This window comes from Nonomuraea sp. NPDC050643 (assembly GCF_040654715.1).
Taxonomy (GTDB): domain Bacteria; phylum Actinomycetota; class Actinomycetes; order Streptosporangiales; family Streptosporangiaceae; genus Nonomuraea.
In genome coordinates this window covers 1-111,820 of record NZ_JBFAIM010000025.1, presented here as the reverse complement: position 1 = coordinate 111,820, position 111,820 = coordinate 1, and the positions used below count along the sequence as shown (strand labels likewise).

The following is a 111,820-nucleotide window of genomic DNA, read 5'->3' as shown; positions in this document are numbered from 1 at the left end:
CGCGCCCCCAAGCGCGCAGGTCGTCGATGGCCTGGTTCACCCATTCGATCGACACAGGGGCACGCTAACGGCTGGCCCACGGATGAGCGAATCGGGGAAACGGTCTAAATCAGGTCGAGTGGGTCGACACTCACCCTCACGACATCTGGTGTCTTTCTCGCCGCACGTACCCCGCTGGCCCCCTTGAGCGCGGCGGACAGGGCCGCGCCACCGGCCCGGTGCACCCGGATCATGGCGCGTTCCTGGCCCTGATCGTCCAGGGGAACGGGGCCGAGCACCTGGGCGTCGGGCGGGAGACGTACTTCGTCGAGCATCTGCCTGACCGCCCCGGCCGTGCCGGTGAGCGTCGCCATGCGCACGGCGGGCGGGAATCCCAGCTCGGCCCGGTCGCCGAGCTCACGCTCGGCGTGGGTGACCGGATCCCACCTGAGCAGGGCCTGTACGGCGGGCAGCCCCGCGTCCCCGAGCACCACCAGCTCGGCGCCGGGGCGGAGCAGGGCGGCGGCGTTCATCCACCGGCGTACGGTCTCCTCGCCCGCCCGCAGGTCGGCCCGCCCGAGCAGCGCCCAGCCGTCGAGCAGCACGGCCGCCGCGTAGCCGTCGACGGCCACCGGCTCGGCGCCCGGTGTGGCGACGACCAGCGCCCGCGCGGCCGGCACGGTGGCGAGGACGCCGTCGCGTCCCGAGGTGCGCACCGGCACGGAGGGGAAGGCCCGGCCGAGCTCCTCGGCGGTGCGCCGGGCGCCCGTGACCACCGCACGCAGCCGGGGACTGCCGCAGGACGAGCACCGCCAGTCCGCGTCCACCCGGCCGCACCAGCGGCAGTAGGGGGCCGCGTGGCCGCCCCTGAGCGCCAGCGGCCCATGGCACAGCGGCTCCGCGCCGCCGCCAGTGACGTCCGGTGGGGTCGCCCGGCTCTCGTCCTGGACTTGGCCGGGGGCGGTCCCGGCGATGGTGTTCCCGGTGGGTGCGGTCGTGGCGGGTGCGGTCGTGGCGGGCGCGGTTCTGGCGGGTGCGGTCCTGGTGGGCGGGAGGACGCAGCGGGCCGGGGTGCGGCAGTGGCCGCACGCCAGGGCGGGCAGATAGCCGCGCCGGGGCACCTGCACCAGCACGGGCCCGCTCTCCAGGCCCTGTCGCAGCGCGCGCCAGGCGATGCTGGGCAGCCTTGCCTGGCGGGCGGCCTGGTCCTTGGCCAGCTCGGCGTCCTCGCCCGCGGGCCGCACGCGGGGCGCGAGGCCCCGGATCGTCGTCCGTGCGGCCACGATCGGCCTGGCCCAGCGGGTGGCGACGAGCTGTGTCGCCTCGGCGGTACGGGCGTAGCCCCCGATCAGCAGCCCCGCGCCGCTCCTGTGGGCGCGCAGCCCGAGCACCTCGCGGGCATGCGGGTAGGGGGCCAACCGCTCGGCGTGCAGGTCGTCACCGTCGTCCCAGATGGCCACCAGGCCGAGATCCGCGACGGGGGCGAACATGGCCGCCCGGGTGCCCACGACGGCGCGCACCTGGCCTCTCAGGACCTTCAGCCACCGTCTGTACCGCTCGGCGGGACCCAGGTCGGCGGTGAGCGCCACGTGCCGGCCGGGGCCGAGCAGCCGCTCGAACGCGCCGTCGGCCAGCGCCACGTCCTTGCCGTCGGGGACCACGACGACCGCTCCCCTGCCGCCGTCGAGCGTCGCCAGCACCGCCTCGCCCATCGCCCCGGCCCATCCCCTGGCGCCGGGCAGCGCCGACCACACGGCCCGGGGCGCGCGCCCGTCGCGCAGCGCGTCGAGGAACGAAGGGCCGGTCGGGTAGGCGTCCCAGGCGCTCTGGGCGGGTCTTTCGACGGCCTCGCCGCCCGGCGGGTCCTCCTTGGCGGGCTCGGCCTCGGCCTTGGCGTGGCGCGGCGGGACGGCCAGGCGCAGGACGTCGGTCAGGGTGCCCGCATAGCGGTCGGCGACCGCCCTGGCCAGCCCGGCGATCTCCGGGGTGAGCACCCGCTCGGGCGACACCACGCGCTCCAGCGGGGTGAGCCTGCCCTCGTGGTCGCTCTCCTCGACCCGTTCGAGCAGGAACCCGTCGACGAGCTTGCCCGCGAACCGCACCCGGACGCGCACACCGGGCTCGGCCGTCTCGTGCATGGTGGCTGGCACCAGGTAGTCGAAGGGGCGGTCGAGGTGCGGCAGCGGGCTGTCCACGACGATCCGCGCCACCGGACGGTCGGGGGCGGGCACGGGAGCCCCTTTGGTGTCCTTCGACGACGCTGGGGGCCGCACGGCGTCGAGCGGCAGGAGGGCGTCGTCGGAGTGGGTCACGCATAACGTCTACCAGACCCCGCCGCCCGCGACGCCCACGCTCCGAACAGCCTCCACGAGGTACGGCACCGGCATCGGCTCCCCGCCGAACAGCCCGTCCAGCGGCCCTCCAGCGACCACGACCAATGGTCGGCGCCGGAGATTCAGAGCGGGCCGCAGGGGGCACCCGCGGACGACCGCCCGGCGGGCGGTGAACGCTCAGCAGCCGGTGAGCACCAAGGAGATCATGCGCCCCACGTGGCCCGTGCCGGGGCGCGACACATCCCGGCCACGGCGTCCTGGGCACGGCATCCCGGTCAGGGAGTCCCGGCCACGACACCCTGGGCTCGACGTCGCGGCGACCGGACCGGCCGCCCAGGTGAGTCGCCCATAACGCCGAGCAGTCACCGGCCGTCAGGCGGGCGGCGACGGCCCAGCCGTCGCCACGGGACCTTCCAGCCGGTGACTGTGTGGTTGCGGAGCCCGACTACAGGCCGGCGGCGGTGCGCAGGGCCTCGGCGCGGTCGGTCGACTCCCAGGAGAAGCCCTCACGGCCGAAGTGGCCGTAGGCGGCGGTCTCCGAGTAGATCGGACGCAGCAGGTCGAGGTCGCGGATGATCGCGGCCGGACGCAGGTCGAACACCTGCAGCACGGCGTCCTGGATCTTCTCCACCGGCAGCTTCTCGGTGCCGAAGCACTCCACGAACAGACCCACCGGCTGAGCCTTGCCGATGGCGTAGGCGACCTGCACCTCGCACCGGTCGGCGAGCCCGGCGGCGACGACGTTCTTGGCGACCCAGCGCATGGCGTAGGCGGCGGAGCGGTCGACCTTGGACGGGTCCTTGCCCGAGAAGGCGCCGCCACCGTGGCGGGCCATGCCGCCGTAGGTGTCGATGATGATCTTGCGACCGGTGAGGCCGGCGTCGCCCATCGGGCCGCCGATCTCGAAGCGGCCGGTCGGGTTGACAAGCAGGCGGTAGCCCTCGATGTCGAGGTCGAGGCCCGCGAGCACGGGGTCGACCACGTGCTCCTTGATGTCGGGCGTCAGCATCTCCTTGAGGTCGATCTCCGCCGCGTGCTGCGTGGAGACGACCACGGTGTCGAGGCGGACCGGCGTGTCGCCGTCGTACTCGATCGTCACCTGGGTCTTGCCGTCGGGACGGAGGTAGGGCACGGTGCCGCTCTTGCGCACCTCGGACAGGCGCTGGGCCAGCCGGTGGGCGAGAGTGATCGGCAGCGGCATCAGCTCGGGGGTCTCACGGCAGGCGTAGCCGAACATGAGGCCCTGGTCGCCGGCGCCCTGGCGGTCGAGCTCGTCGGCGTCGCCGCCCACGCGGTGCTCATAGGCGTCGTCGACGCCCTGGGCGATGTCGGGCGACTGCGCGCCGATGGACACGGACACGCCGCACGAGGCTCCGTCGAAGCCCTTGTGGGAGGCGTCGTAGCCGATCTCCAGGATCTTCTCCCGGATGACCCCGGGAATGTCGACGTAGGTCTCGGTCGTGACCTCGCCTGCGACGTGGACCTGGCCGGTAGTGATCATCGTCTCGACGGCGACCCGGCTCTTGGGGTCGTCCTTGAGCATGGTGTCGAGAATCGCGTCACTGATCTGGTCGGCGATCTTGTCCGGGTGGCCCTCGGTGACCGACTCGGAGGTGAACAGGCGACGTGACAACTCAGTGGCTCCTCATGCAGCGGCTGCTGACGGATGTAAGGCCCGGGACGAATGGGCATGCCTGGGCCTCGCCGAAGTCTAGCCCCACCAGGCGCCAGGTCGCGAAACCGTCCACTATCTGTCACCTCTCACAGGTCGGGCAGCGGGTCGTGGGGCAGCAGCTCCGGCGCGAAGATCTCCGCGTCTGCGGCCGACACCACGGCGGCGTACTCCTCATCGAACTCGAACACCATCGAGCCCAGCTCGATTACGGGTCCAGGCAGGATGGGGCCGAGCCTGGTGTGCCGCGGGAACTCCGCGAACACCGAAACCGGCCGATCGCTCCTGAACGTTCTGGTGGCCAGCACCGATACAGCCGAGTCGGTGACCACGATCAGGAAGTTCCCCGTGCCCGCGGCCCCCGCGCAGAACGCGGGGAAGACGTAGTGGATCTCCCCTTGGTCGCCGAGCAATGTTCTACAACGATCCCTGACAGCAGAACCCACCGGCATTCCATCCCCCTTTGACCCAAGTATCCGCAGGCGGGCGGGGATGTCGCAACAGGTGATCGGGTAATCGGTTACGCACTCTTTGTGCGTCGTACACAGTGGATATCCGTTTACGGCACTTTCGGGCGACTCTAAGCACGGGCGGGAGCGTAAGCGCAGGTGAGCGGCTTGGGCCTTCCAGGGCCCCAAGGGGGAGGGCGCACCCTCACGGGACCTGCTCGGGCACGCACCCATCCGCCGACGCGTGCGGGCTCTACCGCCACGCACGTTCGTTGAGGCACCGACGCTCCGGACACGTGTCGAAGAGAGCCCCCGCGCCAGAGTCAGCGGCGCGCCGCAGCAAGCGGGCGCATCGCGAACGCCGGCCCATCAGGGCAGGCGAACGAATCAGATCAGGAGACCCGTCAGGACAGGCGGGTGGGGTCGGGGAGGCGGGTGGCGACCAGGTCCCACACGGCGTCGGCCACGTCTTCCTTGGGCCCGTACGGCACCTCCACCGCCTCGCCGCCCGCCACCAGCACGGTGGCGGCGTTGTCGGCGGTGCCGAAGGCCAGGCCCTCCCCCACCTGGTTGACGACCAGCAGGTCGCAACCCTTGCGAGCGAGCTTGGCCTGCCCGTTGGCGAGGACGTCGTGCGTCTCGGCCGCGAACCCGACGATCACCCCGGGGCGCACCTCGCCCGGACGAATTCCGCCGGATGCTCTGCCGGGCGTGTCGCCGCCCGCCTGGGCCGCGCGGGCCTGGCGGCGGCGTTCGCCGAGTTCGGCGAGGATGTCGGGGTTCTTGGTGAGGCGGATGGCCTCGGGTTCCCCGTCCGTCTTCTTGATCTTCTCGTCGCGGCGCGTCTCGGGCCTGAAGTCGGCGACGGCGGCGGCCATGACGACCACGTCGGCGTCGGCGGAGGCGGTGAGCACGGCCTCGCGCAGCTCGGCCGTGGACTCGACGCGGACGACCTTGGCGCCGGCGGGATCGGGCAGCACGACGTTGGCGGCCACGAGCGTCACCTCGGCGCCTCTGGCGGCGGCCGTGCGGGCCAGGGCGTAACCCTGCAGCCCGGACGAGCGGTTGCCGATGAAGCGGACCGGGTCGATCGCCTCGCGGGTGCCGCCCGCGGAGACCACGACCTTGCGCCCGGCCAGGTCGCGCGGTCTGCCGCGCAGCACGCGCAGGCAGATCTGGAAGATCTCGGCTGGGTCGGGCAGCCGCCCGGGGCCGGTGTCGGCGCCGGTGAGCCGGCCCACGGCCGGGTCGATCACGACGGAGCCCCGCTCGCGCAGGGTCGCCACGTTGGCCACGGTGGCGGGATGCTGCCACATCTCGGTGTGCATCGCGGGCGCGAACACGACCGGGCACCTGGCCGTCAGCAGCGTGTTGGTGAGCAGATCGCCGGCCAGCCCGTGCGCCGCCTTGGCGAGCACGTCGGCCGTCGCAGGCGCCACCACGACGAGGTCGGCCTGCTTGCCGATCCGCACGTGGGGCACCTCGTGAACGTCGTCCCACACCTCCGCCGACACGGGGTTGCCCGACAGGGCGGCCCAGGTGGGCGCGCCCACGAACTTCAGGGCCTCGCGGGTCGGGACGACCCGCACCTCGTGCCCGGACTCGGTGAACAGGCGCAGCAGCTCACACGCCTTGTACGCGGCGATGCCGCCACTGACGCCCAGGACGACCTTCATCGAAGGGGTCAGACCGCGCCTTCGATGGGCTCGGCGTTGAGCAGGCCCTCGGAGACCTCACGCAGTGCGATGGACAGGGGCTTCTCCTGAGCGTGCGTCTCGACCAGCGGCCCGACGTATTCCAGCAGGCCCTCGCCGAGCTGGGAGTAGTAGGCGTTGATCTGGCGGGCGCGCTTGGCACCCATGATCACCAGTGAGTATTTGCTGTCGACGATGTCGAGCAGCGCGTCGATCGGCGGGTTGGTGATGCCCTCCGCGGCCGGGGTGGTGCCTGCCACGATTGTCAGACCTCTCGGTTGGTGGTTGTCGTGACCCCCTGAGGGTCAGTCATCAAGGCTATCAGCCGGTGGCACACGTCTTGGACACTCGTGTTCACCAGGGTGAGGTCGAACTCCGATTCGGCGGCCATCTCGACCCGCCCGGCCTGCAGCCGGCGCGCGATGACGTCCTCCGGCTCGGTGCCGCGCCCGCGCAGCCGCTTCTCCAGCTCCTCCCAGGTGGGCGGGGCCAGGAAGATCAGCAGCGCCTCCGGCATGCTCCGGCGTACCTGCCTGGCGCCCTCGAGGTCGATCTCGAGCAGCGTCGGCACGCCCTCGGCGAGCTTCTTCAGCACCGGCTCGCGCGGCGTGCCGTAGCGGTTGCCCGCGAACTCCGCCCACTCGAGCAGCTCCCCGGACTCCACGAGCCGGTCGAACTCCTCGCCGTCGACGAAGAAGTAGTGAACCCCGTTGACCTCGCCGGGCCGGGGTCTCCTGGTTGTCACCGAGACCGACAGCCACACCGCGGGGTGTGCCCGCCGGAGCTCGGCGACGACCGTGGACTTACCGACGCCCGACGGCCCTGAAAGGACCGTCAGCCGCCGCTCGCTCAAGGGCAGGAAGCCGACCTCCGTCCCCGGTCCGACCGCCTCGTGGGCACTGACATCGCCGGACCAGGACCTGTCGGTCACTTCCTACCCCCAGTTGAACCTGCGCTTTCGTGTGGAACAGAGATTAGCTCTCGTTGCCACCGAACTCGCGCTCGAGGGAGGCCCTCTGGTTCGCGCCGAGACCCCGCACGCGGCGGGACTCGGCGATGGCAAGCCGCTCCATGAGCTGCTTGGCGCGGACCTTGCCCACGCCGGGGAGCGATTCCAACAAAGCCGACACCTTCATCTTGCCGATGACGTCGTCGGTCTGCCCATCCTTGAGCACCTCAGCCAGAGAAACCGCGCCATGCTTGAGCCGGTTCTTGACCTCGGCACGCTCTTTACGGGCCTTGGCAGCCTTTTCCAGGGCTGCGGCGCGCTGCTCAGGGGTCAGGGGAGGAAGAGCCACGCCGGGTCACCTCGAATTTCTGTCGATGTACTCGGACGGGAAGGGAAACTAGCTGGTCATCGGCCCCTAAGCAACGTCAAGCGCGTTTTCTCTCCTCACAAAATCCACTTCATCACTCTGCGTGATTGTAAAATCACATTGTGCTGATCAAATCGCCCTCACTTGAGCCTTCGCGCGTCGGCTCGCGCCGTTGTCGTGAAACGCAACGATGATCACATTCCAGTCATCCCGCGATGTCCGAAACCCACGCCGCACCAGGGCCGAAACCTGACTGGGCGGTTGCGTGCGAGGCCCTGCGCAGATGGCTTATGATCTTGTTAGCGCGGTGACCGGTCTGACCGTTGTCAGGTGCCGTCCTGACAGCCCGGGACGCCGGAGCGACCGCACGGGTCCAGGGCGCCCAAAAGTCACGCGAGCGAACACGCGTGTGCGACGGGGACGACGGTGCCCGGGGTGACGGCGTTCGCCGCTCGGGGGTGAACGTTTCACCACAGGCGGGGTCGGATTCGCCACGGCCGGGGTCAAGTGTGCGCTTCGTCACGGCGAGCACCACGTGAGCCTTCACGACCGGCCATGACGGACGGCAACGGACGTCGGCGCGTGCGGGTCGGCCGGCTTGCCGTAAAGGATGGGGGGCCAGCCGCTCGGCGTGGCGCCGCGAACGGTCGAGCACGCACGACGACCGCCGCGCCCCCGCACGGCGGCCCGACCCACGCAGTACGAACCGGCACGCACACGGCGAACCGCCGAACGCACGGCGCCGCGACCCAGCAGCCGCCGGCCCGGTGCGGCAATGGTCGGCACGCGAACGGCGAGCCGACGCGAACGGCAGAGCGACCCGGCAGCCGCCGACCCGGCCGACGAAGGCGCAGCGGTCCGGCACACGCACGCCGGGCAGGCCGACGAAGGCGCGGACGAGTGAAAAGGGCGAAAGGCCGGCGGACGGCAGCGAGCAGAGGGCGGCAGGGAAAGCGGGAACGGGGAAAGCGGCGAACGGGGAGCGGCGGGGTTAGACGGCGCGGCGGAGGGAGGCGGCGATGGCGGCGGCGGTCGCGCCCGGGTCTGGGGAGCCGGTGATGGGGCGGCCGATGACCAGCAGGTCCGCGCCGTCCGCCAGCGCCTGCTCAGGCGTGGCCACCCGCACCTGGTCCTGCGTGGCGGCCCCCGTGGGCCGTACGCCCGGCGTGATGAGCGTGATCCCCTCCCCCACCTCCGCCCGCACCGCCGACACCTCGTTCGGCGAGCACACCAGCGCCGTCGCCCCCGCTTCGACCGACAGCGCTGCCAACCGGCGTACGGCGTCGTCGGCCGGCCCGACCAGGCCGATGCGGCCCAGGTCGGCCTCGGTCAGGGAGGTCAGGATGGTCACGGCGGCGATCTGGGTGCGGGGCGCGGACTCGACGGCCGCCCTGATCATGGCCGGGCCACCGGCCGCGTGCACGGTGAGGATCGCGGGCCGCAGCCGGGCCACCGCCCGTGCGGCGCCCGCCACGGTGTTCGGGATGTCGTGCAGCTTGAGGTCGAGGAACACCTGTACGCCGCTGGCACCGCGCACCGAGGCGATCACGTCGGGCCCGTAGCGCAGGTAGAGCTCCAGGCCCACCTTGACCGTGCTGACGTGGGGCGTGACCAGGGCGGCCCACCGGGCGGCGGTCTCCAGGTCGGGGGCGTCGAGGGCGACGGCGATGGGTGCGGGAGTCAAGACGTGCCCTCCTGGGTCACGGGGTGCTTTCTTCGGAGTCGACGAGCAGGTGCCGGGGCGCGCTCCCCGGCGGGCGGTGGGCCAGGCCGACGGCGTCGGCCAGCCGCTGGAAGCCTCGGGCCCTCAGGAGGTCCTCGAGCTCGCGTTCGATGCGCAGGCAGGCATAGGGGTCGTGGAACAGCGCCGTGCCCACTCCGACCACACAGGCGCCCGCCAGGACCAGTTGGAAGGCGTCCTTGCCGGTCATCACGCCGCCGATGCCGATCAGGGGCACTCCGGGGAGCGCGGCGTGGACCTGCCAGACGCACCGTACGGCGAGCGGCAGGATGGCCGGCCCCGACAGCCCGCCGGTGACGGCGGCGAGCGAGGGGCGCAGCGCCTCGGTGTCGATGGCCATGCCCAGCGGATTGTTGATCATGGACAGCGCGTCGGCCCCGGCGTCCACGCAGGCGCGGGCGACGGAGACGATGTCGGCCACGTCGGGCGCGAGCTTGGCCACGACGGGGACGTCGTAACGCATGATCGACCGGACGGAGGCGATGACCTCGGCGGCGGCGCTGCCCTCGCGGGCGAAGACCCGTCCGCGGTCCTCCATGTTCGGGCAGGAGAGGTTGACCTCCAGCGCGGTGACCCCGGGCGCGTCGGCGAGCCTGCGGGCCAGCTCGGAGTATTCGGCGACGGTGCCGCCGCCGATCGAGACGATGGTCTTGATGCCCCGCTGGGCCAGCCAGGGCAGCTCCCGCTCCAGGAAGGCGTCGATGCCCGGCCCCTGCAGCCCGACGGCGTTGAGCATGCCCGAGGGCGTCTCGGCCATGCGCGGCGTGGGGCGCCCCGCGCGCGGGGCCATGGTGATCGAGCGGGTGGTGAGCGCGCCGAGCCGGTGCAGGTCGAAGAACTGGGCCAGCTCCCGCCCGGAGGCGGCGCAGCCGGCGGCGGTGGTGATGGGGTTGGCCAGTTCCACGTGCGCCAGGAATGTACGCATATCAACTGACATGTCGTGCACCGCCTCCGGGGGCGCCGAGCGCGTCGAACGGGATCGTTCCCACGTCCTCGAAGCGCACCCGCTCCCCCCGGAACACCGGCCCCTCCGCGCACGCCCTGACCATCCTGGTCACTCCGTCATCGCCGATGACCGGCAGCACGCACGTCATGCACACCCCGATCCCGCAGGCCATCGACTCCTCGACGGCGACCTGCACCGGGATGTCGAACTCCATCGCCACCGCCGTCACCGCCCGCAGCGTCTCCATGGGCGCGCAGGCGTAGACGGCGTCGGCCCGCGTGTCGGCGATCACCGACGGCAGCGCGTCGGTGACCCTGCCGCGCAGCCCGAGCGAGCCGTCCTCGGTGGTCAGCGTCGTCGTCTCGGCCATCCTGCGGGCCCGCATCGCGCCGAACACCCGCTCGGCCCCGGCCGCGCCGAGCACGAAGTCGACCCGGCAGCCCCGCGCCAGCAGCGCGTCGGCCAGCGGGAACAGCACGGCGGAGCCGTATTCGGAGCCGACGAGCACGCAGTGCACGGGGTCGCGCGGCAGCGGAAAGGGCCGCCCCAGCGGCCCCACCAGGTCGAGCGTGTCACGGGCGCGCCGCTCGGCCAGCCAGGCCGTGCCGGGCCCGCCGGTGGTGAAGACCAGCTCGACCGTGCCGCCGTAGTCGGACTTCACGTCGTGGATGGAGAACGCGCGGCGCGTCACCATCGAGGTGTGCGGCCCGCCCACGGCCACGGAGACGAAGTGACCGGGGCGGTAACGCTCGGCTATGCCGGGCGCCACCACCGTCAGCGCATGGTAGGCGTCGACCCGGCGCGTCGTCAGCACCGTGCCCGTCACCTGCACCGGAGTACCGGCCAGCCGTCTTCACCTCCCGTGCGGGGTCAGCCCCGGAGTGCCTGTGCGTGCTCCTGGAGCGACCGTACGCCGACGTCGCCGCGCACGATCGCCTGGATGCCGGCCGCCGCGGCGGCCAGCCCCGAGACCGTGGTGATGCACGGGATGCCGCGCAGCACGGCGGCCGTGCGGATGTCGTAGCCGTCGAGCCGCGGCCCCGACTGCCCCGGGCTGCCGAACGGCGTGTTGACGATCAGATCGACCTCGCCGTCGAGAATGGCCTGCACACTCGTGGGCTCACCTCCGGGACCCGTCCCCTCGCTGTGCTTTCGCACGATCTTGGCATGGACGCCGTTGCGGCGCAGCACCTCGGCGGTCCCCTCGGTGGCCAGGATCTCGAACCCGAGATCCGCCAGCGCCTTCACAGGGAAGATCATCGCACGCTTGTCCCTGTTGGCCACGGACACGAACGCGCGTCCCTTGGTCGGAAGCGGACCGTAGGCGGCCGCCTGGGACTTGGCGTACGCGGTCCCGAAGAACTCGTCGATGCCCATGACCTCGCCCGTGGAGCGCATCTCGGGCCCCAGGACCGTGTCGACGCCGCGGAACCGGTTGAACGGCAGCACCGCCTCCTTGACCGCGATGGACGCGTCGAGCGGCAGCGTGCCCCCGTCGCCGTCGGCGGGCAGCATGCCCTCCTCGCGCAGGGAGGCGATCGACGCGCCGAGCATCACCCGGGCCGCCGCCTTGGCCAGCGGCACCGCCGTGGCCTTGGACACGAACGGCACCGTACGGCTGGCGCGCGGGTTGGCCTCCAGGACGTACAGGACACCGGCCGACATGGCGTACTGGACGTTCAGGAGCCCGCGCACGCCCACCCCGGCGGCGATGGCCTCCGTGGCGGCGCGGATGCGCTTGATGTCGTGGCTGCCGAGCGTGATGGGCGGCAGGGCGCAGGCCGAGTCGCCGGAGTGGATGCCGGCCTCCTCGATGTGCTCCATGACGCCGCCCAGGTAGAGCTCCTCGCCGTCGTAGAGGGCGTCCACGTCGATCTCGATGGCCTCGTCGAGGAACTTGTCGACGAGCACCGGGTGGCCGCCCTCCTGGGCCGCCATGTACGTGGTGAGCGTCTCGTCGTCGTAGACGATGGCCATGCCGGCGCCGCCGAGCACGTAGGAGGGCCGGACGAGCACCGGGTAGCCGATCTCCTCGGCGATCTCCAGCGCCTCCGACACGGTCAGCGCCGTGCCGTGCTTGGGCGCGGGCAGCGCCGCCTCGGCCAGCACCCGCCCGAACGCGCCGCGCTCCTCGGCCAGGTGGATCGACTCGGGCGAGGTGCCCACCACGGGCACGCCCGCGTCCTTGAGCGCCTGCGCCAGCCCGAGCGGGGTCTGGCCGCCGAGCTGCACGATCACGCCGGCGACCGGGCCGGTCTGCTGCTCGGCGTGCACGACCTCCAGGACGTCCTCCAGGGTGAGCGGCTCGAAGTAGAGCCGGTCGGAGGTGTCGTAGTCGGTCGAGACGGTCTCGGGGTTGCAGTTGACCATGACGGTCTCGAACCCGGCCCTGGACAGCTCGAACGAGGCGTGCACGCACGCGTAGTCGAACTCGATGCCCTGCCCGATCCGGTTGGGCCCGGAGCCGAGGATGATGACCTTCTGCCGCTCCCCGGTGGGGACCTCGCTCTCCTCGTCGTAGGTCGAGTAGAGGTAGGGGGTCTTCGCGGCGAACTCGGCGGCGCACGTGTCGACGGTGTTGTAGACCGGGCGCAGGCCGAGGGCGTGGCGCAGGTCGCGTACGCGGGCCTCGTCGATGCCGCGGACCTCGCCGATCTGCACGTCGCTGAACCCGAGGTGCTTGGCCCGCTCGAGCACCTCGGCGGTCAGCTCGGGCGCCCCGGCGACCGCCTCGGCCTCCTCGTGCAACTGGAAGAGCTGGTCGATGAACCAGGGGTCGACGTGCGTGGCCTCGTACAGCTCTCCGGGCGTGGCGCCGGCCCTGATGGCCTGCTGCATCGTGCGCAGCCTGCCGTCGTGCGGGATGCGGCAGGCCCCCAGCAGCTCGTCCTTGGGAGCGACGTCACCGGTCCAGGTGAAGGAGGAGTCCTTCTTCTCCAGCGACCGCAGCGCCTTCTGCAGCGCCTCGGCGAAGGAGCGGCCGATGGCCATGGCCTCGCCGACGGACTTCATGTGCGTGGTGAGCGTCTGGTCGGCGCCCCTGAACTTCTCGAACGCGAACCGCGGCACCTTCACCACGATGTAGTCGAGCGTCGGCTCGAAGGAGGCCGGGGTCTCCTTGGTGATGTCGTTCGGGATCTCGTCGAGGGTGTAGCCGATGGCCAGCTTGGCGGCGATCTTCGCGATCGGGAAGCCGGTGGCCTTGGAGGCCAGCGCCGACGACCGGGACACGCGCGGGTTCATCTCGATGACGATCATGCGCCCGGAGCGCGGGTCCACCGCGAACTGGATGTTGCAGCCGCCGGTGTCGACGCCGACCTCGCGGATGACGGCGATGGCGACGTCGCGCATGTTCTGGTATTCGCGGTCGGTCAGGGTCAGCGCGGGCGCGACGGTGACGCTGTCGCCGGTGTGCACGCCCATCGGGTCGATGTTCTCGATGGAGCAGACGATGACGACGTTGTCGGCCTTGTCGCGCATGACCTCGAGTTCGTACTCCTTCCAGCCGAGGATCGACTCCTCCAGGAGCACCTCGGTGGTCGGGGAGGCGTCGAGCCCGGCGCCGGCGATGCGCCGCAGGTCCTCCTCGTCGTGCGCGAAGCCGGAGCCGACCCCGCCCATCGTGAACGAGGGCCGCACCACCAGCGGGTAGCCCAGCTCGCCGACGGCGGCCAGGCAGTCGTCCATGGTGTGGCAGATGACCGACTTGGCCGACTCGGCGTTGAGGCCGTGCTCGCGGGCGACCTTGGCGACGATCTCCTTGAACCGCTCGCGGTTCTCCCCCGCCTGGATCGCGTCGAAGTCGGCGCCGATCAGCTCGACCTCGTACTTGTCGAGCACGCCCGACTCGTGCAGCGCGACCGCCGTGTTGAGCGCGGTCTGGCCGCCCAGAGTGGGCAGCAGCGCGTCGGGCCGCTCCTTGGCGATGATCTTCTCGACGAACTCGGGGGTGATCGGCTCGACGTACGTGGCGTCGGCGAACTCGGGGTCGGTCATGATCGTCGCGGGGTTGCTGTTGACGAGGATGACGCGGAACCCCTCGGCCCGCAGCACCCGGCACGCCTGGGTGCCGGAGTAGTCGAACTCGCACGCCTGGCCGATCACGATCGGCCCCGACCCGATCACCAGGACGGACCTGATGTCCTCACGTTTGGGCACGGCTCATGACCTCTCAGAACTCGTCGGAAGCTCGGACCCCGTCACGGCCCCCATCACCGCGCAGAACTCGTCGAACAGGTAGGCGGCGTCGTGCGGCCCCGCGGCGGCCTCGGGGTGGTACTGAACGCTGAAGGCGCGCCCGTCGAGCAGCCGCAGGCCCTCCACGCAGCGGTCGTTGAGGTTGACGTGGCTGACCTCGGCGGGCCCGTAGGGGGTCTCGAACGGCCCGTCGAGCGGCGCCTCCACCGCGAACCCGTGGTTGTGCGCGGAGATCTCCACCTTGCCGGTCCGCACGTCCTGGACCGGCTGGTTGACGCCGCGGTGGCCGTAGCGCAGCTTGTACGTGGACAGCCCCAGCGCCCTGCCGAAGATCTGGTTGCCGAAGCAGATGCCGAAGAACGGCAGCCCGGCCTCCAGCACCCGGCGCAGGACGGAGACGTCGACGGTGGCCGGGTCGCCGGGCCCGTTGGACAGGAACACGCCGTCGGGCCCGACCGCCATGATCTGCTCGAACGTGGCGTCGGCGGGCAGCACGTGCACCTCGCAGCCGCGCTCGGCCATCCGGTGCGGCGTCATGCCCTTGATGCCCAGGTCCACGGCGGCGACCGTGAAGCGCTTCGCGCCGACGGCGGGCACGACGTAGGGCTCGGTCGTGGTCACCTCGGCGGCCAGGGCCGCGCCCTCCATGCGGGGCGAGCGGCGTACGCGCTCGACGAGGTCCGCGACCGGCGCGACCGGCGCGCTGAAGATGCCGGCGCGCATGGCGCCGCGCTCACGCAGGTGGCGGGTCAGGGCGCGGGTACCGGGGATGGCGATGCCGACCACGCCCTGCTCCTTGAGGTAGTCGTCGAGCGAGCGGTCGGCCCGCCAGTTCGAGACCACCCGGGACGGCTCGCGCACGACGTAGCCGGCCACCCAGACACGGCGGGACTCGGGATCCTCGTCGTTGACGCCCGTGTTGCCGATGTGCGGCGCCGTCATGGCGACGATCTGCCGGTGGTAGGAGGGGTCTGTGAGGGTCTCCTGGTAGCCGGTCATGCCGGTGTTGAAGACCATTTCGCCGAACGTCTCACCTTCGGCGCCGTATGAGGTTCCGTGGAAGACGCGGCCGTCTTCCAGGACGAGCACCGCTGTGTTCAAACCAGCTTCCCTTCGAGAACGGTCGGCCTGCCGCGCAGGAACGTGGCCACTACCCGGCCGGGGAGCGTCATGCCCTCATAGGGGGTGTTCCTGCTCTTGGACGCGAAGGCGGAGGGGTCCACCTCGGTGCGTACGGACGGGTCGTAGAGCGTGATGTTGGCCGGCGCGCCCACCTCCAGCGCCCGCCCCTGCCCGGCCAGGCGGCCGATGCGGGCGGGCACCACGGACATGCGCTGGGCGACGCCCGCCCAGTCGAGCAGTCCCGTCTCGACCATGGCCTCCTGGACGACGCTGAGCGCCGTCTCCAGGCCGACCATGCCCATGGCCGCGGCCGACCACTCGGTCTCCTTGTCCTCGACCGGGTGGGGCGCGTGGTCGGTGGCCACGATGTCGATCGTGCCGTCGGCCAGCGCGGCGCGCAGCGCCTCGACGTCGGCGCGGGTGCGCAGCGGCGGATTGACCTTGTAGATCGGGTTGTACGCGCCCACCGGCGACTCCTCGACCAGGTCGTCGGTCAGGAGCAGGTGGTGGGGGGTGACCTCGGCGGTGACGTTCCAGCCCTTGGACTTGGCCCAGCGCAGGATCTCGACCGAGCCGGCCGTGGAGACGTGGCAGACGTGCAGCCGGGAGCCGACGTGGGCGGCCAGCAGGCAGTCGCGGGCGATGATCGCCTCCTCGGCCACCGCCGGCCAGCCGGTCAGGCCGAGCCTGCCGGAGATGACGCCCTCGTTCATCTGGGCGCCGGAGGTGAGCCTGGGCTCCTGGGCGTGCTGGGCGATGACCCCGTCGAACGCCTTGACGTATTCGAGGGCGCGGCGCATGAGCACGGCGTCGTCGACGCACTTGCCGTCGTCGGAGAAGACACGGACGCGGGCGGCCGAGTCGGCCATGGCGCCCAGCTCGGCGAGCTGCCTGCCCTCCAGGCCCACGGTGACGGCGCCGACCGGGTGCACGTCGCAGTGCGCGAACTCGCGGCCGAGCCGCCACACCTGCTCGACGACGCCGGCGGTGTCGGCGACCGGCGAGGTGTTGGCCATGGCGTGCACGGCGGTGTAGCCGCCGCGGGCCGCGGACTGGGTGCCGGTCTGCACGGTCTCGGCGTCCTCGCGGCCGGGCTCGCGCAGGTGCGTGTGCAGGTCGACGAGGCCGGGCAGGGCGATGGCGCCGCCCCCGTCGACGCCGTCTCCGGGCAGCGCGGGCCCGATCTCGGCGATCACACCGTCCGAGACGCGGATGTCGGCGGGCTCCCCGCCCAGGATCCTGACGTTCTTGATGATCACGTGGTCTCTCCCCCGAGCAACAGGTACAGGACGGCCATGCGGATGGTCACACCGTTGGCGACCTGCTCGACGATCGTGGAACGCGCCGAGTCGGCCACCTCGGCGGCGATCTCCATGCCCCGGTTCATCGGCCCGGGGTGCATCACGATCGCCTCGTCGGGCATCTTGGCGAACCGGTCGCGGTCGAGGCCGTAGCGGCGGGAGTATTCGCGCTCGCTGGGGAAGTACGCGGCGTTCATCCGCTCCTTCTGCACCCGCAGCATCATCACCACGTCGGACTTGGGCAGGACCGCGTCGAGGTCGTAGGACACCTCGCACGGCCAGGTCCCGATCGAGACGGGCAGCAGGGTCGGCGGCGCGACCAGCGTCACCTCGGCGCCGAGCGTGTGCAGCAGCAGCACGTTGGAGCGGGCGACCCGGCTGTGCAGCACGTCGCCGACGATCGTGACCCGCCGGCCCTCCAGGTTGCCCAGGCGGCGGCGCATGGAGAAGGCGTCGAGCAGCGCCTGCGTGGGGTGCTCGTGGGTGCCGTCGCCGGCGTTGACGACGCTGCCGCGCACCCAGTTGGCCAGGCGGTGCGGCGCGCCCGAGGCGCCGTGTCGGATGACGACCGCGTCGGCGCCCATGGCCTCGAGGGTCAGCGCGGTGTCCTTGAGCGACTCGCCCTTGGACACGCTCGACCCCTTGGCCGAGAAGTTGATCACGTCGGCGGACAGCCGCTTGGCCGCCGCCTCGAAGGAGATCCGCGTCCGGGTGGAGTCCTCGAAGAACAGGTTGACCACCGTACGGCCGCGCAGCGTGGGCAGCTTCTTGATGGAACGTTCCGAGACCCTCGCCAGCTCTTCGGCGGTGTCGAGGATGAGCAGCGCGTCGTCCTTGGCGAGGTCGCCCGCGGAGATGAGGTGCCTGTTCATCGGGTCTCTCCCTTCATGAGCAGCACGGCGTCGCGTCCGTCGATCTCCTGGAGGTAGACCTTGACCTTCTCGCTCTTGGCGGTGGGCAGGTTCTTGCCGACGTAGTCGGCGCGGATGGGCAGCTCGCGGTGACCGCGGTCGACCAGCGTGGCGAGCTGTACGGCGGTGGGGCGGCCGAGGTCGTTGAGCGCGTCGAGCGCGGCGCGGACGGTGCGGCCCGAGTAGAGGACGTCGTCGACGAGCACCACGACCTTGTCGTCGATGCCGTCGGGCGGAAGGTCGGTGCGGCCGAGCGGCCTGGCGGGACCCCGGCGCAGGTCGTCGCGGTACATCGTGATGTCGATCGAGCCGACGGGGATCTTGACGCCTTCGAACTGCTCGATGCGGTCGCCGAGCCGGCGGGCCAGCGTCGCGCCGCGGGTCGGGATGCCGAGGAGGACGACGTCACCGGCGCCCTTGGTGCGTTCGAGGATCTCGTGCGCGATCCGGGTCAGCGCGCGATGAATGTCAGGGGCCTCGAGAACGGCCCGGGAATCGGACATGGCGAATCTCACCACCTTTCCCGCCTCACGGGACGGGTCTTAAAAGGGTGTTGGTCGGGACACACAGTACCAGGGGCTACCAGCTACAACGCGAGTGCCCTCCCGTGCTGTCCACACGGGGAGCGACGGGAGGTCCGACTTCCGTGATCAACGGATTTCCCGGCTCCCGGGCGTGTCAACCGGGCGCGCGTGGGGCACGACAGAGAGATCCAGGGGGCGCGCCGGGGGCGTGACTTCCGCTTCCTGGAGGGGGATACAGCAGAGATGACGTTCCATGTGGATTCCGAGGTCGGGCGCCTGCGCCAGGTTCTGCTGCACAAGCCCGACCTGGCGCTGAAACGGCTGACGCCGACCAGTAAGGACGCCTTCCTCTTCGACGACGTGCTGTGGGTGCAGCGGGCGATGGAGGAGCACGAGGAGTTCCAGCGGGTGCTCGCCGGGCGGGGCGTCCGCGTCCATCTGCTGGCCGACCTGCTGCGGGAGACGGTCGACATCCCCGAGGCGCGCAAGCACATCCTCGACGCGGTCGTCGACGAGCGCTGGCTGGGCCCGGTGGCCATCGACGACATCCGCAACACGCTCGACGGGATGGACGCCGCGACCCTGCAGCTCTACCTCACCGGCGGCATCACCAAGCGGGAGCTGGTCGCCATGGGCTGCGAGCCCCAGGCGGTGACCTTCCACACCACGGCCGACGACGACTTCATCCTGCCGCCGCTGCCCAACCACCTGTTCACCCGCGACACGTCCTGCTGGATCTACGACGGCGTGTCGATCAACGCGATGAAGAAGAAGGCCCGCATGCGGGAGACGGTCAACATGGAGGCCGTCTACATGTACCACCCGACGTTCGCGGGCGGCTTCAACCGGCCGGAGCAGGGCGGCTACCACTGCTGGATCCCGGGCCGCTCGGTCGCGCCGGCCACCATGGAGGGCGGCGACGTGCTGGTGCTCGGCCGGGGCGCGGTGCTGATCGGGATGAGCGAGCGCACCCAGCCGCAGGCGGTCGAGATGCTGGCGCAGCGGCTGTTCAGGGCCGGGTCCGCGAACCGGATCGTGGCGATCGACATGCCGAAGGCGCGGGCGTTCATGCATCTCGACACCGTGATGACGATGCTGGACGTCGGGGTGTTCACCAAATACGCGGGCCTGGGCATGCTGCCGTCGTACACGATCGAGCCCGGCGCGACGAGCAAGGAGCTCAAGGTCACCGACCATCCGCCGGAGGACATGCACGACGCCATCGCGCACGCCCTCGACCTGCCGCACATCACCGTCCTGACCCCCACGCAGGACGTCTACGCCGCCGAGCGGGAGCAGTGGGACGACGGCTGCAACGGGCTGGCGCTGGAGCCGGGCGTGGTCGTCGCCTACGAGCGCAACACCACCACCAACAACTACCTGCGCGACCACGGCATCGAAGTGATCACGATCAGGGGCAGCGAGCTCGGCCGGGGGCGCGGCGGGCCCCGGTGCATGAGCTGCCCGCTCGAACGTGACGGCGTCTAGCAAGACCTAGAGGGACCAAAGGGATCAACGGCGATCTGAGGGGGAGCGCATGCGGGTCATTGTGGCGCTGGGCGGGAACGCCGTGCTCAAACGTGGCCAGAGCCCGGACGCGGACGGCCAGATCGCCAACGTGCGCACGGCCGTCAAGACGCTGGCCCGGCTGGCCCGCGAGCACGAGCTGGTCATCACCCATGGCAACGGCCCGCAGGTCGGCATGCTGGCCCTGCAGAGCGCCGCGGATCCCGGGCTGACCAGGCCCTACCCGTTCGACACGCTCGGCGCGCAGACCCAGGGCATGATCGGCTACTGGATGCAGCAGGCGCTGCAGAACGCGCTGCCGGGCCGGCAGGTCCTCGCCATGGTGACCCAGACGCTGGTGTCGGCCGTCGATCCCGCCTTCGAGCACCCGACGAAGTTCGTCGGCCAGGTCTACGAGCAGGAGGAGGCCGGGAAGCTGGCCGCCGAGTACGGCTGGACGATCCGCCCCGACGGCCCGCACTGGCGGCGCGTCGTGCCCTCCCCCACGCCGCGGCGCATCGTCGAGACCCGCCTGATCCGCAAGATGATCCGCGAGGGCGTGGTCGTGGTGTGCGCGGGCGGCGGCGGCATCCCGGTGGTGCGCGACGAGCGCGGCCGGCTGAGCGGCGTCGAGGCCGTGGTCGACAAGGACCTCACCGCCGCGATGCTGGCCGAGGCGCTGGAGTGCGACGCGTTCCTGAGCCTGACCGACGTGCCGCGCGTGATGCGGGGCTACGGCACGCCGCAGCAGAGCGAGATCGGCCACACCACCCCCCATGAGTTGCGGGCCCTCGACTTCCCGGCCGGGTCGATGGGGCCGAAGGTGGAGGCGGCCTGCCGGTTCGTCGAGACGACCGGCGACATGGCGGCGATCGGAAAGCTTGACGACGCCGAGCGCATACTCGGCGGCTCAGCGGGAACGATCGTCACACCCAACGGCAGGTGGCCGCTGACGAGCACCCTGTAGGCGGTGTGGCATGACGACACTGGCCCGACGGCTCTTCCGCACCAAGCCCACCGAGCGCATCGTGGCCGAGGGCGGACAGGGCGAGGGCGGCGAGCTGCGCCGCACGATGTCGCTGTGGCAGCTCACGCTCTTCAGCGTCGGCGCGACGCTCGGCACCGGGATCTTCGTCATCCTCGGGCAGGCGGTGCCCAAGGCGGGGCCCGCGGTGGTGCTGGCGTTCGTGCTGGCGGCGGTCACGGCGCTGTTCTCGGCCCTGTCGTACGCCGAGCTGGCCGGGACGATCCCGGTGTCCGGCTCCTCCTACTCCTACGCGTACGCGACGCTGGGCGAGCTGGTGGCCTGGATCTGTGGCTGGTGCCTGATGCTGGAGTACGCCGTGTCCGTGGCGGCCGTGGCCGTGGGCTGGGGCGAATATCTCAACTCGTTCCTGCGGGCCCTGTTCGGCTTCACACTGCCCGACGCGATCACCCGCTCCCCCGGCCAGGACGGCGGCGTGGTCAACGTGGCCGCGGTCGTCATCGTGCTGCTGGCCACGTGGCTGCTGCTCTACGGGGCTTCCGAGAGCGCCACGGCCAACGCGGTGTTCGTGCTGATCAAGATCGTGGTGCTGCTGTTCTTCTGCGTGGTGGCGTTCACGGCCTTCCAGTCGGGCAACCTCTCGCCCTTCGCGCCCATGGGGGTGGCCGGCATCACGGCCGCGGCCTCGCAGGTCTTCTTCTCCTACATCGGCTTCGACGCCGCCTCCACGGCCGGGGAGGAGGCCAAGAACCCCAAGCGCGACCTGCCGCTGGCGATCATCGCGTCCCTGGCCATCGTGACGGTCGTCTATGTGCTCGTGGCCATCGCCGCCGTCGGGGCGATGCCCTGGACCGACTTCGACCCCGAGAGCACCGAGGCGAGCCTGGCGCACATCGCCGACCTGGCCACCGGCGCCACGTGGCCCGGCCTGATCGTCTCGTTCGGCGCGGTCATCGCCATCGCCAGCGTCGTGCTGACCGTCATCTACGGCCAGACCCGCATCCTGTTCGCGATGTCGCGCGACGGGCTCGTCCCCCGCGTCTTCCAGCGGGTCAACCCCCGCCGCCAGGTGCCCGTCGCCAACACCCTCATCGTGGCCGTGTTCATCTCCGTGCTGGCCGGGCTGGTGCCGCTCGGGCAGCTCGCCGAGGCGACCAGCATCGGCACGCTGTTCGCCTTCGCCATCGTCAACATCGGCGTGCTGGTCCTGCGCTACCGCAGCCCGGAACTGCCGCGCAGTTTCCGTACGCCGCTGTTCCCCGTCACGCCGGTGCTGGGCGCGATCCTGTGCGCCGTGGTCATGGCGGGGCTGGCCGGGGTCACCTGGGTCGCGTTCGGGTTGTGGATGCTCCTGGGCCTGATCTGCTACTTCCTGTACGGCTATGGCCATTCGCGGCTGAATGCCGAGGTGCGCTGAATGAAGCTCGAGAACGTGCTGGCGGGCTACGTCGCCGGGCCCCGGGGCAAGGACGGGCTCGCGCTGGCCCTGCTGCTGAGGGAACGCGTCCACGGACGCCTGACGGTCGCGACGGTGCAGCCGCCCGTCTGGTCCACGCCCGGGCCCGCGCGGGCCGACGAGAGCGCCTGGCGCGCCTATCTCGACGAGCAGGCCGCCGCGACGCTCGCCCAGGCCCGCGAGCAGGCCGGCGACGACGCCGCCTACGTGACCCACGTCCACCGGGGCAGCGGGCGCGGGCTGGTGGAGCTGGCGCGCAAGATCGGCGCGGACATCGTGGTCATCGGCCCGGCCCCGGGCGGCGGCAAGGGGCGCGTCACGATGGGCAGCACGGCCGACCAGCTCCTGCACTCCTCCTCCGTTCCCGTCCTGCTCGCACCGCGCGGCTACGGCGACGATCCGCCCGCCGCCTTCGACCGCCTCACCTATGCCTACCGCCGTGGCCCCTGCTGCGACGCGGCGCTGAAGGACGCGGCCGAGACCGCCACGTCGCTCGGCGTGCCACTGCGGCTCGTCACGCTACTGATCAGCAGCGGCCGGCGCGCGAAGATCGAGGAAGAAATGCTCACCCGGCTGCGCGACCAGGCGGTGGCGGATCTGCGCGCGGCGGCGCGAGGACATCGGCCGGACGCGCCGGGCGACATTCCCCTGGAGATCGAGGTGCTGGAGGGCCGCAGCGTCTCCCAAGCACTTCGCACGACCTCGTGGCTGCCCGGCGAGATGATCATATGCGCTTCGAGCGCCACCGGGCCACTCAGGCGGGTCTTCCTCGGAGACACCTCGATCAAGATCGTACGGGCTTCGACCTGCCCCGTCATGATCCTCACCCGCCAGCACTGACGCCCGTCGATTTGTCGTCAAACTCTGACGAAGTAGTGTTACCGATGGGACATGAGGGGCGATTGTGGCGTTCCCTCCCGGACCGGATTCGGCATCTTTTTTCCAATCAGCTTGACCTTAGGCGTCCACCCCTTTACCGTCACTGTGCGTAACCACACCGCGTGGCGTTCTGGGGTAAACCCAGGGCCATGGCTACCGATGGTGCCGAGCATGGCACCGTACCCCCCGGTGGCCCGGGCATACGCCGCAAGGGAGCACAATCTACTGAGAGCGATACATACGAGAGCCGGGGGGCCACACGATGCCGTCTGAGTACGCAAAGTCGCTGGGTGCACGACTCCGCGCCATCCGCACCCAGCAGGGCCTGTCCCTGCATGGAGTCGAAGAGAAGTCGCGTGGCAGGTGGAAAGCCGTGGTCGTGGGCTCGTACGAGCGTGGCGACCGCGCGGTGACCGTGCAGAAGCTTGCCGAGCTTGCCGACTTCTACGGGGTGCCCGTATCCGAGCTGCTGCCGGGCGGCGCCGCCCCCAGCCCGCTCGGGCCGACACCCAAGCTTGTGATCGACCTGGAGCGCCTGGCCACACTGCCGAAGGAGAAGGCCGGCGCGCTCGCCCGTTACGCCGCCACGATCCAGAGCCAGCGTGGCGACTACAACGGCAAGGTGTTGTCGATCCGCCAGGAGGACCTGCGCTCCCTGGCCGTGATCTACGACAAGTCGCCGAGCGAGCTGACGGAGGAGCTCATCAGCTGGGGCGTCCTCGACGCCGAGGCCCGCAGGGCCGTCGAGTCGTTCTGAGGCCGTCCGAGCCCGCGCGCTCGGCCGTCCTTCGGCGTCCCCGGGTGGCGTGCTCGGTCGTCTTCGACACGCCTTCGTTCGTCTTTTGAGGTTCCCGAGCCGGGTTCTTCGGTCGTCTTCTGATGCGTCCGGTTCGCGTGCTCGTACGTCTTTGAGGCACCCGGGCCGAGTGCCGGCCGCGAGGCACCCGAGCCACGTGCTCGTTCGCTCTCATGGCACCCGGGCCGAGTGCTTGTTCGTTCTTGAGGCCTCCTGGGCCGCCCGCACCGAGGCCGACCGCCTCGCGGGCCGCCCGTACCGGAGGCCGCCTGCTCTGAGGTCACCCGCCTGAGCCAAGGGCTCGCCGCATTGCGGCGGGCCTTTCGCTTTTTACCCCGAACGCCCGCCCCGCACACGCCCCCCACGCACACGCACTCCCCCACCCCGAACAACACCACCACGCGCCGCACCCACAACGCTGAGCCCTCGCACCGACGCTGCCCGCCGAACCCCGCACTGAGCGCCGGCGAGGAGCGCGCTGAAGGGCCCCAGGAACGCGCCAGACGGACAACAGGCAGGCCCGCGACGTTGCGGACCCGCCGGAGGTGGCGGAGCGCCAGGATGCGCGAGTCCCGGCGGTGGCACGGAACGCGGCAGCGTCACAAGACACGGGACGGCCGGGACGCGGCGGCGTCACAAGGCGCGGTGGGGGCACGGGACGCGGTGGGGGTGGCGCAAGTCGCGGCGATGGTGCGAGGCCCGGCGACAGCGCAAGCCACAGAGGTGGGTGCGGGGGCCGGTAGCGCGAGCGGCAGTGATGATGCCGGGCAGATGACGGCACGAGCCACAGTGGCGATGTGGTGCCCAGTGGCGGCACGAACGCGGTAGGGGTGGCGCGAGTCACGGCGGTGGCGCGGGGCCTGGTAGCGCCAGCCAAGCGGTGGTGTGGGTCCCGGTTGGCGGCACAGGACGCGGTGAGGACAGCGCAAGTCCGGCGGTGGTGCGGGGTCCGGTGGCGGCACAGGACGCGGTGAGGATGGCACCAGCCACAGCAGTGGGTGCGGGCCCGGTGGCGCGAGCGGCAGTGATGATGCGGGGCCCGGGGACAGCGCGAGCCGCAGTGATGGTGTGGGTCTCGGTGGTGGCACGGGACGCGGCGGTGGTGATGGTGCTCGTGGTGGTGGGCCGGTGGTGGGGCTCGGCGGTGGTGCTCGTGGTGGGGAGGCCGGTGGTGGGGCTTGGGCGGTTCATGCCCGTTTGTCACTGAGCTTTGGGTCGTGTTGAGCGGAACAGGGTGAAAGGGCGCGCGGGCGTGTTGCGGGGGCCTGTGCGCGCCCGGGGCGATGCCCGGCTGGGGTGAAGGCCGGCCGGCCCGCCTGTGGCGGCGGGTCAGCCGGCCAGGGGGACGTTGACCGGGAGTTGGGGCTGGGCGGGGGCGCCCAGGAGGTCTTCGACCGTGGAGACGAACGTCTCCGCCTCGGCCAGGATCTCGTCGGCGTCGGCCGCGCTGATCCTGCGCACCATGCCCGCCTCGGCGGCGGCGCGCTTGGCGGCCGTCATCGAGAAGTAGGCGGCCCACTCCGCCAAGTGCGGCTCCGCCTCGGGGAGCAGCTCCCACGCGCTGCGCAGCCGTCGCCTGCGGCCCTCCATGGGGCGGGGACGGGCGGCCAGGATCGCCGCCGCCGCTCGCAGTGCCGCCAGGTGGGCGGCGACATATCGGGATGCCGGGGTGCGAGCGCCGCTCGCCTCCGCCAGGCAGGAACGTGAATCGGTCAGATGTGCCCGAACCGCAGGCGACAGCCGGGGCCCGGGCGTTTCTCTAGGCCGTGGTGCCATCTTGCGCGCCTCCTCTGGAGTCGTGGGCGGCCGCCGGCGTCTCCGCCGGTGGAGCCAACAATCGCAGACCCCACCGACATTTCCGCCGGGCTGGCCGGACGAGGAGCTTCCCCTCACCCCGTCCGGCCAGGACACGCCCACTCGTCTCCGCCGACGACGAGGACGCGCCCTCCGCCCGTGGAGCCTGGCCGCGGGTATCGCTTGGGGAAGCGAACGGCCCGCGACCAGGTCCTGGTGACGTTGAGCCGCGAGCCCCACCGTCACTAGGTCGAACATAATTTCGATCACGTTCGGTGTCAACCTGATCCACGAACATAGGTTCGATGACCATAGAGGGAAAGGATCCTCGCGAACGCGATCGGATCCCCGTTCGCAGCAGAACGGAGGGAGCCCGGGGGCGCGGAGCCAGAGGCGCGGAGCCAGAGGCGCGGAGCCAGAGGCGCGGAGCCAGAGGCGCGGAGCCAGAGGCGCGGAGCCAGAGGCGCGGAGCCAGAGGCGTAGACGAAGAAGCCGTCGCCGCGGGGTGCGGCGACGGCGAGGTGGTTCAGGGGGGCGTCAAGGCGTAGGGCCGAACATCACGAGACCGAGATGGCCCCCGACGGGCAGAGGGTCACCGCGCGGCGCACGGCGTCCTCCAGCTCCGCCGGCGGTGCCTTCTCCAACAGCACGACCGTGCCCTCATCCTCGCTCTGATCGAACACCTTCGGCACCGTCAGAGCGCACATCCCCGCCCCGATGCACACTGACGCGTCTGCTCTGATTTCCATCGTGACCTACCAAGTGACAGGGAGGCGGTGCACTCCGTAGATGCTCATGTCCGAGCGCATCGGCACCTCCTCGGGTGTTACGGCCAAGCGTAGGCCAGGCAGGCGGCGCAGCAGCGCAGGGTAGGCGATGCGCATTTCGGCCCGCGCGAGCTGCTGGCCCAGGCACTGGTGGATGCCGTGGCCGAAGGTCAGGTGCCCGCCCGCGGGCCGGGTGACGTCGAGCCGTCCGGCGTCCGGGAAGCGGGAGGGGTCGCGGTTGGCTGCGGGCAGGTGGATGGTGACCGTCTCGCCCGCCTTGATCGTGACGCCCTCGATCTCGACGTCCTCCAGCGCCGCCCGCATCGGGCCGATGTGGATGATCGTGAGGTGCCGCAGCAACTCCTCGACGCCGTTGTCGACCAGCGACGGGTCGTCGCGCATGAGGGCGAGCTGGGCGGGGTTGGTCAGCAGCGCGTACGTCCCCAGCCCCAGCATGTTGGCGGTCGTCTCGAACCCGGCCACCAGCAGCAGGAACGCGACCCCGGTGAGCTCCTCGTCGTTGAGCTCGCCACCTTCGATGAGCCCGCTGAGCAGGTCGTCGCCCGGCTTCTCGCGCTTGCGCCCGATCAGCCCGTACAGGTACGCCGACACCCGCCCCAGCGCCGCCACGGCGTCCTCGGCCTTGACCTCCAGGTTGGTCAGGACCTTGGTGTCCGCCTGGAACTCCGCGCGGTCCTCGTACGGCACCCCGAGCAGCTCGCAGATCACCAGCGACGGGATCGGCAGCGCGAACATCTCGACCAGGTCCACCGGGCCGCCCGCGGCCTCCATGCGGTCGAGGCAGGCGGCCACGTACTCCTCGATCCGCGGTTCGAGCGTCTTCATCCTGCGCACCGTGAACTGCCCGGTCAGCAGCTTGCGGAAGCGGGCGTGCTCGGGCTCGTCCATCCGCAGGAAGAAGCCGGGCGGGACCCGGAAGTCCTCCTTCGCCGCCAGCTCGGCCCTGGACCTGATGGGCGAGTGCAGGTTCTCCGGCCGGTTGCTGAACGCCGGGTGGGCCAGCACCGCGCGGGCCGCCGCGTAGCCGGTGACGAGCCAGCCGTGATGGCCGTCGGCGTACGTCATGCGGTGTATCGACGCCTGTTCTCGCAGCTCCATGACCTCGTCCGGAGGGTCGAGCGGGCGCCGCCGAGCGGTGGGCAGGGTCAGTTCTGACATGTGGTGGCTCCTTTCCGAGCTCACCCTCCAGAAAACCTCAATCGATGCAAAACTTCAACGGATGAAAACTGTAGAAAGGTGCACTATAGTTCCGGCATGGTGGGACTGCGGGAGCGCAAGAAGCAGCGCACGCGCCAGGCGCTGATCGACGCGGCGCTCCGGCTGTTCGACGAGAAGGGCTTCGAGGAGACCACCCTGGCGGAGATCGCCACGCAGGCCGAGGTCTCGACGCGCACGTTCTTCAGCTACTTCGCCAGCAAGGAGGACGTCGCCTTCTACGACTCCGAAGACCGCGTCCGGCTCGCCATCGAGACCCTGGCCAGCAGGACACCCGGCGAGACGGTCTCCGACCTGCTCGTCCGGGTCATCGACTCCAGCATCGACCGGATGATCGTGCGGCAGGCCCCCACGTTCGAGGACGCCGCCCTGCGGATGCGCCTCATCCTGACGGAGCCCGCCCTGCAGGCGCGGGCGCTGCTCCTGCTCTTCGAGAGCCAGCTCCGCCTGGCCAAGGCGCTGCACGCTGCCTTCCCCGACCGTCTGACCCCGGTCGAGTCCGCGGCGGCGGTGGGGTCGCTGATCGGCGGGGTGAAGCTGGCGGTCATGGTCGGCCTGGAGGAGGACCGCTCGCTCGACGACATCCTCCGCAGCGCCCGCCGCGCGGCCGAGATCGCGCTCGACGGCCTGAGATCACTCGGCTGAGGCTCCCTTGTCACCCTTACGCGCGAGAGGAGAGCGGATGGCGGGCGGCGGTCGCGGGCGGCCGATCGGCGTCGTCCTGCTGGCCCTAGGGCCGGTCCTGGCGGTGGCTTACGCGGGCGTCAACCACGTGGCCATCCGCATGGCCGTCGAGGCGCAGATCGCGGGCCCCCGTTGGGTGGGCGGCCTGATCGACGCCGACGGGATGACCTCCCTGGGCGTGGACGCCTGGCGGCTCACCTGGTGGACCACGCTGTTCGTGGGCCTGGTGGCGCTGGCGTACCTGGTCATCGGCGCGCTGCTGCGGCGGCGGTCGCGGGGCCGCACGGCCCTCCTGGTGCTCTCGGGGGTCCTGGTGATCCCCTACGCGCTCGGGTTCCTCGTGGCGCTGATCAACCCCGTCAAGACGCTGGCCGCCCTCTACCACACCCGCGATTTCACCGACGGCCTGCCCGGCTGGCAGCCGGCCACCGCCCTCATCCTGCTCGCCGCCGCCCTGGTCCAGGCCGCCGGGCTGCCGTTGACGGCCGCCGAGGGCAGGCGCGCCACCGAGGCGGGCGAGCGGGGCGCGTCCTAGGCGGGCCCGCCGGCCAGGCCGGAGCCCACCGTCGCCGCGATCAGGTCTCGCGCCGGTCGCGGCGCCTCCAGGAAGGCGGGCAGGTCACTGTGGCGGGCCTCGAGCAGCCCCGCGTTGATGTTGGAGAACGTCGAGACCGTATGCCCCGCCCGGTACGCCTCCATCCCCGCCAGCAGCGGCCGCACCTCCCCCAGCCCCACCGCCCGGTAGGCCACCGGCCGCCCGAGCACCTCGGCCAGCACCTCGGCGAGGTCGTCCCCGCCCACCGCGCTCACCCCTTCCAGCTCGTACGTCCTGCCCGCGTGCCGCCGGGCCGCGCCCGAGGTCACGTCGTGCCAGGCCTCGGCCGCCACGCGCACGGCCACGGCGGCCAGGTCGTCCCTGGCCACGACCGACACCCGCCCCTGACCGAACGGCGCGGCGAACACTCCGCTCTCGGCCGCGAGGCCCGCCCCCATGAGCGCCAGCCCGGCCGGCATCTCGGCGTACAGGCCGTTGCGCAGCACGGTGACGTCGAAGGGCGCCTCGGCCAGCCGCGCCTCGGTCCACCGGTGCGCGAGGGCGATCGTGAGCCGCTCGCCCGACCCGGCCAGGCTGGTGTAGATCACGTGCCGGACGCCGGCGTCCGTGGCCGCCCGGATCACCGCGCCGTGGCGGGCGAGCACGACGTCGTCCTCGGCGTACCCGGCCGAGACGAACACCAGCACGTCCGCCCCCTCGAACGCCTTCGCCAAGGTCTCAGGCCGGTCGAAGTCGGCCTGCCGCGCCACCGAGCCGTCCCCCGAACTGCTGGCCCCGGCCACCTCCAGCCCGGGAACGGCCCTCAGCCCGCCCAGCACGGCGCCGCCCAACGCGCCGGACACACCCGTAACAACGATCACGAGACACCCCTAATCTGGTTTCCGCAGGTGAACGACCCCAGCATGGGCGCGGTGCCGCGCTCACCGTAAGGAGGCACTCTCATGTCAGTCGCGCACACGGAGGTAACCTCCCAGGTCGGCGGGCCGTGCGGAGACGACGACTGCGGGATTCGCGACGTGCTCGACCGGATCGGCGACAAGTGGACGGTGCTGGTGCTCGTGGAGCTGGCCAAGGGGGTGCGGCGGTTCGGGGAGCTGCACCGGGCGGTGCCCGGCATCTCGCAGCGGATGCTGACGCTGACGACGCGCCGGCTGTGCCGTGACGGGCTGGTGGAGCGCACGGCGTACCCGACGATCCCGCCGCAGGTCGAATACCGGCTGACGCCGATCGGGTGCAGCCTGGCCGAGGCCGTCCAGCGGCTGGCGGACTGGTCGCGCGAGCACAAGGACGCGATGGCGGACGCCCGCGAGCGCTGGGACGCCGACGAGGCTAGCGGCAGCCCGGGTCCGACCAGCTCGTCCAGCCCTGCCTGACTCCGCCCTGGCCGGTGGCGGTCCAGCCCGGGGGCGGGCTCGCGTCCGGCGGCACGACGGCGGTGCAGACGCCGGCCGGCGGCGTGCCGTGGAAGCGTTCGAGCTCGGTCCACCACACCCGGTACGCCAGCGGCACCCGGACGTTCCACGCCACCTTGGCGTCCATGGCCACCCGGCCCGGGGACGGCGCGGGCAGCCAGGCCCCGTACGCGGCCGACGGCGGGCTCGGCGCCAGGTGCGCGGTGAAGGCGAGGTGGATCAGCACCGGCACGCCCACGACGAGCATCCGGGCCCGGCCCGTGGTGAGCAGGGCGGTCCCGGCCAGGCAGGCCAGCAGCGCCAGGGCCGACAGGGAGGCGGCGACCAGGTCGAACCGGTCGCCGACGCCGGTGAGGAAGATCACTTCGGGGAAGTCGAACGCGATGAACGCGTAGCGCTGGAGGCGGTCGCCCGCGTACCAGGCGGCCACGCCGCCGGTGACCGCGAGCAGCCCGGTGGCGGCCAGGGCCAGCCGCGTCACGGCCGGGCGGCCACCGCGGAGCAGTGCGAGCAGGCCGGCCAGCGTCCAGGCCACGGCGACGCAGGCCAGGTAGCGGCCGTAGGCGTAGTTGCCGACGCGGTGCTCGTCCGGGAGCGCGGCCGAGGAGGCGTACGCGATGCCGAGGGTCGTGATCAGCAGCGTGCCGGCCAGGACGCGGTGCGGGAAGGGGGCGGAGCGCCGTACGAGCAGGGCCGCCGCGCCCGCCAGCCCGACGCCGGCCAGGCCCCACGTGCCGGCGATGAGGTACCAGAGTTGCCCGGCCGCGCCCGACAGCGCCCACGCCTGCCCCTCGAGGCTGGTGAGCCTGGACAGCAGCATTCCGGACAGGTCGCGGGGACCGCCCGGGTACAGCGCCGCCTCCAGAGCGCCGTTCAGCGCCCTGCCCGCCGCCGCCACCACGGCCGCGCTCCCCAGTGCCGCCGCCGCGGCCGCGCGCGGCACCCGCCGCCACACCACCGCGAGGACGAGCACGGCCACCGCCAGGACGACCGTCCCGCGCAGGTGCACCGCCATCGCGTACGCCGGCAGCGCCCCCGTCACGATCCCGGCCGCGACCCTCCGCCGCAGCGGCCCGCGCGCCACCAGGTCGTGCAGCGCGACCAGCCAGGCCAGCACGAGGGTGGGCAGGATCGCGTCGGCCAGCGCCAGCCCGGAGAACAGCAGCAGCGCGGGCGACAGCCCGGCCGTGAACGCCACGATCAGCGCCGCCCGTCTCCCCAGCCGCAGCCGCCGCAGCAGCAGGTACGCCACCGGGTACGCGCCCGCGGCCACCAGCGCCCCCACCCCGGCCACCAGCCGGTACGCCAGGCCGGGGTCGGAGGTGAGCCAGAAGATCGGGACCAGCAGGAGCGCGTACCCGGCGTGGTAGAAGGTCGAGCCGGACAGATCGGCCCCGGCTCCGCCGGCCAGCCACCGGGCGGCGAGCAGGTAGCCCGTCTCGTCCGGGTTCGCCACGGGCCCCGCGTGATACCGGTACAGCCACAGCCGCACCGCCACCTGCGCGATCCACCCGGCGGCGAGCAACCACCCCACCGGGCTCCCGCCCCGCCGCTCGACGACCGGAGCGGGCATCCTCACCATGAACGTCGTTGTCATGACATCCCCCCAAGATCAGGAGGAAGTCCAGCAGGACGCCCATAACCCGCCCGTCACCGAAACCGGTTATACGGGCATTACACCGGCGCCCCGCCAGGGCGGGGCCGCCGCGTCATCCGCTCAGGCGCGCCTGAACTTGCCCTTGACGTGCACCGGTACGCCCTTGCCCAGCAGGCCGGGCAGCTCCACGGAGACGTTCATCGGCATGCGCACGCACCCGTGCGAGGCCGGGTAGAGCGGCACCGACAGCGCGCCGTGGAAGGCGATGCCGCCGTTGAAGAAGATCGGGTTGTAGAGCTGGCCCAGATACGACTTGTGCCAGCCGCTGGCGCGCCAGGTCGTCCTGTAGTCGCCGGTCGGTGTCGAGGCCGAGCCGCAGAAACGCTGCTCCTTGCCCTGCCAGGTGGTGGTCTCGCAGTAGGGGATGCCGCTGCCGGAGGACACGTGGGTGATCAGCTTCACCTGGCCGCCGACGTAGAGGACCATGATCTGCTTGGTCAGGTTGACCTCGGCGCGGGTCGGCTTGCCGTTCCGGACCAGGATCTTCGGCGTCTTCGGCGTCTCCAGGGCCTCCCATGTGCGCCTGGCGATGGTGCTGGTCGGCTTGATGTCGTTGACCTTCTGGAACGCCCACACGGCCGCCAGCGTCGTGCCGCCGTACTGGCCGTCGGCCTTGCCGGGCCGGTAGCCGAGCTCGGTCAGCCGCTTCTGCATCCAGGTGACGGTCTTGCCCTTGGCGCCGAGCTTGAGCGTCTTACGCGGGGCGCTGACAGTGGCGGTGGCGGTGGCGGCCGGAAGGGACTTTCCGGCCGCGGGAGGCTCATGAACGACGGATGGGGATGCCTGCGTGTCCGGTGCCTGTGAAGTTCGCACCGTTCGCGTGCCGCAGCCCGAGACGATGACGGCGCCGGCCGTCAGGAGAGCAGCCACCACGGGCAGCGGTCGAGCCCTCACCCGTACCACCTCTCATCAAGCTTAAGGAACAGATCAGAGGACCCTATATCACTCACCACGAACCGGTAATCAAGCCGTCAACTGTTTAGAGTGTCCCCATGTCTGAGAAGTTGCCGACTAATGCCGTTGTCGTGGAATCCGCCCTGCGTGAGCGGGGGGCGGACGGCGAGATCGTGGTCCTGCCGGAGAAGGCCCCGACGGCCGCGACGGCCGCCGCCCAGCTCGGGTGCGAGGTGGGCGCCATCGCCAACAGCCTGATCTTCGACGCGGACGGGGAGCCGCTGCTGGTGCTGACGAGTGGCGCGCACCGCGTGGACGTCGAACTGATCGCCCGTACGGCGGGCGTGGCGCGGGTACGCCGGGCCACGCCCGAGTTCGTCAGGACCGCCACCGGCCAGCCGATCGGGGGCGTGGCCCCCGTCGGGCATCCGGCGCCGGTGCGCACCCTGGTGGACAACTGGCTGAGCAAGCACGAGGTGGTGTGGGCGGCCGGCGGGCACCCGCTGACGGTCTTCCCGACGACGTTCGACGAGCTCGTGCGCATCACCGGGGGAATCCCGGTGGACGTCGAGTAGTGTGCGACGGGTGATCGAGTTTCGCGGGGCGGGTCCGGCCGAGTTCGCCGAACGGCTGGGGACGGTGATCGACATTTACACGGCGGCGATGCGACCTCCCGAGGACCAGATCACCGGCCGCAAGACCATCATGCGAAATCACGGGACATATCCCCATTTTCAGTGCTATTTCGCGGAATTGCGTGATTCATCCCCCGATCTCCCCGCTCTTGAACCCCGAGTCGTCGGCTTCGCCTACGGCTTCCGCGGCACGCCCGGCCAGTGGTGGCACGACGTGGTCCTCAGGGGCCTGGCGGACCGGCTCGGCCAGGAGGCGGCCCACGCCTGGCTGGGGCACGCGTTCGAGCTGGCGGAGATCCACGTCCACCCCGACTACCAGGGCAAGGGCATCGGCCGCGCCATGATCACCACGCTGTGCGCGGGCCGCCGCGAGCGTTCGGCCGTCCTGTCCACCCACGACCAGCCCACGGCCGCCCGTCACCTCTACGCCAGCATGGGCTTCACCGACCTGCTGACGAGGTTCGTCTTCCCGGGCGGCCACGAGGAGTACGCGATCGCGGGCCGCCCGCTGCCCCTCACCTAGACGGGCCGGTGACCTTGGGGTTTACCGGGCATGACCCGGGGCAACATTCATGACAGAAAGTAACTGACCCTTTACCCGTCGGCTACTGTCCCCTGTCCGTCACCCGCCCGATCCCCCTGCGGGCGGGTGACGGCTGTCCGGCCACGTGACCGGGCCCACCTGACGCCGTTACGGCGCCCGGCCCCGTGCGGGGTCAGAAACCGTCTCCCTGGAGGCCCCGGCCCTGGTCGGCGGGTGGGTGCCGGCGGCCGGCCGTAATGTATGCCGCGCCGCCCGCCCCGCGCCGCCCGTCCCGAACCGCCCGTCCCGAACCGCTTATGCCGAACCGCTTATGCCGAACCGCTTATGCCGAGAGCGGCACCCGCTCGAGGCGCTGGTAGACCTCGCGCGACGCGCTGGAGCGGTTGAACGTGATGAAGTGGATCCCCGGCGCGCCCTCGTCGAGCAGCCGCTGGCACAGCTCGGCCCCGTGGTCGATGCCCAGCCGCCGCACCGCCGCCGGATCGTCCTTGACCGCCTCGAACCTGGCCGCCACGTCCGGCGGGAACGGCGCCCCCGAGAGCTGCTCCGAGCGCGCGATCGTGCTCATCTGCGTCACCGGCATGATGCACGGGATGATCGGCGTCTCGCACCCCTGGGCCGCCACCCGGTCGCGCAGCCGCAGATAGTCGTCGGCCTGGAAGAACATCTGCGTGATCGCGTAGTCGGCGCCCGCGCGGCACTTGCGCACGAAGTATTCGGTGTCGGACTCGATCGACGGCGAGCGCGGATGCTTGTAGGGGAAGGCGGCCACGCCGACGCAGAAGTCGCCCGCCTGCCTGATCAGCCGCACCAGCTCCTCGGCGTAGAGCACGCCCTCGGGGTGCTGCACCCACTCGGCCCCCGGGTCGCCGGGCGGGTCGCCGCGGACGGCCAGCATGTTGCGCACGCCGGCGTCGGCGAAGCGCCCGATGAGGTGGCGCAGCTCGCGGATCGAGTGGTCGACCGCGGTGAAGTGCGCCACAGGGGTGAGCGTGGTGTCGTGGGCGATGCGCTCGACGATGTCGACCGTGCGGTCACGGGTGGAGCCGCCCGCGCCGTAGGTCACCGACACGAACGTCGGCCGCAGCGACTCCAGCTCCCTGATCGCCCGCCAGAGCTGCCGCGCGCCCTCGTCGGTCTTCGGGGGGAAGAACTCGAACGAGAACGACCGGCCACCGGCGGCGAGCAAGTCGCGGACAGTGGGAACACGATCGGGCCGGATGGAGGATCGACCAAGCGCCATGGACCAAGGTTACCGCCCCATCCCGCCGGAGCAGCGGGGCAGAGGGACACCTGCAGATCCGACACCATACGTCCGGCCACTAGTCTCAAGGCATGACCACTCAAGCCGCCGGCCTGGACACCCTGCGCACGCAGGTGGAGCGCGCCCTCGGAGAGTTCGTCGACCGGCAGCTGCCCGACGGCGGCGAACCCGAGTTCACTCCGCTGCGCGCGGCCGCCGACGAGCTGCTGGCGGGCGGCAAGCGGCTGCGCCCGGCCTTCTGTTACTGGGGCTGGCGCGGCGCGGGCGGCACGGACGAGCCGGGCATCTTCACCGCCGCGGCCTCGCTGGAGCTGCTGCAGGCCAGCGCGCTGGTGCACGACGACGTCATGGACAAGAGCGACCTGCGCAGGGGCATGCCCTCGGCGCACCGCCGCTTCCAGGCGATGCACGAGAAGTCGGCCTGGTACGGCTCCGCCGAGCAGTTCGGTGAGGGCGCGGCGATCCTGCTGGGCAACCTGCTGCTGATCTGGTCGGGCGAGATGTGGCGGGCGAGCGGCCTGCCGCGCGAGTCGATCGAGGCGGCCCAGCCCGTGCACGACCACATGCGCACCGAGCTGATGTGCGGGCAATACCTCGACCTGCTGGAGCAGGCCCACGGGGAGAACACGTTCGAGTCGGCGCTGCGGGTGGCGCTGTTCAAGAGCGGCAAATACTCGGTGGAGCAGCCGCTGCGGCTCGGCCTGGTGCTGGCCGCCCGCGAGCTCGCCCCGTGGATGGACGACCTGTGCACCGGCTACGGGCAGCGGGTCGGAATCGCGTTCCAGATCCGCGACGACATCCTGGGGGTGTTCGGCGATCCGGCGCAGACGGGCAAGCCGGCCGGCGACGACCTGCGTGAGGGCAAGCGCACGATGCTGGTGGCCCGCACGCTGGCGGCGGCCTCCCCCGGGGACGCGGCAACGGTGCGGCGGCTGCTCGGCGATCCGGCGCTCGACGAGTACGGCGTGGCGACGCTGCGGCGGATCATCGAGGACACGGGCGCGCTGCAGGAGTGCGAGGACCTGATCGGCGACTATCTGGGCGAGGCGCTGGCGGCGCTCGACGAGGCGCCGGTCACGGCGCAGGCGCGCACGGCGCTGACCGAGCTGGCCATCGCCGCCACGTCCCGCAAGACCTGACCTCCGGGCCACGCTCCTCCCCGGAGGCGTTCACGAAGCCTCTTCCGGAGCTTCTCCCGGCGATCGACACGCCGACCGACACGCCGACCGACACGCCGACCGACACAGCGATCGACACGCCGACCGCACGCCGATCGACACGCGGACCTCACGGCGGCCGCACGGCGATCCTCACGGTGAGGGAGGCGCCCGCGCGGTGGCGGGCGCCTCGGGTCAGCGGGAGGACAGTCGTTTGGCGAACTCCGCCGCGGCCGCCCCGGGGTCGTCGGCACCGGTGATCGCCCGCACGACGACCACCCGGCTCACTCCGTACGACATCACCTCGTCGAGGTTGCCGAGATCGATGCCGCCGATCCCGAACCACGGCCGCGAGGACCCCAGCGACGCCGCGTGCCGGAGCAGCGGCGGGCCGGGAGCCGGGCGGCCCGGCTTGGTCGGCGTGGGCCAGATGGGCCCGCAGCAGAAGTAGTCGACGCCCTCCTCCACGGCCGCGGCGGAAGCCTCGGCTGCGGAGTGGGTGGACCGCCCGATGACGATGTCGTCGCCGAGTATCTCTCGCGCGACCGTCACAGGGAGGTCGTCCTGCCCCAGGTGGAGCACGTCGGGCCGGGCGGCATGAGCGATGTCCGCCCGGTCGTTGACGGCCAGGAGTTTGCCGTGCCGGTCGCAGGCGTCGCGGAAGATCTCGAGGAGCGCGAGTTCTTCGCGTGCCTCCAGGCCCTTCTCCCGCAGCTGGATGATGTCCACGCCGCCGGCCAGCACCGCGTCGAGGAACTCTGCCAGATCCCCGCGGTCGCGGCGGCCGTCTGTGCAGAGATAGAGGCGGGCCTCAGAAAGCGAGGGCTTGGGCACGCCGCTTGACCTCTGTGTGACGACCGGCCCTGATCGCGTCAACGGGCGACCCTGGCAGGGATTCGTCTGGGGTGAAGAGCCAGCGCAGGGCCTCGACGTCGTCGTAGCCGGCGTCGAGCAACACGGTCAGCGTGCCTGGCAGGCCCTTCATCACATCCTTTCCATCGAGGAACACCGCGGGCACCTGTGGCCCGCCGCTGCCCCGGCGCACGCCGAGGAGCTTGTGGTCCTTCAGGAGTTGCTTGGCCCGCCCGATCGAAAGGTCAAGGCGCGAGGCCACTTCGGGGAGCGTGAGCCACTCGTCTACGAGCTGCTCGGTCTCCCGGTCGATCTGTGCAACAGAAAGCGTCACGAAACCACAACTACCACATGCCGTGCTTGCTCAAACAACACAATCCCGTAGGGGGACTTGTGGATCTACCAGGCGTTCCGTGTCCAGCCTGTGACCCGCCTCGATGATCCGCCGCCCCTGTACGAGGTCGCGCGGCCGGTCGACGGCCAGCACGGCGGCCAGGGAGTCGTCGTCCGTGAGCCAGACGGCCGACCATTTCCCGTCGGGCTCGCCGCGGTAGACGAGCCGCTCACCGGCGGGGTGGTGGCCGGCGTACTGCAGCATGTGGCCGAACTGCTCCGACCAGAAGTAGGGGACCGGGTCGTAGACGGCCTCCTCCCCCAGCAGCGTCGCGGCGGCCACCTCGGGGGCGTTGAGCGCGGTGTCCCAGTGTTCGACCCTGAGCCGGGTCTTCCAGCGGCGCGACCACCAGGCGGCGCAGTCGCCCACGGCGACCGTGTTGGGCAGCGAGGCCCGCAGATGCTCGTCGGTGACGACGCCGTTGTGCAGGTCGATGTCGGCGTCGGTCAGCCACTCGACGGCCGGGCGCACGCCGATGCCGGTGACGACCGCGTGAGCTTCGACGAACTCGCCGCCCACCAGGCGTACGCCGCCCTCGTCCACGGAGTCGACCATGGCGCCGAGCCGCAGGTCGATGCCTTCGTACCAGGGTGTGGTGCGGGCTCCGATCCCCGTGCCGACGGCGGTCGCGATCGGGGTGGAGGCGCTCTCGACCACCGTCACGTCGCATCCGGCGTGGCGGGCCGCGGTGGCCACCTCGGCGCCGATCCAGCCCGCGCCGATGATCGCGATGTGGGCGCCGGGCACGAGCATGGCCCGCAGCTCGTGGGCGTCGTCGAGCGTGCGCAGCACGTGCTGGGGGCCGTCGCCGGGCAGCCTGATCGGGTCGGCGCCGGTGGCGATGACCAGGCCGTCGTAGCCGAGCTCGCCCTCGGTGGTCTCCACCACGCCCGTGCGCAGGGACTTGGCGCTGACGCCGGGCCAGAAGTCGACCTCCAGCGCGGCCAGGTCGGTCTCGACGTAGCTGGTGTCGGTCTCGCCCTTCAGCACGGCCTTGGACAGCGGCGGGCGGTCGTAAGGGCGATGCCGCTCCTGGCCGATCAGGGTGATCCGGCCCGCGAATCCGCGCCCGCGCAGCGCCTCCACCGTGCGCACGCCCGCCAGGCCCGCTCCTACCACCACGACATGGTTCACGTTCATGACCATAACGGGGGCGGTGCTTGGACGCGGCACCGAGGCCGTAGGCTGTGAACGCAAGACGCGCGGGAGTCCGGCCGTTACCGGGCTGAGAGGAAGGCTTCACCGGGCCTTCGACCGCAAGACACCTGATCCGGATCATGCCGGCGAAGGGAGCGCGGATGGATGTGATCGTGGGTGGCGGGGTCGTCGGGCTGTCCATCGCCTGGCGCATGGCGCGCGAGGGGCGGCCCGTCACCGTCGTGGACCCGGCCCCGGCCTCCGGGGCCTCTCACGCGGCCGCGGGGATGCTGGCACCGGTCAGCGAGGTGACGTACACCGAGGGGCCGCTGCTGCGCCTGGGCGTGGCGTCGCTGCGCCGCTGGCCGTCGTTCGCCGCCGAACTGGCCGCCGACGCCGGGTTCGAGGCGGTGGGCGGCGAGCCGGCCACGCGCGGGCTGGACCTGCGCTCCGACGGGACGCTCGACGTGGCGTTCGGGGCCGACGACCTGGCGGCGCTGGACGAGCTGGCCGCGTACATGGACAAGCTGGGGCTGCGGGTCGAGCGGCTGACCGGGCGCGAGTGCCGCCGCCTGGAGCCCATGCTGGCCCCCTCGGTGCGCGGCGGCCTGCTCGCGCCCGGCGACGCCTGGGTGGACCCGCGCCGCGTGACGGCGGCGCTGCTCACCGCTCTGGAGCGGCTGGGGGTCCCGCTGGTGCGCGCCCGCGCGACCGAGCTCCTCCGCGACGGCGGCACCGTCGTGGGCGTACGCCTCGCGCCACCGGACAAGTCCGGCGGCCCTGGTTCCGCGCCGGTCGCGTCCGGCGGCGGGGCGCGAGCGGAGGAGCCGGCGGAGCTCGCGGCCGAGCGGGTGGTACTGGCCGCCGGCGCCTGGAGCGCCGGGCTGGCCGAGGTGCCCGTGCGGCCGGTCAAGGGGCAGATCATGCGCTTGCGTTCGCCTCAGCCGCTGCTCGGCCGGTGCGTACGCGGAACCGTGCACGGCTCACCGGTCTACCTCGTCCCCAGGGGCGACGGTGAGCTGGTGGTCGGGGCCACGCAGGAGGAGATGGGGTTCGACACCAGGGTGACGGCCGGCGGGCTCTACGAGCTGCTGCGTGACGCCAGGGAGCTGGTGCCGGGCGTCACCGAGCTGGAGGTCGCCGACGTGGTGGCCGGGCTGCGGCCGGGGACGCCCGACAACCTGCCGGTCATCGGGCCGAGCGGGACACCGGGGCTGACGCTGGCCACCGGGCACCACCGGGGCGGCGTGCTGCTGGCGCCGCTGACGGCGGCCGTCCTGCTGGGCGAGGAGAGCGAGCTGGCGGCGTTGTGCTCGCCGGGGAGATTTCGGGAAATTTCATGATTGTTACCATCAACGGGGCCGCGCACGAGGTGGCCGACGGAATGACGGTGGCCCAGGCCGTCCACACATTGACCGCGGCCACCACGGGAGTGGCCGTGGCCGTGAACGACGAGGTGGTCACGCGCAGCGCCTGGGAGACGACGGCGCTCAGCGACAGTGACCGCGTGGAGGTTCTGACGGCGGTGCAAGGTGGATGAGCTGATCATCGCCGGCGAGAAGTTCTCCTCCCGGCTCATCATGGGGACCGGCGGCGCGCCCTCCCTGGAGGTGCTCGACCAGGCGCTGGCCGCGTCCGGCACCGAGCTGACCACGGTGGCCATGCGGCGGCTCGACCCGGGCTCGCGCGGCTCCGTGCTCGACGTGCTGCGCCGGCGCGACATCAAGGTGCTCCCGAACACGGCCGGCTGCTTCACCGCGGGCGAGGCCGTGCTGACGGCCCGGCTGGCCAGGGAGGCCCTCGACACGAACTGGGTCAAGCTCGAGGTCATCGCCGACGAGCGCACGCTGCTGCCCGACCCGATCGAGACGTTCGACGCGGCCGAGCGGCTGGTGGCCGACAGGTTCGTGGTGCTGCCGTACATCGGGGACGACCCGGCGCTGGCGCGGCGGCTGGAACAGGCGGGCTGCGCGGCCGTGATGCCCCTGGGCGCGCCGATCGGGTCGGGCCTGGGCATCCGCAACCCGCACAACATCGAGCTCATCGTGGAGGCCGCCTCCGTGCCGGTCGTCCTCGACGCGGGCATCGGCACGGCGAGCGACGCCGCGCTGGCGATGGAGCTGGGCTGTGACGCCGTGCTGCTGGCCACGGCGGTCACCCGGGCGCAGCGGCCCGACCTCATGGCGGCGGCCATGAAGGGGGCCGTGGTGGCCGGGCGGCTGGCGCGCCAGGCGGGCCGCATCCCACGCCGCCGCTACGCCGAGGCCTCGTCACCGACGACACCGTGAACCGATCACACCGCGACACGCGCGTCGCGGCGATGAGGCCTGGGCGGGCGTCGGTGATGAGGCCGTGACGCCGATGGTTTTATGTCTGTTTTGTCCGTGGTGGGGACGTTCCAACGAGAACGTCTCCGCATCGGTTTCGGGCGGCCGGGCCCTGCCAGTGGCAAAACGCCCGTAAACTCAGCGGGGTGGATACGACGACTGCGGACCCCCTGGTCGGGCGGCTCCTCGATGGGCGCTACCGCATCGAGAGCCGGATCGCCCGGGGCGGTATGGCGACCGTCTACCTCGCGCTGGACATCCGGCTCGACCGGACGGTGGCGCTGAAGGTCATGCACCGTTCGCTCGCCGAAGACCCGGCCTTCGTCAGAAGGTTCATCGGCGAGGCCAAGTCGGTGGCCAGTCTTTCCCATCCCAACGTGGTGCACGTCTTCGACCAGGGCACCGACAACGACGTCGTCTACCTGTCGATGGAATACGTCCCCGGCAGGACCCTGCGCGACATCCTGCGCGAGCGCGGCCGGCTGCCCGCCCGTGAGGCCCTCGAGATCCTGATCCCGGTGCTCGCCGCCCTCGGCGCGGCCCACCAGGCCGGGCTCGTGCACCGCGACGTCAAGCCCGAGAACGTCCTGATGACCGACGACGGCCGGGTCAAGGTCGTCGACTTCGGCCTGGCCAGGGCGATCGAGGCGACCAACCAGACCCGTACCGGCGTGATGATCGGCACGATCGGCTACATGGCGCCCGAGCAGGTCATGACCGGCGCCGCCGACGTGCGCAGCGACGTCTACGCCGCGGGCATCATGCTGTTCGAGCTGGTGACCGGACAGCAGCCCTACGACGGCGAGACCCCGATGTCGGTGGCCTACCGGCACGTCCACGACACCGTCCCGGCGCCGTCGTCGGTGACGCCCGAGGTGCCGCCGCTGGTCGACACGCTGGTGGCGAGCGCGACCGCCCGGGAGCCGCACGACCGCCCGGCCGACGCGACCGCGATGCTCGTGGCGGCGGTCGACGCGCACCGGATGCTGCCGCGCACGACCATCCCGCCGGGGTCCGGGCCGATGCCGCCGCAGCACTCGCAGCCGCACGCCAGGACCACGGTCTCGCCCGCGCCGTCGATGCCGCAGGGCACGCCCGGTCACACGATGATCCAGCCGCGGGCCGAGGTGCCGGCGCCACGGCGGTTCAAGCCCAACTGGTTCCTGGTGACGCTGGCCGCCGTGATGGTGGTCGCGGTGGGCCTGACGGGGTGGTATTTCTCGCAGCCCGAATACGTCAAAGTGCCCGACCTGCGCGGCAACGACATCGCCCTGGCCGAGAAAGACCTCACCGCGATGGGCCTGCAGGCGCGTAAGGCCGAGGGCGTCAACGACGAGAAGGTGGCCGAGGGCCTGGTGCTCCGCACCGACCCGGAGACCGGCACCGAGCTTGAAAAGGGCAAGACGGTCACGCTGGTGCCCTCGCTCGGGCCCAAGCGGGTGGTCGTGCCGAACCTGGCGGGCATGGACGGCAACGCCGCCCGCGCCGCGATCGCCACGGCCGGGCTGACCGTGGGCTCGGTCAAGCGCATCGCCAGCCAGGACGTCGAGCGCGACAAGGTCATCCGCACCTCCCCGCAGGTCGGCGAGAAGGTGAAGGAAGGCACGAAGATCGGCATCTTCGTCAGCGCCGGGCTCATCATGCCCGACATGGCCGGCATGCCGAAGGACGAGGCCGCCGGCTACCTGGGCGGGCAGGGCTTCCAGGTGCAGGTCAACGAGGTGGACGACGACGCCGAGCCGTGCACGGTCATCGCCCAGCAGCCGAAGGCCAAGGCCGAGGTCGACAAGGGCGCCTCGGTCTCGATCACGGTGGCGCGGTGCCAGACGGACTTCTGGGAGTGGTTCCAGGGCGACAACGAGGCCCGCGACGACCAGCAGTTCAGCCTGGTGCCGCCGGTGATCGGCAAGGAGGTCAAGGACGCCACCCGGGAGCTGCAGGCGCTGGGGTTCAGGGTCCGGGTGCAGCGGCTGGGCAACGGCGGCGTGGTGCAGTACCAGCGGCCGCTGCCCAACAGCGAGCGCCCTCCGGGCACGACGGTCTTCCTCTGGCAGTAGACGCCTCGCAGTAGACCCCGGCGCGCGCCACCGGCCACGGCCAGGGCGCGCCGGACGCTCGATGGCCGTGCGCCCGGGCGCGGGGTGTGGGCGCCGGTCAGGTCAGGTGGCCGCGCAGGCGGACACGGGCGAGGCCGCCGTCCGGGTAGATGTCCACGCGGACGTGGGTGACCGGGTGCCGGTGGTCGAGGCGGAAGCGGTGCGGGGTGTCGGGCTGCAGGCGGGTCCTGGCGAGGAGCGGCACCTCGCGGTCGCCGTCCAGGCCCGTCAGTGACACCCAGCCGGGCGCGTTGAACAGCAGGTTCGTGGTGTCGATCTCGGCCAGCCTGATGTGGCCGCGGCCGGCCAGGCGGATGACCAGCCAGTCGTTGCCGCCGTCGCGCCGCCGGGCCGTCTCCCAGCCCTCCGCCTGGTGCCGCGCCAGGCCGGGCGCGATGACGTTGTTGGGCGCCGAGTAGAAGTCGTCGGAGCACGACGTGACCAGGGCGCCGTTCGCGAGCGCGGCCAGGTCGAGGCCGAGACCTTCGTAGAAGGACAGGTCGGGGCGGACCTCGCCGTGCACGCGCAGCCTTGCCACGCCGCCGTCGGGGTGGATGGAGAGCCGCACGTGGGTGTAGCGGGTCTCGTCGGCGACCTCGAAGTGGTGCTCGGCGTCGCCCTTCAGCTCCGACCGCGGCACGATCTCCGTCCACGGCGCGGCGAGGACCTCGGCGGGCGACGGGTGGCCGTCGAGTGCGGTGGCCTCCACGGAGGCGTACGGCGGGTAGTTGCCCTTGAACCAGGCCGTGTCGATCACCACGCCGCGGATCACGCCGGGGAGCCCGAGGCGTACGAGGGCCCAGTCGTGGCCGGGTTCGCGGCGGCGGCGGGTCTCCCACCCCTCGTAGATCTGCCCCTTGTTGCCGAACGTCTCCGCCTGGAAGCCGGGCCGCCCCGGCCTGATCAGGCTCTCCTTCTCGGCGAACGATTCGTCGCTGGCCGCCACGACCGAGCCCCCGAGGGTGCGCAGAGCGAGGTCGGGCAGGGTGATGAAGTGGGACATCTACTGCGCTCCCAAGAGGAATCGTCCGTGCGGCGCGCCGTCCACGGGCCGGCCGCGCAGCCACGTGGTCAGGACGGCGCCCTTGAGCGTGCGGCCGTGGTAGGGGGTGACCGGGTTCTTGTGGTGGAGGAGGGCGGCGTCGACGAGGTGGTCGGCGTCGGGGTCGAAGGCCACCAGGTCGGCGTCATTGCCGACTTTCATCCCGCCTTTTCCCGAAATTTTGGCTAGTGCCGCCGGATTGGCGGACATCCAGCGCACCACGTCGCCCAGCCCGTGCCCCCTCCGCGCCGCCTCCGTCCAGATCGCCGGCAGGCCGAGCTGCAGCGAGGCGATCCCGCCCCACGCGGCGGCGAAGTCGGGCACCTTGAGGTCGGCCGTGGACGGCGAGTGGTCCGACACGACGCAGCTCAGCACGCCCCTGGCCAGCCCCTCCCACAGCAGGTCGCGGTTGGCCTCGGAGCGGATGGGCGGGCAGCACTTGTACGCGGTCGCCCCCTCGGGCACCTGCTCGGCCGTCAGCGTCAGGTAGTGCGGGCAGGTCTCCGCCGTGACCGCCACGCCCTCGGCCCTGGCCGCTTCGAGCACGTCGAGGCAGTCGGCGCTGGAGACGTGCAGGATGTGCACCCGGGCGCCGGTCTCCCGCGCCAGCCGTACGACCTGCTCGACCGCGCTGCGCTCCGACGCCCCCGGCCGCGACTCCAGGAACTCCCGGTACGTCGGCCCCCCGGGCTCCCCCAGCAGCACCGGATCCTCGGCGTGCACCACCATCACCCCGCCGAACCCGGCGATCTCCTCCAGCGCCTCCCGCAGCTCGGAGACGCCCAGCGGCGGGAACTCCTCCACGCCCGACGGCGACAGGAAGCACTTGAACCCGTAGACCCCGCGCTCGTGCAGGGGCGCCAGGTCCTTGACGTTCCCCGGCACGGCGCCGCCCCAGAACCCGACGTCCACGTGGCACTGCCCGAGCGCGGCCCGCTGCTTGGCGTCGAGGGCCGCCACGTTCACGGTGGGCGGCAGGGAGTTGAGCGGCATGTCCACGATCGTGGTGACGCCGCCGGCGGCGGCCGCCCTGGTGGCCGAGTCGAAGCCCTCCCAGTGGGTCCGTCCCGGCTCGTTGACGTGCACGTGCGTGTCGACCAGGCCGGGCAGCAGGGCCAGGTCGCGCAGGTCGATGTCCTCGGTGGCGGTGAGCGGGGCGGTGTAGCCGGCCAGGGCGGCGATCCGCTCGCCCCGGACGGCCACCGCGACGGCCCGCTCCCCCTCCGGCGTGACGGTCCTGCGGGATCTGACGACGAGGTCGTACGGAATGGTCATGCATTCCCCTCTTGGAGGCGGTCGGCGGCGAGGCGGGCGGCGAGGCGTTCGAGCAGGGGCCCGGCCTGCTCCATGCAGCGGGCGGGGTCGGGCTCCAGGTCCGTCAGGGCGTAGGCGGCCTCGATGCCCGCGGCCCGCAGCTCGGCGTCGGTGAGCGTGCGGCGCCCGCAGACGGCCACCACGGGGACGCCCGCCCTGGCCGCGGCCTGCGCCACGCCGACGGGCGCCTTGCCGCGCAGCGACTGCTCGTCCAGTGACCCCTCCCCCGTGACCACCAGCCGCGCGCCCCGCACCAGCTCGCCGAACCCGAGCAGGTCGAGCAGGTAGTCGATGCCCGGCCGCAGCTCGGCGTGCAGGAACGCCAGCGCCGCGAACCCGACCCCGCCGGCCGCGCCCGCTCCTGGAGCCCCGGCCACGCCCATCGCGCGCGGGATGTCGTCGTGCTCGACCGCGCCCGCGAGCCCGTGGGTGAACACGGCCACGGCGGCCAGCCGGGACAGGGCCGCCTCGAGCGTCCTGACGTCGCCGGGGGTCGCGCCCTTCTGCGGCCCGTAGACGGCGGCGGCGCCGTGGGGGCCGAGGAGGGGGTTGTCCACGTCGCTCGCCACCACGAACTCCACGCCGGAGACGTCGAGGAAGCCGGACATGTCGATGCGGGCCAGGTCTTTCAGCGCCGCCCCGCCACGCGGCAGGTCGCGGCTCTCGGCGTCGAGCAGGCGGGCGCCCAGCGCCTGCGCCATGCCGGCTCCGCCGTCGGTGCACGCGCTGCCGCCCAGGCCCAGGACCACCCGCTTGGCGCCGCGCCGTACGGCGTCGGCGATCAGCTCGCCCGTGCCGTAGCTGGTGGCGGTCAGCGGCTCGTGCCCGCCGGGCAGGCGGCGCAGCCCGGACGCCTCCGCGAGCTCGACCACGGCGGTGTCGGTGGGATGCCAGGCGTAGGAGGCGGGGATGCGCTCGCCCGTGGGCCCGGTGACCTCGATCGTGATCCGGCCGAAGCCGCCCGCGACGGCGGCGTCCACGGTGCCGTCACCGCCGTCGGCCACCGGCAGCTCGATCGTGGGCACGCCGAGCCCGGCCGACACCCGGGAGGCCACTTCGGCCGCCGTCAGCGACCCCTTGAACTTGTCCGGGGCGACCAGAACGTGCTGAACCACTACGAACTCCCACCTGATGATGAACAATGTCCTGACACGCCTTCCTGCCCGGTGCGAGCGGGCAGGAAGGCGTGACTCATCATCCTGACATTGGGGTGTTGCGGAGAACCACCCAGGTACACGCCCCCGGCGATCACGTCCGGCGTACCCGGCCAGGCTCACAGCGGAAAGGGGTCGTTCGTGCGCATCACGACGCCGCAGCGGCGGGCCCGCCTCGCCCTCCGGCACCGGCTGGCGCGCAAGGCGGCCACGCCCGAGGAGGCGGCGGCCGCCGTGGTCGCGCTGCACGGCACCGACCCGGCGACGGTGTTCCTGTCGGCGGGCGCCCGCCTGGCCGCCCCCGGCGCCGAGCCGGTCGAGCGGGCCCTCTACACCGACCGCACGCTGGTGCGGATGACCGGCATGCGGCGCACGATCTTCGTCGTCCCGGCGGAGCTGGTGCCCGTCGTGCACCACTCCTCGGGGCTGGCGATCGCCCGCAAGGAGCGGGCGGCGACGCTGAAGCTCTTCGGGGCGGGCGGCTGGGATGAGGCGCGGCTGAAGGACGTCGAGGCGTCCGTGCTCAAAGCGCTGGCCGAGACCGGCGAGGCGTCGGCGGCCGAGCTGGGCGCGCGGGAGCCGCGGCTGCGCGAGCAGGTCAGGGTGGCGGTGGGCAAGCCGTACGAGGGCGTGGTGAGCGTGGGCTCGCGCCTGCTGTTCCTGATGGCGCTGGACGGCTTGCTCGTCCGCCGGGCGCGCGTCTCCGGCACCTGGGTCAGCGGCACGCACCTCTGGGGCCTGGCCCCGGCGATCGCCGAGCTGGCCGTGCACGAGGCCCAGGCCGAGCTCGTACGCCGATGGCTGGCGGCCTTCGGCCCCGGCACCGAGGCCGACCTCAAGTGGTGGACCGGCTGGACGCTCAAAGACGTGCGCGCGGCCCTGGCCGCCACGGGCGCGGTGGCGGTGGAGCTGGACGAGGGCACCGGCTACGTCCTCCCGGACGACCTGCCCGGCGACGCCGAACAGGATCCCGGGCCGTGGGCGGCGCTGCTGCCCGCGCTCGACCCGACGCCGATGGGCTGGCAGGCCCGCGACTGGTACCTGCCCCAGGAGCACCGGGCCGAGCTGTTCGACCGCAGCGGCAACGTGGGCCCGACCGTCTGGTGGGAGGGCCGGGTCGTGGGCGGCTGGGCGCAGCGGCCCGGCGGCGAGATCGTGTGGCGGCCGCTGTCGGACGTCGGCGCGGAGGCGAGCGCCGCCATCGAGGCCGAGGCGGCCGGGCTGGCCGCCTGGCTCGGCGGGATCAGGGTGACGCCCCGCTTCCGCACCCCGCTGGAGCGGGAGCTGTCCAAACCGTGAGAAGGCGCGGCCGGCTATGACACCGTGCGGATGAACTCCTCCAGGGAGTAGCGGCCGTCCTGGTCGGAGTCGGCCTCCTGGCTCATCGCCCCGAGGGCCTCCTCCGGCAGGTCGGGGAAGTGGCCCTTCAGCTCGGCCTCGCTGATGTAGCCGTCGCCGTCGGTGTCGATCGAGGCGAAGACGCTCTTGAGCTTCGCCAGTTGCCCGTCCGGGAGTTCCGCCGACACAGTCCCGCCTTTCAACGCTCAATTCAGGACATCCACACCCTAGTCGGCACGAGAGCGTACGAGTCCCATCAGCCGCCGGTGGGCCTCGGCGCCCGCGCGGCCCGCCTCGTCCTGGGCGACGCTGCGCAGTTCGCCGTCCGCCACCACCGTCCGCCCGCCGACCAGCACCCGCGCCAGCGGCGGCTGGGGCCCGAAGACCAGGGCGCACACCGGGTCGGCGACGGCGGCCGTGAACGGGCCGTCGACGCGCCACAGGGCGATGTCGGCCAGTTTGCCGGGTTCGAGGGTGCCCAGTTCGCTCTGCCTGCCGAGGTTGCGGGCTCCGCCCAGCGTGGCCAGTTCGAGGGCCTGCCTGGCGGTGAGGGCCTGGGGGCCGTACCGGGCGCGCTGGAAGAGCAGCGCCTGCCGCATCTCGCCGGCCAGCGGCGTCAGCTCGGAGGAGGCGCTGCCGTCGACGCCGAGCCCCACGTTCGCGCCCCGGCGCAGCATCTCGGACACGCGGGCGATGCCCGCCCCGAGCCGTCCGTTCGACGAGGGGCAGTGCGCGGAGCCGGTGCCGGTGGCGGCCAGCTTGCCGATGTCGGCGTCGTCGAGGTGCACGGCGTGCGCGAACCACACGTCGGGCCCGAGCCAGCCCAGCTTCTCCATGTAGTCGACGGGGCGCATGCCGAACTGCTCGAGGCAGTGCTCGTCCTCGTCGAGGGTCTCGGCGACGTGCGTGTGCAGGCGTACGCCCTTGGCCCTGGCCAGGGCGGCGGACTCGGTCATCAGCTCGCCGCTGCAGGAGAACGGCGAGCAGGGCGCGACCGCGACCCGCAACATCGAGGAGAACGACGGGTCGTGGTAGGCGTCCACGGCCTCCGCGGTGGCGGCGAGGATGTCGTCGAGCTCCTCGACCACGACGTCCGGCGGCAGCCCGCCCTTCGACTCGCCCCTGTCCATGGAGCCGCGCGCCGGGTGGAACCGGATGCCGATCCGGCGGGCGGCCTCGACCTCGGCCGCGAACAGGTCGCCCCTGCCCTTGGGGAAGAGGTAGTGGTGGTCGCTGGAGGTGGTGCAGCCCGACAGCGCCAGCCAGCCCAGCCCGGCCGTGGCGGCGCCGCTGACGACCTCGGCGTCCATGGCGGCCCACACCGGATAGAGCGCCACCAGCCACTCGAACAGCGTCGCCTCCTGCGCGAACCCCTGGGTGGCCCACTGGTAGAGGTGGTGGTGGGTGTTGACCAGCCCAGGTGTGGCCAGGCAGCCGGTGCCGTCGATGCGGGTGCCCGCCGCGTAACCTGCCGCGTCACCTACCATGTCACCTGCCATGTCACCTGCGATGTCACCTGCCACGTCGCCGGGCGCGGGGCCGGCGCCCAGCGCGGCGATGCGATCCCCCTCGATCCTGATATATCCGGACTCGATCTCGGGGCCGGCAACGGGAGCGATGTGGACGTTCTCGATCAGGACGGTCTCGGTCAGCGCGGTCTCGGTCAGGACGGTCATGAGGCGCCCTCTTTCCGTGAGGCGGCCAGCCGTACCGCGTCGAGGATCTTCTCGTAGCCGGTGCACCGGCACAGGTTGCCCGCCAGGGCCTCCCTGATCTCGGCGTCCGAGGGCCGTGGCACGCGTTCGAGCAGGTCGTGCGCCTGCACCACCAGCCCGGGGGTGCAGAATCCGCACTGCACGGCCCCGCACTGCACGAACGCCTCCTGTACGGGGTCGAGCCGGTCGCCGTCGGCCAGCCCCTCGACGGTCCGCACCACCCGGCCCTCGGCCTGCCCGGCGGCGACCAGGCAGGCGCAGACCGGCACGCCGTCGAGGTAGACCGTGCACGAGCCGCATTCGCCCTGCTCGCAGGCGTTCTTGGAGCCGGGCAGGCCGAGGCGCTCGCGCAGGACGTACAGCAGGCTCTCGCCCTCCCAGACGTCGTCGGCGCTCTGCTCGCGGCCGTTGACGGTGAAGGTGACACGCATCAGGCGGCCCTCTTTCCCAGATGGTCGTTCCAGGCCCAGGTGAGCGTGCGGCGGGCCATCACGCCGATGGCGTGCACGCGGTAGGCGGCGGTGCCGCGCACGTCGTCGATCGGCGCGGCGGCCCGCGCGCACAGCTCGCCGAAGCGGCTGAGCAGCGCGGGGTCGAGCGGGGCGGCCCAGTCGAGCTCGCGGGCCAGCAGGTCCTCGGCCTCCAGCGCCCGGCGCGGGGTGGGCGCGGCCGAGCCGATGCCGGTGCCGACCCGCCGCTCGCCCGGGTGCAGCGCGAGCGCGAACGAGCACACGGCGATCACCATGGCGTTGCGGGTGCCGACCTTGGAGAAGTATTGGGCGCCCGTGGCGGGCGGCACGTGCACGGCCCTGATCAGCTCGTCGGGCTCCAGCGCGCTGCGCTTGACCCCGAGGTAGAACTCGTCGGCGGGGATCATCCGGACGCCCCGGTCGCGCGACTCCACCTCGACCACCGCCCCGGCGGCCAGCAGCGGCGGATGGCTGTCCCCCGCGGGCGAGGCCGCGCCGAGGTTCCCGCCGACGGACCCGCGGTTGCGGATCTGCGGCGAGCCGACCGTGCGCGACGCCTGCGCGAGCCCCGGCAGCGGCCCGGCCAGCTCCTCGATCACCGCCGCGTACGGCACCGCCGCCCCCACCCGGCAGTACGCCCCCGCCATGCCCCACTCCCGCAGCTCGGCCACCCGGTTGAGATCGAGCAGCGCCACGGGCCTGCGCACGTCGAAGTTGAGCTCCACCATCACGTCGGTGCCGCCCTGGATGGGCACCGCCTCGGGCTGGTCCGCCTTGGCGGCCAGCGCCTCCTCCCACGTCGTGGGGCGCAAGAAGTCCATTTTCCCCTACTCCCAGGCGAATCCGGCATCGGGCGCGTCCTCGCGCAGCACGCCGCCCTCGATGAGTCCATAGGGGCGGTCGGCGGCGTAGAAGACCTCGTTGGCGTTGTCCAGGCCGAACGGGGACAGGTCGACCGGGAAGTGGTGCTTGTTCGGCATGGCGAGCCTGATCTCGCAGATCTCGGGGGCGGCCTTGAGGGCGCGCTCGCCCATGGCGTACAGGGTCTGCTGGAGGGAGAGGCTGTGCGTGTCGGCGAAGGCGTCGATCAGGGACTGCCGGACCCGCTGGTAGGAGGTTTCGGGCGGGGGGCCGTCGCCGGTGTGCCGCCACTGGGCGGACACGGCGGTGGCGAGGATGCGGTCGTCGGTGGGCTGGAGGGTGGTGTACTCGTCCACGATGTAGCCGTGGAACTCCGAGCCCGTGGAGTTCAGCACCACCAGGTCCTTCAGCCCCGACACGACCGTGCCGCGGCCGTCGCGGTCGTGGTGGACCACGCACGTGCGCACCTCACCGCCCTCGCGCACGAACGAGTGCGGGCCCGCGCGGTGCCAGCCGTACTCGTCGATCTCCACGCGGGCGTGGTGGATGGACGGCTGGGACTCGACGAAGTGCCTGGCCAGCAGGAGGGCGAACGTCTCGATCTGGCCGACGCCGTGCCGGGCGGCGAAGGCGTACGCGGTGTTCTTCTGCGTGTCGGTGGGCAGGACCGCGGCGTTGTCGCCGGTCAGGTGGACGGCCTCCATGTCCCCCGACAGCGACGTGCTGACGCTGATGTCCTTGATGTGGTGCACGGGGCCTTCCCTGACCACGCGGACGAGCCTGGTCTCCGCCTTGCCGTAGCGGTTGGGGCCGAGCTTTACCGACATCTAGCTCCCTCGGTAGGTGGAGTAGGCGTACGGGCTGAGCAGCAGCGGAACGTGGTGGTGCTGCGCGGGGTCGGTCACCGTGAACGTGACGACGACCTCGGGGTAGAACGTCTCCTTCAGGTACGCGCCGGTGTCGAAGACGACGCGGTGGATCCCGGCGCCCGGCTCCCAGCCCTTGATGCGGCCGTCGTCGTCGGTCCGTCCCTCGGCCACGACCCGGCCGTCGTGCTCCAGCCGTACGCGCAGGCCGGCGGCGGGCCGCCCGGTCACCGCGTCCAGCACGTGCGTGGAGAAGCTCATCTCCCCTCCTTCACGAGCTTGCCCAGCCGCAGCCGGGTGATCGCCGCCAGTTCGCCGCGCACGACCTCGCGCTCGCGCTCCTCGTCGTTGCCCAGCCGCTCCCTGAGCCTGCCGAGCAGCTCCGCGCCGCTCAGCCCGGTGGCGCAGACCAGGTAGACGTGGCCGAACCGCTCCTCGTAGGCCCGGTTGCCCTCGAGCAGCGCCGCGCGTACCTCGTCGTCGACCCCATCGTCCAGCCCGGACTGCTCCTGCCGGGACCACGACGCCTGCCTGTCGTCCCCACCGGCCCGCTCCCCGATGCGCGGATGCGCCCGCAGCGCCTCCAGGACCTCCGCCCAGCTCAGCTCCCGCACGGCCGCGCCGGCGGCGGCGACGAGCCCGTCGAGGTCGCGGTACGGCCGCAGGGCCGCCACCTTCCCCGCGAAGGCGCGGGAGGCGCAGCAGGCCAGCAGTTCCTCCTCGGCCTCGGCCGGGGACCGGGCGTTGAAGGCGTTGAGCGAATCGGGCATGTCAGAAGTACACACATGCGTCACGTGCCCGGTCCATCCGCGAGAACTCCGAACCGGCGGCCCGGATGGGCAGGACTTTTCGTGTCATGCTCCAATCGCGATGACGGCCTTGCCCCTGGCGTGCCACGTGGCCCATTCGGCCAGCGCGCCCGGCGCCCGCTCGATCGGCACCCGCGCCACCAGCCGCACCCGCAGCCGGCCCGCGTCGATGAGATCGGCCAGGTCGGCCAGCACCTCGCCGGTGACGTGGTTGACGACGTTCACGCCGCGCCGCTCGCGGGCGGCCAGGGCCTCGGGGTCGAGGGCGTGGACGACGCTGCAGATGACGCCGCCCGGACGCAGCAGCTCCTCCATGGGCCCGGTCGAACCGGCCGGGGTGACCAGGTCGAACACCGCGTCGATCCCGCCGGGACGGATCCCGCGGACCTGCTCGTGGACCGGGCCGCGGGTGTGGTCGACGCTCTCCTCGGCGCCCAGGTCGCGGACGAGGTCCTCGGCGCCGGGGGCGGCGGTGGCGATGACGTGGGCGCCCCGCAGGGCGGCGAGCTGGATCGCCTGCTGGCCCACGCCGCCGGTCGCCCCGACGATGAGGACCGTCTGGCCCGCGTCGAGGCGGGCGGCCCCGACCAGGTCCCTGGCGGTCCCGGTGGCGGTGGGCACGGCGGCCGCCTGCTCGGGGAGCATGCCCTTGGGCATCCGCGCCACCGGCCCGTCCTCGGCCACCACGCCGTACTCGGCGTAGGCGCCCAGGCCGCGGGCCGGGTCGGTGAAGCGGCCGTACACCTCGTCGCCGGGGCGGAAGCCGGTCACCTCCGCCCCCACCGCCGCCACGACCCCGGCCCCGTCCTGGCCCATGATCAGGGGGAAGCGGGGCGACATCCGGTCCTTCATGGCGCCGCTCGCGATCTTCGTGTCGACCGGGTTGTAGCTCGCGGCGCGGAGGCGTACCAGGAGCTCGCCGGGGCGCGGCTCCGGCTCGGGCACCTCGATGAGCTCCGGATCCGCCCCGAAGGCGGAGATGGCGATGGCGCGCATGGGCTGTCTCCCGTCCGACCCGTGTCCGAGACCCCGTGTCCGAGGTCTCGTGTCTGAGAACGGAACAGGGCGTTCCCCGCATCCGCCCACGTGAAAGGCCATTTGCGGCAAGCTTTGCCCGCGCTTCCCGGCGCGCCCCCGCCAGCGGAGATGTCCGTCGCTGCGCCTACACTGAGAGCCATCATGACCCCAACATCCCTGATCGGCGGACACGTGTCCGTGACGGGCGGCCTGGCGACGGGCGGCCTCACCTACATGGCCGAGATCGGCGCCGAGATGATCCAGGTGTTCGTCACCAACCCGCGTGGCTGGGCGCTCACCGAAGGCAAGCCCGACGAGGACGCCAAGCTGGCCGAGTCCGGCGTCGACGCGTTCATCCACGTGCCCTATCTCGTCAACTTCGGCTCGCCCAGCCCCGAGACGCTGGCCAACTCCATCGCGATCGTGCGGCACACGCTGCGGCGCGGGGTGCAGACCGGCGCCAGGGGGATCGTGGTGCACACCGGCTCGGCGGTGACGCAGCCGCGCGACGACGCGCTGCGCCAGCTCCGGGAGAATCTGCTGCCCCTGCTCGACGAGATCCCCGAGAACGGGCCCGACCTGCTGCTCGAGCCGATGGCGGGGCAGGGCGCGATGCTGTGCGCCACCGTCCAGGACCTGGAGCCCTATCTGGCGGCGCTCGACTGGCATCCGCGGGCCTGCGTCTGTCTCGACACGTGCCACGCCTTCGCCGCCGGCCACGACCTCGCCGCCGAGGGCGGGGTGCAGGAGACGTTCGACGACCTGCACAAGATCGCGCCGGGGCGGCTCAAGCTGATCCACGCCAACGACTCCAAAGACGTGTGCGGCGCGAAGAAGGACCGCCACGAGAACATCGGGGCCGGGCACATCGGCGCCCAGCCGTTCGCCGCCATGATGCGGCACCCGGCGGTGGCGGGGGTGCCGATCTGCATCGAGACGCCGGGCAAGGCGCCCCAGCACGCCGAGGACATCGCGCTGCTGAAGACGCTGCGCGACGGCTGACAACCGGGCGAAGCCGAATATAAGCCCGTTCCGACGAGGAAGCGTGATAGGGGCGCCCGCCCTCGCGATCCGACCGCCCCCGAAGGCCGGATCGCGGTGCCGGGGCCAGCGGCCTCGGCGGGCGCCCCTTCACGGTCCGGCATGGCGGGCCCTACCCCCCGGTAAAGGGCCCGACAGCCGCGGCGGCCTGCGTGGTCGCCGGTGAGTCCGGCGCATCAGATCTTGTGAGCCCCCCGGCTCGTCCCCCCGATGCGCCGGGTGGCTTTCCGATGGGCGAAACACTACGGTCGCGATCTTGTGGGAGAAACCCTGTTTACGGACAGCTCGTCGAACGGTCTGTAGCCATCGTTATACGGAGAGTGCTCTCACGATGAGCGGTCATCGGGGAACGACGAACGGTAGGTTCCCGGGCTCGCGAGATGCTCCGGCAAGTGCATCCTGGCCATCATCGGGCCTACTCCGCGCGGTATCCGACCCGGTGTGACCAGGGAAATCACCACCATCGCGGCAAACGCGACCGGCACGGCGACCGGTGCGGGGTAGGAAGTCAGCACGCCCATGTTCACGCCTGCCTGTTCGCTCACCACAAGCGTGGCCGTCACGCCCCCACCGAGCGCGAACCCGGCCGCCACCCCCGCGTCCGTCAGCCGCCGCCACCAGATCCCGAGCACGAGCATCGGGCAGAAGGTGGCGGCCGAGAGGCTGAAGCCGAGCAGCATGAGCGCCACCGACGCCCGGGGACCGGTGGCCGCGGTCAGCGCGAGCGCGACCAGCAGGACCGCGGCCATGGCGACGCGGAAGGAGCGCACCCCCGCCCGCTTCAGGCACGCCGACACCGCGCCCCCGACGGCCACCAGGACGCCCCCTGAGGTGGCCAGGAAGGCCGCGAACGCCCCCGCCGCCAGCAGACCCGTCAGCACCTCTCCCAGGGCCCCCGGAAGCATCCTGGCGGGCAGCAGCAGCACGACCTCGTCCGCCGCGCCACCGTGCACGTGCGCGTGCCCCAGAACGCCGTACAGCGGCGGCACGACGCAGAACACGGCCAGCATGACCTGTGTGGCCACGATGGACCTGCGGGCCCCGCCGCCGTCCCTGTTGGTGTAGACGCGCACGATCACGTGCGGCAGCCCCATCGTGCCCAGCGCGCACGCCAGCAGCACGGTCAGCACCCCGGGCAGCGACGGGTCGCCGGCCCCGGCCAGCCCGCCGATCCCGGACCGGTAGCCGCCCTCGAACCGGTCGAGGGACCCCGTGCCCGCCATCCACCAGCACACGGCCCCGACGCCGAAGAACACGACCACCTTCAGCAGGAACTGCGAGGCCTGCACGCTCGTCACGCTCCCCTGCCCGCCGGCGACCGCCGCCGCCAGCGCCGCCGCCGCGACGGCCGCCCAGCCCAGCCACGGTGGCAGCCCGGTCAGCAGCCGCACCACGACCCCGGCCGCGTGGAACTGGGCGATGAGGAACGTCAGCCCGATGGCGAGCACGAAGCAGGTGGTGAAGCGGCGCAGCGGCGCCGAGCGCAGCCGCCACTCGGCGAAGTCGGGCAACGTGTACGTCCCCGAGCGCCGCAACGGCGCGGCCACCAGGGCCAGCACGACGACGAACCCGGCGGCCGCCCCCATCGGGTACCACAACATCGGTGAGCCGCGGGTGGCGATGAACCCGGCCGTGCCCAGGCAGGCCGCGGCCGAGGTGAACTCGGAGGTGATGGCGGCGCCGTTCCACCAGGGGGGCACGGCCCTGGCCGCCACGTAGAAGTCGGAGACGCCGCTGGCGCGGCGCGGTCGCGCGGCGCCCACCATGACGCCCAGAACCAGCACGAAGGCGATCCCGGTGAGCACCGCGACGGTCATCTCTCCAGCCGCTCCGCACGTCTGAGTTGCCGCACGGCCAGCCCCACCCACGCCCCCTGCACGGCCAGCGACAGCGCCACCCAGGCCCAGGGGGCGGGCACCCACAGGGCGAGCACCGGGACGCCCACCAGCAGCCCGGCGACCGCGCCCACGGTCAGCAGCGCCTGCCGTAACTGCCGGGCGACGATGGCCGACACGTCGGGCGCGGCGTCGCCGCAGTCGAACCGGCTCCGCGGGCGCCCGAGAGCGGCGGGGCTCCGGGAGACGACCACGCGGCGTTCGCCGGTCACGAGATGACGCCTCTGTGCTGGCGTACGAGCTGCTCGCGCACCTGCCGGCTGTGCCGTCTGCTGACCTGCAGCGTCTCGGTGCCGACCGTGAGCGTCACCCGCCCGCCCTCGAACCTGAGCTCGCTGACGTGCCGGGCCGAGACCAGCGTGCTGCGGTGCACGCGGATGAACCCGGCCTCCGACCAGCGCCGCTCCAGGGCCGCCAGCGACATGCGCACGAGGTAGCTGCCGTCGACGGTGTGCAGGCGCACGTAGTCGCCCTTGGCCTCGGCGAACCAGACGGCCTGCTGCGGCACGAACCTGGTGCGCCCGCCCAGCTCCACGGGGATGACGTCGTCCTGGCCCGGCTCGGAGGTGGGCGCGGTGGCGGCCTCCAGCCGGCGCACCGCCTCCGACAGGCGCTCCGCCCTGACGGGCTTGAGCAGGTAGTCGACGGCCTCCAGCTCGAACGCCTGCACCGCGCACTCCTCGTGAGCCGTGACGAACACCAGCCTGGGCGGGCTGGGGAAGCCGCCGACCAGCCGGGCCAGGTCGAGCCCGTCGAGCCCGGGCATGCGGATGTCGAGGAAGACCCCGTCGAGCCGCTCGCCCCCGCCGATCATCTGGACCATGTCCTGCAGCGCCGTGACGCCGTCGGCCGCGGTCGTGACGTGTTCGATTCGGTCGTCCTGGCGCAACAGGTAGGCCAGCTCCTCAAGAGCGGGCACTTCATCGTCGACGGCCAGAACTCTCAGCATGTCCACCACGCTGCCGTATGAAATCAAAGGTCACAAGGGACACGCCAGCATAGCGTAATTAATTGACTACATTGAGCCAAGTTGTGTCTTGGGCACGCGCAGCCGCACCTTCGTGCCCGCGCCCAGCGCCGTCTCCACGACGAGCCCGTAGCCGTCGCCGTAGATCTGCCGCATCCGCAGGTCCACGTTCGCCAGGCCGATGCCGCTGCCCTCGCGGGCGGGGTCCTCGTCGAGCATGCGGCGGGCGCACTCCGGGTCCATGCCGGCGCCGTCGTCCTCGACCGTGATGTGCGCCTCCGGGCCCGCGTCGCTGACGACGACGCGCACCTCGCCGGTGCCGCCCCGGCCGCGCATGCCGTGCTTGATGGCGTTCTCGACCAGGGGCTGCAGGCACAGGAACGGCACCGGCACCGGCAGCACCTCCGGGGCCACCTGCATGCTGAAGCGCAGTTTGTCGCCGAACCTGGCACGTTCCAGCAGCAGGTAGCGGTCCACGCAGGTCAGCTCGTCGGCCAGGGTGGTGAAGTCGTGCGCCCGGCGCAGGGCGTAGCGGGAGAAGTCGGCGAAGTCGAGCAGCAGCTCGCGGGCGCGCCTGGGGTTGGTGCGCACGAACGAGGCGATCGTGGTGAGCGCGTTGTAGACGAAGTGCGGCGAGATCTGGGCGCGCAGGGCGCGCATCTCCGCCTCCAGCGCGCGCCGCCGGGAGGCGTCGAGGTCGGCCAGTTCGAGCTGTCCCGAGACCCAGCGTCCGACCTCGGTGACGGTACGCACGAGCGCGGCGCTGACCTCGTCGTCGAAGGCGGCCAGCGCGCCCACCACCGTGCCGTCCACGGTCAGCGGCACCACCACCGCCCCGTGCGGCTCCCCGGGGAACACCTGCGCGTGCCCGGCGGCCAGCGTGGCGCGGGCGTAGGTGAGCACGTCGTCGGTGCACGGCCCGTCCCAGGCCAGCGCGGCGTCCGTGGAGGTGATCGCCACCGCGTGGGTGCCGAGCAGGGTGTGCAGATGCCGCACCGCCTTGCGGGCGGAGTCGCGGTTGAGCCCCGTGCGCAGGGCCGGGGCGGCCAGCGCGGCGATGTGCAGTGTGGTGAAGGTCGCCTCGTCCTTCCTGCGCCCTTCCGGCAGCGCGGTGCGGCGCCACGGGAATCGGGCCAGGCCGTAGCCCAGGAGAAAGGTCAGGGAGGAGAGCGCCACGCACACGGTGGTCAGCATGCGGGCCACCGTAGCCAAAAACAGAGCGTGTCCGGGGGAAAACCCGGAGTGAAGTCTAGGGGGGTCCCTCGCCGGGTTCTTCCTGGTAGGAGTATCGCTGTTCGCGCCAGGGATCGGCCACGTTGTGGTAGCCGCGCTCCTCCCAGAAGCCCCGGCGATCCTCCAGGAGGTATTCGATGCCGCGCACCCATTTGACGCTCTTCCACGCGTACAGGTGGGGCACCACGATCCGCAGCGGGAAGCCGCGGTCGGGGTTGAGCGGCTTCTCGTCGAGCTCCATGGCGAACAGCGTGTCCGGCGCCGCGAAGTCCGCCATGCGCAGGTTGGCGCTGTAGCCGTATTCGGCCCAGATCATCACATGGCGCACGCCGGCGTCGGGCGGGGCCGCCTCCATGATCGTGGCCGGGCTGACGCCGCGCCACTCGTTGGCCATGAGGGAGAACTTGGTCACGCAGTGGAAGTCGGAGACGCGCGTGCTGCGCGGCAGTTGCTCGAACTCGCCCCAGGTGAAGCAGTGCTCCTCGCCGGAGGCGGTGGCCCCGAAGACGCGGAAGTCCCAGCGCTCCGGCTTGAACGCGGGCACCCTTCCGTAATGGATCACGGGACGGCCGCGCGGGACGTACTGGCCTGGAGGCAGGCGCGACTCCTCCACGATCACTCCCCTCACCGGTCTCGCGTCTTGGGCCATCCTGCCATCGGCTCGCCGATGGTTCGCGGGCGGGTGTCGTGCGCTACGATTGGCGTCTATGCGCAACGCGTTCCTTTTTTGGTATGGCGACGGACCCGAGTCCGTTCGCCATCTGACGCTGCGCTAGCAGACAGGCGAACGAAAGGCCCCGGGTCCACTGGACCCGGGGCCTTTCGCGTTTTCCGCACCGTTTTTCTCAACCGACCGAGGAGCAGGACATGGTCATCGTGATGGGGCCCGAGGCCACCGCGGAGGATCTGGCGTCGATCGTGGAGGTCGCCCAGGCGGCCGGGGTCGAGGCGTTCGTCAGCAAGGGTGTGCGGCGCACGATCGTCGGCCTGGTGGGCGACGTGGCCCAGCTCGACGCGGCGAGCCTGCGCGGGATGCGCGGGGTGCGCGACGTCATGCGCGTCTCCACGCCGTACAAGCTGGTCAGCAGGGAGAATCATCCGGAACGTTCCATGGTCCACGTGGGCGGCGTGCCGATCGGCCCCGACACCGTGACGCTGATCGCGGGGCCGTGCGCGGTGGAGACCCACCAGCAGACCCTGGAGGCGGCCAGGATGGCGCAGACCGCCGGGGCCGTGCTGCTGCGGGGCGGGGCCTACAAGCCGCGCACGTCGCCGTACGCCTTCCAGGGGCTGGGCGAGGAGGGGCTGCGCATCCTGGCCGCCGTGCGCGAGGAGACGGGCCTGCCGATCGTCACGGAGGTCGTGAACGCCGACGACGTGGAGCTGGTGGCCTCGTACGCCGACATGCTGCAGGTTGGCACGCGCAACATGCAGAACTTCGCGCTACTGCAGGCCGTCGGGGCGGCCGGGCGGCCGGTGATGCTCAAGCGCGGCATGAGCGCCACGATCGAGGAGTGGCTCATGGCGGCCGAGTACATCGCCCAGCGCGGCAACCTCGACATCGTGCTGTGCGAGCGGGGCATCAGGACGTTCGAGACGGCGACCCGCAACACGCTCGACGTCTCGGGGGTCCCGGTGGCGCAGCGCCTGTCGCACCTGCCGGTGATCATCGACCCGTCGCACTCGGGCGGGCGGCGCGAGCTGGTGCTGCCGCTGACCCGGGCGGCCGTCGCGGTGGGCGCCGACGGTGTCATCATCGACGTGCACCCGCAGCCCGAGCAGGCGCTCTGCGACGGCCCGCAGGCCCTGCAGCACACCGACCTGGGCGAGCTGGCCCAGGTCATGAACGACTTCCCGGCGCTGCTCGGCAAGCGGCCGGCGGCCGTGATCCCGGCCTGACGCCTCCGGGCTCTCGTACTCACGGGTAACTTGAGTACGGGAGCCCATGCGCGGGGCTTCGCCGCGGCGGCACGATTCCCCCATGACGAAGCCCATTCAGCCCACGCAGACGACCGCGTTCTACGTCCAGGCGGTCCTGTCGTTCGCCGTCTCGCTGGCCTCGGTGGTGATCGCCCTGATCTACCTGCCCACCGAAGGGTGGATCAGGGCGTTCCTCGGGCTCGGCCTGCTGTACGTCGTCACCTCGACCGTCACCCTGTGCAAGGTCGTACGCGACCGGCAGGAGACGGCCGAGGTCACCAACCGCGTCGACCAGGCCCGGCTGGACAAGCTGCTGGCCGAGCACGACCCGTTCAAGGTCGACGCGTGATCTAGAGCGTGTACTCCTGGATCGAGTCGGCCAGTTGCACGCACAACTCCTCGGCGTCGAGCCGCTTCTCGATCTGCTTCAAGTCCTCGATCTTGGCCCGGGTCTCGGCACGCTTGGGCGCCAGCAGGGAGCAGCAGTCTTCGTCGGGCAGCTCCGAGATCTCCAGCGTGCCGATGCGCCTGGCCTCGGCCATGATCTCGGTCTTGTCCCAGCCCACCAGCGGCCGCAGGATCGGCAGGTCCACCGCGTTGTCCTGGGCGGTGATGTTGGCCAGCGTCTGGGAGGAGACCTGGCCGAGCGCGTCGCCGGTGATCAGCGCGGAGGCGCGGATGCGGTGGGCGACCTCCTCGGCCGTCTTGAGCATGAGCCGCCGCTGCGCGATCACGGCCAGCCGGTCCTGGCCGGAGTTGCGGATCGACTGCTGCGCCTTGCCGAACGGCACCACCCACAGCCGCGACCTGCCCTGGAACCTGTCGAGCTTCCTGACCAGCGCGTATGCCTTGTAGATCGACTCGGAGGTGGTGAACGGGATGCCGGAGAAGTGCAGGAAGTCGACGTGCAGGCCGCGCCGCATCATCCGGTAGGCCGCCACCGGCGAGTCGATGCCGCCCGACATGAGCACCAGGGCCCGGCCGCTGCTGCCGACCGGCAGGCCGCCCTGGCCGGGGATGCCGCCGGTGAAGACGAACACCTCGTCCCTGTCGACCTCGATGCAGACCGTCAGCTCGGGGTTCTTCAGATCGACGGGCAGGCCGTACTCGTCGTTGATCGCGCCGCCCACGAGGCGGTCGAGCTCGTTGGAGCGCAGCGGGAAGCGCTTGTCGCGGCGGCGGGAGCGGACCGCGAAACGCGCGCCGCGCTTGGCCTCCTCGGTCTCGCCGACCAGCTCGAGGCCGGCCTTCAGCACGGCGTCCGGGTCTTTGGCGACCCGCCAGGCGCGGTGGATCCAGACCAGGCCGGGCACGTCGGCGACCCGCTGGGCCACGGCCTCGGCCTGCTCGGCGGTCGCGCCCTGGGGCAGGAAGATCGCGACCACGCCGTGCCGCTTGCGCACGTCGACCTTGAGGTCGAGCGACTGGAGCGCGTCGCGGATGTTGCTGATCAGGCGGCGTTCGAACAGCTCGCGGTTCTTGCCCTTGAGGACGATCTCGCCCAGCTTGAGCAGAACACACGGCTCGCCCAGGGCGGACATCGTCATGGTGGAACCTCCGGGGTGACGGGGAAAGCGCGTGTTGGTGGCAACGACGCGACTCATCGAGTTTAGTCCGCGTCGAGCCCCTGCTCGATCGCATATCGCACCAGCTCCACCCGGTTGTGCAACTGCAGCTTCCCCAGGGTGTTCTGGACGTGGTTCTGCACGGTGCGGTGGGAGAGCACGAGCCGCTCGGCGATCTGCCTGTACGACAGGCCCTTGGCGACCAGCCTGAGCACCTCGGTCTCGCGCTCGGTCAGCCGCGGCGTGCCGGCGGGGGCGGGGGCCGGCTGCGCGGCCAGCCTGCGGTATTCGCCCAGCACGAGCCCGGCCAGGCCCGGCGTGAACACGGCGTCGCCGTCGGCCGTGCGCCGGACCGCCTCGAGGAACTCCTCCCGGCTCGCCGACTTCACCAGATATCCGGACGCGCCCGCTTTGACGGCCTCGAGCACGTCGTCCTGCTCGGCGCTGGCCGACAGCACCAGCACCCGCGGCGCCGGCTCCACCTGGGCCAGCCGGGCGGCCACCTCCGGCCCTGACATGTCGGGCAACCGTAAGTCCAGCACCACGACGTCGGGCAGCACCGCCGCCGCGGCCCGCACGGCCTGCCGCCCCTCCCCCACGGCGGCGACGACCTCGTAGCCGGCCTCGGCGAGATCCCTCGCGACGCCGTCACGCCACATGGGATGGTCGTCCACCACCATGACCCGCACCATGCCGCAACTCTAACGGCGCCCCCGTCGGCGCCCCCGTCGGCGCAGGGCGCGCGGTCAGGCGGGAAGGGTGATCTCCACCTCGGTGCCCTGGCCGGGGACGCTGACGATGGAGACCGCGCCGCCCAGCTCGGCCACCCGGCCCCGGATGGAGTGGGCGACGCCCATGCGGCCGGCGGTCCGGGCCTCCTCCAGGCGGCCGGCCGGGATGCCGGGGCCGTCGTCCCTGACGCTGACCGTGACCGTCCCCTCCGCCGACTCCGCCAGCACCCAGGCGCGCGACCCGGGCCCGCAGTGCGCGCGCACGTTGTCGAGGGCCGCGCCGACCGCCGCCGCGACGGACCCGGCCACCTCCGCGGGCAGGACCAGCGGAGTGGCGGGGGTCGAGACCGTCACCTCGGGGGAGCCGTAGCGGGTGAGGAGCGCGCGCAGGTCCGTGGAGCCCTCCGGCGGGGGCGGCCCGGCCGAGACGAGGTCGCGCAGCGCGGCCTCCTGCTCCCCCGCCAGGCGGCCCAGCTCGGCGGCCTCGCCCCCGATCTGCCGGCCCCGCCGCTGCACGAGGGCGAGGACCTGCAGCACCGAGTCGTGGATGTCGCGGGCCAGGCGCTCGCGCTCGCGCTGGGCGGCCTCCATCTCGGCGGCCCGCTGCATGCGCGCCTCCGCCTGCTTGGCCAGCCGGGACACGTGTCCGACCACGACTCCTGACAGGAACAGCAACACCGCCCCGTTGATCAGGACGGGCACATCGGGCATCCGGACGCGCAGCCACAGGTCGCCCGCCGCGACGACGGCCGCCGCCGCCACGCCCGCGCGCCTGCCGCCGTAGACCGCCCAGGCGAGCACGGGCGCGGCCACCCAGGTCGCGGGCGCGGGCATGATGCCGGCCGCGCCCTGGCTGGCCCCCTGCACGTACGGGGAGGCCAGCAGGCACGCCATCGCCACCAGCAGGTCGATCACCAGCAGCGGCCACCCGCGCAACGCCTCGGCGGAGTAGGCGAACGTCGCCCCCGCCGTCCACAGCGCCATGACGCCGATCACCAGCCAGCCGAGCACCGGCTCCTCATAGCCGCGGTGCTGGAGCATCAGCACGGCCGCGTACACCAGCGAGGCCACGCGGAAGACCGCGATCGCCCGCCAGAACGGCCCCTCGATAGCCATGAGTCCTTCTCATGTTTCCGACACGGAAGTTGACAGATAGTTACAGTATCCATGCGAAAGGGACAGACCGGATGGCAGAATCCGACAACCCCTAATGCAAGGAACCGATAGATGACCTCCGCTGTGAATCATTTCACCTACGGTCTGCTGACGCCGTTGCTCGCATACGTGATGTCCGCCATCGGGTCGATGCTCGGCCTGCGGCTCACCGCGCAGGCGCACGCCTCCAGGGGCGGCGCGCGGGTGCGCTGGCTGCTGGGCGCGGCCATCTCCATCGGCGGCACGGGCATCTGGGTGATGCACTTCATCGCGATGATGGGTTTCCAGGTGGAGGGAACCCCGATCAAGTACGACGTCTGGCTGACCGCGGCCTCCGCGGTGGTGGCCATCGTGGTCGTGGGCACCGGCCTGTTCCTGGTCTCGTACGGCCGCGGCCGGGTCCTGGCGCTGCTCGGAGGCGGCCTGCTCACCGGCCTCGGCGTGGCGAGCATGCACTACCTGGGCATGTACGCCATGAACATGTCCGCCCACGTCTCCTACGACCGCGTCACCGTCGCCGCCTCCGTGGCCATCGCCGTCGTCGCCGCCACGGTCGCGCTCTGGTTCACCCTCAGGGTCAAGAAGCCCATCTGGATCACCGGCGCCGCCCTCGTCATGGGCGTGGCCGTGGCCGGCATGCACTACACCGGCATGTACGCCATGCACGTCACGGTCGACGCCGAGCCCGGCATGATCATGGGCGCCGACGCGCTCGACTTTCTCGTCCCCCTCATGACCGTGATCAGCCTGATCACGCTGACCATGCTCCTCATGGTGATCCTCTCCCCGTCCGAGGAGGAGCTGCACGAAGACGCCGAACTCGTGGCCAAGCTCGAACTGCGCCGCCGCACCAACCAGCAACAGCTCACCTACCCCGCCCCGGTGACGCATCTGCCGCGCCAGCAGTCGATGCAGGTTCGCAGAAGGTAGTTGCGCGGGCGGCGACTCCCTGTTCATACTCCCTTATCGGTGCGTAAGGGATGGGTGGGGTATGTCGCCGATTGATCATTTTTCCTATGGGCTGTTAACGCCCGTCATCGCCTATGCCATCTCCAGCGTGGGTTCCATGCTGGGGTTACTGCTGACCTCCCGCGCGCGGCTCACCGGCGGCCGGGAGGCGAAGTTCTGGCTGACGGGCGCGGCTTTCGCGATCGGCGGCACGGGCATCTGGACGATGCACTTCATCGCCATGCTCGGCTTCTCCGTCAGCGGCTCGGTCATCCGGTACGACGTTCCGCTCACGGCCGTCTCCGCGATCATCGCCGTCGCCTTCGTCGGGATGGGCCTGTTCCTCGCGGCCCACGACCCCGAGCGGCTGGGGTTCCTGCTCGGCGGGGGCGTCCTGACCGGACTGGGCGTGGCGAGCATGCACTACCTGGGCATGCGCGCGATGAACATGTCCGGCCACGTGTCCTACGACCCGGTGATCGTCTCCCTGTCGGTGCTGATCGCGGTCGCCGCGGCCACGGTGGCCCTGTGGTTCACGCTGCGGGTCAGCGGGGCGCTCAGGATCGGCGGTGCGGCGCTGGTCATGGGTGTGGCCGTCTCGGGGATGCACTACACCGGGATGTACTCGCTGTCGGTGTCCGCGCACTCGGAGATGGTGGTCGTCCCGGGGGCCAGGGCCATCGACTTCCTGCTCCCGCTCATCGTCGGCATCAGCGTGATCACGGTCGGGCTGCTGCTCGCGGTCATCCTGTCGCCGTCGGAGAAGGAGCTGCGCAGCGAGGCCGAGTTCAGGGAGCGGCTGCGCGGGCGCGACGACGAGGGCGCGCCGGAGGTGGATCTCTTCGGCACGCCCCGCGGTTGAGCTATGTCCGGGGTACGGCTTGCGGCGCATGGTGGGCCGCCGACTCTCTGCGGCGCAAGCCGTACCCTGAGGGGGTTGTAGCGGTAACCCCGCTGCCTCGAAAGTACGGCCGCGCGCTTGCAAGCCGCTTTCAGTTAACCGAAGAACACCTCGGCCTCCGAGTAGCGCGACGCCGGCACGGTCTTCAGCTCGGCCGTGGCCTCGTCGAGCCCGACGCGGACGATGTCGGTGCCGCGCAGCGCGACCATCTTGCCGTAGTCGCCCTCGTGGGCCGTGTCGATGGCCTGCAGCCCGAACCTGGTGGCCAGCACCCGGTCGTAGGCCGTCGGGGTGCCACCGCGCTGGATGTGGCCGAGCACCGTGGTGCGGGCCTCCTTGCCGGTGCGCTTCTCGATCTCCTTGGCCAGCACCTCGCCGATGCCGCCCAGCCGCACGTGACCGAAGGCGTCGAGCGTGCCGGTCTGCAGCTCGATCTGGCCCTCGATCGGGTGCGCGCCCTCGGCGACCACGATGATCGGCGAGTAGCGGGTGCGGAAGCGGGACTCGACGTATTCGCAGACCCGGTCGATGTCGAACGGCTTCTCCGGGATGAGGATCACGTTGGCGCCGCCCGCCATGCCCGCGTGCAGGGCGATCCAGCCCGCGTGCCGGCCCATGACCTCGCAGATGAGCGCCCTGTGGTGGGACTCGGCGGTCGTGTGGAGCCGGTCGATGGCCTCCGTCGCGATGTTGACGGCGGTGTCGAAGCCGAAGGTGTAGTCGGTGCCCGACAAGTCGTTGTCGATGGTCTTGGGGACGCCCACGACGTTGACGTCACGATCGTAGAGCTGTTTGGCGACGCCCAGCGTGTCCTCCCCGCCGATGGCGATCAACGCGTCGACGCCGGTGGCGGCCAGATTCTCCTTGATCCGGTCGACACCACCCTCGATCTTCACCGGATTCGTACGGGAGGAGCCGAGAATGGTCCCGCCACGCGGCAGGATGCCTCGCACGGCCTGGATGTCGAGGGGCATCGTGTCCCCTTCGAGAGGACCGCGCCACCCGTCGCGGAAGCCGACGAACTCATGACCATAAACGCTCACCCCCTTACGCACCACTGCCCTGATCACGGCGTTCAGGCCGGGGCAGTCGCCGCCTCCGGTGAGCACTCCAATACGCATGGCGGGTTCCTCCCGATAGGGGTCACGAGCCAGACCTTGATGTCAGACTCGCATTGTGCCCGCCCTCACAGGCAGTGGTCTAGACCAAACGCCAGGCTCGCCAACTAAACCTGCGCCCTACGGACACCCGGAGGAGATTTCGTGAGCGTGTTGGCCATCGACGCCGGGACGACGGGGGTCACCGCGCTCGTCGTCACCGAGAACGGGCAGATCACGTCCAAGGGATACGAGGAGTTCGCCCAGCACTTTCCGCGGCCGGGCCAGGTCGAGCACAACCCGGAGGACATCTGGCAGGCGACGCTGTCGGCGTGCGCCGACGCGCTGCGCGGGGCGGACACCGCGCCGTCCTGCGTGGGCATCACCAACCAGCGCGAGACCGCGGTGCTGTGGGACCGGCGCACGCTGGCCGCGCCGCGCCGGGCGATCGTCTGGCAGGACCGCCGCACGGCCGAGCTGTGCGGGCGGCTGCGCGAGGCAGGGCACGAGCCCCGGGTGTCGGAGCTGACCGGGCTGCGCCTCGACCCGTACTTCACCGCCACCAAGCTCACCTGGCTGGCCGAGAACGACCCGGGCGTGTGGGAGGGCGTGGTGTCCGGGAATGTGGCGGTGGGGACGGTGGATTCGTACCTGATCGCCAGGCTCACGGCGGGCGCGCGGCACGTGACCGACCCGTCCAACGCCTCACGCACCCTGCTGTACGGTCTCGCGTCCGGCGGCTGGGAGCCCGAGCTGTGCGAGCTGTTCGGGGTGCCGAGGGAGGCGTTGCCGGAGATCGTGCCCAACTACGGGCCGCTGGGGCGTACCGAGCCCGCGGCGTTCCTCGGGCTCGACCTGCCGATCAGCGGGGTGGCCGGCGACCAGCAGGCGGCGCTGTTCGGGCAGACGTGCTTCGACGTGGGCGACGTGAAGTGCACCTACGGCACGGGGTCGTTCGTGCTGACCAACCTCGGCGGGGAGATCGCCCGCTCGGACTCGGGGCTGCTGACCACGGTGGCGTGGCAGACGCCCGAGGGTGAGCGCACGTTCGCGCTGGAGGGGTCGATCTTCGTGACCGGCGCGGCGGTGCAGTGGCTGCGTGACGGGCTGGGGCTGATCGGCACGGCGCCGGAGTCGGAGGCCCTGGCGCGCACGGTGCCCGACAGCGGGGGCGTGGTGTTCGTGCCCGCCCTGACCGGGCTGGGGGCGCCGCACTGGGATCCGCGGGCGCGCGGGCTGATCACCGGCATCACGCGCGGCACCACGCGGGCGCACCTGGTGCGTGCCACGCTGGAGGCGATCGCGTTCGAGGTGCGCGACGTGGTGGGGGCGATGACGGGCGGTTCGGTGCCGGTGCTCAAGGCGGACGGCGGAGCGAGCGCGAACGACCTGCTCATGCAGTTCCAGGCCGACCAGCTCGGCGCGGCGGTCGAGCGGCCGGTCGTCCAGGAGACCACGGCGCTGGGCGCGGCCTTCCTGGCCGGGCTGGGCGCGGGCGTGTGGGGGTCGCGGGCCGAGCTGCGCAAGACGTGGCGCCTCGACCGGCGCTTCGAGCCGGGCGAGCGCGACGACGCGGCCTACGAGGCGTGGCGCGCGGCCGTGGAGCTGGCCATGGCGGGCTCCCGGCCGGCCTGAGCCCCGGCGAAGGCCACCGGTCCGCCTTCACTGACCAGGCACGCCTTCACGGGGCCTCGCGCGCCTTCACGAAGCCGGCAAAGCCCTGGGGCGCCCTCCCGAAGCCCGGCAAAGCCCTGGGGCGCCTTCGGGGAGGCGCGGCTGCTCTGGGGCGTTCAGTTCGTCCGAGGGGGCGCGCCCGCCGGGCCCTTGGCGAATCTGGTCAGCAGGTTGAGGGTGGCGCGGCGGGTGAAGGCGGCCGCGGGTTCGGTGACGCCGTGGCCGCAGTCCCGGCCGCGCAGCGCGCACACCCAGCGCATCGTGCCCGAGGCGAACACCCCCGCCCCGCTCGCCGCGGTGTAGTACGTGCTGTGCGTGACGCTCCGCCGCCCCCCGCACGAGAACGGCGACTCGGCCAGCACCTCCACCCCGTCCGGCGACCCCCGCGACACCCGGTCGGTCTCCACGCCCACGAGCCCGGGGAAGCTCCGCCCCTTGGTCCCGGCGAAGATCCAGTGGCCGGGGCGGCTCACCCGGTAGACGCCCTCGGCGGGGAAGCAGTCGTACATCTGGCCCACCAGCGCGCTCTCCGGCTCCGACTCCCGCCACAGCTCGCAGACCGTCTCCTTGTCGCAGGCGACCTTCCTGCCGTGCATGGCGATGCGCCAGTAGACGGCGTTGGCGCCGAGGAAGGCGAGGTTCGTGCCGTCGTCCCTGGCCTGGGTGACGACCCTGCGCATGCCGGGCGACCAGTACTCGTCGTGCCCGAGCGAGACCACCGCGCGGGCGCCGTCGAGCGCGCCGGGCCTGAGGTCCAGGTTGGTCAGGTACGCCAGCGGCACGCCGCTCTGCTCGGCCACCGCCAGCGCCTCCTTCTCGAAGTCCAGGAAGAGCCGGGCGCCGACCCCGTCGTACGGGCGGTCGAAGGTGACGGTGCGGGAGCGGTCGGCGTACCCGCCGGGGCCCTGGTAGAGGCTGTGGCCGCCCCACAGGTTGTACGCCTGCCAGGTGGTGACCGCGTTCACGATCACCACGCGGCCCGCCGTCGAGGCCGAGCGCACGGTCACGGGGACGTAGCGCTGGGCGCCGGTCGAGGCGTCGAGCCTGATGAGGTACGCGCCCTCCGGCCAGCCCGACGTGTCCACGGTCAGGGACGGCCGCCAGTGCGCGGCGCTCACCATGCCGTCCTCGATCCGCATCGGCTGCTGGCGTACCCCACGGACCTGCGCGGACTCCCACACCTTGGCCGGGTTCGCGCCCATGCGGAAGGCGCCGGCGGTGAACCGGGGCGCGGTCGTGGACACGTGCAGCCCGAACCGCTCCCCCGGCAGGACGCTCACCCGGTCGGCCCAGCCCTCGATCTCGTGCGCGGCACCGTGGCGGGTGATCCGCCACGACTCCTGCACGTCCACATCCGCCCGCGGGCCGGCTTCCGCGTCGGTGGTGGCCGACGGTGTGATGGCGAGGGGCGTGGCGGGCGCCACGGCGGCCGGTGGCTCGCCGCAGCCGGCCACCAGCAGGACGAGGGCGAGCAGGATCTTACGCACGAGCCCATGGTCGGGATCGGGCGCCGCCGCGAGCCGCGACTTGGCGAACTCCTTACATGATCAGCACGCAGGCCGGGCTTTCGACCTCGTACGCCGCCTCGGCCGGCTCGGGCACACCGTCGCGCAGGGTGAAGATGTCGACCCTGTCGGAGTGCTGGTTGGCCACGTACATGCGGTCGCCGTCGATGGCGAAGTGGCGGGGCCAGTGGCCGCCGGTGGGCACCTCGGCGACCGGCGACAGGTCGGCGGCGCGCAGCACGGTGACCGTGTCGGGGCCGCGGTTGGCGACATAGACGAGGTCGCGTTCGAGGTGCAGGTGGGAGACGGCGTTCGGGCCCTGGCTGCGGGAGGCGGGGACGGTCGTGCGCCGCTCGCCCTCGATGAGGGTGACGGTGCCGTCGAGCTCGCCCGCCACGTACAGGCGGGGGCCGTCGAAGGCGAAGTGGCGCGGGCCGGTGCCGGCGCTGAGCGGGATCGGACGCAGCGGGGTGCCGTCGTCCTGGTAGCGGCGGATCTCGTCGGTGCCGAGGTCGGAGACGTGCAGGACGTCGTCGTGGAAGACGGCCTGGTGGGCGTGCGGGCCGGCCTGGCGGTCGGGGTTCGGGCCCGAGCCCTGGTGGCGCAGCACGATCGGCTCGCCCGCGAACGCGCCCCGCTCGTCGAGGTGGTAGATGATCGCGGTGCCGTCGCCGTAGTTGGCCACCGCGAGCAGGTCGCCCCCCGGCGACACGGCCACGTGGCAGGGGCTGTCGCCCTCGCTCGGCCGTTCGTCCAGTGGGCGCGGCTCCGGGCCCGCCTCGTACGCGGTGAGCCAGCCTCGTTCGAGCTCGCCGACGGCGTACAGCACCGGCAGGGTGGGGTGGGCGGCCAGGAACGAGGGTGAGGTGACCCGCGTGAGGCGGGGCTCCGCGCCGTCGCCGATCGTGACGATGCCCGGCCCGTATCCGCCTACGTAAACGTGCTTCACAGCGGGGTTCCTCCTATGGTTGACTTGGGCAATGAATTCGTTGACTGAAGCAAGGGTTTCTGAGGTCCGAGCCTTCAACCGGTTCTATACGAAGGTGATCGGCGCCCTCCAGGTGGGGCTGCTCGATTCGCCCTACTCGCTCACCGAGGCAAGGGTGCTGTTCGAGCTGGCGCACGCCGGGCGCATGGAGACCGGCGAGCTGCGGGGGCTGCTCGACCTGGACGCGGGCTACCTCAGCAGGATCCTGGCCCGCTTCGAGACCGACGGGCTGGTCACGCGGGAGCGTTCGGCGTCCGACGCGCGCAGGCAGCTCGTCCAGCTCTCCCCCGCCGGGGCCGAGGTCTTCTCGGGGCTCGACAGGCGCTCCGCCGAGGAGATCGGGCGGCTGCTGTCCAGGCTGACCGAGGAGGACCAGGAGCGGCTCGTCTCCGGCATGGCGGCGATCAGGTCGCTGCTCGGGGAGGAGGCCCCGGCGCGGGAGCCGTACGTGATCAGGGCGCCGCGCACCGGCGACCTGGGCTGGGTGGTCTACCGGCACGGCGTCCTCTACGGCTCCGAATACGGCTGGGGCACCGACTTCGAGCGGCTGGTCTCCCGGATCGTCGGCGACCTCGACCTCACCCGCGACGCCGGCTGGATCGCCGAGGTGGACGGGCAGCGGGCCGGGTGCGTGTTCTGCGTGCGGCAGGACGACACGACGGCCAAGCTGCGGATGCTGCTGGTCGAGCCGTCCGCCCGGGGGCTGGGTCTCGGGCGGCGGCTGGTGGAGGAGTGCCTGCGGCACGCACGGGCCGAGGGCTACAAGCGGATCGAGTTGTGGACGCGCGACTGCCTGGTGGGCGCGCGCCGCATCTACGAGAAGGCCGGGTTCGAGCTGGACTCGGAGGAGCCGGGGCTGGAGAACGGGATCGAGGTCACCGAGCAGATGTGGTCGCGCGACCTCCAGGCCACCAGTTGAGCGGTCCGGCCAGGCGCATCAGGCTGGGCACCAGCACCGCCCTGATGACGGTGGCGTCCACCAGCACGGCCACGGCCATGCCGACGCCGAGCATCTGCACGAACGTCACCTGCGCCGTGGCGTAGGCGGCGAACGTGAGCGCCAGGATGCCGCCGGCCGCGGTGATCAGCGGCGCACCGCGCTGCAGCCCGGCGGCCACGGCCTGCTCGGTGTCGCCGGTCCTGTCGTACTCCTCCTTGATGCGCGACAGCAGGAACACCTCGTAGTCCATGGACAGGCCGTAGGCGACGCAGAGCATGAGGATCGGGATGCTGGGGTCGAGCGTGCCCGTGGGGGTGAAGCCGAGCAGGCCCGACAGGTTGCCGTCCTGGAAGATCCAGACGAGGGCGCCGAACATGACGCCGAGGCTGAGGACGTTCAGCAGGGTCGCCTTGACCGGGATGACGACGCTTCTCGTCATGAGGAACAGGACGAGGAAGGTCACGCCGAGCATGAGCGCCAGCACCAGGGGGAGGCGGTCGACGACGGAGGCGCGGTAGTCGGCCAGCTCGGCCGGGTAGCCGCCGACCAGGACCTCGAAGGGGGGCTGGACGGAGCGTACGGCCTCGGCCAGGCGTACGGGGTCGTCGGCCAGCGCCGCGGCCGAGGGCACCACGGACAGCCAGGTGCCCTGGCCCCGGAACCTGGCCGGGTCGCCGTCGCCCACGCGGGCGCCCGCGGCGTACGACCCCGCCACGGAGTCCACCTGGGCCACGCCGGGGAGCCGGGACAGGGCGGCGGCGTACCCGGTGACGTCGTCCGTCTCCTTGGAGACGAGCTGGATGGCGTCGGTCTCCTCCGCGGGGAAGGACTGGCGGATGATCTCCTGGGTCTGCCGCGAGGAGGCCTCCGGGGGCAGGATGCGGTCGTCGGCCACGCCGAAGCGCAGGCCGAGGAAGGGCGAGGCGAGCACCAGCAGCAGCACCGTGGCCAGCCCGCCGGTCAGGATCGGCCGGCGCATGACGCCGACGGCCAGGGCGTGCCAGAAGCCCTCCGCACGTTCTGGCCGGTCCCGCTTGGGGAGCATCGTGCCGCCGGCTGTGGCGAGCACGGCGGGCAGCACGATGACCGCCGCGACCAGGCCGCCCGCGACGACGGCGATGCCGGCGTAGGCGAAGGAGCGCAGGAAGTCGAAGGGCAGCGCGAACAGCACGGCCAGGGACGAGGCCACGGTGAGCCCGCTGAACAGCACGGTCCTGCCCGCGTGCTCGACGGCCCCGGCGACCGCCGCCGCCCGGTCCGCGCCCCGCCGGGTCTCCTCGCGGAAGCGCTGGACGACGAACAGGCAGTAGTCGATGCCGAGGCCGAGGCCCATGGCCAGGGTCAGGTTGAGGGCGAAGGTCGAGATCTCGGCGAACGGCAGGACACCGGCGAGCAGGGCCAGGCCGATCACCATCGCGTACACGCCGGCCAGGATGGGCACCAGGGCGGCCATGGCGCGGCGCTGGTAGAGCCAGAGCAGCACGAAGGCCAGCGGGAAGACGACCAGCTCGGCGCGGACGAAGTCCTGCCTGGCCAGCGGCACGGTCTCGCGGAAGACCTCCTCCCCTCCCCCGGCCCGTACGTCGAGCAGGTCAGTGCCCTTGGTGATCTCGGGCACGAGCCTGGGCAGCACCTGGCCGCGTACGTGGTCGGCGTCGCCGGGGACGCGTACCACGACGAGGGCGCGCCTGCCGTCGTCGCTGCGCAGGGTGGCGGGCCTGCCCCGGGTCCAGTAGGAGGCGGACTCGGCGACGCCCTCCGCGCGGCCGATCCGGGCGGTCAGCTCCCTGCCCGCCGCCTCGATCGCGGGGTCGTCCACGGTGCCGCTCTTCGCGGTCACCAGGAAGATCATGTCGGGGCTGCCCGTGCCGAACCGGTCGGCCAGCTCAGCCTGCGCCCGGTCGGACTCCGAGCCCGGCGCCTCGAACCTGGCCAGCGACAGCCCCGACACCGTCCCGGCGGCCAGCACGCCGGCGGCGATCAGCAGGGCCAGGGCGAGGGTGAGGACGAGCCTGCGGCGGCGTACGAGGAGGAATCCGAGCCTGCGCAGGGGCGGCCCTCCCGTGGCGTCCTGGGCGGGCGGGCGTGGTCGCGCCACGGTCGTCATGGGCATCTCCTGGGGGTCCCCGAAAACTCGGTAAACTGCTCGTGTTTGTCTGACCTGACCAGAAATACAAGTAAATGCTCGCATTTGTCAATGAGGGGATCCCCATGCCCGAACGCACGGTTCGCCGGCAGGCGCGCGGCCTGAAGCGCATGGCCGAGATCCTCGACGCCGCCGAACTGGTGATCGCCGAGGTCGGCTATCCGGAGATGACGACGAACCAGGTCGCGGCGCGGGCGGGGATGTCGCCGGGGTCGCTGTACCAGTTCTTCAGGAACAAGGAGGAGATCCTGGACGGGCTGGTGGCCCGCTACACGGTCGACCGCCAGGAGTTCTGGGCCGGCCGGCTGGCCGCCGTCACGCCCGAGATCCCGCTGGAGGCGCTGGTGGGGCAGCTCGTGGAGGAGAGCGTGCGGTTCAAGAGCGAGTCGCCGGCGTACTGGGTGCTGCTCTACGGGACGGCGACGGGCGATCAGTTCGCGGCGGCGTCACAGCGGCTGCACGAGGACATCGCCCGGCAGCTCGCGGCCATGCTGCGCCGGCGCTCCCCTGGGCTGCCGGAGGAGCGCGCCCTGCTCAACGGGACCATGGCGCTGGCCATGGTGAAGGCCGTGATGCCGATGATCACCACAGCGCCCCCCGAACGGGCCGCCGAGCTGACCGGAGAGCTGAAGCTGATGCTGGTGCGCTACCTGAGCTGAGCTGAGCTGAGCTGAGCCGAGCCGGCCTGAGCCGGGCCGGCCCCGGGGCCGCGACTCAGGTGCGGAAGGAGCCGGTCACCTCGAAGGTGTGGCCCTCGGTGCGGCCGCGCCTGACCGAGAAGTAGAGCCGCTCGCCGCCCGGCGAGAACGCCAGGCCGGTCAGCTCGGTGCCGTCATGACCCTCGAGCCGGAGGAACGGGGTCACCGCCCGGTCGGGCGCGATGACGTCGATCTCGGTGCGCTCCCTGGCGACGTAGAGGTCGCCGGAGGGGGCGGCGGTGATGGCGCGCACGCCCTCGCACAGCCGGTCGAGCGTGGAGGTCTGGGCGTCGTAGGCCCAGAGGCCGGTGTCGCCCTTCGTGGTGAAGTAGCAGACCCCCCCCGCGTAGTGGCAGCCGTCGCCGCCGTCGAAGTGGCGGGCGTCGTCGACCTGGTGTCGGGTGGCCTTGAGCAGGGCCGCCGGGGAGGGCACCGGCCGCCAGTCGCCCGAAGCGCCCAGGACCTCGAGCGTGCCCTCGGTCAGGTCACCCCAGTCGCCCGGCCGGAACCGGTAGAAGCAGCCGTCGGGCTCGTCCTCGGTCATGTAGATCACGCGCCGCTCGGGGTCGCAGGCGGCGGCCTCGTGCTTGAAGCGGCCCATGGCCAGGCGGGGGCGGGCGGCGCGGGCGCCGTAGGGGTCGCACTCGAAGACGCGGCCGCGGTGGCCCAGCTCGCACGACAGCCAGGTGTGCCACGGCGTGGCGCCGCCGGCGCAGTTGAGGTCGGTGCCCGACAGGATGCGATAGGCGTCGGCGACACCGCCGTCGGCGCGGAACCGCAGCGCCGAGGCGCCGCCGAGCAGGGGGAGCTCGGAGTTGGACACGTAGATCCAGCCGTCGCCGTCGGGAAAACAGGCGCCACCGTCGGGGGCGGCGTGCCAGGTCAGCCCGGCGACCTTGTGGCCCGAGCGGGCCACCACCCGGCCGGTGAACCCGGGTGGCAGCGCGAGCCCGCCGTCGCCGGGCCGGCCGAGCGGTCCGTACGGACTGACGCCGCCAGGCAAGAGCGGGCCCGTGCGGAGGAGAGTCTTGTGGGACATCGTGGGGCCTCCCTCTAGGTGCCACGCTAGTCGACCGCACCGACATGAATGGCAGGGACTCGCGAGATCAAACTCTGCGCAAACCCCGGGGCCCGCACCGCGCCGGCAGGCCGGACGGTCACGATCCGTACACCCTGCGCAGGCCGGCGAGCCGGCGATCTCTCTGCTCGTCACGGTCCGTGACGGTGGGACCCCGTCCCGGCGGGCAGGAGAACGCCGGAGATCGGACGCGGCCGAGGAACCGGTGACAGCACCATGGCGGAGGCGAACACGTCGGACCGCCCGGCAGAGCCCGGCGGGACACGCGAAAGCCCGGGCCGCTCGGCCCGGGCCTGTCGCGGTGCGTCAGCGCTGCGCCTGGAACATCCAGTGCTGCTTGTCGATGTCCTGCGTCACGGCGATGAGCAGGTCCTGCGAGACCGGGTCGGCCTCGTCGGTGGCCCTGATGCGCTCGTACATGCGCCTGCCGATGCCGTCGAGGATGTCGGTGACCATCGCCACCACCTTGCCGTCCTCGAGCCAGCCGCCCTCCGGCTGCTGGAGCTTGGTGGACTTGGCGATCGTGGCGGAGCGGCCGTCGGGGTTGACGCCGAGGGCGACGGCGCGCTCGGCGATGGTGTCCATGTGGGCTCTGGCCAGCTCGGTGAGCTCGTCGAGCTGGAGGTGGATCGGGCGGAAGTGGGGGCCGATGAGGTTCCAGTGCGCCTGCTTGGCGACCAGCGAGAGATCCACCAGATCGACCAGCGCTCCTTGCAGGGCCGTCGCCACGGTGTTCTTGGCGTCGCCCGAAAGCGGACCGGTGATCGTAGCCATGTCGTTTTCCTCCCCTGCGGTCGGACTTTTCCCTATTTAGAACGAAATACGGGCTGTCGTTCTTCCGATCTCCGGGGCGGCTCGTCGTTGACAGTGTAATAGTGACAGTGTCATTGTGAAGGTATGAGTGACACCTGGACCATCGGCGAGCTGGCCGAGCACGCGGCGCGGGCGCTGCGTGACGGCGCACCTCCGGCGCCCGTCAACGGCCGGGTCCGTGACGTGCCCGGGGAGCGCCTGATCAGGTGGTATACGACGATCGGGCTGGTCGATCCGCCCCTGACCCGGCGCGGCCGGATCGCCCGTTACGGGCGGCGGCACCTGCTGCAACTGGTGGCCGTGAAGCGGCTGCAGGCGGAGGGGCGGTCGATCGCGCAGATCCAGGCGGCGCTGGCGGGGGCGACGGATCCGATGCTCGAGGCCGCGGCCCGCCTGGGCGACCTTGCGGAGCCGGGTTCACCGGGACCAGCCGCAGCGGCGGCCGTGTCACCGGTGGCGCCCTTCGGCGCGGCGGCAGCGGACGACGTCCCCACCGCGGAGGCGCCGGCGCGTGCGCGGTTCTGGGCCGAACGACCGGCGGCCGGGAACGAGCGGCCGGCCGGAAGTGAGCGGGTGACCGGGGCGACCTCGGTGGTGGCCGGGGTCAGGTTGGGAGACGGGGTGCGGCTCGTGCTGGACGCGGTGCGCGTTCCGTCCGAGCAGGACGTTCAGGCGGTGCTGGCGGCGGCGGGTCCGCTGCTCGCGGTGCTCGAAGAAAGGAAGCTGATATGAAGATCACTTCGCTGGAGCCCGCACGGTGCCTGCCGGTGCCGGACGCCGGGTTCGGCGCGCTGCTCACCGAGCGCGGCAACCTGCCGCTGGAGAGCGTTGACGTGGCCGCGAGCATCTCCGGTCTCATCGCCGGGGTCGAGGTCACGCAGGGGTTCAGGAATCCGTTCGACGTCACCCTGGAGGCGACGTACGTCTTCCCGCTGCCCGACCGGGCGGCGGTGACCGGTTTCCGGATGGAGGCCGACGACCGGGTGATCGACGGCGTGCTGAAGGAGCGCGGCCAGGCCAGGGCGGACTACGACCAGGCGCTGCGCGAGGGCAGGCGGGCGGCCATCGCCGAGGAGGACCGGCCCGACGTCTTCACGATCAGGGTGGGGAACATCCTGCCCGGCGAGAGCGTCTCGGTGCGGCTCACCCTGAGCCAGCCGCTCCCGTACGAGGACGGCGCGGCCACGTTCAGGTTCCCGCTGGTCGTGGCGCCGCGTTACATTCCGGGCAGCCCCATCGACGGCCCGCCGGCCGGGGACGGCGTGGCGCCCGACACCGACGCGGTGCCCGACGCCTCCAGGATCAGCCCGCCCGTCCTGCTGCCCGGCTTCCCGAGCCCCGTGCGGCTCTCGCTGAGCGCGAGCGTGGACGCGGCCGGGCTCGAACTGCGCGAGCTGGCCTCCAGCCTGCACGTGGTGGAGGAGGACGGCCACACCGTACGCCTGCGGCCCGGCGAGCGCCTCGACCGCGACTTCATCCTGCGCCTGTCGTTCGACGCCTCCACGTCCCTGCAGCTCGACGGCCGGGGAACGTTCGCGCTGACCGTCGTGCCGCCGCCGCTGCAGTCCACCCGCGCGCCCCGCGACCTGGTGCTGCTGCTCGACCGTTCCGGCAGCATGAGCGGCTGGAAGATGGTCTGCGCCCGCCGGGCCGCCGCGCGCATCGTCGACACGCTGACCCCACAGGACAGGTTCGCGGTGCTGGCGTTCGACTCGGTGGTGGAGGAGGCGTTCGAGGGCCTGGTGGAGGCCTCCGACCGCAACCGCTACCGCGCGGTCGAGCACCTCGCCCGGGTCGACGCCAGGGGCGGCACCGAGCTGCTCGAACCGCTGCGCCGGGCGGTCGCCCTGCTCGGCGGCCGGAGCGAGCGCGAACGCGTCGTGGTGCTGGTCACCGACGGCCAGGTGGGCAACGAGGACCAGATCCTGGAGCAGGCGGGCGGCGCGCTGTCGGCCATGCGCGTGCACACGGTCGGCATCGACCGGGCGGTCAACGCCGGGTTCCTCGGGCGGCTGGCCGGGCTCGGCGCGGGCCGGTGCGAACTGGTGGAGTCGGAGGACCGGCTCGACGCCGCCATGGAGCACATCCACCGCAGGATCGGCGCTCCCCTGGTCACCGACGTGTCCGTCAAGGGGCTCGAGGTCGAGCCCGGCACGGTCACCCACCTCGGGTCGATCTTCCCCGGGGTGCCACTGCGCGTGTACGGGCGTCACCGCGAGGGCTCCTCGCTGACCGTGCGCGGCATGGCGGCCGGCGGGCCGTGGGAGGAGCAGGTCACGGGCGTGACCGTGGACAACCCGGCCATCCGCGCGCTCTGGGCGCGCGCGCATCTGCGCGAGCTCGAGGACCGCTACGCCATGGGCGAGCACGACCTGGAAGAGCGCATCGTGCGCACGTCGCTGGACTACGGCGTGCTGTGCCGCTTCACCGCGTACGTGGCGATCGACACCAGGCAGGTCGCCGACGGCGGGCCGGAGCATCGCGTCATCCAGCCGGTGGAGCCGCCGAGCGGCTGGGAGTTGCCGGGCGCGCCGATGGCCGGTGGTTTCGCGGCCACCGCGATGCTGGCCTCCGCGCCGGCGTCCGCCCCCCGGATGCGCATGCCGAGGCCGGGGCTCAGCGGCACGGCCGACATGGACCAGGGATTCGTGTCCGGCGGGCCGGAGTCGGCTCCCATGCCGGGAGCACGGCCAGGATCGGCGCCCGGGTTCGGCGGGCCGCCCGTGCCCCCGCCCATGCCCGCCCCGATGCCCGCCCCGAAGGCCCCCGGCGGGCGCGCGCCGCGGGCCGGGCGGCCGCTGGAGACGGTCAGGCCGCAACTGGTGGCCGAGCTCGACCGGCTGCGGGCGCTGCCGGGGCCGGACCTGTTCTACCTGGCGGACCTGGGCACCCGGCTGCGGGCGCTGGCGGCCTACCTCGGGGGGAACGAGGAGCTGGAGGGGCTGGCCCGCGAGCTGGAGGCCGCCGAGCGGCCGGGGGCCGACGCGCGGGCGCTGCACGATCGCGCGGTCGCGGTCCTCACGGCGCTCGTCGGCGGCCCACCGCCGACGGCGGGCCCGGGGCCGTCCGGCGAACGCCGCGGGCCGTTCTGGAAGCGCGGCTGACCTCCGGGGCGGCCACGGCACGCCGTGGCCGCCCCGGCGCTCACATGATGGGCGTCCACTCCTTCAGCAGCACGATCTCGTAGCCGTTCACCGCCGTGTACGGGTCCGCGCGCAGGATCTCCCGCAGCTCGGCCTCGTCGGCCACCTCATAGACGTGCAGCGCCCCGCTGTCGTCCGCCCAGGGACCGGCCGTCACCAGCCGGCCCTCCTCCTTGAGCCGTCTCAGGTGCTCCCGGTGCGCGGGTCGAGCCGCCATCCGGGCAGGGGCGCCGTCGAAGGCCAGGTGCAGCACATATGTCGCCATGGCGGCACGGTAGGGGCCGGCGGTGGCGGGAGGCAGCATCGCAGGGCACGGGAGTGGTGTATCACGGGACACATGACGTACACGCTGGCCGACCTGCCCATGCTCCAGGGGCTCGGTGAGGAGCGGCTGCGCGGGCTCGCGGCGCGGGCCAGGCGGCGGCGGTATCCGGCGGGGCAGGTGCTGTGCACCGAGGGCGATCCGGCCGACCAGCTCATCGTGCTGCTCGGCGGGCGGGTGAAGGCGGGGCGGGTGAGCGCCGAGGGCAAGGAGGTCGTGCTCGCGGTGGAGGAGGCGCCGGTCGCGTTCGACAAGACGGCCCTGCTCGTGGACGGGGCGCACCGGGCCACGCGTACGGCGATGACGGCGGTCGAGGTGGCGTACCTGCCGCGCGCGGTCGTGCTGGAGCTCGCCGGCGAGCCGTCCGTCGCGGCCCGGCTGCTGCGCACGCTCGCCGCCACCGTGCGCGACCTCGACGAGCGGCTCACCGACGCGGCGGTGCGGGACGTGCCGTCGCGGGTGGCCTCCTGGCTGCTCCGCCGGTGCGCCGGTGGCGGCCCGGTGCCCCTGCACGCGGGGCAGGCGGGGCTGGGCGCGGAGATCGGCGCGACCCGGGTGAGCGTGAACCGGGCGCTGCGCGGGTTCGAGCGCCGGGGGGTGATCGAGATCGGCGCGGGCGAGGTGACCGTGCTGGACCGGCGGGCCCTGGCGCGTGCCGCCCGCGTGCCCGTACCGCCTGCGTGAGGTGGTCCGGCGGGCGGCGGTCCAATTGCGGACGGGCGTCTATCCGAGCCGGTCAGGCTGTTCTATCGTCCACAGCATGGCGACCTCTCGCGCCCCCCTCCGCTTCGCAGAGGCGGTGTCCGCCACCGTCTCGGAGAGCACGAAGTCCGGCTTCTTCTTCGACTACGACGGCACGATCGCCCCGATCATGCGAGATCCCGCCGCCGTCCGTCCCGTGCCCGGCGCGATGGCGCGGCTGGAGGCGCTGTCGAGACTCGTGGGCAGGGTCGCCGTCGTCTCCGCCCGGCCGGCCGCGTACCTGTGCGAGCGGTTCGCGAACCTGCCCCAGGTCGGCCTGTTCGGCCTGTACGGCATGCAGACCGTCGTCGACGGCCAGGTGCGCACCGACGCCGAGGCGCAGCCGTGGACGCCGGTGATGCGCGGCCTGGCCGCCGACGCGGCCCGGGATCTGCCCGGCGGCGTGCTGGTGGAGGACAAGGCGCCGCTGGTGTCGCTGCACTACCGCGCGGTCCCGTCGCTGCGGGGCGTGGTGGAGCGGTGGGCGTCGGGCAAGGCGGCCGAGCTGGGCCTGAGACAGCAGTACGGCCGCATGGTCGTCGATCTGCGCCCGCCCGTCGAGCGCGACAAGGGCACGATCATCGAACGCGAGACCGAGGCCCTCACCCGCGCCTGGTATTTCGGCGACGACCTCTCCGACGGCCTGGCGTTCGACGCGCTGCGCGGCAGGGAACGGCGGGACCCGGCGTTCATCGGCGTCACGGTCGCGGTGGCCAACGGCGAGACGGGCGACGAACTGGCCCGGCGGGCCGACTTCACGGCCGAGTCGCCCGAAGACGTCCCGGCCATGCTCGACCACGTGATCAGCGCGTTCCCAGGACTCCCACCCGCTCATACCCTGGATAGGTGACGACACTTGTCCTGGACGGGGGCCTGGCGACCCTGCTCGAGCGGCTCGGCGCCGATCTGCGCGACGAGCTGTGGTCGGCGCGGCTGCTCCTGGAGGAGCCCGGGCTGATCCGGCGCGCGCACGCCGACTACTTCGCCGCGGGAGCCGACGTGGCCACCACGGCGAGCTATCAGGCCACGTTCCCCGGCTTCGCGCGGCGCGGGCTCGACCGGGCGCGGGCCGAGCGGCTCATCAGGCTGTCGGTGGAGCTGGCCGGGCAGGCGCGCGACGAGGCGGGGCGGGGCCTGGTGGCGGCCTCGGTGGGCCCGTACGGCGCCTACCTGGCCAACGGCGCCGAATACACCGGCGACTACGACCTCGACGAGGACGGCCTGTACGCCTGGCACCTGCCGCGCTGGGAGGTCCTCGCCGGGGCCGGGGCCGACCTGCTGGCCTGCGAGACGATCCCGTCCTATCCGGAGGCGCGGGCGCTGGCCCGGCTGCTGGACGCCACGCCCGGGGTGAAGGCGTGGGTGAGCTTCTCGTGCCGCGACGCCGAGCGGCTCAACGACGGCACGCCGATCCGTGAGGCCGCCGCCCTGTTCGGCGGGAACCCGCGGGTGGTGGCCGTGGGCGTCAACTGCACGGCGCCGCGGCACCTGCCCGGGCTGATCGCGTGCCTGTCCGGCGGGCTGCCCGTGGTGGTCTACCCGAACTCGGGTGAGACGTGGGACGCGGCCGGGCGCCGGTGGCTGGGGCTGGCCGATCCGATGGAGTTCGGCCAGGCCGCCAAGGAGTGGGAGCGGGCGGGGGCGTCGCTGATCGGGGGCTGCTGCCGTACGACGCCTGAGCACATCAGGCAGATCCGCGCGCACCTGTCCTGAGCCGCCGGCCCCGCGCACACCTGCTGGGAGCGGGTGCGCGGGGTCCTCGGCCGCCGGCGTCAGGCGGTGACCGTGGCCGTGGCGCGGCGGCGGCCCAGGACGCCGTCGAGCGCGAGCGCGCCGCCGCCGGTGAAGCCGATGGCCAGGCTGGCGGCGGCCAGCGCCAGAACGAACTCGTAGCCGCCCTCCGCCGCGCCGAAGCCGTTGGCCGCGTGCACGAAGACGATGGCGCCCGCCATGTTGAGCGCCAGCAGGGTGCCGACGATCGGCAGCGCCACGCCCAGGATCAGGGCCAGCCCGCCGGCGACCTCCAGCACGGCCACGGCGGGGGCGGCCACGCCGGCCAGCGGGATGCCGACGGACTCGAAGAACTTGGTGGTGCCCGCGATCCCCATGGTCGCGAACTTCTGGTAGCCGTGCACCAGGAAGATCACCCCGATGGCGATCCTGGCGAGCAGCAGGACTACGGGACGCGCCTGGTCGACCATGCGGCCTCCTCGATTGTCGTTCGAATTTGAACGACAACTCTAGCAGTGAATGTTCAAATCTGAACAACACGTAGAATGAATCGGTGACGGACCCCCGATGGCTAGACGCGACGGAGATGGCGGCTTGGCGCGCCTTCCTGTCCACCTCCCACCTGCTCGAGCGGCGCATCGAAGAGCAGCTCAAGGCCGCGGCGGGGCTGACGCACCCGCAATACGAGATCCTGGTGCGGCTCGCCGACGCCCCTGAGCGTTCGATGCGCATGACGGAGCTGGCCCGGGGCGTCGTGGTGTCGAAGAGCGCGCTGACCTATCAGGTCGGCCAGCTCGAGAAGGCCGGTCTCGTCGAGCGGACGACCTGCCCGTCCGACGACCGGGGCGTGCTGGCGGTGCTGACCGACGAGGGCGTGCGCTGCCTGCGGCGGGTGGCGCCCGGCCATGTGCAGGTCGTGCGGTCCTACCTGATCGATCGGCTCAGCCGCGAGGAGCTGCACGCGATGACGACCGCGATGCGGAAGACGGAGGACGCCTTACGCTCCTCCGTGTGACCGCCTCCCGGCGGACGCACGGAGGTCATCCCCCAGCCGGTGGCTAGCCCTTGGCGGCGCGCGCGGCGCGCTCCATCTCGACCCGGGCGCTGGCGGCGTATTTGTCGACGTATTCCTGCCCCGACAGCTCCATCAGCGCGTACATGATCTCGTCGGTCACCGCGCGCAGCACCAGCCGGTCGTCCTCCATCCCGTAGTAGCGGGAGAAGTCGAGCGGCTTGCCGAACCTGACGCCCGGCTTGATGCCGAGCTTGGGCAGCGGCCGGCCGGGCGGCATCATCTCGTAGGTGTTGACCACGGCCCACGGGATCACCGGCACCCGCGACTCCAGGGCCAGCCGGGCCACGCCGGTCTTGCCCTTGTAGAGGCGGCCGTCGGGCGAGCGGGTGCCCTCGGGGTAGATGCCCAGGATGTGCCCCTCGCGCAGGATGCGCAGCCCGGTGCGGAGCGCGGCCTCGCTGGCCTTGCCGCCGGAGCGGTCGATCGGCACGGTGCCGACGCCGCTGAAGAACAGCCGGGTGAAGAAGCCCTTGATGCCACTGCCGGTGAAGTAGTCGGCCTTGCCGAGCGAGATCACCTTGCGGCGGATCTGCAGCGGGCCGAAGAAATGGTCGGCGAACGACAGGTGATTGCCGGCCAGGATCGCGGGCCCCTGCTTGGGCACGTTGTCGGCGCCCTCGGTCCACGGCCTGAAGACGAGGTGGAGGATCGGCCCCAAGATGGCCTTGACCACCCAGTAGAACACCCTGGCACCTCTTCCTCAGCACTTCGTCGGGCGAGCAGAGTCATCTTCCCATCTTGATGGCCATGCTCCTACATCAGCTCTCGCACAAACACCCTAGAACGTGCGACGATCGGGCCGTTCTGGTGGAAATCACCGGAATGAAACAGCATGGAGGAGCTGTTATGCCGCTCATGCCAGGCGCGGAGCCGTACCACCACGAAGCAGGTCAGATTGGGGTGTTGCTCTGCCATGGGTTCACCGGCACGCCCCAGTCGCTGCGACCGTGGGGCGAATATCTGGCCGGTCACGGGGTGAGCGTCTCGCTGCCCCGCCAGCCGGGCCACGGGACCAAGTGGCAGGAGATGAACCGGACACGCTGGGAAGACTGGTACGCCGAGGTGGAGAAGGCGTTCGCCGACCTCCAGGGGCGCTGTACCGAGGTCTTCGTGGCGGGCCTGTCGCTGGGCGGATGCCTGGCGTTACGGCTGGCCGAGGTGCACGGCGCGGCGATCACGGGCGTGATGGTGGTCAACCCGTCGATCGCGAACGACGTGCCGCTGATGAGGCTGGCCCCGCTGCTCAAGTGGTTCGTGCCGTCGGTGCCCGGCGTCGCCAACGACGTCAAGAAACCCGGCGTGACCGAGCTGGCCTACAGCCGCACCCCGGTCAAGGCGGCCGCGTCGCTGCCCGGACTGTGGTCGCTGGTGCAGGCCGACCTGGCGAAGGTGACACAACCGCTGCTGGTCTTCCACAGCACGGAGGACCATGTGGTGAAGCCGACCAGTGTCGCGATCATCCGTGAGAAGGTCCCTCAGGCCACGATCGAGGAGCTTACCGATAGCTACCATGTTGCGACGCTGGACAACGATGCCGACAGGATCTTTGCCGGGAGCCTCGACTTCATCCGGACACATGCCTCGGTACCCTTGCAGAGGGACTGATCGCACCCAGGGGGAAGTCGCGATCGCTGCGGAGAGGCCCATCTAGGTGACGCGCCAGAGTGACGAGGACGAGGTCTGGCGGCAGATCGTCGCGTCCTTCAACGACACAGCCGAGCGTGATTCGGCCGACCAGCCATGGCCGGACAGCGAGAACATCCCCGTCGAGCCCACCCGCCGGGTCGTCAAACCGCCCGAGGAGGAGGAGCTCGAGCTCGAGCAGGACGACGAGCCCCGAGACGAGGGCGACGACGAGGACGAGGGCCACTTCGAGCCCCCGCCGCCGCCTCCGCTGCCCAAGCTCGACCTGATGACCAAGCTGGCGTGGGTGGCGCTGTTCGGGGGGCCCGCCTATCTCCTGGTGGCGGCGATGGCGAACTGGCAGATGGAGGGGTGGGCGCTGTTCACGGCGGTGGCGGCGTTCATCGGAGGGTTCGTGGCGCTGGTCGTCCGCATGGGCGACGGCCCGCCGTCCAACGACTCCGGCTGGGACGACGGCGCGGTCCTCTGACCTCCCGGCGCGCCTCTACGACTTCGAGGTCGTCGTCTTGGGGGCGAAGGACTCCACCACATCGGTGTAGCGGTCGGCGGTGTCGACCGCGTGGCCGACCGCCCAGACCGTGCCCTTGCCCGCGATGTAGGCCACTGACTGCAGCCGCACGCTGTTCCTGCCCTGCTTGGCGCCGCCCCGGATGACCTCGCAGTCGCCCTTCTCACACCGCATCATGTACGGCTCCGCCGCCCGCGACGGATCGTAGCCGGTGATCCAGTAGCGCCCCTTGCCATCGCCGGCCACCCCGTAGAGGCGGGCCTCCGAGCCGGGCAGCCGCAGCTCACGCCAGCGCTTGCCATTCCAGGTGAGCACCAGCGGCTCGATGTCGCCGGGCCCGTGGTAGACGCCGCCGATGGCCAGCGCCCGCTTGGAGTTGTCGACCTGCACGTCACGCAGGTAGCCGCCGGGGATCGAGGGCACCGGCATCGACTTCCACGAGCCGCCCGAGTAGTGCACGATCAGCGGCCCGCTGCCGGTGTCGCCCACCGCGAACCCGCCGGCCACGGCGTAGAGGGTGCCCTTCTCCTTGGTCTCCTGCGTGGTCCAGGAGTTGCCCTGGCCGGTGAGGATGAGCCCGTACTTCTCGCGGTTGCCGACCACCACGACCTTGCCCGCCTTGGCGTCGATGCCGCCGAGCCAGTCGCCCGCGCGCAGCCCCTGCGGCCTGACCCGGTCGAACCCGGCCACGTTGCCGCGCGCGAGGTAGGGCAGCCCGTCGTGCCCGTCGCCGACCGCCCACACGTCGGAGGACGAGACGGCGGCCAGCCCGCGCAGGTTGCCGGCGGCCGTCGCGTCGCGCACGGCGATCTCGTTCCACTTGCCGCCGTCCCAGTGGCGGATCGTGCCGCGGTTCTTCCAGACGTCCCAGATCTCCTGCTGGCCCACCGCCCACACGTCGGTCGACGAGATCGCGAGCACGTCGGAGAGCGAGCCGTCGGCCTGGAGGCGCACGCTGGTCGACTGCTGCCACGCCTCGATCGTGGCAGGGCGGGGATCGGCATGCGCGGCGGGCGTGACCTGCGTCAAGGCCACGGACGTCGCCAAGATCAAGGAGAGCGCACGCCGCTGAGAGCGACGGGTCATGAGGAAATGCTACGGGCTGAGGAGCCCCTCTTGCCCGTTAGTGCCCAAGTCGCAGTTCCGCGATGACCGGCAGATGGTCGCTGGCCCCGGCCAGATCGGCGATCGGGACGTCCGCTCCCCCACACGACACGACACGCGCTTCGCGCGCCGCGAACACGGCGTCGATGCGTACGGCGGGGCTCGCGGCCGGGAACGTCAGGCCGTTGCCCTTGGGCGCCACCGCGTGACAGTCGGCCAGCCGCCCGGCGAGGAAGCGCCAGGCCGGCTGGTGCGCCTGCTCGTTCACGTCGGCCCCGAGCACGATCACCGCGCCGAACCGGGCCGCCACGCCTTCCATGAGCGCGACGGCCTCGGCGGTGTGGTGCATCCTGGCCGGGCCGTTGAGGTCGAGGTGGAGCGAGCCGACGGCCAGCCGGGCCCCCTCGGCCTCGACCACGGCGACGGCCAGCCCGCGCCGCTCCAGCCCGGCGAAGCTCCGCAGGGCGTGGGCCTCGGCGTGCAGGACACGCGCCCGCTCCCCGGCGTATACCGCCACGCCGCCGACCCGGCCCGGCGTGGCCAGGCGCAGCCCCGTCTCGGCCGCCAGGGCCCGGCGCCTGGCCCGCCAGCGCAGGAACCGCGGCGCCTCCTGCACGCACAGCACGTCGGCGCGCAGGGCGGTGACGACCCTGGTCAGCGCGGGGACGCTGTCGCGCAAGCCGTGCACGTTCCAGGTCGCGACCCTGATCGTCACGTACGGGCGGCCTCTAGCGCTGCCTGGCCAGGTCGGCCGCGCCCACGACGCCGGCGGAGGCGCCCAGCTCGGCCAGCCGGATCTCGGCCAGCGGGCGGTGCCCGTGGCCGGTGAGCCGCTCGGCGAAGGTCTGCCTGGCCCGGTCGATGAACAGGTCGGCGGCACGGGAGACCCCGCCGCCGACGATGAAGCAGCCGGGGTCGAGGACGGCGGCCAGGTCGGCCATGCCCTGGCCGAGCCAGTCGGCCAGGCTCGCGAAGGCGGCCAGCGAGGCCTCGTCGCCCAGGCGCGCCGCCTCGGTCACCTCTTCGCCCTCGATCTTGCCGCCGGCCAGCCCGAGCAGGGTACGGGCCCGCTCCGGGTCGGCCTCGGCGATCTTCCTGGCCTCCTTGACGAGGGACTGGCCGCTGGCGTACTGCTCCCAGCAGCCCACGTTGCCGCACCCGCAGGGCCGGCCACCCGGCAGCACCTGCATGTGGCCCATCTCGGCGCCCATGCCCCAGCGGCCCCGGAAGAGGCTCCCGTCGAAGACCAGGCCGCCGCCGATCCCGGTGCCGAGCGTCAGGCAGACCACGTGGGACTGCCCCCTGCCCGCGCCGAACCGGGTCTCGCCCCAGGCCATCGCGTTGGCGTCGTTCTCGATCACGACCGGCAGGCCGACGAGGCCGCTGATCTTCTTCTGCAGCGGCTCCTCGCGCCAGGCCAGGTTGGGGGCGAAGCGCACCATCGAGCGGGACTCGTCCACGAATCCCGCCGCGCCCACCCCGACGGCCTCGATCCGCCTGCCCTCGGACAGCTCGCGAACGACGTCGGCCACCGTCTCGGCCACCACCTCAGGGCGGTCGGCGGCGGTGGGCCTGAGCGTGTGTTCGACGATCTCACCGTGGTCGTCGACCACGCCCGCGGCCACCTTGGTCCCGCCGATGTCGACACCGATCGTGAGCATTGCCCCTGGTCTCCCTATCCCTATCCCAGATCTATGTGTTCCACGTCGCCGTCACGGCGGTCGTCCCGCCGGTCACGCTCGTCGCGCGGCCCGCGGTCGGCCGGCCTGCTCAGCGCGTCGAGCGCGCCGCGGAACGCGGCGAACAGCTCACCGCCCGCCGCCACCAGGTGCCCGGTCACGTCGGAGCCCGACTCACGCTGCGCCGCGATGGCCCGGCAGACCGGGCAGGCACGGCAGATGTACTCGTCGTGGGACTCGGACACGGCCTCCTCCCACACGTCCCGCTCCTTACGGCCGCCGCCGGTGAAGGAGTTGAACACGCTCTTGCCGACCTGGCGGGTGGCCCGCCCCTGGATCGAGTCGAACAGCTTGCGCGCCTCGTCGGCGACGGTCCCGATCGGGTCCTTGCCCGCCGAGCTGTTCGTGGCGTTGTCGGTGGCTCTGTGGTTGTTGTTCTCGGTCATGTGGCCCTCCCTGCGTATGGGTCGCTCATCCTCCTCAACTCATGAGGTGGCGGATTCGCTCCCTGAGCTGAACCGTAATGCAGAGCCGGCGTTTCGCGGCGCGCCGTCCGAAGCGGCCCAGCGCACCCGGAGCACGCCGTCGCGCAGCGCCGCCCCGCTGATCTTCCTGCGGGCCAGCGCCGCGGGCAAGGCCAGGATCCGGCGGTAGGGGCCCGCCGTCACGATGAGCTCGTCGCCCTTGCGGGCCAGATCGATGTCGTCGCGGTCGGCGCCGGGCAGGGCGAGGGCCAGCTCGTCGGCGCTCATCCGCAGCGGCGGCTCGACGGAGTGGGGGGCGAACGGGTCGGCGTCGCCGTACATGGCGGCGCCCACCTCGGTCAGCGCGTCCTTGCCGACGGGCTCGGCGGGCAGGTAGGGGACGACGTGGATGGGCAGCGGCGCGAACGACTGCTCCGCCTCGGCCAGCAGCCTGGACTGCGCCGCCACCCACTGGGCGCGCCACTCGTCGGCGCCGCCGCCGGGGAAGACGCGGTTGGCGATGACGGCGTCGACGCGGTAGCCGTACAGGCTGAGCGAGGTGAGGGTGCGCCTGGCCTCGGCGAGCACCACGGACTCCGGCGTGAGCACGAGCCGCACGGAGGCGTGGTCGCCGGTGAGCAGCTCGCGCACCTCCATCAGGCCCCGGTGGAAGCGCTCGGCCGCGCTCATGACGTCTTCGCCGGGGGCGCTGACATGGGCCACGCTGCGCACGAACGGCGAGACCAGCCGCACCAGCTTGCGGCCGACCGGCATGAGCCTGCTGACGTGCCAGTCGAGCGCCTCGGGCAGCGCCAGCAGCCGCAGCGTCTCGGCGGTGGGGGCGCAGTCGACGACGATGACGTCCCACCGGCCCTGGCGGGCGTGCTCGCGCAGCTCCAGCAGCGCGATGACCTCCTCGGCGCCCGGCAGCACCGTGATCTCCTCGGAGGTGATCTCGTCGAGGCCCAGGTCGGCCAGCACGCCTCTGGCGTAGCCCTGCAGCTCGCCCCAGTGGCGCTCCAGCGTGCGCTGGGTGTCGACCTGGTGCAGGTGCAGACCGGGCGCGATCTCGCCCGGTTCGACGGCCAGCGCGTCGGCCAGCGAGTGGGCGGTGTCGGTCGAGACGATCAGCGTCTTGAGGCCCCGGCTGGCCGCGAGCGTGGCGGTCGCCGCCGCGGCCGTGGTCTTGCCGACGCCGCCCTTGCCGGTGAAGAGCAGGACCCGCGGGCTCACCTCAGCGGCCTTCGACGCGCTTCTTGAGGCCCTTGAGCGCGGTGTCCACGATCACCTTTTCCGCCTTGCGCTTGATCAGGCCGATCATGGGCACGCTGAGATCCACTGTCAGCTCATATGTCACGTCGGTGCCACTGCCCGCGTCGGCGAGCAGGTAACTCCCGCGGAGGTCGGAGACCATCTTCCCCGGCTCGACCACCTGCCAGCTCACGGCGTCGTCGCCCCGCCAGGTGTAGCCGAGGGTGTAGGTGTCGCTGATCGGGCCGGCGTCGAGGACGAACCGGACCGTCTGCGGCTTGCCGTCGGCGCCGGTGCTGAGGACCTCGGCGCTCTTGACCTGCCCGGCCCATTCCGGATAGGAGGGGAAGTCCTCGATGACCGCCATGACGTCGGCGCGCCCGGCGCCGATCGTGGTGCTCGAAGTGGTGCGATCAGGCATGCGACCACCGTAATGCAGAATCCGCCCCGTGCGGTGGAGCACTGATCACCACTCGAGGACGTACGGCACGCCGCGCCCGCGGAAGTGGCCCACGTTCACACACTCGGTACGCCCGACGCGGGCACGCCCGTGCAGCGGGTTGTGCACATGGCCGAACAGGGCGTAGCGCGGCTGGGTGCGCCTGATCGCCTCCAGCGTGGCCTCGCTGCCGCGCTCGAACCGCCGGGCCACCACGTCGTAGAGCAGTTCGGGCAGGGCCGGCGGGATGTGGCAGCACAGCACATCGACCTCGCCGACGGCCTCGACCTTGGCGGCGTACTCCTCGTCGCCGATCTCGTACGGGGTGCGGTAGGGGGTCTTCAGCCCGCCGCCCACGAAGCCGAACCGCAGGCCGCCGATCTCGGCCACCTGGCCGTCGAGCACGTGGTGGCCGGGCCGCAGGTAGTCGCCCCACAGGCGCGGCAGGTCCACGTTGCCGTAGGTGAGGTAGGCGGGGGCGGGCATGGCGGCGAAGAGGGCGGCGTACTGGGTTCGTACGTTGCGTTCGATGTGCTCGCGCGGGTCGCCCTCGAGCGTGGCCCACAGCCGCGCGGACATGGCCCTGGCCTCGTCGAACCGCTTGGCCGTGCGCAGGGCGATGAACGCGGCGGCGTTGTCGGGGCCGAACAGGTCGGCGAAGATGCCCTGGGCGTGGTCGTCGTAGTCGACGAACAGGATCAGGTCGCCCAGGCAGATCAGCGCGTCGGCCCCGTCACCCGCCCTGGCCAGCGCGTCGGCCCTGCCATGGACATCGCTGACGACGTGGACCCTCATGGGGGAATCTTATGAGTCGCGGCTGCTAGCGTGATGAATGCCCTTCATAACGCCTCAATGACGGAGCTACCAGCGCGTAACTTAAGGCGGTAACGTCCAGGCGTTCCCCGAAGAGGAGTTGATTCGTGCGCGAGTACAGCGTCCCCGTCCTGGTCGACGTGCCCGCTTCCGCCGGCCTGTCCGACACCGTCTTCAAGCGGGCCGAGCAGGAGCCGGGCGCCGTGGTCATGCGCCGCAAGGCCGGCACGGGCTGGCCCGTGGTCACCGCGGCCGAGTTCCGCGACCAGGTCGTCGAGGTGGCCAGGGGACTCATCGCGGCGGGCGTCGAGCACGGTGACCGGGTCGCGCTGATGTCGCGCACCCGCTACGAGTGGACGCTGGTCGACTACGCCATCTGGTCCGTCGGCGCGGTCACCGTGCCGATCTACGAGACGTCCTCGGCCGAGCAGGTCAGGTGGATCCTGGAGGACAGCGCCGCCAAGGCGGTGTTCGTCGAGCTGGACGGGCACGAGGAGACGGTCAGGCAGGCCGCGCCCGGCCTCGCGTCGGTCTGGCGGATCGACGGCACGCTCGACACCGGCGACGTCGCCGCCTCGGCCGTCGACGAGCGCAGGGAGCGGGTCGTCTCCTCCGACCTGGCCACGATCGTCTACACCTCCGGCACCACGGGCCGCCCCAAGGGCTGCCGGATCACGCACGACAACCTGCTGTTCACCGCGCTCAACGTGCTGCGGGGGCCGCTGGAGCCACTGTTCGCCCGCAAGGACCCGGCGGCGCTGCTGTTCCTGCCGCTGGCGCACATCTTCGCGCGCATGATCCAGGTGGTGCTGATGGAGGCGGGCGCCGTCATGGCGCACACCCCCAACATGAAGAGCGTCGCCCCCGACCTGCAGGACTTCAAGCCCACGTTCCTGCTGGGCGTGCCGCGGGTGTTCGAGAAGGTCTACAACGGCGCCGAGCAGAAGGCCATCGCGGGCGGCAAGGGCAAGATCTTCGCGCGGGCCGTGGACGTGGCGGTGGCCTGGAGCAAGGCCGAGAGCACGGGCGGCGCGTCGCTCGGGCTGCGGCTGCAGCGGGCGGTCTTCGACAGGCTGGTCTACGCCAAGCTGCGCGCGGCCACCGGCGGGCGGCTCTCGGCTGCGGTGTGCGGCGGCTCGGCGCTCGGCGACCGGCTCGGCCACTTCTTCAAGGGCGTCGGCATCGAGGTCTTCGAGGGCTACGGCCTGACCGAGACCTCCGCCCCCTGCTCGGTCAACATGCCGGGCGCCAACAAGATCGGCACCGTCGGCAAGCCGCTGCCCGGCGTCACGCTGCGCGTCGGCGACGACGGCGAGATCCTGGCCAAGGGCAGGAACGTCTTCGAGGGCTACTGGAAGAACGACACCGCCACCGGCGAGGTGATCGACGCCTCGGGCTGGTTCCACACCGGCGACATCGGCGAGCTGGACGCCGACGGCTACCTGCGGATCACCGGACGCAAGAAGGAGATCCTGGTGACGGCGGCGGGCAAGAACGTGGCGCCCGGGCCGCTGGAAGACGCGCTGCGCGCGCATCCGCTGATCTCCCAGGCCATGATCGTGGGCGACGACCGCCCGTTCGTCGCGGCCCTGATCACGCTGGACCCGGAGGCCGTCCCGGCGGGCGCGAAGATCGCCGAGCTGCGGGAGGACCCGAAGGTGCGCGACGAGATCCAGGCGGCGGTGGACCGGGCGAACCTGTCGGTGTCGAAGGCCGAGCAGATCAAGAAGTTCGCGATCCTGGAGGCCGACATCACCGAGGAGAGCGGGCACCTCACGCCCACGCTCAAGGTCAAGCGCAACCTGATCATGCGCGACTTCGCCAAGGAGATCGACGACCTGTACGGCGACCACTGACCCAGGCCGCCGCCAGCCACCGCGTGCGGGCCGGCGGCACGGTCAGGCCGTACGAGCCGGCGGCGGTCACGCTGTACGGGCCGGCGGCGCGGTCAGGTTGGTGAGGCCCAGGCGGCGGCTTGTACGGACCCTTCGGTTCGGTGGCCGCCAGGATCGTGGCGAGGGCGCCCCTGTGGGCCTGGAGCTCGGCGAGCTGCCCGTCCAGGCCCGTCAGGCGGCCGCGCAGGTGGCCGTGCAGGTGGCCGATCGTGCAGGAGCCGAGGACGTCGCCCGAGCCCGGCGCGCACGGCAGGACGTCCCTGATCACCTTCGTCGGCGGCCCGTCGGAGATCACGCCGATCGCGAGCGTGCAGAACCTGTACAACCTGAGCCCCCGCGAACACGACCCCGTGGTGGATCACGTGGCCGCGCACGGGAACGCGTTCCCGCCGTGGTCCCCGTTCGCGGCGGGCTCGCACGCCGGGAACGGCCGGCCCGCCGGCGGAGGTGGCGGCCGAGATCGGCGTCCCGCCGGCGCAGGCGTCGCCGGCCTGGCCGCTGCGCCGCTCCCCCACGGTGATCCCGATCCCCGGGACGTCGTCGATCGCCCATCTGAAGGAGTAGCCCCTCGGCTGTGGGCGAAACGACGCACCCCCGGCCCGCCGGATTCGCCCACCAAGATACCGAAAAAGAATGCCATCAACGCCCGGCATTCCCCGCCATCCCTTAAGCGGATTAGTCCGAATTCAGCCCCCTATGTGCCCCGTGAACAGGGGAATCTCCTTTCGATTACCGCTTTTCACCGGCAAATCAAGGGGTATCCTCGCGGCAAAGAAACGGGACCGGAGATTTGGAGCATCCCCGGTCCCTTACCTCAAGGTAAGGGAGATTGCCATGAGCATCAAGGACGCCTGCCTCGAACTCGGCACGAAAGTCGAGAACGAGCTGATCCAGATCCGCGCGGACCAGCGCGAGCTGGCGCAAGACCTCACCGAGCGCATCAACAACGTCGCCAACCAGGTCAAGCGCCTCGACAACCGGATGGAAAACCGGTTCGCCGAGATCGACAGGCGGTTCGACACCTTGGAGAGCCGCTTCTCGGGCCTGGAGGCCAAGCAGAACTCCATGGAGGCGAAGCAGGACTCCATGCACTCGACTCAGCAGGACATGATGACCATCCTCGTCGCCATCCAGCGCAAGCTCGACGTCAACTAGTAACCCCACCCGAGAGGGCGGGCCCGCGCACATGCCGGGCCCGCCCTCTTCACCTCCACCAGCGGCCGGTCGGCGCGCCCGACAGCGGCGTGCCCGAGTCCGCCCGCAACCCGTCGAACATCACTCCATGAACCGGTCCGGCAGCCCCGCCGCCGGCTCCCCCGTCAGGCCGGGCACGGAGCGGGTCAGCAGGTTGAGCGTCAGGAGCGGTGAGAGCCTGCCGGCCCTCGGCGCGACGGCCCCACCGCCACCCGGCCGTGTTCGAGCGCCCACACGAGCTGGACGTGCGCCGCGACGCCCGTCACCACGTCGCCTTCGGCTACAGCATCCAACCAGTGCCTGGGGCAGAACCCGGCCAGGCTCGAGCTGGAGATCGTCTTCCGTACCCCTTCGGCCGCGTGCCGGGGCTGCGGCGGGTGGTGCCGCTGGAGAGGCTGCCGTTCATAGACCGACGGCATCATGTACGGGCTGCACAAGCCGCCCGTGACCTGGCGAGAACACGCGCAGCACCTGGAGAGGGCGGCGACGCGATGAGGAAGCGCGCAGCGCCTGAGGAAGCCATGACCTGGTGAGCACGCGCACAGCCTGGAGGGAGCCGTGGCCAGGTGAGGATGCGCGCCCGCTAGGCCCCGCCCGTTAGGCCCCGGGGGGTCCGGCTATGACGAGTTCGCCCACGTGCTCGGCCAGTGCCTCCCTGGCCGGTGGTGGCAGCCCGGGGTCGGAGATGAGGACGTCGGCCTCGCCCAGCTCCGCGATGGTGCTGATGCCGATCGTGCCCCATTTGGTGTGGTCGGCGGGCACGACGAGCCGGCTCGCCGCCTTCACCAGGGCGCGGTCGGTCTCGGCCTCCATCATGTTCGGGGTGGTGAAGCCGGCCCTGACCGTCATGCCGTGCACGCCGAGGAAGAGCACGTCCACGTTGAGCTGCCGGATCGCGGCCACCGCCAGCGGGCCGACCAGGGCGTCGGAGGGCGTGCGCACGCCGCCGGTGAGCACGACCGTCTGGTCGGGGCGGCCCGTGTGGCGGAAGACGTCGGCGATGCGCACCGAGTTCGTCACGATGGTCAGGGCGGGGACGGCGGCCAGGTGGCGGGCGAGGGTCCAGGTGGTGGTGCCGGCCGACAGGGCCACCGCGCTGCCGGGGCGGACGAGGGCGGCGGCGCGGCGGGCGATGGCCCGCTTCTCCTGCTCCTGGCGTACGGCCTTGACGGCGAAGCCGGGCTCGTGGGTGGAGCCCACGGCGGTGGAGACGATGGTGGCGCCGCCCCGCACCTTGGCGAGCAGGCCGCGCCCGGCCAGCGTCTCCAGGTCGCGGCGGATGGTGAGGTCGGAGACGCCGAACGCCCGCACCAGCTCGACCACCCGGACGCCGCCGTGCCGCCGGACGAGCTCGAGAATCGCCTGCTGACGCTGCGGGGCGAGCATCGCATCACCAGATCCCAACAGGTTCCGACACGATCCGTTCGCATCATGACACGGCGGCGGCGCTGCGGCTCTCGGCGATTCGTCATGAAACCGTGCGTTGACAGTTGGAAATGGTGGCTTTTCGATGAATGAAAGTGAGCGAACTCGGGGGAATGTGAAGGGTCCGCCAAGGAGGAACCCGCCATGGATCAACCTCTGCCGATCTCCCGCCGCAACCTGCTGCTCGGGGCCGCCGCCACGTTCGGTGTGCCCGCCGTCCTCGTGGGGTGCGGCTCCGGCACCCCCGCTCCCGCGCCCGGCGCGTCCGGGGGTGGCCTGGGCACGGTGTCGATCGGCTCGAACGCCTCCGACGAGATCCCGAAGAAGTCACTTGACACCGTGGTCAAGGGCTTCACGCAGGCCACGACCAGGATCAACACGGTGGACCACAACACGTTCCAGGAGAACATCAACCGCTACCTGCGCGGCACGCCCGAGGACGTGTTCACCTGGTTCGCCGGCTACCGCATGCAGTTCTTCGCCGAGCAGGGTCTGGCCATCGACATCTCGGACGTGTGGCGCGAGATCGGCGGCGACTACACGCAGGCGTTCAAGGACCAGTCGACCGGCATCGACGGCAAGCAGTACTTCGTGCCGTTCACGTACTACCCGTGGGCGGTCTTCTACCGCAAGAGCCTCTGGCAGGAGAAGGGGTACGCGCCTCCGGCCACGCTCGACGAGTTCACCGCGCTGGCCAGGAAGATGAAGGCCGACGGGCTCATCCCGATCGCGTTCGCCGACAAGGACGGCTGGCCGGCGATGGGCACGTTCGACATCCTCAACATGCGCACGAACGGCTACGACTTCCACGTCTCGCTCATGGCCGGCAAGCAGTCGTGGACGGACCCGAAGGTGAAGCAGGTGTTCGACACCTGGCGGGGGCTGATGGAGTTCCACCAGCCGGCGGCGCTGGGGCGCACGTGGCAGGAGGCCGGGCAGTCGCTGGCGCAGAAGAAGACCGGGATGTACCTGCTCGGGATGTTCGTCGCCCAGCAGTTCCCCGAGGCCGACCGCGACGACCTCGACTTCTTCACCTTCCCGGAGATCAACCCGGCGTACGGCACCGACTCGATCGACGCCCCCATCGACGGCTACATGATCTCCGCCAAGGCCAAGAACGTGGACGGCGCCAAGGCCCTGCTCAAGCACTTCGCCCAGGCGTCGTCGCAGAACATCGCCACCAAGCTGGACCCGGGCACGCTGGCCGCCAGCTCCAAGGCCGACACCTCCGGCTACAGCTCGCTGCAGAAGCGCGGCGCCGAGCTGGTGTCGAAGGCCACGCACATCGCGCAGTTCCTCGACCGCGACACGCGGCCGGACTTCGCCTCCACGGTGATGATCCCGTCGCTGCAGTCGTTCGTGAGCAAACCAGGCGAGATCGACTCCTTGCTGACGAGCATCGAGAAGCAGAAGGTCAACATCTTCCGCTGATGGCCGTCAAGACCCGTCGCTACTCCGCCCGCGACGTGACCGTGCTGGTCATCGGGCTGGGGGTGGCCATCGTTGTCAACGTGGGCCTCATCTGGGGGCCCACGCTGGCCTCCATCGGGCTCTCCGGGACCGACTGGAACGGGATCGGGCCCATCGAGTGGGTGGGCGGGCGGAACTTCCACGACCTGGCGGCCGAGTATCCGCCGTTCTGGTCGGCCGTCCGCAACAACCTGCTGTGGCTGGGCTTCCTCGGGCTGGTCGCGACGCCGTTCGGGCTGTTCTGCGCGGTGCTGCTGGACCGGCGGCTGCGGTTGTCGCGCGTCTACCAGAGCGCCCTGTACATGCCGGTCGTGCTCTCGCTGGCCGTGGTCGGCTTCATCGCGCAGCTCGTCTACTCCTCCGACTACGGCGTGCTGAACGCCGTGACCGGGCTGACCGTGGACTGGCTCGGTGACAGCTCCATCAACATCTGGGTGGTCATGGTCGCGGCCGGGTGGCGGCACGTCGGCTATGTCATGGTCATCTACCTGGCCGGGCTGAAGGCGGTCGATCCGGCGCTGAAGGAGGCGGCGGCGATCGACGGGGCCAGTGAGCGGCAGGCGTTCTTCCGCGTGGTGTTCCCGACGATGCGGCCGGTCAACGTGATCGTGCTGGTGATCACGGTGATCGAGGCGCTGCGGGCGTTCGACATCGTCTACGCCATCAACAAGGGCAGGAACGGGCTCGAACTGCTGTCCGTGCTGGTCACCGAGAACATCGTGGGCGAGGCCAGCCGGATCGGGTTCGGGTCGGCGATCGCGGTGATCCTGCTGGTGATCACCCTGGGGTTCATCGTCACGTACCTGTCGCAGATGTTCAGGGAGGAGCGATGACCCTGACCGCGCCCGCCGACGCGCCCCCGGCCCGGTCAGGCCGCACGCGCGCGCGGCCCCCGGTCCGACCGCTGCGGATCCTGCTGAACGCCTTCCTCGTGGTGGTGGGGCTGGGGTGGCTGCTGCCGCTCGGGCTGGCCGTGTACGCGTCGCTGCGGCCGTACGAGGAGACCGCCCGTCTGGGGTACTTCTCGCTGCCCGAGAACCTCACGCTCGACTACTACGCCCAGGCGTGGAGTCAGGCCGAGATGCCGCACTACTATCTGAACACGTTGATCATCGTCATCCCCGGCGTGCTGATCACGCTGTTCCTGGCGTCGTTCACCGCGTTCGCGATCGCCCGGCTGCGCATCCCGGGGCGCAAGGCGCTGCTGATCGTGTTCACGGCGGGCAACCTGCTGCCGCCGCAGGTGCTCATCACCCCGCTCTACACCGTCTACACGCTGATTCCGCTGCCCGCGTGGCTGTCGGACTCGCAGGCGCTCTACGACTCCTACCTCGGGCTGATCCTCGTCCACGTGGCGTTCCAGTTCGGTTTCTGCGTGTTCGTGATGGCGAACTTCATGCGCACGATCCCCGAGGAGATCTCCGAGTCGGCGCTCGTGGACGGGGCGGGGGTGTGGAAGCGTTACTGGCGGCTGACGCTGCCGTTGTGCCGGCCGGTGCTGGGGGCGCTGGGCACGCTGGAGTTCACGTTCATGTACAACGACTTCCTGTGGGCCCTGGTGCTGATGTCGTCGGGCGACAAGCTGCCGGTCACCTCGGCGCTGAACAACCTGCGCGGACAGTTCTTCACCGACTACAACCTGCTGGCCGCCGGTTCGGTGCTGGTGGCGCTGCCGACGCTGATCGTCTTCCAGCTCCTGCACAAGCAGTTCGTGGCCGGGCTCACGCTGGGCGCGACCAAAGGCTAGAGGAGGTCGTGAAAGCGGGCCGCGACCTGGTCCCACGCCCATTCGCGGGCGATCCAGTCGCGGCCCGCGGCGCCCATCTTGCGCGCCTTTTCGGGGTCGGTGAGCAGCTCGACGACGGCCGACGCGATCTCGCCCGGCTCCTCGCCGTTCACGACCAGCCCGGTCTCGCCCTGCCGCACCGCGTCGGGCGCGCCGCCCGACGCGCCCGCCACCACCGGCAGCCCGGTCGCGGACGCCTCCAGGAACACGATCCCGAGGCCCTCCACGTCCACCCCCTTCCACCGGGTACGGCACGGCATCGCGAACACGTCCGCCGCCGCGTAGTAGCCGGGCAGGCTCGCCGCCGGCACCGTGCCGGTGAACCTGATCGACTCCCGCCCGCCCGCCAGCCGCTCCAGCGCCCCCCGGTGGGGACCGCCGCCCACCAGCAGCAGCACCGCCTCCGGCACCGCGCGCAGCACCTGCGGCCAGGCCCTGATGAGCCGGTCCTGGCCCTTGCGCGGCACCAGGCGCGAGACGCAGACGACGACCGGGCGCCCGGACAGGCCCAGCTCGGCCTTGGCCGCCCCGGGGTGGAACTGTGAGGTGTCCACGCCGGGCGCGAGGCGTACGAGCTTGTCCGGCGGGACGGCCGCGACCAGCCGCTGGCGCGTGTACTCCCCCAGATACGTGACCACGTCGGCGTGCTCGCCGATCCTGCGCAGCACGGAGCGGAAGCCCGGCGCGCTCGCCCACGACGCCTCGTGGCCGTGGGTGAGCATCACCACGCGCCGTGCCCCCGCCCGGCGCAGGCGCGGGGCGAGGAGGCCGAGCGGGGCCGCCGCGCCGAACACGACGGTCTCCGCGCGCTGCTCGGCCACCAGCCCGGCCGCCGCCCGCGCGACGGCCGGGGTGGGCAGCATGAGACGCGCCGGATGCCGCACGATCCGGTACGGCTGACGCCGGTCGAACTCCTCGCAACCCGGCCAGGAGGAGGCGTAGACGGCCACCCCCGGCGTGCGCAGCGCGAGCCCGTGCACGAACGACTGGATGCCGCCCGGGCGGGGCGGGAAGTCGTTGGTGACGATGACCACGCTGGTCACGGCGGTTGTCACGGCAGAGGGGCGCCGTTCAGCCGCGCCCAGGCGCGGGCCATGGCGATGCGCTCGGGACCGGAGGGATGGGAGGCATAGAGCACATATTCCACCGCATCCGGCGACAAGTCGGAAATATTGGTCACTGCCAGGCGTTTCTGCATCGCGATGAACGTGGCCGGATCCTGGGTCAGGTCGAGCGCGTGCACGTCGGCCCTGGCCTCGATGTGCCGGCTGATCACGTTCTGGATCGGGCCCATGATCAGCGAGCCGATCGTCATCAGGCCCATGATCGCGCCGACCGCCCGGGGGTCGGCCACCGAGCCGACGCCTGTGCGCCGCCGTACCAGGCCGAACACCAGGAACAGCAGGATGGCGCCCAGCGCCGCGCCCAGGCCGCCGACCAGCGTGCCGTAGAGGACGTCGTCGTACTTGGCGTGGCCCAGCTCGTGCGCCACGACCAGCTCGACCTCGGCCTGCGGGGCCTTGAGCAGTGTGTCGTAGACGACGATGCGGCGCGTGGCGCCGAAGCCGGACACGTACGCGTTCAGCGCCGTCGTCCGGCGTGAGGCGTCGGCGACCAGCACGTCCTCGACCGGCACGCCGTCACGCTCGGCCATCTCCAGCAGGTTCGTGCGCAGCGAGCCCTGCTGCATCGAGGTGAAGTCGTTGAACAGCGGCTCGATCACCACCGGGTACACGAACGACGCCACCAGCGTCAGCGCGAACGCGCCCACCGCGGCGGGGATCCACCAGCGCCGGAACCTGCGGGCCAGCGCCACGAGGGCGAGCAGCATGACGGCGAGCAGGAACACCTCCACGCCCAGGTTCTTCAGCCGGTCGCCGGCCCAGCCCGCCCAGTCCTGGATGGACAGGCCGTAGTCGCGCAGGATCATCTCGAACCACATGCCGAGCGGCCACCTGATCACCTCGACGATCGCGGTGATCGCGAGCACGCCGAGGATCACCCGGAGCCACCACGGGCCCTTCAGGCGGCCCAGCAGCCGCGCGCCGAAGGGCGTGGCCACGAGCACGCCGGCGAAGACCAGCGTGAGCGAGAGCGAGAGATAGCTCGGCAGCGTCGTGGCCGCGTCGAAGGCCTGCGCCCTGGCGACCTCGGCGGCGCTGAAGTCGCGCGCCGGGTCGGGCGGGCCGCCGACGAGCACCTCCCACGGCGTGCTGAACATCGCCACGGCCATGATCACGAGGCCGAGCAGCACCAGCGCGATGGCGGCCTCCCGCCTCAGACGGCCGCTCCCCTGGGCCTCCGTTTCCGTGTCCACCTCCCCGCTGTTCCCCTCTGCCGCTCCTGTGGCCGCTCCTGTGGCCTTCGTGGCGGTGCCCCCGGCGTGGTCGGTGCCCGCCGTCTCACCGGCCGGTGACGCGTCGTCCGCGTCCAGTCGTTCGCTCATCTGCCTCCCCTTCATCCGAGCTGATCCCGCACGTATGCGCGCCACCGTGCCGTCAGCGTGGCGACGGAGAGTCCCAGCGAGGCGAGTGCCTGATCGACGCCGGCCGCCTGGGCATCACGGTAGAGCCCCACCAGGGTCCCCTCACCGAACCGGTCAGCGAGGAAGCGACACGCCAGCCAGGCCTCTTGGTACGCCCGCGCCAGCCGTGCGGGGTCACGCCCGTCGGCCGCGAAAGCCGCAGGTCCGGGCAAAGCGCTCGGAAGCCGCCCGGCCCGCACTTCGGCCGCGAGCTCGGCGGCGGCCGTCGTCACGGGCAGTCCGGCGTCCCGGTAGCCGACGTAGTCGGCGAATCCCTCGTAGAGCCAGACCGGCAGCCGGTCCGTGCCGGCCGCGACGTGGGTCAGCTCGTGGGTGAGGACGACGTCCTTGCCGACGGGGTTGAGCCGGGCGAAGAACTCCGGCACGACGATCACCCGCCCGCCGTCGGCCACCGCGGCCAGCCCGTCGACCCGCCCCACCCGGGCGAGCGCGGCGGCCTCTGCGGTGGAGGCGGGCACGATCACCAGGGGGCGCACCGGCTCACCGAGCACGGCCGAGACCCGGAGCCCGGCCCTGTCGGCCCGCAGGGCCAGCTCGTCCAGCGTACGGGCCGCGGTGTGGTGCCCGACGACGACCGACCGTACGCCACGGCGTACGGTCTCACCATCGCGCCACAGGCTCGGCGGCCCGGGGAGCGGGGAACTGGCCGGGGCGAGGGCGAGGAGCAGGAGAGCGGCTATCGCGGCTCGCCGGCCCACCTGCTCTGACACGAGCCCAGATGCTAGTCGAGGAATGAAAAGAGCCCCGCCCGGAGGGTTCCGGGCGGGGCTTCCTCACACGCCGGGACGAACCGCGCCAACGAACGACGTTCGACGCCATCCGCCCAGCTTGTCGATGCGCACCCGTTCGCCTGTCCGAGGCGAATGGATCATCTTGCCCTTGCCGACGTACATGCCCACGTGGCCGAGCCCGCTGAAGAACATCAGGTCTCCTGGCTTGAGATTGCGCCACGAGATCTTGTTCCTGGTGCGGGCGAACTGGCTGCTCGCCACACGCGGGAGCTTCACCCCGGCCTTCTTCCAGGCGAACTGGACGAGACCGGAGCAGTCGAACGAACCGGGGCCGGTGCCTCCGTACCGATACGGGTCACCGATCTGGTTCTTGGCCACGGCGACGGCCTTTCGGGCCTTCGCTTGCTGCCGAGCGACCTTGGCTGCTCTCCTCTGAGCCGCCGTGGCCGACCTCGCCGTCTTGGCGGTACTCGCCGCCTTGACCGACGTGGAGGCCGAGTCGCTCGTCGTCGCCGCCCGAGCCGTGGGGGCATGGAGGATCAGACCTCCGGCCGTCACGGTCATCGTCAGTGCTACGCCACTCAGGGCAAGGCGGGACAGACGGGGGTTATGCAGGGAGGTAGACAGGATTTCTCCTTGTGTCTTCCACGAACGCCTACCGGGTTAGCTGACGGATTCGGGCCTGGAAGTCGCCCTACGGCGCGATGTGCGCGCCGATTCACCCCTGATCCCTGGGGAATTGGGATCGCTGGGTCCCCGGTTCCGTGCTCCTGGCTGCACGGATTCGGCAGGCCGCCGCCTGATGACGCAATGGGGATATGGGCGGCGACCAGCGGATCTTTATCTGTCTCACATCGGGAGGGACCGATGCGGGTTCGCGGCGACATGGCTTGTTCACCGCGACGACGCCAGAAGCTACGCCGAAAGGTCAAGGATCGGCAAAGGGTGAGTCAGTTTGTAAAGATCAGATAGAGAGGTCGGTCAAATTCGAAACCCCTGCTGGAACACCAGGTTCCGTTATCGAAATGTGACCCTGCTCACACTTCTGCTCGCACCCGCTTGTCAGGTAACAAATGTCGCGTTCATCACATTCGCCGCATCAAAAACGTGATCCGCATCACTGGGAGCGCTCCCTATTCCCCTGCGCTTTTCTACGATGGGAAATCGTAGAAAAAGGTATCCGTGCGCGGGAACCGAAAACCGGCCACGGCGGCGGCCGAAAAGCCGCCGGCGCAGCCGGTCACCCGCGAGGGCTACGGGCGGATGGCCCCCACCAGATTGCGGCCGTAGGCCGAGAGGTTGACCACCTTGACGACGTCGCCCGTCTGCGGCGCGTGAACGATCTGGCCGTTGCCCGCGTAGATACTGACGTGCCCCAGGCCTTCGCTGAAGATGAGATCTCCAGGCTGCAGCGCCTCGAGCGAGACCTTGCGGGCGGCGCCCCACGACCACTGCTGCCAGGTCGTACGCGGCAGCGACACCCCCGCGGCCCGCCAGGCGGCCTGGGTGAGGCCCGAGCAGTCGAAGCCGCGCGGCCCCGTGCCACCGAAGATGTACGGCTTGCCCACCTGCGCGTACGCGAACCGCAGCACCGCCGCCGCACTGCCCGACGCCGGACCCGTGTACTTGATGCCGACGCTGTTCGGGTTGCCGGGGTTGAAGGCGCCCAGCTTGTCCAGGAGCTTCCTCTGCTGGGCGATCAGCTTGCGGACCTCCGCGCGCTCCTTCTCCACCGCGTCGCGTTCCCGGTCGGCCTCGGTCAGGGCCTTCTCCGCCTTGTCCCGCTCGAGCTTCAGCCCGCGGTTCTCGCGGTCGAAGGCCGCCAGCTTCTGGCTGCGCTCCTGCGAGAGCTGCCCGGCCAGGGCCATGCCCGCGAGAAAGCTCCCGGGGTTGTCCGAGCCCATCAGCCCCGGCATGGAGGTGACGTCACCGCCCACCTTGTAGGTGTCGACGGCCATCCCGACCAACTGGGAGCGCAGGGTCGCGACGGTCTGCAGCTTGCGCTTGTAGCCGTCGTTCAGCTTCGTGTAGGCGCTCTTGGCCGTCTTGAAGCGCTCGGTCGCCGTGTTGTACCGGTCGACGACCTTGTCGGCCTTGTCGTTGAGCTTGTCGAGCTTGGCCTTGGCCTGCCGCACCGTGGGTTGGGGATCAGCGACGGCGGCTCCCATAGGGGACAGCACCAGACCGAACGCGATTCCCGCGACCATCGGCACCCGGCCATACCTCACTGCGTCGCCTCCCAGGGATAACATCTGGGGCGAAATAGTACAGAAGTGGCGGGTGAGGGGCACCTAATCAACCAATTCGTAATTTATGCCCGACCTAGTCTGCGCAGCAGCAAACCAGACGGAACGGGTCTGGCTCCCATCCGCCTGACGGACTCGGCCACCTCGCGGTCCGACGACACCACGGCCATGGCCCGGCCGGGCGGCTCGGCGCGGACGAGCTGGCGGATGAGATCGTCGGCGATCTCCCCGGGCGCGCTGAAGAGGACCCGCACCCCGCGCGGCGCCACGACCTGCACGGGAGCGTTCAGCTCGGCGCCGTCGAACACCACGGTCACCTCGATCCTGGTCTGCGCGACCAGCCCGCCGAGCCCGGTCATCAGCCGGTTGCGCTGGTCGGCCAGGGTCATCGTGCCGTAGCCGGTCTTGGTGACGTTGTAGCCGTCGATGATCAGGTGCACCTGCGGCAGCGCCAGGAGCTGGTCGAGCAGTTGCGGGTCGTCGTCGGCCAGGGCGCGGGCGGGCACCTGGCGCACGCCGGGGCGCTCGCCGGTGATCGCGGCGACCGAGTCGGCCGGGCGGCTGATCGTGGTGGGCAGGGCCAGCTCGCGGCGCAGCCCGGCCGAGGCGTCCTGCAGCGCGTCGAGCAGCACACGGATGCGGGCGTCCTCGATGCTCCTGCCCTCGCGGGCGGCCCGGCGCGAGGCCTCGAGCTGCTTTTCGACGTCGGCCAGCCGCTCGCGCAGCCGCCGCAGCTCCGACTCGCCGGCGCTGCCCGCGACCGAGGCGGCCGACTTGGCCTCCTCCGCCGCCTGCTCCATCTCCTCGGACCGCCGGACCGCCGCCTTGGCGCGCTCGCGGGCGTCGTGCAGCTTGCGGCGCAGATCGGAGTTCTCCACCCGGGCCGCCTTGATCTGCTCGCGCAGCCGGTCGGACTCCTCCTTGGCGGCGCTCTTCTGGCCGGCGAGCTGCTCGCGCAGCCGCGCGACCGCCTCCTCGCGCTCGGAGCCCTCGGCGACCTGGGCCGACTGCTCCAGATCCGCACGGGCGGCCTCGATCATCTCCGCCCAGCCCGGCGGCCGGGTGAGGTAGGCTGCGGCGGCCACCAGCACGGGATCGGCGGCGGGCGGCACGTTGCCCTCGGCCAGCGAGGCGACCAGCTCCGGCCAGCCGGCGGCCACCGACTCGGCGACCAGCTCACGGAACTTCTTGTCGTTCTCGAGCTGCGCGGCGATGGGGGCGCCGCCCAGCTTGGCGCGCTTGCGCGGGTCGAACTTGGCGATCCCCCGCAGGGGCGCCGGTATGGAGACAGCGGGCATCGTCCCGAGGACCTGTGACGCCAGGTCGACGACGTTGAGCCGCACCTGCTCGGGAAGCGGGCGAGACAGGCCTTCACCCGCTGAACTCATCCCACTCGTCCCTTCGTGACATGCCCTTTCAGACAAGGGTACGGCTGCCGCGTACCTGTCCGTAACGGCCACCCTGATATGGACAAGCGCTTGCTAGGGGGTATACGACTGTCCCAGGACGGCCGTTCACCCGGGAGGTCCACCGTGACCGAGCAGATGCGCACCTCCACACGTGACCTGGAAGAACTACGCGAGTGTGCCACGGCCTGGCTCCGCGGCAGGGTCGGCGAGGACGCGGCGGTGTCCGAGATGTCCAGACCGTCGGAGAACGGCATGTCAAGTGAGACCCTGTTCTTCACCGCGACCTGGGGTGAGGGGGAAAAGCGCTGCGTAGCCAGGCTGGCACCGGCAGTGGAAGCCGTTCCGGTATTTCCCTCGTACGACCTGCGCGCCCAGTTCGAGATCATGCGGCTGGCCAGGGAAAAAGCTGGAATCCCAGCGCCGCGGGCCCTCTGGTTCGAACCGGACCCGAAACCGCTCGGCACGCCGTTCTTCGTCATGGAGCGGGCCGAGGGCGAGGTGCCGGCGGACGTGATGCCGTACACGTTCGGGGGCTGGCTGCACGACGCGGCCCCCGAGGACCAGCGGCGGCTGCAGGACGCGAGCGTGGGGGTCGTGGCCGCGCTGCACCAGACCGCGTTCACGGCGCGGGAGCTGGCCCCGTTCGGCGCGCCCGGGCTGCGCGCGCACGTCGAGGCCCAGCGGGCGTACTACACGTGGGCGCACGGCGAGCGCCCCATCCCGTTGCTGGAGCGGGCGTTCGCCTGGCTGGAGGGGCACTGGCCGGACGATCCCGGGCCCGACGTGCTGACCTGGGGCGACGCCAGGATCGGCAACATGATGTTCCAGGACTTCGCCCCGGTCGCGGTGCTCGACTGGGAGATGGCCGCCGTAGGGCCGCGCGAGCTGGACCTGTCCTGGATGATCTTCCTGCATCGCTTCTTCCAGGACATCACCACAGGCGCAGGTCTTCCCGGGATGCCCGGCTTCATGCGCAGCGAGGACGTCTGCCGGAAATATCGGGAGCTGACCGGGTACGAGCCCCGCGACATGGCCTTCTACGAGATGTACGCCGCCCTGCGGCACGGCATCATCATGGCCAGGGTCTGGCAGCGCCGGATCCACTTCGGCGAGCAGCCCAGGCCGGACGACCCCGACGACCTCGTGCTGCACCGGGCCACGGTCGAGAAGCTGCTCTCCGGCTACGAGCCGCCGTCGTAGACCAGCAAGGCCACCTGGACCCGGTTGTTGAGGTCGAGCTTGGTGAGGATCCGCGACACGTGGGCTTTGACCGTCGGCACGCTCATGTAGAGGTCGCGCCCGATCTCGGCGTTCGACTTGCCCTGCCCGACGGCCAGCGCGACCTCCCGCTCCCGCTCGCTGAGCCGGCCGAGCAGCTTCCTGGCCCGCTCGCCGCGGTCTCCCGCCGCGCCGTCGGACACGTGCGTGATGAGCTGCCGCGTCACGGCGGGCGACAGGATCGGCTCCCCCGCGGCCACCTTCCTGATCGCCTGCACGAGATCGCCGGGCGCGATGTCCTTCAGCAGGAACCCGGCCGCCCCGGCGCGCAGCGCCCGCATCACCTGCGCGTCGGCGTGGAACGTGGTCAGCACCACCACCTCCGGCGGCGCGGACGTGCGGCGCAGCGCCTCGGTGGCGGTGAGCCCGTCGATCCCCGGCATGCGGATGTCCATCAGCACCACGTCGGGCCGGTGCGCGGCCACCAGGGGCGGCACCTCGGAGCCGTCGCCGGCCTCGGCCACGATCTCGATGTCGGCCACGCCGCCGAGGATCATCGACAGCCCGGCGCGGACCATCGCGTCGTCGTCCACGATCAGCACCCTGACGGGCCCGCCCTCACCAGGCACGGTCATTCGTCGTCCTCCCGAGTCGTCTCCACCGGCCACGGCAGCCAGGCCCGCACCACGAACTCCCCCTCCGGCGTCGCGCCGTGCTCGAGCCGCCCGCCCGCCAGCTCGGCGCGCTCGGTCAGCCCGATGAGCCCCGCGCCGGCGCCGGGCAGGCGCATGCCGTGGCGGTTCCAGCCGGCCGCCCACAGGGGGTTGCGCACCTCCACCGACAGCGTGCCACCGCGTGTGCCCGACACGGCGACGCTCACCGGAGCCCCGCCGGCGTGCTTGCGCGCGTTGGTGAGCGCCTCCTGGACGATGCGGTAGAGGTTGCGGCCGAGCCCCTCCGGCGCGTCGCCGGGGCCCAGGTCGAGCCGCACGTCCATGCCCGCCTGCCGGCACTCCTCGACCAGCGTGGGCAGGTCGGCGAGCGTGGGCTGGGGCCGGTCGGGCACGGGGTCGTCCCCGTCGTTCCCGCCGGGCGCGGAATGGCGCAGCACGCCGATCACCTCACGCAGGTCCTGCAGCGCGAGGTGGGCGTTGGTCCTGATGGCCCCGGCCGCCCTGGCGATCTCGGCGGCGGGCGCGTCGGGCCGGAACTCCAGCGCGCCCGCGTGCAGGCTGAGCATCGAGATGCGGTGCGCCAGCACGTCGTGCATCTCCCTGGCGATGCGTTCGCGTTCGAGCCGCTTGGCCTCCTCCGCGGCGCCGTCGGCGCGCTCCCTGAGCGACCACACGAGCTGCCGCCTGGCCCTGATCACGATCCCCCACGCGAACACGGTCAGCACGATCGCGACGCTGAGCGCCGCCGTCCATCCCCTGTCCAGGTCGGTCTGGGGCCGCAGGATCACGAACGGGACCAGCGTGACCAGGTTGAGCAGCACCACCGGCCCCGAGATCCGGAACGGCCGGTGCACCGCCACCGTGAACAGCCCGACCACCGCCGCGCCGCCGGGCATCTCCAGGTAGGACGAGAGCAGCGTGGTCACCACCGCCAGCCCGACCGGCCACCTGCGCCGCAGCCACACCGCCGCGCAGCACAGCGCGCCCACCACCTGCTCGAGCGCCATCAGCGGCTCGGGCACCGGCCGCATCTCCACCAGCGTCATGAGCGTCACGCCACAGGCGACCAGGAACAGGCCGATGTCGACGACCCAGTCGCGCATCGAGCGCCGCACGCGCCCGCCCTCGCGGGGATCTCCGAGCAGCACGGACGGCAGCGCCCACCGGTATTCGTGGGCGTGCGCGCCGTCCCCCCGCAGTTGCGTCACATTCATCGAGGTTAGGCCCTCCCAAGGGCAGGGCGACAGCGACCAAAGTCGGTGCCGCCCGAGACCTAGGACCGACGCGGGCACCACGGCGGCGCGGCCAGGCTGGACCCATGCTGCGAATGACATTCACGGTGCTCGGCTGGCTGCTGCTCGTCCAGGGCGTGGGCGGTCTGGTGAACACCCTGCTCGGCTGGTGGCGCTGGGCGCACGACCTGCTCGTGGTCAACCTGCTGCCGATCTTCCGGGGATACGAGGTGTTCGCCTCCATCGTGATCGGCGTCCTGGGCTTCGCGCTGCTCGCCGTGGCCGACTCGGCGAAGAACGCGGAGGGCGCGGCATGAGCACGACCGGATTGCGCCCGCCGCGCAACCAGGCCGATCCCCGGGCTATCCCGTGGTGGACGGTGCAGGGGCTGATCTTCATGGTGCCGGTGGCGGGGGCGGCCGTGGCGGCGTACTGGCTGTTCACGGACCGGCCGCTCTGGCTGGGGGCCGTGGTGGCGGTGTTCGCCGTGGGGTGCCTGGCGCTGGCGGTGGGGACGCCTCGGGCGTACTACCGGGTGGAGCGGTGGGAGGTCACCGACCAGGCCGTCTACACGCGCAAGGGGTGGCTGACGCACACCTGGCGGGTGGCGCCGATGTCGCGGATCCAGAGGGTCGACACCGCGCGGGGGCCGGTGCAGCGACTCTTCGGGCTGGCCGACGTCACGGTGACCACCGCCTCGTCGGCCGGGGCCGTCAAGATCGAGGCCCTGGACCACGAGGTGGCGGCCGAACTGGCCGAGCGCCTGACCGCGCTCACCCAGGCCACTCCGGTGGACGCGACATGAGCGCCCCGGACGACCGCCCCCTGACCGCACGATCCGCCCAGGACGCCGCACGGCGTGAGACGGACAGAGCGCAGGGCTGGGCGGAGGACGGGTGGCGGGGGCTCGCGGGGCGGAGCCTGTGGGCCTCCGGGGTCAAGTCACTGGCGATCGTGGCGGGCGCGGTGGCCGGGGTGACGCGCTTCCTCACCGGCCGCGACTGGCCGGCCGGCGGCGTGGTGGCGGTCTGCGCCGCCGTGGCCGTGCTGATCGTGGCCGCCGTGCTGGCCTACGACATGGCCAGGCTCCGCGCCACCCGCTGGCGGCTCACTCCCGACCGCCTCGAGCTGATGTCCGGCATCACCGTACGCCAGCACCGCTCGATCCCGCGCGACCGCGTACGCAGCGTGAACCTGCGGGCCGACCCGGTGCGCCGGGCGTTCGGCCTGACCGTGGTCAAGGTGGGCACCGGCGAGCACGCGGGCGACGGGACCGAGCTCGTGCTCGACCCGATGCTCAAGGACGAGGCCGAGAGCCTGCGCCGTACGCTGCTGCGCGAGGACGAGCGGGCCGCCCCGGCCGAGGACGGCCCGCTCGCGGAGCTGCGCTGGTCGTGGATCAGGTACGCGCCCCTGTCGGTGTGGACCTTCACCGGAGCCGCGGTGGTGCTCGGCGCGCTCTACAAGGCGCTGGACACCATCGGGGCCAAGCGGTTCACCACCCGGCTGGCGACGAGCGCGTGGGAGTGGGTGACGGCGCAGCCGATGCTCGCGATCCCGCTGCTGCTCGCGGCGAACCTGGCGTTCGGGGTGCTCGGCTCGGTCCTGCTGTTCGCCGAGTCGTGGGGCCGCTACCGGCTCGAACGCGAGCCCGGCCGGCTCCGGGTGCGCCGCGGCCTGCTGACGACCCGCTCCCTGACGATGGAGGAGCGCAGGCTGCGCGGGGTGGAGATCAGCGAGCCGCTGCTGCTGAGGCTGGGCGGCGGAGCCCGCGTCAAGACCATCGCGACGGGCCTGGGCAAGGCCTCCGACAACGAGACCGAGGACGTCGCCGCGCTCACCCCGCCGATCCCGCGCGCGCTGGCCACCCGGCTGGCCGCCGGGATCGCCGGAGCCGGCGTGCCCGCGCTGGCCGCCCATCCCCGGGCGGCCCGGCGCCGGCGGATCGTGCGGGCACTGGCGACGGCGGGCGAAGAGTCGGCAATCG

The 111,820-nt window shown here is 71.7% G+C and carries 114 protein-coding genes and 2 riboswitches (1 of these 116 cut by a window edge); of the genes, 42 read left to right on the top strand and 72 right to left on the bottom strand.

The window, feature by feature from the left end:
* The 8 genes from AB0I15_RS31250 to mihF all read right to left on the bottom strand — a co-directional run.
* Nucleotides 1–55: the beginning of a hypothetical protein gene (locus AB0I15_RS31250; protein WP_358102877.1), read on the bottom strand. The gene continues 1,412 nt to the left of window position 1, outside the view; the window shows 55 of its 1,467 coding nt (coding positions 1–55); its start codon is at nt 53–55; its stop codon lies beyond the left edge, outside the window.
* Between the two features lie 49 nt (nt 56–104).
* Complete coding sequence (locus AB0I15_RS31245; RefSeq protein WP_358102875.1) at nt 105–2,291, bottom strand: primosomal protein N'; 2,187 nt, start codon at nt 2,289–2,291, stop codon at nt 105–107.
* Nucleotides 2,292–2,757: 466 nt separating this feature from the next.
* Nucleotides 2,758–3,945 (bottom strand): methionine adenosyltransferase, encoded by a 1,188-nt coding sequence (gene metK, locus AB0I15_RS31240; RefSeq protein WP_358102872.1) that lies wholly within the window; start codon nt 3,943–3,945, stop codon nt 2,758–2,760.
* A 128-nt stretch (nt 3,946–4,073) separates the two neighbouring features.
* A complete protein-coding gene (locus tag AB0I15_RS31235) occupies nt 4,074–4,292 on the bottom strand; it encodes a hypothetical protein (RefSeq protein ID WP_358102868.1) in 219 nt (72 codons plus the stop codon).
* A 545-nt stretch (nt 4,293–4,837) separates the two neighbouring features.
* Complete coding sequence (coaBC, locus tag AB0I15_RS31230) at nt 4,838–6,109, bottom strand: bifunctional phosphopantothenoylcysteine decarboxylase/phosphopantothenate--cysteine ligase CoaBC (RefSeq protein ID WP_358102865.1); 1,272 nt, start codon at nt 6,107–6,109, stop codon at nt 4,838–4,840.
* Between the two features lie 8 nt (nt 6,110–6,117).
* Nucleotides 6,118–6,387: a DNA-directed RNA polymerase subunit omega gene (gene rpoZ / locus AB0I15_RS31225; RefSeq protein ID WP_043638590.1), complete on the bottom strand. Its 270-nt coding sequence runs from the start codon at nt 6,385–6,387 to the stop codon at nt 6,118–6,120.
* A gap of 5 nt (nt 6,388–6,392) precedes the next feature.
* The gene (gene gmk / locus AB0I15_RS31220) at nt 6,393–6,986 is read right to left on the bottom strand and encodes a guanylate kinase (RefSeq protein WP_358102987.1); all 594 of its coding nucleotides are present in this window, start codon (nt 6,984–6,986) and stop codon (nt 6,393–6,395) included.
* 115 nt (nt 6,987–7,101) lie between these two features.
* The gene (mihF, locus tag AB0I15_RS31215; protein ID WP_020541698.1) at nt 7,102–7,425 is read right to left on the bottom strand and encodes an integration host factor, actinobacterial type; all 324 of its coding nucleotides are present in this window, start codon (nt 7,423–7,425) and stop codon (nt 7,102–7,104) included.
* A 793-nt stretch (nt 7,426–8,218) separates the two neighbouring features.
* Here mihF and AB0I15_RS31210 point away from each other — a divergent pair.
* Nucleotides 8,219–8,347, top strand: coding sequence for a hypothetical protein (locus AB0I15_RS31210; RefSeq protein WP_358102863.1), 129 nt, complete (start codon nt 8,219–8,221; stop codon nt 8,345–8,347).
* Between the two features lie 87 nt (nt 8,348–8,434).
* Here the strand turns inward: AB0I15_RS31210 and pyrF are convergent, their stop codons facing one another.
* From pyrF to pyrR, 8 genes are read right to left on the bottom strand one after another with little or no spacing between them, the layout of a single operon-like run.
* A complete protein-coding gene (pyrF, locus tag AB0I15_RS31205) occupies nt 8,435–9,127 on the bottom strand; it encodes an orotidine-5'-phosphate decarboxylase (RefSeq protein ID WP_358102860.1) in 693 nt (230 codons plus the stop codon).
* Nucleotides 9,128–9,143: 16 nt separating this feature from the next.
* A complete protein-coding gene (locus tag AB0I15_RS31200) occupies nt 9,144–10,121 on the bottom strand; it encodes a dihydroorotate dehydrogenase (protein ID WP_358102856.1) in 978 nt (325 codons plus the stop codon).
* Nucleotides 10,111–10,962, bottom strand: a complete 852-nt coding sequence (locus tag AB0I15_RS31195) for a dihydroorotate dehydrogenase electron transfer subunit (protein WP_358102853.1) — start codon at nt 10,960–10,962, stop codon at nt 10,111–10,113. The genes AB0I15_RS31200 and AB0I15_RS31195 overlap by 11 nt, the downstream gene beginning before the upstream one ends.
* A 38-nt stretch (nt 10,963–11,000) precedes the next feature.
* Nucleotides 11,001–14,288: a carbamoyl-phosphate synthase large subunit gene (gene carB / locus AB0I15_RS31190; RefSeq protein WP_358102850.1), complete on the bottom strand. Its 3,288-nt coding sequence runs from the start codon at nt 14,286–14,288 to the stop codon at nt 11,001–11,003.
* Nucleotides 14,289–14,291: 3 nt separating this feature from the next.
* Nucleotides 14,292–15,428, bottom strand: a complete 1,137-nt coding sequence (gene carA / locus AB0I15_RS31185) for a glutamine-hydrolyzing carbamoyl-phosphate synthase small subunit (RefSeq protein ID WP_358102847.1) — start codon at nt 15,426–15,428, stop codon at nt 14,292–14,294.
* Complete coding sequence (locus AB0I15_RS31180) at nt 15,425–16,708, bottom strand: dihydroorotase (protein ID WP_358102845.1); 1,284 nt, start codon at nt 16,706–16,708, stop codon at nt 15,425–15,427. The genes carA and AB0I15_RS31180 overlap by 4 nt, the downstream gene beginning before the upstream one ends.
* Nucleotides 16,705–17,622 (bottom strand): aspartate carbamoyltransferase catalytic subunit, encoded by a 918-nt coding sequence (locus tag AB0I15_RS31175; RefSeq protein ID WP_358102843.1) that lies wholly within the window; start codon nt 17,620–17,622, stop codon nt 16,705–16,707. Before AB0I15_RS31175 ends, AB0I15_RS31180 begins: the two co-directional genes overlap by 4 nt.
* Entirely contained in the window at nt 17,619–18,164 is a 546-nt protein-coding gene (gene pyrR / locus AB0I15_RS31170; protein ID WP_358102841.1) for a bifunctional pyr operon transcriptional regulator/uracil phosphoribosyltransferase PyrR, read from the bottom strand. The genes AB0I15_RS31175 and pyrR overlap by 4 nt, the downstream gene beginning before the upstream one ends.
* A 264-nt stretch (nt 18,165–18,428) precedes the next feature.
* On the opposite strand from pyrR, the gene AB0I15_RS31165 reads away from it, so the two are divergent.
* The 5 genes from AB0I15_RS31165 (at nt 18,429) to AB0I15_RS31145 (ending at nt 23,768) form a co-directional block, all read left to right on the top strand.
* The gene (locus tag AB0I15_RS31165; protein WP_358102839.1) at nt 18,429–19,673 is read left to right on the top strand and encodes an arginine deiminase; all 1,245 of its coding nucleotides are present in this window, start codon (nt 18,429–18,431) and stop codon (nt 19,671–19,673) included.
* A 49-nt stretch (nt 19,674–19,722) separates the two neighbouring features.
* Nucleotides 19,723–20,658 carry a carbamate kinase gene (arcC, locus tag AB0I15_RS31160; RefSeq protein ID WP_358102837.1) on the top strand — a complete coding sequence of 312 codons (936 nt, stop codon included), beginning with the start codon at nt 19,723–19,725 and terminating at the stop codon, nt 20,656–20,658.
* Nucleotides 20,659–20,668: 10 nt separating this feature from the next.
* The gene (locus AB0I15_RS31155; RefSeq protein ID WP_358102835.1) at nt 20,669–22,093 is read left to right on the top strand and encodes an amino acid permease; all 1,425 of its coding nucleotides are present in this window, start codon (nt 20,669–20,671) and stop codon (nt 22,091–22,093) included.
* Nucleotides 22,094–22,972 carry a universal stress protein gene (locus AB0I15_RS31150; RefSeq protein ID WP_358102833.1) on the top strand — a complete coding sequence of 293 codons (879 nt, stop codon included), beginning with the start codon at nt 22,094–22,096 and terminating at the stop codon, nt 22,970–22,972.
* 301 nt (nt 22,973–23,273) lie between these two features.
* Nucleotides 23,274–23,768, top strand: a complete 495-nt coding sequence (locus tag AB0I15_RS31145) for a transcriptional regulator (RefSeq protein WP_026214021.1) — start codon at nt 23,274–23,276, stop codon at nt 23,766–23,768.
* Nucleotides 23,769–25,136: 1,368 nt separating this feature from the next.
* Here the strand turns inward: AB0I15_RS31145 and AB0I15_RS31140 are convergent.
* From AB0I15_RS31140 to AB0I15_RS31130, 3 genes are all read right to left on the bottom strand, one after another.
* On the bottom strand, nt 25,137–25,583 hold the full coding sequence (locus AB0I15_RS31140; RefSeq protein ID WP_358102831.1) for an SAV_6107 family HEPN domain-containing protein: 447 nt from the start codon (nt 25,581–25,583) through the stop codon (nt 25,137–25,139).
* Between the two features lie 575 nt (nt 25,584–26,158).
* Nucleotides 26,159–26,350 (bottom strand): ferredoxin, encoded by a 192-nt coding sequence (locus AB0I15_RS31135; RefSeq protein ID WP_358102829.1) that lies wholly within the window; start codon nt 26,348–26,350, stop codon nt 26,159–26,161.
* Nucleotides 26,351–26,356: 6 nt separating this feature from the next.
* Nucleotides 26,357–27,547: a cytochrome P450 gene (locus tag AB0I15_RS31130; RefSeq protein ID WP_358102827.1), complete on the bottom strand. Its 1,191-nt coding sequence runs from the start codon at nt 27,545–27,547 to the stop codon at nt 26,357–26,359.
* Nucleotides 27,548–27,643: 96 nt separating this feature from the next.
* On the opposite strand from AB0I15_RS31130, the gene AB0I15_RS31125 reads away from it, so the two are divergent.
* Together AB0I15_RS31125 and AB0I15_RS31120 are read left to right on the top strand one after the other, a co-directional pair.
* A complete protein-coding gene (locus AB0I15_RS31125) occupies nt 27,644–28,249 on the top strand; it encodes a helix-turn-helix domain-containing protein (protein ID WP_358102825.1) in 606 nt (201 codons plus the stop codon).
* 37 nt (nt 28,250–28,286) lie between these two features.
* On the top strand, nt 28,287–28,823 hold the full coding sequence (locus AB0I15_RS31120) for a hypothetical protein (RefSeq protein ID WP_358102823.1): 537 nt from the start codon (nt 28,287–28,289) through the stop codon (nt 28,821–28,823).
* Here AB0I15_RS31120 and AB0I15_RS31115 read toward each other — a convergent pair.
* Nucleotides 28,820–29,704: an NAD(P)H-binding protein gene (locus AB0I15_RS31115; RefSeq protein ID WP_358102822.1), complete on the bottom strand. Its 885-nt coding sequence runs from the start codon at nt 29,702–29,704 to the stop codon at nt 28,820–28,822. The genes AB0I15_RS31120 and AB0I15_RS31115 overlap by 4 nt on opposite strands.
* Before the next feature lie 81 nt (nt 29,705–29,785).
* Here AB0I15_RS31115 and AB0I15_RS31110 point away from each other — a divergent pair, with 81 nt between their 5' ends.
* A complete protein-coding gene (locus AB0I15_RS31110; RefSeq protein ID WP_358102820.1) occupies nt 29,786–30,217 on the top strand; it encodes a helix-turn-helix domain-containing protein in 432 nt (143 codons plus the stop codon).
* Here the strand turns inward: AB0I15_RS31110 and AB0I15_RS31105 are convergent.
* Together AB0I15_RS31105 and AB0I15_RS31100 are read right to left on the bottom strand one after the other, a co-directional pair.
* The gene (locus tag AB0I15_RS31105; protein WP_358102819.1) at nt 30,174–31,853 is read right to left on the bottom strand and encodes a hypothetical protein; all 1,680 of its coding nucleotides are present in this window, start codon (nt 31,851–31,853) and stop codon (nt 30,174–30,176) included. The two genes, AB0I15_RS31110 and AB0I15_RS31105, sit on opposite strands and share 44 nt — an antisense overlap.
* A gap of 120 nt (nt 31,854–31,973) precedes the next feature.
* Nucleotides 31,974–32,726, bottom strand: a complete 753-nt coding sequence (locus tag AB0I15_RS31100) for a L,D-transpeptidase family protein (protein WP_358102817.1) — start codon at nt 32,724–32,726, stop codon at nt 31,974–31,976.
* A 179-nt stretch (nt 32,727–32,905) separates the two neighbouring features.
* Here AB0I15_RS31100 and AB0I15_RS31095 point away from each other — a divergent pair, with 179 nt between their 5' ends.
* Both AB0I15_RS31095 and AB0I15_RS31090 read left to right on the top strand, forming a co-directional pair.
* The gene (locus AB0I15_RS31095) at nt 32,906–33,382 is read left to right on the top strand and encodes a YbaK/EbsC family protein (RefSeq protein WP_358102815.1); all 477 of its coding nucleotides are present in this window, start codon (nt 32,906–32,908) and stop codon (nt 33,380–33,382) included.
* A gap of 10 nt (nt 33,383–33,392) precedes the next feature.
* Entirely contained in the window at nt 33,393–33,965 is a 573-nt protein-coding gene (locus AB0I15_RS31090) for a GNAT family N-acetyltransferase (protein WP_358102813.1), read from the top strand.
* A gap of 343 nt (nt 33,966–34,308) precedes the next feature.
* Here AB0I15_RS31090 and metF read toward each other — a convergent pair whose 3' ends face one another.
* On the bottom strand, nt 34,309–35,229 hold the full coding sequence (gene metF, locus AB0I15_RS31085) for a methylenetetrahydrofolate reductase [NAD(P)H] (protein WP_358102811.1): 921 nt from the start codon (nt 35,227–35,229) through the stop codon (nt 34,309–34,311).
* Between the two features lie 92 nt (nt 35,230–35,321).
* Between metF and AB0I15_RS31080 the strand changes: the two genes are divergently transcribed.
* Nucleotides 35,322–36,389: a polyprenyl synthetase family protein gene (locus tag AB0I15_RS31080; RefSeq protein ID WP_358102809.1), complete on the top strand. Its 1,068-nt coding sequence runs from the start codon at nt 35,322–35,324 to the stop codon at nt 36,387–36,389.
* Between the two features lie 213 nt (nt 36,390–36,602).
* Here the strand turns inward: AB0I15_RS31080 and thiE are convergent, their stop codons facing one another.
* Genes thiE through AB0I15_RS31065 form a run of 3 tightly spaced genes read right to left on the bottom strand, consistent with a single transcriptional unit; the run spans nt 36,603 to nt 38,793 of the window.
* A complete protein-coding gene (gene thiE / locus AB0I15_RS31075) occupies nt 36,603–37,241 on the bottom strand; it encodes a thiamine phosphate synthase (protein WP_358102807.1) in 639 nt (212 codons plus the stop codon).
* Complete coding sequence (locus AB0I15_RS31070) at nt 37,219–37,593, bottom strand: Rv2175c family DNA-binding protein (RefSeq protein ID WP_358102805.1); 375 nt, start codon at nt 37,591–37,593, stop codon at nt 37,219–37,221. The genes thiE and AB0I15_RS31070 overlap by 23 nt, the downstream gene beginning before the upstream one ends.
* Before the next feature lie 30 nt (nt 37,594–37,623).
* Complete coding sequence (locus tag AB0I15_RS31065) at nt 37,624–38,793, bottom strand: FAD-dependent oxidoreductase (RefSeq protein WP_358102803.1); 1,170 nt, start codon at nt 38,791–38,793, stop codon at nt 37,624–37,626.
* A 52-nt stretch (nt 38,794–38,845) separates the two neighbouring features.
* Nucleotides 38,846–38,962: riboswitch (TPP riboswitch) on the top strand.
* Between AB0I15_RS31065 and AB0I15_RS31060 the strand changes: the two genes are divergently transcribed.
* The 4 genes from AB0I15_RS31060 to pknB all read left to right on the top strand — a co-directional run bounded on the left by AB0I15_RS31060 (nt 38,952) and on the right by pknB (nt 43,174).
* Complete coding sequence (locus tag AB0I15_RS31060; RefSeq protein WP_358102801.1) at nt 38,952–40,133, top strand: FAD-dependent oxidoreductase; 1,182 nt, start codon at nt 38,952–38,954, stop codon at nt 40,131–40,133. Its footprint overlaps the riboswitch before it by 11 nt.
* A complete protein-coding gene (thiS, locus tag AB0I15_RS31055) occupies nt 40,130–40,330 on the top strand; it encodes a sulfur carrier protein ThiS (protein WP_358102799.1) in 201 nt (66 codons plus the stop codon). The genes AB0I15_RS31060 and thiS overlap by 4 nt, the downstream gene beginning before the upstream one ends.
* Nucleotides 40,323–41,078 carry a thiazole synthase gene (locus AB0I15_RS31050; RefSeq protein ID WP_358102797.1) on the top strand — a complete coding sequence of 252 codons (756 nt, stop codon included), beginning with the start codon at nt 40,323–40,325 and terminating at the stop codon, nt 41,076–41,078. Before thiS ends, AB0I15_RS31050 begins: the two co-directional genes overlap by 8 nt.
* A 185-nt stretch (nt 41,079–41,263) precedes the next feature.
* Entirely contained in the window at nt 41,264–43,174 is a 1,911-nt protein-coding gene (pknB, locus tag AB0I15_RS31045) for a Stk1 family PASTA domain-containing Ser/Thr kinase (protein ID WP_358102794.1), read from the top strand.
* A gap of 97 nt (nt 43,175–43,271) precedes the next feature.
* On the opposite strand, the gene alc is transcribed toward pknB, so the two are convergent.
* The 3 genes from alc to AB0I15_RS31030 are packed head-to-tail and all read right to left on the bottom strand — an operon-like array spanning nt 43,272 to nt 46,684.
* Nucleotides 43,272–44,216 carry an allantoicase gene (alc, locus tag AB0I15_RS31040; RefSeq protein ID WP_358102792.1) on the bottom strand — a complete coding sequence of 315 codons (945 nt, stop codon included), beginning with the start codon at nt 44,214–44,216 and terminating at the stop codon, nt 43,272–43,274.
* On the bottom strand, nt 44,217–45,530 hold the full coding sequence (gene allB / locus AB0I15_RS31035; protein ID WP_358102790.1) for an allantoinase AllB: 1,314 nt from the start codon (nt 45,528–45,530) through the stop codon (nt 44,217–44,219). It abuts the gene before it with no gap.
* Nucleotides 45,527–46,684, bottom strand: a complete 1,158-nt coding sequence (locus tag AB0I15_RS31030) for a glycerate kinase (RefSeq protein WP_358102788.1) — start codon at nt 46,682–46,684, stop codon at nt 45,527–45,529. The genes allB and AB0I15_RS31030 overlap by 4 nt, the downstream gene beginning before the upstream one ends.
* 180 nt (nt 46,685–46,864) lie before the next feature.
* On the opposite strand from AB0I15_RS31030, the gene AB0I15_RS31025 reads away from it, so the two are divergent.
* Nucleotides 46,865–48,022 (top strand): winged helix DNA-binding domain-containing protein, encoded by a 1,158-nt coding sequence (locus tag AB0I15_RS31025; RefSeq protein WP_358102786.1) that lies wholly within the window; start codon nt 46,865–46,867, stop codon nt 48,020–48,022.
* Nucleotides 48,023–48,036: 14 nt separating this feature from the next.
* On the opposite strand, the gene AB0I15_RS31020 is transcribed toward AB0I15_RS31025, so the two are convergent.
* From AB0I15_RS31020 to AB0I15_RS30985, 8 genes are all read right to left on the bottom strand, one after another.
* Entirely contained in the window at nt 48,037–48,249 is a 213-nt protein-coding gene (locus AB0I15_RS31020; protein WP_358102784.1) for an EF-hand domain-containing protein, read from the bottom strand.
* Nucleotides 48,250–48,288: 39 nt separating this feature from the next.
* Nucleotides 48,289–49,737 (bottom strand): 8-oxoguanine deaminase, encoded by a 1,449-nt coding sequence (locus AB0I15_RS31015; RefSeq protein ID WP_358102782.1) that lies wholly within the window; start codon nt 49,735–49,737, stop codon nt 48,289–48,291.
* Nucleotides 49,734–50,207, bottom strand: coding sequence for a (2Fe-2S)-binding protein (locus AB0I15_RS31010; RefSeq protein WP_358102780.1), 474 nt, complete (start codon nt 50,205–50,207; stop codon nt 49,734–49,736). Before AB0I15_RS31010 ends, AB0I15_RS31015 begins: the two co-directional genes overlap by 4 nt.
* The gene (locus AB0I15_RS31005; RefSeq protein WP_358102778.1) at nt 50,207–51,067 is read right to left on the bottom strand and encodes an FAD binding domain-containing protein; all 861 of its coding nucleotides are present in this window, start codon (nt 51,065–51,067) and stop codon (nt 50,207–50,209) included. Before AB0I15_RS31005 ends, AB0I15_RS31010 begins: the two co-directional genes overlap by 1 nt.
* A gap of 6 nt (nt 51,068–51,073) precedes the next feature.
* Nucleotides 51,074–51,934, bottom strand: a complete 861-nt coding sequence (gene pucL, locus AB0I15_RS31000; protein WP_358102776.1) for a factor-independent urate hydroxylase — start codon at nt 51,932–51,934, stop codon at nt 51,074–51,076.
* Nucleotides 51,935–52,234: a hydroxyisourate hydrolase gene (gene uraH, locus AB0I15_RS30995; RefSeq protein ID WP_358102774.1), complete on the bottom strand. Its 300-nt coding sequence runs from the start codon at nt 52,232–52,234 to the stop codon at nt 51,935–51,937.
* Entirely contained in the window at nt 52,231–52,743 is a 513-nt protein-coding gene (uraD, locus tag AB0I15_RS30990; protein ID WP_358102772.1) for a 2-oxo-4-hydroxy-4-carboxy-5-ureidoimidazoline decarboxylase, read from the bottom strand. Before uraD ends, uraH begins: the two co-directional genes overlap by 4 nt.
* An 84-nt stretch (nt 52,744–52,827) precedes the next feature.
* On the bottom strand, nt 52,828–53,778 hold the full coding sequence (locus AB0I15_RS30985; protein WP_358102771.1) for an NADP-dependent oxidoreductase: 951 nt from the start codon (nt 53,776–53,778) through the stop codon (nt 52,828–52,830).
* A 183-nt stretch (nt 53,779–53,961) separates the two neighbouring features.
* Here AB0I15_RS30985 and AB0I15_RS30980 point away from each other — a divergent pair, with 183 nt between their 5' ends.
* Nucleotides 53,962–54,801: a deoxyribonuclease IV gene (locus AB0I15_RS30980; protein ID WP_358102769.1), complete on the top strand. Its 840-nt coding sequence runs from the start codon at nt 53,962–53,964 to the stop codon at nt 54,799–54,801.
* Between the two features lie 365 nt (nt 54,802–55,166).
* Here the strand turns inward: AB0I15_RS30980 and AB0I15_RS30975 are convergent, their stop codons facing one another.
* From AB0I15_RS30975 to AB0I15_RS30955, 5 genes are all read right to left on the bottom strand, one after another.
* On the bottom strand, nt 55,167–56,657 hold the full coding sequence (locus tag AB0I15_RS30975; RefSeq protein ID WP_358102767.1) for a cation acetate symporter: 1,491 nt from the start codon (nt 56,655–56,657) through the stop codon (nt 55,167–55,169).
* Nucleotides 56,654–56,947 (bottom strand): hypothetical protein, encoded by a 294-nt coding sequence (locus tag AB0I15_RS30970; RefSeq protein WP_358102766.1) that lies wholly within the window; start codon nt 56,945–56,947, stop codon nt 56,654–56,656. Before AB0I15_RS30970 ends, AB0I15_RS30975 begins: the two co-directional genes overlap by 4 nt.
* Nucleotides 56,944–57,684, bottom strand: coding sequence for a LytTR family DNA-binding domain-containing protein (locus tag AB0I15_RS30965; RefSeq protein ID WP_358102764.1), 741 nt, complete (start codon nt 57,682–57,684; stop codon nt 56,944–56,946). The genes AB0I15_RS30970 and AB0I15_RS30965 overlap by 4 nt, the downstream gene beginning before the upstream one ends.
* 66 nt (nt 57,685–57,750) lie before the next feature.
* A complete protein-coding gene (locus AB0I15_RS30960) occupies nt 57,751–58,896 on the bottom strand; it encodes a histidine kinase (protein ID WP_358102762.1) in 1,146 nt (381 codons plus the stop codon).
* Between the two features lie 55 nt (nt 58,897–58,951).
* The gene (locus tag AB0I15_RS30955; protein ID WP_358102760.1) at nt 58,952–59,548 is read right to left on the bottom strand and encodes a molybdopterin-dependent oxidoreductase; all 597 of its coding nucleotides are present in this window, start codon (nt 59,546–59,548) and stop codon (nt 58,952–58,954) included.
* Nucleotides 59,549–59,802: 254 nt separating this feature from the next.
* On the opposite strand from AB0I15_RS30955, the gene aroF reads away from it, so the two are divergent.
* Complete coding sequence (gene aroF / locus AB0I15_RS30950) at nt 59,803–60,834, top strand: 3-deoxy-7-phosphoheptulonate synthase (protein WP_358102758.1); 1,032 nt, start codon at nt 59,803–59,805, stop codon at nt 60,832–60,834.
* A gap of 82 nt (nt 60,835–60,916) precedes the next feature.
* Complete coding sequence (locus AB0I15_RS30945; protein ID WP_358102756.1) at nt 60,917–61,204, top strand: YiaA/YiaB family inner membrane protein; 288 nt, start codon at nt 60,917–60,919, stop codon at nt 61,202–61,204.
* 1 nt (nt 61,205) lies between these two features.
* Here the strand turns inward: AB0I15_RS30945 and thiI are convergent, their stop codons facing one another.
* The 3 genes from thiI to AB0I15_RS30930 all read right to left on the bottom strand — a co-directional run bounded on the left by thiI (nt 61,206) and on the right by AB0I15_RS30930 (nt 64,267).
* Entirely contained in the window at nt 61,206–62,402 is a 1,197-nt protein-coding gene (gene thiI / locus AB0I15_RS30940; RefSeq protein WP_358102754.1) for a tRNA uracil 4-sulfurtransferase ThiI, read from the bottom strand.
* 62 nt (nt 62,403–62,464) lie between these two features.
* Complete coding sequence (locus AB0I15_RS30935; RefSeq protein WP_358102752.1) at nt 62,465–63,112, bottom strand: response regulator transcription factor; 648 nt, start codon at nt 63,110–63,112, stop codon at nt 62,465–62,467.
* Between the two features lie 54 nt (nt 63,113–63,166).
* On the bottom strand, nt 63,167–64,267 hold the full coding sequence (locus AB0I15_RS30930; RefSeq protein WP_358102750.1) for a DUF5931 domain-containing protein: 1,101 nt from the start codon (nt 64,265–64,267) through the stop codon (nt 63,167–63,169).
* A gap of 111 nt (nt 64,268–64,378) precedes the next feature.
* Between AB0I15_RS30930 and AB0I15_RS30925 the strand changes: the two genes are divergently transcribed.
* Together AB0I15_RS30925 and AB0I15_RS30920 are read left to right on the top strand one after the other, a co-directional pair.
* Entirely contained in the window at nt 64,379–65,236 is an 858-nt protein-coding gene (locus AB0I15_RS30925; RefSeq protein WP_358102748.1) for an MHYT domain-containing protein, read from the top strand.
* Between the two features lie 136 nt (nt 65,237–65,372).
* Complete coding sequence (locus tag AB0I15_RS30920) at nt 65,373–66,116, top strand: MHYT domain-containing protein (RefSeq protein WP_358102746.1); 744 nt, start codon at nt 65,373–65,375, stop codon at nt 66,114–66,116.
* Between the two features lie 134 nt (nt 66,117–66,250).
* Here the strand turns inward: AB0I15_RS30920 and AB0I15_RS30915 are convergent, their stop codons facing one another.
* Nucleotides 66,251–67,276, bottom strand: coding sequence for a 6-phosphofructokinase (locus AB0I15_RS30915; protein ID WP_358102745.1), 1,026 nt, complete (start codon nt 67,274–67,276; stop codon nt 66,251–66,253).
* A gap of 141 nt (nt 67,277–67,417) precedes the next feature.
* Here AB0I15_RS30915 and AB0I15_RS30910 point away from each other — a divergent pair, with 141 nt between their 5' ends.
* A complete protein-coding gene (locus AB0I15_RS30910) occupies nt 67,418–68,887 on the top strand; it encodes a glycerol kinase (protein ID WP_358102743.1) in 1,470 nt (489 codons plus the stop codon).
* A 155-nt stretch (nt 68,888–69,042) separates the two neighbouring features.
* Here the strand turns inward: AB0I15_RS30910 and AB0I15_RS30905 are convergent, their stop codons facing one another.
* Entirely contained in the window at nt 69,043–70,413 is a 1,371-nt protein-coding gene (locus AB0I15_RS30905) for a N,N-dimethylformamidase beta subunit family domain-containing protein (RefSeq protein WP_358102741.1), read from the bottom strand.
* A 52-nt stretch (nt 70,414–70,465) separates the two neighbouring features.
* Complete coding sequence (locus tag AB0I15_RS30900) at nt 70,466–71,380, bottom strand: beta-propeller fold lactonase family protein (RefSeq protein WP_358102739.1); 915 nt, start codon at nt 71,378–71,380, stop codon at nt 70,466–70,468.
* A 94-nt stretch (nt 71,381–71,474) separates the two neighbouring features.
* Here AB0I15_RS30900 and AB0I15_RS30895 point away from each other — a divergent pair, with 94 nt between their 5' ends.
* Nucleotides 71,475–72,338, top strand: coding sequence for a GNAT family N-acetyltransferase (locus AB0I15_RS30895; RefSeq protein ID WP_358102737.1), 864 nt, complete (start codon nt 71,475–71,477; stop codon nt 72,336–72,338).
* On the opposite strand, the gene AB0I15_RS30890 is transcribed toward AB0I15_RS30895, so the two are convergent.
* Entirely contained in the window at nt 72,295–74,466 is a 2,172-nt protein-coding gene (locus tag AB0I15_RS30890) for an MMPL family transporter (RefSeq protein WP_358102735.1), read from the bottom strand. The genes AB0I15_RS30895 and AB0I15_RS30890 overlap by 44 nt on opposite strands.
* A 104-nt stretch (nt 74,467–74,570) precedes the next feature.
* On the opposite strand from AB0I15_RS30890, the gene AB0I15_RS30885 reads away from it, so the two are divergent.
* Entirely contained in the window at nt 74,571–75,164 is a 594-nt protein-coding gene (locus tag AB0I15_RS30885) for a TetR/AcrR family transcriptional regulator (protein WP_358102733.1), read from the top strand.
* Between the two features lie 55 nt (nt 75,165–75,219).
* On the opposite strand, the gene AB0I15_RS30880 is transcribed toward AB0I15_RS30885, so the two are convergent.
* Together AB0I15_RS30880 and AB0I15_RS30875 are read right to left on the bottom strand one after the other, a co-directional pair.
* Nucleotides 75,220–76,242: an alkaline phosphatase PhoX gene (locus AB0I15_RS30880; RefSeq protein ID WP_358102731.1), complete on the bottom strand. Its 1,023-nt coding sequence runs from the start codon at nt 76,240–76,242 to the stop codon at nt 75,220–75,222.
* Nucleotides 76,243–76,587: 345 nt separating this feature from the next.
* A complete protein-coding gene (locus AB0I15_RS30875; RefSeq protein ID WP_358102729.1) occupies nt 76,588–77,055 on the bottom strand; it encodes a DNA starvation/stationary phase protection protein in 468 nt (155 codons plus the stop codon).
* Nucleotides 77,056–77,178: 123 nt separating this feature from the next.
* Between AB0I15_RS30875 and AB0I15_RS30870 the strand changes: the two genes are divergently transcribed.
* Nucleotides 77,179–77,826, top strand: a complete 648-nt coding sequence (locus AB0I15_RS30870) for a MerR family transcriptional regulator (protein ID WP_358102727.1) — start codon at nt 77,179–77,181, stop codon at nt 77,824–77,826.
* Nucleotides 77,823–80,198: a VIT domain-containing protein gene (locus AB0I15_RS30865; RefSeq protein WP_358102725.1), complete on the top strand. Its 2,376-nt coding sequence runs from the start codon at nt 77,823–77,825 to the stop codon at nt 80,196–80,198. Before AB0I15_RS30870 ends, AB0I15_RS30865 begins: the two co-directional genes overlap by 4 nt.
* Nucleotides 80,199–80,238: 40 nt before the next feature.
* Here the strand turns inward: AB0I15_RS30865 and AB0I15_RS30860 are convergent, their stop codons facing one another.
* On the bottom strand, nt 80,239–80,502 hold the full coding sequence (locus AB0I15_RS30860) for a YciI family protein (RefSeq protein ID WP_358102723.1): 264 nt from the start codon (nt 80,500–80,502) through the stop codon (nt 80,239–80,241).
* Between the two features lie 72 nt (nt 80,503–80,574).
* On the opposite strand from AB0I15_RS30860, the gene AB0I15_RS30855 reads away from it, so the two are divergent.
* The 3 genes from AB0I15_RS30855 (at nt 80,575) to mmuM (ending at nt 83,013) form a co-directional block, all read left to right on the top strand.
* Nucleotides 80,575–81,243 carry a Crp/Fnr family transcriptional regulator gene (locus tag AB0I15_RS30855; protein ID WP_358102721.1) on the top strand — a complete coding sequence of 223 codons (669 nt, stop codon included), beginning with the start codon at nt 80,575–80,577 and terminating at the stop codon, nt 81,241–81,243.
* Nucleotides 81,244–81,319: 76 nt separating this feature from the next.
* Nucleotides 81,320–82,150: a trehalose-phosphatase gene (gene otsB, locus AB0I15_RS30850; protein WP_358102719.1), complete on the top strand. Its 831-nt coding sequence runs from the start codon at nt 81,320–81,322 to the stop codon at nt 82,148–82,150.
* Entirely contained in the window at nt 82,147–83,013 is an 867-nt protein-coding gene (gene mmuM, locus AB0I15_RS30845) for a homocysteine S-methyltransferase (protein ID WP_358102717.1), read from the top strand. The genes otsB and mmuM overlap by 4 nt, the downstream gene beginning before the upstream one ends.
* Nucleotides 83,014–83,072: 59 nt before the next feature.
* On the opposite strand, the gene AB0I15_RS30840 is transcribed toward mmuM, so the two are convergent.
* Entirely contained in the window at nt 83,073–83,501 is a 429-nt protein-coding gene (locus AB0I15_RS30840; RefSeq protein ID WP_358102715.1) for a DoxX family protein, read from the bottom strand.
* 83 nt (nt 83,502–83,584) lie between these two features.
* On the opposite strand from AB0I15_RS30840, the gene AB0I15_RS30835 reads away from it, so the two are divergent.
* Nucleotides 83,585–84,046 carry a MarR family transcriptional regulator gene (locus AB0I15_RS30835; protein WP_358102713.1) on the top strand — a complete coding sequence of 154 codons (462 nt, stop codon included), beginning with the start codon at nt 83,585–83,587 and terminating at the stop codon, nt 84,044–84,046.
* A gap of 43 nt (nt 84,047–84,089) precedes the next feature.
* On the opposite strand, the gene AB0I15_RS30830 is transcribed toward AB0I15_RS30835, so the two are convergent.
* On the bottom strand, nt 84,090–84,791 hold the full coding sequence (locus AB0I15_RS30830) for a lysophospholipid acyltransferase family protein (protein ID WP_358102711.1): 702 nt from the start codon (nt 84,789–84,791) through the stop codon (nt 84,090–84,092).
* Nucleotides 84,792–84,952: 161 nt separating this feature from the next.
* Between AB0I15_RS30830 and AB0I15_RS30825 the strand changes: the two genes are divergently transcribed.
* Nucleotides 84,953–85,711, top strand: a complete 759-nt coding sequence (locus AB0I15_RS30825) for an alpha/beta fold hydrolase (protein WP_358102984.1) — start codon at nt 84,953–84,955, stop codon at nt 85,709–85,711.
* 46 nt (nt 85,712–85,757) lie between these two features.
* Entirely contained in the window at nt 85,758–86,219 is a 462-nt protein-coding gene (locus AB0I15_RS30820; protein WP_358102709.1) for a hypothetical protein, read from the top strand.
* A gap of 15 nt (nt 86,220–86,234) precedes the next feature.
* Here the strand turns inward: AB0I15_RS30820 and AB0I15_RS30815 are convergent, their stop codons facing one another.
* From AB0I15_RS30815 to AB0I15_RS30785, 7 genes are read right to left on the bottom strand one after another with little or no spacing between them, the layout of a single operon-like run.
* Nucleotides 86,235–87,344 (bottom strand): hypothetical protein, encoded by a 1,110-nt coding sequence (locus AB0I15_RS30815; protein WP_358102707.1) that lies wholly within the window; start codon nt 87,342–87,344, stop codon nt 86,235–86,237.
* 37 nt (nt 87,345–87,381) lie between these two features.
* On the bottom strand, nt 87,382–88,077 hold the full coding sequence (locus tag AB0I15_RS30810; protein WP_358102705.1) for an endonuclease/exonuclease/phosphatase family protein: 696 nt from the start codon (nt 88,075–88,077) through the stop codon (nt 87,382–87,384).
* A gap of 13 nt (nt 88,078–88,090) precedes the next feature.
* Nucleotides 88,091–89,023: an ROK family glucokinase gene (locus AB0I15_RS30805; RefSeq protein ID WP_358102703.1), complete on the bottom strand. Its 933-nt coding sequence runs from the start codon at nt 89,021–89,023 to the stop codon at nt 88,091–88,093.
* 20 nt (nt 89,024–89,043) lie between these two features.
* Entirely contained in the window at nt 89,044–89,487 is a 444-nt protein-coding gene (locus AB0I15_RS30800) for a DUF5304 family protein (protein WP_358102701.1), read from the bottom strand.
* Nucleotides 89,488–89,526: 39 nt separating this feature from the next.
* Nucleotides 89,527–90,738 carry an ArsA family ATPase gene (locus tag AB0I15_RS30795; RefSeq protein ID WP_358102699.1) on the bottom strand — a complete coding sequence of 404 codons (1,212 nt, stop codon included), beginning with the start codon at nt 90,736–90,738 and terminating at the stop codon, nt 89,527–89,529.
* Between the two features lies 1 nt (nt 90,739).
* Complete coding sequence (locus AB0I15_RS30790; RefSeq protein WP_358102697.1) at nt 90,740–91,177, bottom strand: SRPBCC family protein; 438 nt, start codon at nt 91,175–91,177, stop codon at nt 90,740–90,742.
* Nucleotides 91,178–91,222: 45 nt separating this feature from the next.
* Nucleotides 91,223–91,990 carry a metallophosphoesterase gene (locus tag AB0I15_RS30785; RefSeq protein ID WP_358102695.1) on the bottom strand — a complete coding sequence of 256 codons (768 nt, stop codon included), beginning with the start codon at nt 91,988–91,990 and terminating at the stop codon, nt 91,223–91,225.
* A 125-nt stretch (nt 91,991–92,115) separates the two neighbouring features.
* On the opposite strand from AB0I15_RS30785, the gene AB0I15_RS30780 reads away from it, so the two are divergent.
* On the top strand, nt 92,116–93,864 hold the full coding sequence (locus AB0I15_RS30780; RefSeq protein WP_358102693.1) for an AMP-dependent synthetase/ligase: 1,749 nt from the start codon (nt 92,116–92,118) through the stop codon (nt 93,862–93,864).
* Here the strand turns inward: AB0I15_RS30780 and AB0I15_RS30775 are convergent.
* Entirely contained in the window at nt 93,815–94,228 is a 414-nt protein-coding gene (locus AB0I15_RS30775; RefSeq protein WP_358102692.1) for a hypothetical protein, read from the bottom strand. The genes AB0I15_RS30780 and AB0I15_RS30775 overlap by 50 nt on opposite strands.
* Before the next feature lie 509 nt (nt 94,229–94,737).
* Between AB0I15_RS30775 and AB0I15_RS30770 the strand changes: the two genes are divergently transcribed.
* Complete coding sequence (locus AB0I15_RS30770; RefSeq protein WP_358102690.1) at nt 94,738–95,058, top strand: hypothetical protein; 321 nt, start codon at nt 94,738–94,740, stop codon at nt 95,056–95,058.
* A gap of 120 nt (nt 95,059–95,178) precedes the next feature.
* Here the strand turns inward: AB0I15_RS30770 and AB0I15_RS30765 are convergent, their stop codons facing one another.
* Nucleotides 95,179–95,331 (bottom strand): hypothetical protein, encoded by a 153-nt coding sequence (locus AB0I15_RS30765; RefSeq protein WP_358102688.1) that lies wholly within the window; start codon nt 95,329–95,331, stop codon nt 95,179–95,181.
* Nucleotides 95,332–95,694: 363 nt separating this feature from the next.
* Entirely contained in the window at nt 95,695–96,483 is a 789-nt protein-coding gene (locus AB0I15_RS30760; RefSeq protein WP_358102687.1) for a DeoR/GlpR family DNA-binding transcription regulator, read from the bottom strand.
* A 183-nt stretch (nt 96,484–96,666) separates the two neighbouring features.
* Here AB0I15_RS30760 and AB0I15_RS30755 point away from each other — a divergent pair, with 183 nt between their 5' ends.
* The 3 genes from AB0I15_RS30755 to AB0I15_RS30745 are packed head-to-tail and all read left to right on the top strand — an operon-like array spanning nt 96,667 to nt 99,739.
* Nucleotides 96,667–97,953, top strand: a complete 1,287-nt coding sequence (locus AB0I15_RS30755) for an ABC transporter substrate-binding protein (protein ID WP_358102685.1) — start codon at nt 96,667–96,669, stop codon at nt 97,951–97,953.
* Nucleotides 97,953–98,825: a sugar ABC transporter permease gene (locus AB0I15_RS30750; protein ID WP_358102683.1), complete on the top strand. Its 873-nt coding sequence runs from the start codon at nt 97,953–97,955 to the stop codon at nt 98,823–98,825. The genes AB0I15_RS30755 and AB0I15_RS30750 overlap by 1 nt, the downstream gene beginning before the upstream one ends.
* On the top strand, nt 98,822–99,739 hold the full coding sequence (locus AB0I15_RS30745; RefSeq protein WP_358102681.1) for a carbohydrate ABC transporter permease: 918 nt from the start codon (nt 98,822–98,824) through the stop codon (nt 99,737–99,739). The genes AB0I15_RS30750 and AB0I15_RS30745 overlap by 4 nt, the downstream gene beginning before the upstream one ends.
* On the opposite strand, the gene AB0I15_RS30740 is transcribed toward AB0I15_RS30745, so the two are convergent.
* From AB0I15_RS30740 to AB0I15_RS30715, 6 genes are all read right to left on the bottom strand, one after another.
* On the bottom strand, nt 99,736–100,821 hold the full coding sequence (locus tag AB0I15_RS30740; protein ID WP_358102981.1) for a glycosyltransferase family 4 protein: 1,086 nt from the start codon (nt 100,819–100,821) through the stop codon (nt 99,736–99,738). The genes AB0I15_RS30745 and AB0I15_RS30740 overlap by 4 nt on opposite strands.
* Before the next feature lie 8 nt (nt 100,822–100,829).
* The gene (locus AB0I15_RS30735; RefSeq protein ID WP_358102679.1) at nt 100,830–102,224 is read right to left on the bottom strand and encodes a M48 family metallopeptidase; all 1,395 of its coding nucleotides are present in this window, start codon (nt 102,222–102,224) and stop codon (nt 100,830–100,832) included.
* A gap of 11 nt (nt 102,225–102,235) precedes the next feature.
* Nucleotides 102,236–103,033: a hypothetical protein gene (locus tag AB0I15_RS30730; protein ID WP_358102678.1), complete on the bottom strand. Its 798-nt coding sequence runs from the start codon at nt 103,031–103,033 to the stop codon at nt 102,236–102,238.
* Nucleotides 103,034–103,096: 63 nt separating this feature from the next.
* Complete coding sequence (locus AB0I15_RS30725; RefSeq protein WP_358102677.1) at nt 103,097–103,618, bottom strand: C40 family peptidase; 522 nt, start codon at nt 103,616–103,618, stop codon at nt 103,097–103,099.
* 73 nt (nt 103,619–103,691) lie between these two features.
* Nucleotides 103,692–103,854: riboswitch (cyclic di-AMP (ydaO/yuaA leader) on the bottom strand.
* A gap of 453 nt (nt 103,855–104,307) precedes the next feature.
* A complete protein-coding gene (locus tag AB0I15_RS30720) occupies nt 104,308–105,282 on the bottom strand; it encodes an NlpC/P60 family protein (protein WP_358102676.1) in 975 nt (324 codons plus the stop codon).
* Between the two features lie 83 nt (nt 105,283–105,365).
* On the bottom strand, nt 105,366–106,688 hold the full coding sequence (locus AB0I15_RS30715; protein WP_358102675.1) for an NYN domain-containing protein: 1,323 nt from the start codon (nt 106,686–106,688) through the stop codon (nt 105,366–105,368).
* A 144-nt stretch (nt 106,689–106,832) separates the two neighbouring features.
* On the opposite strand from AB0I15_RS30715, the gene AB0I15_RS30710 reads away from it, so the two are divergent.
* The gene (locus AB0I15_RS30710; protein WP_358102674.1) at nt 106,833–107,909 is read left to right on the top strand and encodes a phosphotransferase family protein; all 1,077 of its coding nucleotides are present in this window, start codon (nt 106,833–106,835) and stop codon (nt 107,907–107,909) included.
* Here AB0I15_RS30710 and AB0I15_RS30705 read toward each other — a convergent pair.
* Both AB0I15_RS30705 and AB0I15_RS30700 read right to left on the bottom strand, forming a co-directional pair.
* Nucleotides 107,891–108,562, bottom strand: a complete 672-nt coding sequence (locus AB0I15_RS30705; RefSeq protein ID WP_358102673.1) for a response regulator transcription factor — start codon at nt 108,560–108,562, stop codon at nt 107,891–107,893. The genes AB0I15_RS30710 and AB0I15_RS30705 overlap by 19 nt on opposite strands.
* On the bottom strand, nt 108,559–109,809 hold the full coding sequence (locus tag AB0I15_RS30700; protein WP_358102672.1) for a histidine kinase: 1,251 nt from the start codon (nt 109,807–109,809) through the stop codon (nt 108,559–108,561). Before AB0I15_RS30700 ends, AB0I15_RS30705 begins: the two co-directional genes overlap by 4 nt.
* Before the next feature lie 110 nt (nt 109,810–109,919).
* On the opposite strand from AB0I15_RS30700, the gene AB0I15_RS30695 reads away from it, so the two are divergent.
* The 3 genes from AB0I15_RS30695 to AB0I15_RS30685 form a co-directional block, all read left to right on the top strand.
* Complete coding sequence (locus AB0I15_RS30695) at nt 109,920–110,150, top strand: hypothetical protein (RefSeq protein ID WP_358102670.1); 231 nt, start codon at nt 109,920–109,922, stop codon at nt 110,148–110,150.
* A complete protein-coding gene (locus AB0I15_RS30690; protein ID WP_358102669.1) occupies nt 110,147–110,638 on the top strand; it encodes a PH domain-containing protein in 492 nt (163 codons plus the stop codon). Before AB0I15_RS30695 ends, AB0I15_RS30690 begins: the two co-directional genes overlap by 4 nt.
* Nucleotides 110,635–111,820, top strand: a 1,186-nt coding sequence (locus AB0I15_RS30685; protein ID WP_358102667.1) for a PH domain-containing protein, incomplete at its 3' end; no start/stop codon positions are given. The genes AB0I15_RS30690 and AB0I15_RS30685, both read left to right, overlap by 4 nt.

Coding starts and splice junctions, on each gene's coding strand:
- coaBC (WP_358102865.1), bottom strand. CDS start 6,109: ATGAAGGTCGTCCTGGGCGTCAGTGGCGGCATCGCCGCGTACAAGGCG.
- AB0I15_RS31210 (WP_358102863.1), top strand. CDS start 8,219: ATGGTCGGCACGCGAACGGCGAGCCGACGCGAACGGCAGAGCGACCCG.
- AB0I15_RS31200 (WP_358102856.1), bottom strand. CDS start 10,121: ATGTCAGTTGATATGCGTACATTCCTGGCGCACGTGGAACTGGCCAAC.
- AB0I15_RS31175 (WP_358102843.1), bottom strand. CDS start 17,622: ATGAACAGGCACCTCATCTCCGCGGGCGACCTCGCCAAGGACGACGCG.
- pyrR (WP_358102841.1), bottom strand. CDS start 18,164: ATGTCCGATTCCCGGGCCGTTCTCGAGGCCCCTGACATTCATCGCGCG.
- AB0I15_RS31165 (WP_358102839.1), top strand. CDS start 18,429: ATGACGTTCCATGTGGATTCCGAGGTCGGGCGCCTGCGCCAGGTTCTG.
- arcC (WP_358102837.1), top strand. CDS start 19,723: ATGCGGGTCATTGTGGCGCTGGGCGGGAACGCCGTGCTCAAACGTGGC.
- AB0I15_RS31155 (WP_358102835.1), top strand. CDS start 20,669: ATGACGACACTGGCCCGACGGCTCTTCCGCACCAAGCCCACCGAGCGC.
- AB0I15_RS31150 (WP_358102833.1), top strand. CDS start 22,094: ATGAAGCTCGAGAACGTGCTGGCGGGCTACGTCGCCGGGCCCCGGGGC.
- AB0I15_RS31145 (WP_026214021.1), top strand. CDS start 23,274: ATGCCGTCTGAGTACGCAAAGTCGCTGGGTGCACGACTCCGCGCCATC.
- AB0I15_RS31140 (WP_358102831.1), bottom strand. CDS start 25,583: ATGGCACCACGGCCTAGAGAAACGCCCGGGCCCCGGCTGTCGCCTGCG.
- AB0I15_RS31135 (WP_358102829.1), bottom strand. CDS start 26,350: ATGGAAATCAGAGCAGACGCGTCAGTGTGCATCGGGGCGGGGATGTGC.
- AB0I15_RS31130 (WP_358102827.1), bottom strand. CDS start 27,547: ATGTCAGAACTGACCCTGCCCACCGCTCGGCGGCGCCCGCTCGACCCT.
- AB0I15_RS31125 (WP_358102825.1), top strand. CDS start 27,644: ATGGTGGGACTGCGGGAGCGCAAGAAGCAGCGCACGCGCCAGGCGCTG.
- AB0I15_RS31120 (WP_358102823.1), top strand. CDS start 28,287: ATGGCGGGCGGCGGTCGCGGGCGGCCGATCGGCGTCGTCCTGCTGGCC.
- AB0I15_RS31110 (WP_358102820.1), top strand. CDS start 29,786: ATGTCAGTCGCGCACACGGAGGTAACCTCCCAGGTCGGCGGGCCGTGC.
- AB0I15_RS31105 (WP_358102819.1), bottom strand. CDS start 31,853: ATGACAACGACGTTCATGGTGAGGATGCCCGCTCCGGTCGTCGAGCGG.
- AB0I15_RS31095 (WP_358102815.1), top strand. CDS start 32,906: ATGTCTGAGAAGTTGCCGACTAATGCCGTTGTCGTGGAATCCGCCCTG.
- metF (WP_358102811.1), bottom strand. CDS start 35,229: ATGGCGCTTGGTCGATCCTCCATCCGGCCCGATCGTGTTCCCACTGTC.
- AB0I15_RS31080 (WP_358102809.1), top strand. CDS start 35,322: ATGACCACTCAAGCCGCCGGCCTGGACACCCTGCGCACGCAGGTGGAG.
- AB0I15_RS31065 (WP_358102803.1), bottom strand. CDS start 38,793: ATGAACGTGAACCATGTCGTGGTGGTAGGAGCGGGCCTGGCGGGCGTG.
- AB0I15_RS31060 (WP_358102801.1), top strand. CDS start 38,952: ATGGATGTGATCGTGGGTGGCGGGGTCGTCGGGCTGTCCATCGCCTGG.
- thiS (WP_358102799.1), top strand. CDS start 40,130: ATGATTGTTACCATCAACGGGGCCGCGCACGAGGTGGCCGACGGAATG.
- alc (WP_358102792.1), bottom strand. CDS start 44,216: ATGTCCCACTTCATCACCCTGCCCGACCTCGCTCTGCGCACCCTCGGG.
- allB (WP_358102790.1), bottom strand. CDS start 45,530: ATGACCATTCCGTACGACCTCGTCGTCAGATCCCGCAGGACCGTCACG.
- AB0I15_RS31015 (WP_358102782.1), bottom strand. CDS start 49,737: ATGACCGTCCTGACCGAGACCGCGCTGACCGAGACCGTCCTGATCGAG.
- AB0I15_RS31010 (WP_358102780.1), bottom strand. CDS start 50,207: ATGCGTGTCACCTTCACCGTCAACGGCCGCGAGCAGAGCGCCGACGAC.
- AB0I15_RS31005 (WP_358102778.1), bottom strand. CDS start 51,067: ATGGACTTCTTGCGCCCCACGACGTGGGAGGAGGCGCTGGCCGCCAAG.
- pucL (WP_358102776.1), bottom strand. CDS start 51,934: ATGTCGGTAAAGCTCGGCCCCAACCGCTACGGCAAGGCGGAGACCAGG.
- uraH (WP_358102774.1), bottom strand. CDS start 52,234: ATGAGCTTCTCCACGCACGTGCTGGACGCGGTGACCGGGCGGCCCGCC.
- uraD (WP_358102772.1), bottom strand. CDS start 52,743: ATGCCCGATTCGCTCAACGCCTTCAACGCCCGGTCCCCGGCCGAGGCC.
- AB0I15_RS30985 (WP_358102771.1), bottom strand. CDS start 53,778: ATGCGCGCCATCGCCATCTCCGCCTTCGGGGCGGATCCGGAGCTCATC.
- AB0I15_RS30980 (WP_358102769.1), top strand. CDS start 53,962: ATGACCCCAACATCCCTGATCGGCGGACACGTGTCCGTGACGGGCGGC.
- AB0I15_RS30975 (WP_358102767.1), bottom strand. CDS start 56,657: ATGACCGTCGCGGTGCTCACCGGGATCGCCTTCGTGCTGGTTCTGGGC.
- AB0I15_RS30965 (WP_358102764.1), bottom strand. CDS start 57,684: ATGCTGAGAGTTCTGGCCGTCGACGATGAAGTGCCCGCTCTTGAGGAG.
- AB0I15_RS30960 (WP_358102762.1), bottom strand. CDS start 58,896: ATGCTGACCACCGTGTGCGTGGCGCTCTCCTCCCTGACCTTTCTCCTG.
- aroF (WP_358102758.1), top strand. CDS start 59,803: ATGGTCATCGTGATGGGGCCCGAGGCCACCGCGGAGGATCTGGCGTCG.
- AB0I15_RS30945 (WP_358102756.1), top strand. CDS start 60,917: ATGACGAAGCCCATTCAGCCCACGCAGACGACCGCGTTCTACGTCCAG.
- thiI (WP_358102754.1), bottom strand. CDS start 62,402: ATGACGATGTCCGCCCTGGGCGAGCCGTGTGTTCTGCTCAAGCTGGGC.
- AB0I15_RS30935 (WP_358102752.1), bottom strand. CDS start 63,112: ATGGTGCGGGTCATGGTGGTGGACGACCATCCCATGTGGCGTGACGGC.
- AB0I15_RS30930 (WP_358102750.1), bottom strand. CDS start 64,267: ATGGCTATCGAGGGGCCGTTCTGGCGGGCGATCGCGGTCTTCCGCGTG.
- AB0I15_RS30925 (WP_358102748.1), top strand. CDS start 64,379: ATGACCTCCGCTGTGAATCATTTCACCTACGGTCTGCTGACGCCGTTG.
- AB0I15_RS30920 (WP_358102746.1), top strand. CDS start 65,373: ATGCTGGGGTTACTGCTGACCTCCCGCGCGCGGCTCACCGGCGGCCGG.
- AB0I15_RS30915 (WP_358102745.1), bottom strand. CDS start 67,276: ATGCGTATTGGAGTGCTCACCGGAGGCGGCGACTGCCCCGGCCTGAAC.
- AB0I15_RS30890 (WP_358102735.1), bottom strand. CDS start 74,466: ATGACGACCGTGGCGCGACCACGCCCGCCCGCCCAGGACGCCACGGGA.
- AB0I15_RS30885 (WP_358102733.1), top strand. CDS start 74,571: ATGCCCGAACGCACGGTTCGCCGGCAGGCGCGCGGCCTGAAGCGCATG.
- AB0I15_RS30880 (WP_358102731.1), bottom strand. CDS start 76,242: ATGTCCCACAAGACTCTCCTCCGCACGGGCCCGCTCTTGCCTGGCGGC.
- AB0I15_RS30875 (WP_358102729.1), bottom strand. CDS start 77,055: ATGGCTACGATCACCGGTCCGCTTTCGGGCGACGCCAAGAACACCGTG.
- AB0I15_RS30870 (WP_358102727.1), top strand. CDS start 77,179: ATGAGTGACACCTGGACCATCGGCGAGCTGGCCGAGCACGCGGCGCGG.
- AB0I15_RS30865 (WP_358102725.1), top strand. CDS start 77,823: ATGAAGATCACTTCGCTGGAGCCCGCACGGTGCCTGCCGGTGCCGGAC.
- AB0I15_RS30860 (WP_358102723.1), bottom strand. CDS start 80,502: ATGGCGACATATGTGCTGCACCTGGCCTTCGACGGCGCCCCTGCCCGG.
- AB0I15_RS30855 (WP_358102721.1), top strand. CDS start 80,575: ATGACGTACACGCTGGCCGACCTGCCCATGCTCCAGGGGCTCGGTGAG.
- otsB (WP_358102719.1), top strand. CDS start 81,320: ATGGCGACCTCTCGCGCCCCCCTCCGCTTCGCAGAGGCGGTGTCCGCC.
- AB0I15_RS30840 (WP_358102715.1), bottom strand. CDS start 83,501: ATGGTCGACCAGGCGCGTCCCGTAGTCCTGCTGCTCGCCAGGATCGCC.
- AB0I15_RS30825 (WP_358102984.1), top strand. CDS start 84,953: ATGCCGCTCATGCCAGGCGCGGAGCCGTACCACCACGAAGCAGGTCAG.
- AB0I15_RS30815 (WP_358102707.1), bottom strand. CDS start 87,344: ATGACCCGTCGCTCTCAGCGGCGTGCGCTCTCCTTGATCTTGGCGACG.
- AB0I15_RS30805 (WP_358102703.1), bottom strand. CDS start 89,023: ATGCTCACGATCGGTGTCGACATCGGCGGGACCAAGGTGGCCGCGGGC.
- AB0I15_RS30800 (WP_358102701.1), bottom strand. CDS start 89,487: ATGACCGAGAACAACAACCACAGAGCCACCGACAACGCCACGAACAGC.
- AB0I15_RS30790 (WP_358102697.1), bottom strand. CDS start 91,177: ATGCCTGATCGCACCACTTCGAGCACCACGATCGGCGCCGGGCGCGCC.
- AB0I15_RS30785 (WP_358102695.1), bottom strand. CDS start 91,990: ATGAGGGTCCACGTCGTCAGCGATGTCCATGGCAGGGCCGACGCGCTG.
- AB0I15_RS30770 (WP_358102690.1), top strand. CDS start 94,738: ATGAGCATCAAGGACGCCTGCCTCGAACTCGGCACGAAAGTCGAGAAC.
- AB0I15_RS30760 (WP_358102687.1), bottom strand. CDS start 96,483: ATGCTCGCCCCGCAGCGTCAGCAGGCGATTCTCGAGCTCGTCCGGCGG.
- AB0I15_RS30755 (WP_358102685.1), top strand. CDS start 96,667: ATGGATCAACCTCTGCCGATCTCCCGCCGCAACCTGCTGCTCGGGGCC.
- AB0I15_RS30750 (WP_358102683.1), top strand. CDS start 97,953: ATGGCCGTCAAGACCCGTCGCTACTCCGCCCGCGACGTGACCGTGCTG.
- AB0I15_RS30745 (WP_358102681.1), top strand. CDS start 98,822: ATGACCCTGACCGCGCCCGCCGACGCGCCCCCGGCCCGGTCAGGCCGC.
- AB0I15_RS30735 (WP_358102679.1), bottom strand. CDS start 102,224: ATGAGCGAACGACTGGACGCGGACGACGCGTCACCGGCCGGTGAGACG.
- AB0I15_RS30725 (WP_358102677.1), bottom strand. CDS start 103,618: ATGACCGTGACGGCCGGAGGTCTGATCCTCCATGCCCCCACGGCTCGG.
- AB0I15_RS30715 (WP_358102675.1), bottom strand. CDS start 106,688: ATGAGTTCAGCGGGTGAAGGCCTGTCTCGCCCGCTTCCCGAGCAGGTG.
- AB0I15_RS30705 (WP_358102673.1), bottom strand. CDS start 108,562: ATGACCGTGCCTGGTGAGGGCGGGCCCGTCAGGGTGCTGATCGTGGAC.
- AB0I15_RS30695 (WP_358102670.1), top strand. CDS start 109,920: ATGCTGCGAATGACATTCACGGTGCTCGGCTGGCTGCTGCTCGTCCAG.
- AB0I15_RS30690 (WP_358102669.1), top strand. CDS start 110,147: ATGAGCACGACCGGATTGCGCCCGCCGCGCAACCAGGCCGATCCCCGG.